Here is an 83630-nt window from a genome sequence, read left to right as displayed (position 1 = left end):
CAAGGCAACGGCGGCGGCAACCAAAGCAACAACGGCAACCAGAACCCTGGCAGCGGGAACGGCAACCAAGGCAACGGCGGCGGCAACCAAAGCAACAACGGCAACCAGAACCCCGGCAACGGGAACGGCAACCAAGGCAACGGCGGCGGCAACCAAAGCAACCCAGGAGACCCCGGCGGCAATCCGAACCCCGGCACGGCCCCTGCCCCGCAACCGGCGCCGGCGGCACCCGCCCAACCTGAGCCGGAGACCGGCCCGCCGGACACCGCGGGGCCCGGCGGCGGACCGGGTAGCGGTGCGCCCGGTGGCGGCGGCGGCTCCGCACCTCCCGCCGGATCCGCTCCCGGCGACTCCCCCGGTTCGCCCGCGCCCGGCGCGCCCGGCGCGCCACCGGCCGCGCCCGCACCGGCATCCGGCGGCGGGCCCGCGGCGCCCGCGCACGAGGTCGCACCCACCAGCGACACCGGCATCCTCCCCGAGCCGAAGCTGCTGTCGGTGATCGGTGGTCTGCTCGCGCTCGGCCTGGCCGGTGGCGGATCGGCGGCGGTCAGTTTCCAAGGCGCCGCCCAAGCCCAGGCTCGCGTCGATGCCGCCCGCGCGGAGTTCTTCGGCCCGCGTGCGTGATCCTCGCGAACGCGGTCCGCAGGCCGGTTCGGTAGGCCTCGTATCCTGACGGCGTGCGCCTGATCGATCTGACCCGGCCGATCCACACCGGCATGCCCGTGTTCCCGGGTGATCCCGAGGTGCGACTGGAACCGGCGCTGCGGGTCGCGGTGGACGGCGTGAACGTGCTGCGCCTGCATCTCGGTTCACAATCCGGAACCCATGTCGACGCCCCGGCCCACCTCGATGACCGCCTGCCCGCGATCGACGAACTGCCGCTCGACCGCTTCGTCGGGCCGGCCCGGATCGTGGACGCCCGGTCCGTGCCGGCGCGGACCGCGATCGGGCCCGCGCTGTTCGACATCGACCTGACACCCGGCGCGATCGTGCTGATCGCCACCGGGTGGTCGTCGAGGTGGGGAACGGCGGAATACCTCGCCCACCCCTACCTCCACCCGGATGCCGCACAACTGCTGGTGGACAACGGCATTCGGACCGTCGGCGTCGACGCCCCGAGCATCGACCCGTCCGAGACCGACGACCTCACCCTGCCCGCACACCGGATCCTGTGCGGTGCGCACGCGGTGATCGCCGAGAACCTCACCGCGCTCGACGAACTGGTCGCCGCGCAGGCGGCGGGCGAACCGATCGAGGTGTCGCTGTTCCCGCTGCCGTTGCGCGGCGGGGACGGCGCCCCGATCCGCGCGGTGGCCCGGATCGGGCACGGACACGGCGGGACGCCGTTCCGGCAATAGCGACGTACATTTTTCCGGAATTAACTATTCGGAATAAACAACTAATAGTGACTAGTGATATTTTCACCCTGGACAATTTACGATTTCGACCACGGAAAGATACGGGCAGGCTATATTTTCTGAACACCCCAATTTGCGGTTCGACAACCCGTCACACCGCTGCTCGATAATTCTGGAGATCGCCATGAGATCGACCTCTTCCCTGTTCCGCGCCGGCTTTCTCGCGCCGGTGGCCGTCGCTACCGTCTTTTGTCTGGCCGCGCCGGTGAATGCGGCGCCCGTCAGTGTGAACTGGAGCTGCCGGGGCACCGTCCTCGGCATCGGCCAGACCTCGAGCATGAACACCACCGTCACCGGCACCGCACCGGCGTCGGCGGCCTCGGGTTCCGCGGTGGCCATCACCATCACGCCGGGCGCCTCGTCGGTGCCCAGCTCGGCCTCCGGGTTCACCGTGAACAACATCAGCAATCTCAAGATGACCATTCCGACGCCGGCGAATTCGACATTGGTCTCGGCGACGGCATCCGGCGGCACCGTCGCGGGCAGCGTCTCCACCTCGGGCGGGAACGTGGTGCTGACCGTGCCGGGTCCGATCGCCGGCGGCACCAGCTTCACCCCGCCCGCGGTGACCGTCAACGTCACCGCCGGCGCCGCGGGCACGCCGATCACCAGCAAGTACGCGGGCACGAGCTACACCAGTCCCGGCATGACGATGACGACCAACGTCTCCTTCGTCGGCAATGTCGCGACCTCGTGCTACCCGAACCCGTCGCCGACCCTCACCACCACGACCGTCACCTAGGCCCGCCGCGGGGCGGCGCGGCACGATGATCGCCGACCGTCCGCGGTGGTTCGGACCGGGCCGGGTCGCGTCGGCGACCCGGTCCGCTCGCCGCCCGCCGAACCCGCGACCATCACGCCGACAATGGTTGCCCCGCTTGAGGTTTGAGCCCGAAATGCGCACCATCGCGCCGACCCCGTGTCGTACAGTGCATGTCCTTCAGGTTTCAAGTGATCGATGGGAAAGCCTGTGTGCCCGACGACAAGCGAACCCGCCCGGATCTCGGTGCAGCTCAAGCGAGCGCTGGAGTTCTATCACGGAACCGTCGAAGATCTGTCCCGCGAAATGATCAGAGTGCTCGGCGTGAACGAAACCGACCGCCGCGCACTGGAGATCGTCCTGCTCGAGAGCGAGCAGCCGACGACGCCGGGAAGGCTGGCCGAACGGCTCGGCCTCACCGCGGCGGGCGTCACGGTCATGCTCAACCGGCTGGAGAAGCAGGGCTACATCACCCGCTCGCTGCACCCGACGGATCGCCGCCGGGTGATCGTGATGGCCACCGAACTCGCGGCGCACCGTATTCAGGAACTCGTCGTGCCCATGATTGTCGAGAGCTACAAAATGTTGCTCACCTATTACGACGCCGACGAACTAGAAATAATCGCCGATTTTCTCACCCGCGCGGGCGAACTGCAAAAAGTCCATCGCGAACGACTGCGCGACGTGGATCCCTATCCGAGGCCATGAGACCGACCGGCCCACGGTCGCGACAGTTGCCGGGAGAAAGCAGGAGTTCGGATGCGCACCGTCGACAACAGCGAAGAATCAGCGTCCGAACGGCTGCGGCGGCAGCTGTCGCGCGCGGGCGTCACCGCTGCCCTGGTGACGGCGGCGATCGGGTTGGCGATCGCGGCCGGGGCGGATACGAGCCCGCCGTCGCGGGCGAACGGCACCTCATGTACCCCCGCCGAGCCCGCGAAGACCGACCCCACCCCGCCCATCGACGCTCCGGGTGTGGACCCCGCGCCGGGTGAGCAGCCCGCTTCCAGAGGGGAACCGGCACCGGGCGAGACTCCCGTTCCGGCGGAGGAGGCAACCGCTCCGGCCGAGGCACCCGCCTCGAATGAAACGGCGGGCACCGACACCGAAACACCCCAGCCGACTGCCGAACCGACGAACACGGCGACCGCGACACCAGAGACGACTCCCGTCCCCACAGACAGCCCCACGGAGACCTCGGCGGGCATGTCGGTCAGCGCGAGTTTCTCTGCCACAGTGAGTCTTTCGATCCACAGCCCACCCACCGTGCGGTTCCCGGATCCGGCTGGCCCGACCTCGACGGTGACCGTCACGCTCCCACCGACAGCCACGGTGACCGCCGATCCGAGCACGGTCACGGCGTCGACTCCCCCGTCGACCAGCACCGTCCCGTCCCCCGACCCGACGACACCACCGCCGCACACAACGACGACCACGGAGCCGCCGTCGACCACGACGCTCCGGCCGCCGTCGACCTCCTCTTCGGCTCCGCCGACCACTCGGCCCCGTACGACGACCACGACCGCGCACCCCACCACGACACCCGCCTCCCCACCCCCGCCGAAGACGACCACCGCGTTTCCACCCCGGACGACGACCACACCCCCGACCTCGACGACGCCGACCCGTCCCACGCCGTCGATCGCGCACCCACCGACCTCCGCACGGCAGCGCACTCCCGAGCGGTAGCCCCCGTCAGGCTTCCGGACGGGTTGCCCTACCCGGCCGGGACGATGTTCTGGTTGAGATGGAAGAGGTTGCCCGGGTCGTAGATCTGCTTGATCGCCGCCAGGCGGTCGTAGTTCGGGCCATAGTTGGCGCGGATGCGGTTCTGGTCGTCGGCGGCCATGAAGTTGATGTAGCCGCCGTCGGCGGTGTGCGGTTCGAGCGCCGCGTAGTAGTCGCGCACCCACGCGACATGGGATTCGTTGTCGCTCGGATCCGGCCACATGCCCGCGATGACGGGGGCGAAGTTCGCGGTGCGGTAGGCGAACGCGGTGGCGTCCACCGCGACGTCGTGCACGGCGCCGTCGATCGGGTAGAGGTGCATGGTGGACTGCACGGTGGGGACCTTGGGGCCGAACGCGAGATGCGCGGCGAGGGCGCCGTCGGTGAGCTCGGGCTGGAACGCCGCCTTCCAGTAGTGCTGCAATCCGGCCGGAAGCAGCCCGTCGAACGCGCTGTTCAGGGCCGGGTAGGGCATCCGGCCGACGTGCTCGGCGACCGGCGCCGCGACCGCGCGCAGCTCCGCGAGCAGCGCTTCGCCCTCCGCGTCGCCGCCGTTGAAGCACGAGACGATGAGCAGGAAGGGCTCACCGACCCTGTCCTCCGGGATGAACGGGAGTGGTGGGGCGATCTGGAAGGCCGGGAAGGCGCCCATGGCGCGGGGGGCCGTGGCGATCCAGTCGCGGTAGGTCCGCAGCAGCTCGTCGGCGGCGTCGAGTTCGAAGAACATGGGTCCGCCGTAGATGGTGTCGACCGGGTGGAGGTCGAACTCCATCTCGGTCACCACCCCGAAATTGCCGCCGCCACCGCGCAGTGCCCAGAACAGGTCGGGGTGTTCGGTCGCGTTCGCGGTCACGAAGGTGCCGTCGGCCAGGACGACATCGGCGGAACGCAGGTTGTCGATGGAGAGCCCGTGGGCGCGGGCGAGGTAGCCGATGCCGCCGCCGAGGGTCAGTCCGGTGACGCCGGTGGTCGAGATGATGCCGCCGGTGGTGGCGAGTCCGAAGGTGTGCGCGGCGTGGTCGAAGTCGCCCCAGGTGCACCCGCCCTGGACGCGGGCGATCCGGCGCTCGGGATCGATACGGATTCCTTTCATCGCGCCGAGATCCAGGACGATGCCGTCGTCGACGGTGCCGAACCCGGGCACGCTGTGCGCGCCGCCGCGCACGGCGAGGTCGAGTCCGCTCTCCCTGGCGGCGCCGACGGCGGTGCGCACGTCGGCGACGTCGACCGCGCCGACGACGGCGAGCGGGGTGCGGTCGATCATCCCGTTGTAGACCGAGCGGGCCTGGTCGTAGCCGGGTGAGCGCGCCGTGATCACCTCCCCGCGGACCGCTTCGAGCATGGTCAGTGCCGGTGTGCCGTTCATTTCCGCTCCCTGGGGTACTCGTCGGGCTTGCTCACCTGGGACGCTACGGAGCGCCCGCATCGCGCGCCTGACCTGATCTGATCGAATCGGCGCAGGTGACAGGGGGTCAGATCGGACTATCTCGGTGGCCGCCGAATCCGGCTATGGTCGAGAAGTGACGGAATCGGCGACGCCGAGCAGCGGCACGACCTTCGTCGGCCGCCGCGCGGAGGTCGCGCGACTCGAAGCCGTCTGGGCCGCGGTCGAGAGCGACCGACGGCAGGTCGTGTTCGTGGGCGGCGAGCCGGGTGTCGGCAAGACCCGGCTGGTGAGCGAGGCGGCCGCCGCACTGCGGGCACACGGCGCCACGGTGCTCACCGGCGCGTGCCGCCAGGATCTCGACATCCCCTACCGGCCCTTCGTCGCGATCCTCGAGCAGGCGATCGAGCAGACCCCGCCGGACGTACTGCGGGCGATCGCGCCCGCGGCGGCCGCGCCGCTGTTGCGGCTCACGCCGGCCGTGTCGCGGTATTGGCCGTCGGCCCAACCGGTTCCGGACGACCGGGACTCCCGACCCGCCCTCTTCGACGCCCTCCTGCGGGTGTTGCTGGCGCTCGCCGAACGCTCCGCCCTGGTGCTGGTGCTGGAGGATCTGCACTGGGCGTCGGAGCCGACGCTGGCGATGCTGACCCATCTGGTCGAGTCCACGGCCGGGGAGCGGCTGCTCGTGCTGGCGACCGTGCGGACCACCGCGCCGGACCGCACGGACGCGGTCGGCTTCGCCCTCGCCGATCTGTACCGCCTCGACGGTGTCGCCCGGATCGACCTCGTCGGGCTCAGTACCGAGGAGGTCGCCGAGTACCTCGTCCGGGCGGCCGGGGTGTCGCCCGGGGCGGCCCGCTCCGCGGCGCCCGTCCTGCGTGATCACACCGGAGGCAACCCCTTCTTCCTCCGGGAGTACTGGCATGACCTGGCGAGCCGGGGCGGCCTGGACGCGGTGCGATCCGGTGGCGCCGCACCGCGATCGGTGCAGGACGCGCTGGCCCGGCGGCTCGCGGCCTTCGAGGTCGAGCACGCGCGGGTGATCGAGCTGGCGGCTGTCGCCGGTGACACCGTCGACCCCGAGCTTCTCGCCGACGGCGGCGACTCCGACACGGTCCTCGCCGGCATCGATGTCGGCGTGCGCGCCGGACTTCTCGTCACGGGCGCCGCGGACGGCGAGTATCGCTTCGCGCACGCGCTCGCTCGCCAGGCCGTCCTCGACCGGATGTCGGCGGGTGAGCTCGCGGCCGCGCACGCGCGGGTCGCGCTGGCGATCGAACAGCGCGACCCTACCCGGGTGGCCGCGCTGGCGCACCACTTCTTCCGGGCCCGTGCGCTCGGCCACGCGGACAAGGCCGTCCACTATCTCGTCCTCTCCGCCCGTCAGGCCGAGCGCGGCATCGCCCAGCGCGAGGCGGCGGCGCTCTACGAACGCGCCGCGCAGGCGCACGCCGGGCACGGACCGACCAGGGTCGAGCTCCTCTCCGCGGCGGCGCGCTGTCACCTGCACGGCGGCGACTTCCCGACCGCCCGCCTGCTCTACGAGGAGCTCGCCACCGACAGCGACCCCCGCGTCCGGCTGGCCGCCGCGATCGGGCACGAGAACGCGTCGTGGCGACCCTCCGCGAGCGGCAGGCGCACACTGGCCCTGCTGAGCGAGGCGCTACGGGCCGCGGCGCTGGACCCCGACGATCCGCTGTCGGTGCGCGCGCACGCGAGCATGGGGCGGGCCGTGTCGTTCACCGGCGATGCCCCGCGCGCACGCCGGATCGGCGACGACGCGCTGGCGCGGGCCAGGGCGATCGGCGATCCCGAGCTGCTCGCGCACGCCCTGTGCACGACACTGTGGCAGGGGATCCGCCCCGATCTGGCGCCCGAGCTGCTGGCCAGGGCGATCGAGCTCAACGACCTCGGCGCGCGCCTCGGCGACGACGACTACCGGGGCCCGGCCGCCTTTCACCGTGCGGTGTTCGCCTACCTGCTCGGCGACGAGCCGACCTGGAGCAGCGCCCAGCGCGATCTGACCGAGCTGGCGCTGACTCGGGGCCAGCCGTTCTTCCGGTACGTCTCCGGCTGCTCGCGCTGCGCGCACCGGTTCGCGGTCGGTGATTTCGCGGGCGCCGAGCGGATCAGCGATTGGCTCGACGACCAGTTCACCCACGAGTTCGGCGGCGCCACCGAGGGATCGTGGGGCGTGCAGCAGTTCATGCTCCGACGGGTCACCGGCGGGCTCGACCAGGTTCGTTCGCTCATCACCGGGCGGGAGAGTTTCGACGAGCACTGGCTGCCCGGCCTGTTGGCCCTGTACACGGAACTCGAGATGTGGCAGCCCGCCGAGCGGCTGCTGACCCACCTGTGCGATCGGCTCGGCGACCACCGGTTCGGCGCGCAATGGGCGGGGGTGCTGGCCTTCGCCGCGGAGGCCGCGGCCCGGCTCGACGACACCGCGGTGGCGGCGACGCTGCGCCCACTGGTGGCCGAGTACGCCGGAGCCAATCTGATGGCGGGCGCGAGCGTCGCGGTGTTCGGGAGCGCGGATCGCTATGTCGCCGAGCTCGACTCCGTGCTCGGTCTGCCGAGCGCCGACACCCATTTCGAGCGCGCGCTCGCGATGGACCGCCGGATGGGCGCGCTGACCCACCAGGCCGAGACCTTGGCGGCCTGGTACCGGCACCGGGCCCGCCGGTCCGATGCCGGGCCCGGCCCCGCCGCCATCGATCTGGCCACCGAGGCACGCGCGCTCGCACGACGGATCGGGCACCGCCGCATCCTGCGGGAGCTGGAGGCGGACCCGGCGCCCCGGGTCGAGCGCGCCTGTCTACCGAACGGGCTGACCGAGCGTGAGGTGGAGGTGCTCCGGCTGGTCGCCGACGGGCTGTCCAATCGCGAGATCGGTGAGCGCTTGTTCATCAGCGCCAACACCGCCGCCAATCATGTGCGCAGCATCCTGATCAAGACCGCCGCCCCCAACCGCACCAGGGCCGCGATCTTCGCGGCCGAGCACGGACTGCTCTAGCCGACTGCCCGCCCGTCCGCCGTCGACACGGGCGCGAAGGCGCCGTCCGGCGAGATCGTGCCGGACAGTTCCATGATGGCGTCGGCCGGGATGCCGGCGCGGACCGCGGCGGCGCGGATCGCCTCGACGTTGTCGGCCTCGTAGAGGCAGAACGTCTTGCGTTTGTCCAGGGACAGGAAGGAACTGAGCCAGCGCACGCCGAACTCGTCATTGATCCGGTTGATCTCCGCGGCGGTCTCCGGGGCCACCTCGAGCTGTTCGGCGAATTGCCGCTCCACCATGAATACCGGCATCGCAACGCCCTTTGATCGTGCTCGGGCGGCGGCCGTGCGGTACACCGGCCCGAACGGTGGTCCCGACCTCGACTTCAACGTACCAAGGCCCGCCCTCGGTGTTCAACGGTCGGCACCGCGCGGCCTCGCTCAGTCGTCGGCGTCGATGTCGAGGTACCGGGCGGGCAGCCGGATCACCGTCCAGGCCGCCAGTGCCATGGTGAGGAGCACGTGCAGCAGGTACACGGTGCAGACGGGGATGATGCCGTAGTCGGTCATCCATTCGCCGAGCGGGATCAGGGCGACCAGGTCGGCGCCGAGCATCAGGATCGACAGCAGCAGGGCAGGCGCGGTCCAGGGTGGCGGTTCGTCGCGCTCCTCGCCCGGCGGATCCACGCATGGAGCGTCGGTCGGAACAGTGACGATGACGGGGTGCGCGTCGGCGACCATCGGAATCCTCGAGGTTTCGGTGTCCAGCTGTCCGGACGGTGACGACTCCGGGCACCCGGAGCTGTTCCGCTCGTCTCGTGTTCGGCGCCGACCCGGCGCCCGGATCTGCCCGGACTCCGAAAATCTCGATATCCGCAAATCTTCGGCAATGTTTGCCGAGTCCGACAGGCGATGCCCGCGACCATCGTTCGACGGCGCGACTTCGGCCCGGATCGGCTGCCACCCGTTCTCGGCACACCGAGCCGCCGATGGTTTGCTGCCGCCCTCGGTGCAGGGACAGCAAACATGATCGGACGATACGACCCGGCGAAATCCGCACCAGCGATTCCGATCGCCACGACAGCATTCCTTCTGTCGCAACACCTTTCGATGCTCCGAGCGGGCCGGACAGCACTGAACCCGACCGATGGGCATCGTTTCGTACGCTGTGCGAGACTGCACTGATGGCCGAGACCGTTGATCTTGTTTCGAACGTTTCCGACACCGCCCGCTGGGTGGCTGCCTTCCGCGCGATCGAATCCGCCCGTCCCGACGCGCTTTTCCACGATCCCCTCGCCGATCGCGTGGCCGGTGAACGGGGCCGCGCCATCGCCGCCGGCACGCCCCGCCTGATGCACAACGGCTGGAATCTGGTCACCCGCACCAAACTCATCGACGATCTCATCACGAAGTCCGTCGCGCAGGGCTGCGACCGGGTGCTCAACCTGGCCGCCGGCATGGACACCCGCCCGTACCGGCTGGATCTGCCCGCCGAATTCCCGTGGGTGGAAGGCGATCTCCCGGCCTTGGTCGCGGAGAAGAACGAGCTGCTGGCCGAGGAGTCGCCGCGCTGCGCGCTGACCCGCACGGCCGTGGATCTCGCCGACCCCGCGGCCCGCGACGCGTTTCTCGACGAAGCCCTCGCCGGGGCGCAGCGCGCGCTCGTGCTCACCGAGGGCCTGGTGTACTACCTCACCGAAGACAATGTCAGCAGCTTGGCCGCCGCCTTCGCCCGTCCTGAAATCGGGTGGTGGACACTGGATGTCAACAACGAGGCGCTGGTGCGGCGGATGAACAAGGCCACCTCCGAACTGCTCGCCAACGCGCCATGGCACTTCGGTCCGGTCGATCCGCTGCGCTTCTTCGCCGACCTCGGCTGGACCGCCGACGACGTGGAAGTGCTGGTCGCGGCCGCGCACCGGTTCCACCGGCTGCCCTGGTTCATGAAGCCGGTGACGCTGTTCCCGCAGCCGGATCCCCGCAAGCCGCTGCGCAGCACGTGGAAGCCGTGGAGTTCGGTGGTGCGGCTCAGCCACACCACGGCGAGCCGCTGACTCACGAGCTCCGTTCTCTTCCAACGAAAGGCTATGCGCCCCATGGGCAACAGCTGGCTACGTCGCCTGTCCCCCACCCCGCGCGACGGGGCACACACGGTGTTCTGCTTTCCGCACGCCGGTGGTTCCGCCATCTCCTTCGGCCCCCTGGCCAGATCTCTGGGCGCCGACTACAACGTCCTCGCCGTCCAGTATCCGGGGCGCCAGGACCGGCGCCAGGAGCCGCTCGTTGGCACCGTTGCCGACCTCGTCGACGGCATGCTTCCCGAGGTGAAGGATGCGGCCGCGAGCGCGGGGGATTTCTCCGTCTTCGGGCACAGTATGGGCTCGGTCGTCGCCTTCGAGGCGTGCAGGCGGCTCGAGCGGGATCTCGGGGTGAGCGCGCGGGTGCTGTTCGCCTCCGGCAGGCGCGCGCCCTCGGCGGCACTCCCGGCGCTGCGCATGCATCAGCTCGGCGACCGCGCGCTGTGTGATCACCTGCTGCAGTTCGGCGGCACGCCTGCGGCGCTGCTGGCGGAGCCCGAGTTCCGGCAGCTGATCCTGGCTGTCGTCCGCAACGACTACCGCGCCATCGAGACCTATGAATGCGAACCGGACGCGCGGGTCGGCAGTCCGCTCGTCGCGCTGGCGGGCGATCGCGATCCGGATGTGGATGCGGCCCAGCTCGCGGGCTGGGGCGCGCACACATCCGGAAGCTTCTCCGCGACAACGTTTCCCGGCGGCCATTTCTTCATCGACGCCAACGGCGAGGCCGTCGGGCAGCTGATCCGCGAGCACTGCGCGCGAGCGCTGTCGGTGTAGCCGCGCACGACCGGGTGGGCACGGTGCCCACCCGGTCGCTGTCGCTAGCGCGCGAGCCACTCCTCGATCGCGGCGGCGACGTCGGCCGAGCCCTCCTCCAGAACCGTGATGTGGTCGGCCTGGACGGGCACCACGGTGTGCGCCGGATCCCACGGTTGGGCCTGCCAGGCCCCGCGCTCCGACGATCCGCCCAGGAAGTTCTGGGCGCACTGGAGGAACAGCGTGGGCGTGGCGACGGAACCGGGCACCTTCTCCTTCAGCAGCTGGACATAGCGGCCCATGCCGGTCAGCCTGGCCTGGTCGAAACGCCCGAAGGTGGCCTCCGCCGAGACCATGTGCTCGAACATCGCCCGCAGCAGCCATTCGGCGTCGTCGTTCACCGTGTAGGTGTCGATCATGACCACCGCTTCGGGCGCCGGTCCGCCCGCCGCTTCCAGATGCTCGGTGACGAGGTAGGCCAGCAGGCCGCCCGAGGAGTATCCGGCCAGCACGAACGGCTCCCCTTGGGCCGCGGCGACGATGGAGCGCGCCACCGCCGCCGCGGCGGCCGCGGGCGTCGCGGGCAGCGGCTCGCCCGTCCGGCACCCGATCGGCGTCAGCGCCACGACCTCGCGGTCGGAGCGCAGGTGCGAGGCGATCCGCGCGTACTGGTGCGCGCCGCCGGTGGCCAGTGGCGGCGCCAGGCAGATGACGCGCGGCAGCCCGGTGCCCGCGGCGAGCCGGGTGGGCGCCGGGAGCTGGTCCACGTCGTCGGCCGAGGAGAACTGCTCGCGCAGCTCGGCCGCCGCCCGCAGCACCGCGAAGCCCTTGTCCGCCTTGCCGGAGGCGACCGCACCACGGAACATCCCGTAGAGCGAGTCGTCCGCACCGCCGGTCGCCTCGCCCGCGCCTGCGGTGCCCGCGAGCTCGAGCCGCAGGTAGCGGGCCAGCGCCGCCGGCGTCTTGTGGTCGAAGACCGCGGCCGTCGGCAGGGTCAGACCGGTGGTGGCGTTGAGCGTGGTCCGCAACTCCATGGCGGCCAGTGAGTCGAATCCCGACTCGAGGAAGTCCCGCTCGGGGTCCAGCGCGTCGGCGCTGGCGTGTCCCAGCAGTCCGGCCGCTGTCTCGAGGATGTGGGTCCGCAGCCACTGTTCCTGCTCGGTCTCGGACAGCTGTGCCAGCCGCCTGCGCACCGCCCCCGCGTCCTGCGCTCGGGCACGCTGCCGCCGCCCGGTCCGGCCTGCGAGCTCGCGGAGCAGCGCGGGCACAGTCTCCCTGGCACGCAGTGCGGCCAGGTCGATCTCGACCGGCACCTGCACCGGCCGCCCCGAAGACACTGCCGCGTCGAACAATTCGAGCGCCTTGTCCGCGGCCAGCGGCGGCAGGCCCTGGCGGCGCATGCGCTGCCGGTCGGCCTGGCTGAGCCACTGCGAGAGTCCGGTGGCGATGTCCCACAGGCCGTAGGCGAGCGAGGTCGCGGGCAGCCCTTCGGCGTGCCGGTGGACGGCCAGCGCGTCGAGGAACTGGTTGGCCGCCGCGTAACCGCCCTGGCCCGCGGGCAGAATCGAGCCCGCCGCCGAGGAGATCAGCACGAAGGCGGACAGCCCGGCGTCCCTGGTGAGTTCGTGCAGATGCCAGGCGGCATCGGCCTTCGCCGCGAGGGAATAGTCGATCTGGTCGGGGGTCAGGGTGTCGACCAGCCCGTTGTGGGCGACGCCGGCCACATGGACGATCGCGCCCAGCGGGTGCCGCGCCGGGATCGAGTCCAGCAGCTCGCGCAGGGCGGCGCGGTCACCGACGTCGCAGGCCGCGACCCGGATCTCGACGTCGAGCGCGCCTAGTTCCGCGAGGAGCTCCGCCGCGGCGTCCGGGCCACGCCGCCCCGCGAGCAGCAGATGCCGTACCCCGTGCTCGCGCACCAGGTGCTCGACGAGGCGCCGACCGATTCCGCCGGTGCCGCCGGTGACCAATACTGTCCGTTCGGGATCCCAGGGGGCCTGCTGCTCCGTGGCGGACGCCACGGCCCGGACGAGCCGCGGCACCCGGGTTTCCTCGCCGTGGACTGCCAGTTCCGGTTCCCCGGTGAGCGCTACTGCCGCCAGCCGCTCCGGCGTGGTCGCCGCCGCGGCTTCGACGAGCACGATCCGCCCCGGGTGCTCGGCCTGCGCCGCACGCACCAGACCCCATACGGCGGCCGCGGCGGGATCGGCCGCGCTGTCGGTGATGACAGCCAAAGTGCTTGCGGCATAACGCTCGTTGCCCGTGAACTGCTGAACGGCGTCGAGTGTGTGATGCAGAGCCGTACGCAATCGGGTGGGCATCTCCGCACCGTCGACCGGTGGCCGGAACAGGTGTACCGCTGCGGGCTCGGCCGCGCCCCAGTCGGCCCAGGAGATCTCCGTCGCCGATTTCGGTGCCGGGCCGGGGCGCCAGCTGAGTTCGTAGAGTCCGTCCCGCGTCGGCGCTGTAGTCGCGAGCAGTTCTCGCGACAGTGGCCGCAGGGCCAGGGACCGGACCGAAAGCAGCGGTGCGCCGGCGGAATCCGCCATGGTCAGGGTGATCGTCTCCGCGTTCGGCACGGACAGCCGGGCCCGCACGCGGCGGGCACCGTCGGCGTACAGGCGCACCGAGGACCAGGCGAACGGGACCAGGGTCGGCCGGTCGTCCTCGTCCGTGTCCCGTGCGAGCCCGAAGGGCAGCGCGTGCATGGCCGCGTCGAGCAGCGCCGGATGCACGCCGTAGCCCTGTGTCGCGGTGTGCTCGGGGAGCGCGACCTCGGCGAAGAGGTCCTCGCCGCGCCGCCACAGCGCGACCAGCCCCTGGAACGCGGGCCCGTAGTGGTAGCCGTTGTCGGCGAGCGTGTCGTACACGCCGTCCACGGTCACCGCGGTGGCTCCCGTGGGCGGCCAGTGCGCGAGGTCGTCCCACTCCGCCGAGGCGGACGCCTCGTCGGCCGGGCCGACGGTGCCGGTCGCGTGGTGGTTCCACGGGTCCGCCGGATCGTCGGTGTCGGTGCGCGAGTAGATGTCGAGCCGTCGGCGGCAGGTCTCGTCGCCGTCGCCGACGACCACCTGGATGTGCACCCCGCCGTGTCCCTGGAACACCAGCGGCGCCAGCAGGGTGAGTTCCGCCAGTTCGGGACAGTCGACCTGGTTTCCGGCGTGCAGGGCCAGTTCGACGAATCCGGTGCCGGGCAGCAGGACGGTGCCGAGCACATCGTGATCGGTCAGCCAGGGGTGGGTGGCCGCGGACAGGCGGCCGGTGAGCCGGACGCCCCCGCTCTCCGGTTGTGCCACCCACGCGCCGAGCATGGGGTGCTCGGTGGATCGCAGACCGAGCGCGTTGGGCTCGCCGGTGTGCAGCGGGCCGGTCGTCCAGAAGTGGCGGTGCTGAAAGCTGTAGGTCGGCAGATCGATCTTCGTGGCGCCGGTGCCACCGTAGTAGCTCGACCAATTCACCGTCGCTCCCGTGACATACGCCCTGGCCAGGCCTGTCAGCAGGGTCGCCGGGTCCGCGCTGTTCCGCTTGGTCAGCGCGACGGCGGTCGCGGTGTCGAGCGTCTGGGCGATCATCGGGGTCAGCACGGCGTCGGGGCCGACCTCGACGAACCGGGACACGCCCGCGTCGGCCATCGTGGCGACCGCGTCGGCGAAGCGCACGGTGTCACGGACCTGGCGCACCCAGTACGCGGGGTCCGTCATCTCCTCGGTGACCCGGGCGCCCGTCGCGGTCGACACCAGCGCAATCGTGGGACGCCCGAACGTCACCCCCTCGATCGCCGCGGCGAACTCGGCCAGCATGGGTTCCATCAACGCCGAGTGGAAAGCGTGCGACACCCGCAATCGGTGTGTCCGCCAACCGCGTTCGGCACACAGGTCGGCCACGGCCGCCACCGCGGCTTCGTCGCCGGACAGCACCACCGACGACGGCCCGTTCACCGCCGCCACCGACAGTCCCGCGGACAGCAGTGGCAGCACGTCGGCCTCCGGCGCACCGACGGCCACCATCGCGCCTCCGGCGGGCAGCGCCTGCATCAATCGGCCGCGCGCCGCCACCAGTACCGCCGCGTCCGGGAGCGACAGCACGCCGGCGACATGCGCGGCGGCGACCTCACCGATCGAATGACCGGCGACGACATCCACACGCACGCCCCAGGTTTCGAGCAGCCGGAACAGCGCGACCTCGTACGCGAACAAACCAGCCTGAGCGAAGACCGTCTGGTCGACCAGGTCGCCGCTCAAGGCCTCGGCCAGCGAAACCGGCTGTCCCGACGCCGAATCCAGCTCCGCGACGATCGCGTCGAAGTGCTCGGCGAACACCGGACAGGCGGCGCGCAGTGCGTCGGCCATCCCGGCCCATTGCGCGCCCTGTCCCGAGAACACCGCGCCGGTCGAACCGGGCGTCGCGCGCCCGGTCACCACGCGCGGGTCCGGCACACCCTCGGCCAGTGCCCGCACGCCCGCGAGCAGACCGGCGCGATCCTCGGCCACGACCACCGCGCGGTGCTCGAAGACGCTGCGGGTCGACGCCAGCGAGTAGCCGACATCGACCGGATCCTGGTCGCCCGCCCGCGCCGCCAGACGTTCCGCCTGGCCGGCGAGCGCCGCACCGCCGCGTGCGGAGACCACCCACGCCAGCACCGACGGCAGGTTCCCGGTGACCGGCGCCTTTACCCGTTCCATGCTCGGGGCCTGCTCGATGATGACGTGGGCGTTGGTCCCGCTGATACCGAACGAGGACACTCCCGCGCGCCGCGGCCGATCGGCAGCGGGCCACGGGACGGGCTCGGTGAGCAAGCGGATGTGGCCTTCGGACCAGTCCACTTTGGTGCTCGGCTCGTCGACGTGCAGCGTTCTCGGCAACAGTCCGTGGCGCATCGCCATGACCATCTTGATCACCCCGCCGACACCGGCCGCCGCCTGCGCGTGCCCGATGTTCGACTTCAGCGATCCCAGCCACAGCGGCCGGTCCGCGGCACGGCCCTGCCCGTAGGTCGCCAGCAGCGCCTGGGCCTCGATCGGGTCGCCCAGTGTCGTTCCCGTGCCGTGGGCTTCGACCACATCGACCTCGGCGGGCGAGACTCCCGCGTTCGCGAGGGCCTGGCGGATCACGCGTCGCTGCGACGGGCCGTTCGGCGCGGTCAGGCCGTTCGACGCGCCGTCCTGGTTCACCGCGGATCCGGCGAGCACCGCGAGTACCTCGTGGCCGTTGCGGCGCGCGTCGGAGAGTCGCTCCAGCACCAGCATTCCCGCGCCCTCGGACCACCCGACACCGTCGGCGGCGTCCGCGAACGACTTGCACCGGCCGTCCGGTGACAGCCCGCGCTGCCTGCTGAACTCCACCAGTGTCTCCGGTGTCGCCATCACGGTCACGCCGCCGGCCAAGGCCAGGTCGCACTCCCCCGACCGCAGCGACTGCGCCGCCAGGTGCATGGTCACCAGCGAGGACGAGCACGCCGTGTCCACCGACACCGCGGGGCCTTCCAGACCCAGCGTGTAGGCGATGCGGCCGGAGACCAGGCTGCCCGCCGCGCTGTTGCCGGTGCCCTGGGCGTAGTCGTGGTACATGACGCCGGTGAAGACGCCGGTCGAGGTTCCGCGCAGCACCGCGGGGTCGACGCCGGCCCGCTCGAGCGCCTCCCACGTGGTTTCGAGCAGTTGCCGCTGCTGCGGATCGGTCATCACGGCTTCGTTGGGGCCGATCCCGAAGAAGTCCGCGTCGAAATCGGCGGCCGTGTGCAGGAATCCGCCCTCGCGGGTGTAGGACTTGCCCGGGCGGCCGGGTTCCGGATCGTAGATGCCGTCCAGGTCCCAGCCGCGGTCGGCCGGGAACGGCGTCACCGCGTCGCGACCGGCGTGGACGAGGTCCCAGAGTTCTTCCGGTGACGTGACGCCGCCGGGGTAGCGGCAGGCCATGCCGACCACGGCGATCGGGTCGCCGTCGACCGCTCGGACGGCGGTGACCTCGACGTCGTGGCTCGTCCCGGCGAACTCGTCGGCGAGGTACCGCGCCAGTGCCTGCGGCGTCGGGTAGTCGAACACCAGGGTCGCGGGCAGGGCGAGTCCGGTGGCGGCCTTCACCGCGTTGCGGAATTCGACGGCGGAGATCGAGTCGAAACCGAGCTCGGTGAACGCCCGGTCCGCGGTCACGGCGCTGGTGTTCTCGTGGCCGAGCACGGTGGCGATCTGCCCGCGCACGAGCTCGAGCAGCACGTCGACGCGCTCGCTGTCGGTACCGCTCGACAGTCGAGCGCGCAGCGCAGCGGACGCGCCGGAGGCCGCCCGGCGGCGCTGCGGGACCAGCGTGGCGAACAGCGCGGGGACGTCGATTCCCGTGGCGCGCAAGGCATCCAGATCCAGGCGGGCGAGGACCGGCGTCGCCGTGTCCAGCCCGATCGCGGTGTCGAACAGGGCGAGCCCCTGATCCGCCGACAGCGGCAGCAGGCCCGACCGGGACATCCGGCGCCGGTCGACGTCGTCGAGCTCGGCGGCCATGCCGCCGTCCGTGCTCCACAGGCCCCAGGCCAGCGACGTGCCGGGCAGCCCGGCCGCTCTGCGGCGGGCGGCCAGCGCGTCGAGGCAGGCGTTGGCGGCGGCGTAGTTGCCCTGGCCGGGGCCGCCGAACACGCCGGCGACGGAGCTGAACAGCACGAACGCCCGCACCGGCAGGTCGGCGGTCAGCTCGTGCAGGTGCAGCGCGGCGTCGACCTTCGGGGCCAGCACCGCGTCCATCCGGTCCGGGTTCAGCGATCCGATCGCACCGTCGTCGAGCACACCGGCGAGATGGAAGACGCCCGTGATCGGGTGCGCGGCGGGGACGGCGGCCAGCACCTGGGCGAGCGCGGCCCGGTCGGCGACATCGCAGCGGGCGAACTCGACCTCGGCGCCGAGCTGCCGCAGCTCCGCACAGAGTTCGGTGGCGCCGGGACCCGCGGCGCCACGCCTGCTGAGCAGCAGCAGTCGGCGAACGCCGTGGGCGGTCACCAGGTGCCGGGCGAACAGCCCGCCGAGGTAGCCACCCGCGCCGGTGATCAGCACGGTGTCGTCCGGCGCGAAGGACGGGGCAGCCGCGTCGCGGGTCGTGTCGACTCGCCCGAGCCGGGCGCGGTACACCTGTCCGCCGCGCACCGCGACCTGGGGTTCCGCCGACGCGAGAATGCCGCCGAGCAGGTCGTCGCGCGGAGAATCGGTGTCCACCAGGATGATTCGGCCCGCGCCCTCGGTCTGCCCGGCGCGCACCAGGCCGCCCACCGCGGCGCCGGCGAGATTGGTGACGTCCTCGCCGGCCACCGACACCGCGCCGACGGTCCGGACGATCAGGACCGAATCACCGGTCGCCGGTTCGGCGCTCCAGGACTGCAGTGCCGCGAGCACGGCGTGCGTGGCGGCGCGGACGGCGGCGGGGTCGTTGCCCGCCGGGCAGTCGAGGACCACCACCGGCGGCATCTGCTCGCGCGCCGCGTCGAGGTCCGCCCAGGCCACCGGCGCGCCGGTGTCGTTGTCGGGCAGCGTCATCGGCGCCCAGCCGACCTCGTAGGCGGACGTGCGCGAAGTGGCCGCGGTGAGCTGCGCGGGATCGATCGGCCGCGAGGCCAGATGCCGCACCGTCGCCACCGCAGCGCCGGTCGCGTCCGCCAGGTCCAGCGCGACTCCACGCTCACCGATCCGCCTCAGCCGGACCCGCAGCGCGTCGGCGCCCGCCGCGTGCACCGTGACACCCGACCATTCGAACGGCAGGGCCAACCCGGCGCCCTCCGGCGCGGGCTCGTCGGTGGCGCGCAGCGCGTGCAGTGCCGCGTCCAGCAGCGCCGGATGCACGCCGAATCCGCCCACGTCGTCGCGTGCCCGCTCGGGCAGCCCGACCTCGGCATAGAGCCCGTCGGGTCCGCGCCACACCGCGCGCAGCGCCTGGAACACCGGGCCGTAGTGGTAGCCCTGTCCGTCGAGGGAGTCGTAGAGGTCCTCGATCGGGACGGCGGTGGCGTCGCCGGGCGGCCACTGCGTCAGATCGACCGGTGTGCCCGCCGGTTCCGGCACGAGGACGCCTTCGGCGTGCAGGGTCCAGGGCGCCGCCGCGTCGGCCTCGTCGTCGGGGCGGGAGAAGATCCGCACCCCGCGACGTCCCTCGTCCGCACCGCCGAGGACGATCCGCACGGCGACGCCGCCGGTCTCCGGAAGCACCAAGGGGGCACGCAGAATCAGCTCGTCCAGGCTCGGGCAGCCCACCCGCTCGCCGGCGTGCAGGGCGAGTTCGAGCAGACCGGTGCCGGGGAACACCACGGTGTCCATGACGCGATGGTCGGCCAGCCACGGCTGGGTCTGCACCGACAGCCTGCCGCTGAGGGCGACCATGTCGGAATCCGGCTGCGCCACCACCGCCGACACCAGCGGGTGTCCGGTCGCGACGAGTCCCATCGCGCGGGCATCGGCGCTCCCCGCGGCGCCGCCGGGAATCCAGTAGCGCCGGTGCTGGAAGGCATAGGTGGGCAGGTCGACGCGCCGTGCCCCGGTTCCGGCGTAGAACCCGGCCCAGTTCACCTCGGTGCCCGCCACGAACAGCCCGGCCACACCACCCAGGACGGAGGAGGCATCGGCACGGTCGCGACGCGCCAGCGGCACCACGATCGCGGCCTCGTCGTCGACGGCCTGGGCGACCATCGGGGTCAGCACCGCGTCGGGGCCGATCTCGGCGAACCGGGAAACGCCCCGGTCGGCCATCGCCGCGACGGCGTCGGCGAAGCGCACCGTGTCGCGAACCTGCCGCACCCAGTACTCCGGATCGGTCATCTCGTCGGTGATCAGACCACCGGTCACCGTCGACACCAAGGGGAGTGTGGGCCGTCCAAAGGTCACCCCCTCGATGGCCGAAGCGAATTCGGCCAGCATCGGCTCCATCAACGCCGAATGGAACGCATGCGACACACGCAAACGGTGTGTGCGCCAGCCCCGTTCGGCACACGCCTCGACCACCGCGAGGACCGCATCCTCGACCCCGGACAGAACCACCGAGGCGGGACCGTTCACCGCCGCGATCGACACCTCCCCGGACAGCAGCGAAAGGACATCGGCCTCGGCAGCACCGACAGCCACCATCGCCCCACCAGCAGGCAACGCCTGCATCAACCGGCCACGCGCCGCCACCAGCACACAGGCATCGGCGAGCGACAGCACACCAGCCACATGCGCGGCCGCGACCTCACCGATCGAATGACCGGCGACCACATCCGCACGCACACCCCACGATTCGAGCAACCGGAACAACGCCACCTCGAACGCGAACAAACCCGCCTGCGCGAACACCGTACGATCGACAAGATCACCGTCCACCAAAGCGGCAGCCAACGAATCCGATTGCCCCAGCAACGGATCCAGCTCGGCGACGATTCCGTCGAACACCTCGCTGAACACCGGGTACGCCGCGCGGAGCTGGTCGGCCATCCCGGCCCACTGCGCACCCTGACCCGAGAACACCACGCCGGTAGACCCCGACACGACACGCCCGGACACCACGCCCGGCATCGTCTCGCCGCGGCCGAGCGCCTGGATCCCGGCCCGCAGGGTCTCGCTCTCCGTGCCGAAGACCACGGCCCGCCGCTCGAACACGACGCGCGAGGCCGCGAGGGACCAGCCGATGTCGACGGCGTCGTGCTCGCCCAGGTGGGTGGCGAGGCGCCGGGCCTGCCCGGCCAGCGCTTCGTCACTGCGCGCCGACACCACCCAGGGCAGCACCCCGCCCGCCGGAGCCGTCGTGCTCATCGGAGCCGGGTCCGCCGCGGGCGCCTGCTCGAGGATGACGTGCGCGTTCGTGCCGCTGAGCCCGAACGAGGACACCCCCGCGCGCCGCGGCCGATCCACCTCCGGCCACGCCACCGGCTCGGTGAGCAGGCGGGCATGGCCCTCGGACCAGTCGACTTTCGTGCTCGGCTGATCCGCGTGCAGTGTCCTGGGCAGCACACCGTGCCGCATGGCCATGATCATCTTGATCACGCCGCCGACACCGGCCGCCGCCTGCGCGTGACCGATATTCGACTTCAGCGATCCCAGCCACAGCGGCCGATCCTCGGCACGCCCCTGGCCGTAGGTGGCCAGCAGTGCCTGCGCCTCGATCGGATCGCCCAGTGTCGTGCCGGTGCCGTGGGCCTCGACCACGTCCACCTCGGTCGGCGACACGTGGGCGTTGGCCAGGGCCTGCCGGATCACGCGCTGCTGCGAGGGACCGTTCGGCGCGGCGAAGCCGTTCGACGCGCCGTCCTGGTTCACCGCCGAACCCGCCAGGACCGCGAGAACCTCGTGGCCGTTGCGGCGGGCATCGGACAGCCGCTCCAGCACCAGCATTCCCGCGCCCTCGGACCAGCCGACGCCATCGGCATTGTCGGAGAACGACTTACACCGCCCGTCCGGCGACAATCCGCGCTGGCGGCTGAACTCGACGAGCATCTCCGGCGTGGACATCACCGCGACGCCACCGGCCAGCGCCAGATCGCACTCCCCCGACCGCAGCGACTGCGCCGCCAGATGCAGGGCCACCAGCGACGACGAACAGGCCGTATCCACCGATACCGCGGGGCCTTCCAGGCCCAGCGTGTAGGCGATGCGACCGGACACCAGGCTGCCCGCGACACTGTTGCCGGTGCCTGCCCCCATCGCGTAGTCGTGGTACATCACGCCGGTGAAGACACCGGTCGAACTCCCGCGCAGCACCGCCGGATCGACACCGGCCCGCTCCAGCGCCTCCCAGGCGATCTCCAGCAGGGTGCGCTGCTGCGGATCCATCACCAGCGCCTCGTTGGGGCTGATCCCGAAGAAGTCCGCGTCGAAATCCGCCGCGGAGTACAGGAATCCGCCGCGGCGGGCGTAGGTCCTGCCCACCTTGCCGGGTTCGGGATCGTAGATGCCCTCGATGTCCCAGCCACGGTCCGACGGCAGGTCACCGGTGCTGTCTCTGCCCTCGGCGACCAGGTTCCACAGGTCTTCCGGCGAGGCGACGCCGCCGGGGTAGCGGCAGCTCATGGCGACCACCGCGATCGGGTCGTCGCCGGCCGCCCTGGTGGCCGTGACCGCGACATCCTGGACCGTGCCCGCGAGGTGGGAGTCGATGAGCTCCGCGACGGCCCGCGGGTTGGGATGGTCGAAGACCAGGGTGGCGGGCAGTTGCAGACCCGTGGCGGCGTTCAGCTTGTTGCGGAATTCGACCGCGCTCAGCGAATCGAAGCCGAGCTGCTGGAACGCCTGGTTCGGTTCGACGGCGTCGGCCGACGCGTGTCCGAGGGTCGCGGCGGCCACCGATCGCACGAGATCGAGCAGCGCGCGGACACGGTCCGCCGCCGATAGTCCGGCCAGCGTCCGGGCGAAAGCCTGCCCCGCCGCGCCTCGCTGGGCGCGGCGCACCGGGTTCGGCACGAGCGCCCGGACCAGCGCCGGGACCAGCTCGCCGCGCGTCCGGAGCACCGCGCGGTCCACCCGCAGCGCCACCAGCTGCGCCGCATCGGTCGCCGTCGCGGCATCGAACAGCGCCAGCCCCTCGGCCTCGGAGATCGGCGGGAAGCCCTGTCGGCGCAGCAGGTCGAATTCGGCTTCGGACAGCTCGAAGCCCAGGCCGGACGATCGTGCCCACAGCCCGTAGTCGATGGCGGTCGCCGGGAGTCCCAGGCGCCGGCGGTGCGCGGCGAGCGCGTCGAGGAAGACGTTCGCCGCGGCGTAGTTCGCCTGCCCCGCCGCCAGCACCAGACCACCCGCGGACGACACCAGCACGAACAACGACAGAGTGGTGTCCGTGGTCAGCTCGTGCAGATGCCACGCCGCGTCCACCTTCGGCGCGAACACGTGATCGAGCCGGTCGGCCGTGATCGATTCCACCAGACCGTTGTCCGCGGTTCCGGCCGCGTGCACCACACCGATCAGCGGATGCTCGGCCGGGATCCCGTCGAGCAGGGCCGCGAGCGCGGACCGATCCGACACGTCGCACGCCGCGATGGTCACGTGTGCGCCGAGCTCGGTCAGTTCCTCGCGCAGCGCGGCCGCGCCCGGGGCGTCCGGGCCGCGGCGCGAGGTCAGCAGCAGCCGGCGGACACCGTGTTCCACCACCAGGTGCCGGGCGATCACCGCACCTAGTCCACCCGTACCACCGGTGACGAGCACGGTCCCCGGCTCGGTCAGTCGCTGGCTCGTGCCCGGCGCGTGACGGCTCAGCCGCGGCACGAGCAGGGTGCCGTCGCGCAGCGCGGCCTCGGGTTCCAGCGCGGCGCCCGCGGCCACGGCGGCGACGGCGTCACGGTCGTCGTCCCGGTTCAGGTCGAGGAGCTGGAATCGGCCCGGGTGTTCGGCCTGCGCGGCACGCAGCAGACCCCAGACCGGCGCCTGGGTCAGATCCACCGAGTCCGTCTCGGCGGCGGCCACCGCGTGACGCGTCAGCACCACCAAACGCGAACCGGCGAAACGAGGTTCGGCCAGCCAAGCGCGCAGCGTGTCGAGGACGTCGATCGCGGTGCGGCGGGCCGCCACCGGCGGTGCCCCCGCATGGGTGGGGGCCTCCCACAACACCGTCTCGGGCACGGCGGCGTCTTCGGCCGCGTCCAGCTCGGTGATCAGCGCCGCGAGACCCTCGTTCAGCACGGCCACGCCACCCGGCTCGACGGTCACCGCCGGTGCCGGGGCGGCGATCCACTCCACGCCGAAGAGTGCCTCGGCGACCCCGTCCGATCGCAGACGATCGGCGGACACCGGCCGGGACACCAGGGCCCCCACCGACAGCACGGGGCTGCCCTGCTCGTCCGCCAGCTGGAGCGCGAACCGGGTGCCCTCGACCACGATGCGGACCCGCACGGCGCTCGCGCCCGCCGCGTGCAGGACCACCCGGTTCCAGGTGAACGGCAGCGCCGGGAATCCCTCGACGCCACCGCGCAGTCCGTGCACGATCCCGGCGTGCAGTGCCGCGTCGAACAGTGCCGGATGGATGCCGAAGTCCTTGCCGTCCTCGGGATCCGGGAGCGTCACCTCGGCGAACAACTCGTCGCCGCGCCGCCACGCCGCCCGCATGCCCTGGAAGAACGGGCCGTAGCCGTAGCCGATGTCGAGCAGTTCGTCGTAGGCGCCCTCGATGGGCACGGTCTCGGCGCCCGCGGGCGGCCACGCGGCGAGATCGAAGTCGGCCACCACGTCCTCGGGCGCGAGGACGCCTTCGGCGTGCAGCAGCCACGGGTCCTCGGTGCGCTGTCGCGAATGCACGCTCAACCGCCTGCGGCCGGATTCATCGGCCGCGGTCACCACCACCTGGACCGCGACGCCGCCCTCGGCGGGCAGGGTCAACGGGGCCTGCAGGACGAGTTCGTCCACCACGGCGCAGCCGAGGACGCCGCCGACGTAGCTCGCCAGCTCGACGAAGCCGGTGCCCGGCAGCAGGACCGTGCCGAGCACGCTGTGGTCGGCCAGCCATTCGACGGAATCCGCGGTCCACCGGCCGGTGAAGCTCACGCCGCCCGAGTCGGGGTGCGGCACCAGTGCGCCGAGCAGCGGATGCCGCACGATGTCCAGGCCGGCCGCGCTGACGCCGCCGAGTTCGGCGCCCAGCCACGACATGGCCAGCGCGTCCATCGGGTCCAGCCAGAAGCGCTGGTGCTGGAAGGCATAGGTGGGCAGGTCGACGCGTCGACCGCCGGCGTGGAGGGTGGCCCAGTTCACCTCGGCGCCCGCCACGAACAGCCCGGCCACGCCACCGAGGACACCCGCCGCGTCGGCACGGTCGCGGCGCGCCAGCGGCACCGCGACGGCTGTCTCACCCCCGAGGGTCTGCGCGACCATCGGGGTCAGCACCGCGTCGGGGCCGATCTCGGCGAACCTCGACACACCCAGGTCCGCCATCGTGGCGACGGCACCGGCGAACCGGACCGTGTCCCGCACCTGTCCCACCCAGTACGCGGGATCGGCCATCTCCGCCGCGACGCGCATGCCGGTCACCGTGGACACCAACGGGATTCCGGGCCGCCCGAAGGTCACCCCCTCGATGGCCGAAGCGAATTCGGCCAGCATCGGTTCCATCGACGCCGAATGGAACGCATGCGACACCCGCAAACGGTGTGTGCGCCAGCCACGTTCGGCACACGCCTCGACCACCGCGAGGACCTCATCCTCGACACCGGACAGCACCACCGACGTGGGACCGTTCACCGCAGCGATCGACACACCCTCGGACAGCAGCGAAACAACATCGACCTCGGCAGCACCGACAGCCACCATCGCCCCACCAGCAGGCAACGCCTGCATCAACCGGCCACGCGCCGCCACCAGCACACACGCATCCCGCAGCGAGAAAACACCGGCCACATGCGCTGCAGCGATCTCACCGATCGAATGCCCGGCAACGACATCCGCACGCACACCCCACGATTCGAGCAAACGGAACAGCGCCACCTCGAACGCGAACAACCCCGCCTGCGCGAACACCGTCCGATCGACAAGATCACCGTCCGCCAAGGCCGCATTTAGCGACACCGATTGCCCCAGTAGCGGATCCAACTCGGTGACGATCGCGTCGAAGTGCTCGGCGAACACGGGATAGGCGGCCCGCAATTCCACCGCCATTCCCGCCCACTGCGCGCCCTGACCCGAGAACACCAGACCCGTCGTTCCCGGAACAACCCGTCCGGTCAGCACGCCCGGCGCGGATTCGGTGCGGCCCAGCGCCTCCGCTCCCGCCAGCAGCCCGGCCCGGTCCTCGGCCAGGACCACGGCACGGTGGTCGAACACCGCGCGCGTGGATGCCAGCGAGAAGCCGACGTCCACCGGATCCAGGTCCCGCTCTGCGACATACGACGCCAGCCGTTCGGCCTGCGCCGCCAGCGCCTCGCCGCTCCGTGCCGAGACCGCCCAGGGCAGCAACCCGGTCCGCGCGGGCTGAGGCGCGGGCGCCTCGTCCACCACCGGGGCCTGCTCGATGATGACGTGCGCGTTCGTGCCACTGATCCCGAACGAGGAGACTCCCGCCCGCCGCGGCCGATCCACCTCGGGCCACGCCACGGACTCTGTCAGCAGCCGGACCTGCCCCTCGGACCAGTCCACTTTGGTACTCGGCCGATCGACGTGCAACGTCCGCGGCAGCACGCCGTGGCGCATCGCCATGACCATCTTGATCACACCGCCCACACCGGCCGCCGCCTGCGCGTGACCGATATTGGACTTCAGCGACCCCAGCCACAGCGGCTGATCCGCTTGGCGCTCTTGGCCATACGTAGCCAGCAATGCCTGCGCTTCGATCGGATCACCCAGCGTGGTGCCGGTGCCGTGCGCCTCCACCACATCGACATCGCCCGAAGAGACACCGGCGTTCGCCAGCGCCTGGCGGATGACGCGGCGCTGCGAAGGACCGTTCGGCGCGGTCAGGCCGTTGGACGCACCGTCCTGGTTCACCGCCGACCCGGTCAGCACCGCGAGCACCTGATGACCGTTGCGCTGCGCGTCGGACAGCCGTTCCAGCACCAGCATGCCCGCGCCCTCGGACCACCCGACACCGTCGGCGGCGTCGGCGAAGGACTTGCACCGGCCGTCCGGCGACAGACCCCGCTGCCTGCTGAACTCCACGAGTGTCTCCGGCGTCGCCATCACGGCCACGCCACCGGCCAACGCCAGATCGCACTCTCCCGACCGCAGCGCCGCCGCGGCCGAATGCATGGCCACCAGCGACGACGAACAGGCGGTGTCCACGGTGACCGAGGGGCCCTCCAGCCCGAACACATACGAGACACGCCCGGAGGCAATGGATCCCGTGTTCGCGTTGGCGGGATAGTCGTGGTACATCATGCCCACCCAGACACCGGTCCGGCTCCCCTTCAACGCACCGGGATCGATCCCCGCGCGCTCGAAGGCCTCCCACGAGGTCTCCAGCAGCAGGAACTGCTGCGGGTCCATCAGCGCCGCCTCGTTCGGGCTGATGTTGAAGAACGCCGGATCGAATTCGCCCGCGGTGTGCAGGAATCCACCCTCGCGGGTGTAGGCGGTGTTCGGTGTCTCGCCCGTGGGGTCGTAGAGGCGCTCGGTGTCCCAGCCGCGGTTCACCGGGAATGCCGACGTCGCGTCGACACCCGCCGAGACCAGGTTCCACAGATCCTCGGGCGAGCCGATCCCACCCGGGTAGCGGCACGACATGCCCACGATCGCGATCGGCTCGCGCAGCGACGATTCGAGCTTGCGGTTGCGCGCACGCAACCGCTCGGTCTCCTTCAGCGAGACACGGAGGGCCTGAGCCAGCTTCTGAGTGTTGTCATCGGGCTTGGTCATCGATCGGTCCTTCAGTCCTCGGAGGCGTTGTTGTAGGCCAGGTCGATCAAGCCGTCGATGTCGAGGTCGTCGATCGACTCCTCGGTGACGGTCTCCTCGATGTCGTCCTGGCTGTCCTGCCCGTTCGTCAGCTTCATCAATGCGTCCAGCAGCCCCGCCTCCCGCAGGCGGGCGAGCGGGATCGTCCGCAGCGCGTCGCGAATGCTGTTCTCCGACAGCTCCGTCGCCGGTTCCGCCGCCGGATGGCCACCCAGCTCGCCGAGCAGATGGTCGGCCACCGCCCGCGGTGACGGATAGTCGAACACGGCGGTCGCGGGCAACCGCAGGCCCGTCGCCGCCACGAGGGCGTTGCGGAACTCCACGGCGGAGATCGAATCGAAGCCCAGCTCGCTGAAGGCCCGATCCGCGGCGATGGCGTTCGCGTTGCCGTGCCCCAGAATCGTTGCGACCTGACCACGCACGAGCTCCACCAGCACGTCGAGGCGTTCACCCTCGGGCGTGCTCGCCAACCGCGCCCGCAGCGCCGCCGACGCCCCCGAGGCCGCCTTCCGGCGCTGCGGGACCAGCCCTGACAGCAGCGCAGGCACCGCGGAACCCGCGCCGCGCAGGGCGTCGAGATCCAGGCGGGCCAGGACGGGAGCCGCCACGGCCAGCTCGGTCGCGGCGTCGAACAGCGTCAGTCCCTGCTCGGCCGACAGCGGCAGCATGCCCGAGCGCGACATCCGGCGCCGCTCGGTGGCACCGAGCTCCGCCGCCATCCCGCTGTCCATGTTCCACAGACCCCAGGCCAGCGACGTGCCGGGCAGTCCGGCCGCCCTGCGGTGCGCAGCGAGCGCGTCCAGACAGGCGTTGGCCGCGGCGTAGTTGCCCTGGCCCGCGTTGCCGAAAACGCCTGCCGCCGAGCTGAACACGACGAACGCGCGCAGCGGCAGCGCGGCGGTCAGCTCGTGCAGGTGCAGCGCCGCGTCGACCTTGGGCCCGAACACCGTGTCCACGCGGGCCGGAGTGAGCGACGCGACGGCGCCGTCGTCGAGTACGCCGGCGAGGTGGAACACGCCGCTCAGCGGATGCTCGGCGGGCACGCCGGCCAGCACCGCGGCCAGCGCGGCACGGTCGGCGACATCGCACGCGACGACCTCGACCTCGGCGCCGAGCTGCCGCAGTTCGTCCCGCAGCTCGGTCGCGCCGGGCGCGGACGCGCCGCGCCTGCTGAGCAGCAGCAGGCGCCGGACACCGCGCGCGGTCACCAGGTGCCGGGCGAACAGCCCACCGAGATAGCCGCCGGCTCCGGTGAGCACGACGGTCTCGTCCGGCTCGAACGCACCGGGCGCCTGTGCGTCCGACGCCGCGACCCTGGCGAGCCGCGCGACATGGACGCGTCCGGCGCGGACGGCCACCTGGGGCTCTTCGGCGGCCAGAATCCCGCCGAGCACACCGTCGAGGCCGGAGTCGGTGTCGACCAGGACGATCCGGCCGGGATGCTCCGACTGCGCGGACCGCACCAGGCCGCCGACCGCGGCCCCGGCCAGATTCGACACCTGCTCGCCCGCGACCGATACCGCGCCGGTGGTCGCGACCACGAGCACGGACTCGCCGAACCGGGGTTCGGCGATCCAGGCCTGCAGCACCGCGAGCACCGCATGGGTGGCGGCACGCACGGTGGCGGGGTCGTTGCCCGCCGGGCAGTCAAGGACCACCACCGGCGGTACCTGTTCCGCCGCCCCGATATCCGACCAGGCGGCGGCGTCGATCTCGTTCTCGGACACCGTGATCGGTGCCCAGTCGACGTCGAAGACCGCCGTGCGGGCGAGGGGCGCCCCCGCGGTGAGCTGTGCGGGATCGATCGGCCGCGACGCCAGGTGCCGCACCGTCGCCACCGGGGCGCCGGTTGAGTCCGCCAGGTCCAGGGCGACTCCACGCTCGCCGATTCGGGTCAGGCGGACCCGCAGCGCGTCGGCGCCCGCAGCGTGCACGGTGACGCCGGACCACTCGAACGGCAGGACCAGATCGCCGTCCGCCGACGCGGATCCGTCGGCGAAACGCAAGGCGTGCAGTGCCGCGTCGAGCAACGCGGGATGGAGACCGAACCGGTCCGCCTCCGCGCGCGCCGTCTCCGGCAACGCGACCTCGGCGTACAGCCCGTCGCTGCCCCGCCAGACCGCGCGCAGGGCCCGGAAGACCGGGCCGTAGTGATATCCCTGCTCGCCGAGCGTGTCGTAGACCCCGTCGATCTCCACCGGCACCGCGTCGGCGGGCGGCCAGGCCACCAGATCGACCGCGGTGCTGTCACTGTCGGGCGCGAGCGCGCCCTCGGCATGCACGGTCCACGGCGTGTCGACGGCGTCGTCGGTGCGGGAGAAGATCCGCACCCGGCGACGACCGGCCGCGTCCTCGGCGTCGACCACGACGCGCACGGCCGCACCGGCCGAGTCCGGCAGCACTAGCGGCGCCCGCAGGACCAGTTCCTCCAGCACCGGGCAGCCGAGCTGTTCGCCCGCATGCATGGCGAGTTCGACCAGTCCGGTGCCGGGGACCAGCACGGTGTCCATGACCGCGTGGTCGGCCAGCCAGGGCTGGGTCCGGACCGACAGCCGCCCGCTGAGTGCGGTCGTGTCGGATTCCGGCTGCGAGGCCACGGCCGACACCAGGGGGTGCCCGGTGGCGGCGAATCCCATCGACCTGGCGTCGCCACCGGCGGCGGCCCCGGGGGTCAGCCAGTAGCGCTGCCGCTGGAAGGCGTAGGTCGGCAGGTCGACCCGCCGAGCCCCGGTCCCGGCGAAGAGGTGGGCCCAGTCGACGTCGGCGCCGGTGACGAACAATTCGGCCGTCGCGGCGACCACGGCGGCGGCATCCGCCCTGCCCCGGCGCGCCAGCGCCACCACCGACGGCACCGCGGCCACCGTCAGCTCCTCGACGATCTGGTTGATCATCGGGAACAGCGCGGCGTCCGGCCCGACTTCGGCGAACCGGGACACGCCCAGCTCCGTCATCGTGGCGACGGCGTCGGCAAACCGGACCGTGTCGCGAACCTGCCCGACCCAGTACGCGGGATCGCTCATCTCCTCGGCGATCCGGGCACCGGTCACCGTCGACACCAACGCGATCGTGGGCTGCCCGAAGGTCAATCCCTCAATCGCCGAAGCGAACTCGGCCAGCATCGGCTCCATCAACGCCGAATGGAAGGCATGCGACACCCGCAAACGGTGTGTGCGCCAGCCACGTTCGGCGCACAGCTCCGCCATCCCGAGGATCTCGTCCGCGCCGCCGGACAGCACGACCGACGCCGGTCCGTTGACCGCCGCGATCGAGATCGCGCCGGACAGCACCGCCGTCACGTCGGCCTCGGCGGCGCCCACGGCGAGCATCGCGCCGCCGGCGGGCAATGCCTGCATCAGCCTGCCGCGCGCGGCCACCAGGACGCAGGCGTCCTCGAGCGTCATCACCCCGGCCACGTGCGCGGCCGCGATCTCACCGATCGAATGACCGGCGACGACATCCGCACGCACACCCCAGGATTCGAGCAACCGGAACAGGGCCACTTCGAAGGCGAACAAGCCCGCCTGGGTGAAGACCGTCCGGTCGATCAGCTCGTCGCTCACCAACGCAGCGTCGAGCGAATCAGGCTGTCCCAGCAGCGGATCGAGCCGCGCGACGATCGCGTCGAAGTGTTCGGCGAACACCGGGTAGGCCGTGCGCAGCACGACGGCCATCCCGGCCCACTGCGCGCCCTGACCGGAGAACACCACACCCGTCGAACCCGGCACCACGCGGCCGGACACGACGCCCGGCAGCGCTTCGCCCCGGCTCAGCGCCCGGGTCCCGGCCGTCAGCGCGTCCGGTTCGGTCCCGAGCACCACGGCGCGGCGATCGAACAGCATCCTCGAATCGACCAGGGAGAAGCCGACATCGATCGGATCGTCCCGGTGGTCGGCCACCCGCGCGGCCAGCCGGGCGGCCTGCTCGGCGAGCGCGTCGGCACCGCGGGCCGAGAGCACCCACGGGAGGACGCCGCCCGCCGGAACGGTTCGGTGCTCGGCGACGGGGTCCGCCGCGGGTGCCTGTTCGAGGATGAGGTGCGCGTTGGTGCCGCTGAGCCCGAACGAGGACACCGCCGCGCGACGCGGCCGATCCACCTCCGGCCACGACACCGGTTCGGTCAGCAGGCGGACCTGTCCCTCGGACCAGTCCACCTTCGTGGACGGCTGATCCACGTGCAGGGTCCGCGGCAGCTCGCCGTGCCGCATGGCCATGACCATCTTGATCACGCCACCGACACCGGCGGCGGCCTGCGCGTGCCCGATATTGGACTTCAGCGAGCCCAGCCACAGCGGCCGCGCGGCATCGCGATCCCGGCCGTAGGTGGCCATCAGCGCCTGTGCCTCAATCGGGTCGCCCAGCGTCGTGCCGGTGCCGTGGGCCTCGACCGCGTCGACCTCGCCTGCGGGCACACCGGCGTTCGCGAGCGCCTGCCGGATCACCCGCTGCTGCGAGGGACCGTTCGGCGCGGCGAAACCGTTCGACGCGCCGTCCTGGTTCACCGCGGAGCCCGCGAGCACCGCGAGCACCCGGTGACCGTTGCGCCGGGCATCGGACAACCGCTCGAGCACCAGCACACCCGCGCCCTCCGCCCAGGCGACACCGTCGGCCGCGTCGGCGAAGGACTTGCAGCGACCGTCGGGCGACAATCCGCGCTGGCGGCTGAACTCGAGGAACATGTCCGGCGCGGACATCACGGCCACACCGCCGGCCAGCGCCAGATCGCACTCCCCCGTCCGCAGCGACTGCGCGGCCAGATGCAGGGCCACCAGCGACGACGAGCAGGCCGTATCCACCGATACCGCAGGACCTTCCAGGCCCAGCGTGTAGGCGATGCGGCCGGAGACCAGGCTGCCGCCCGCGTTGTTGCCGGTCCCGGCGCCCTGGGCGTAGTCGTGGTACATCACGCCGGTGAACACGCCGGTCGAGCTGCCCCGCAGCGCTCCCGGATCGACACCGGCCCGCTCCAGCGCCTCCCAGGAGACCTCGAGCAGCACCCGCTGCTGCGGGTCCATCTGCAGGGCTTCGTTGGGGCTGATCCCGAAGAAGTCCGCGTCGAATTCGGCGGCGGAGTAGAGGAATCCGCCGTGGCGGGTGTAGGTCTTGCCCGCCTTGCCCGGCTCGGGATCGTAGATGCCCTCGAGGTCCCAGCCCCGATCGTCCGGCAGCGCGCCGGTGGTCTCCCCACCGGCGGCGACCAGCCGCCACAGATCCTCCGGCGAGGCGATGCCGCCCGGGTAGCGGCACCCCATCGCCACCACGGCGATCCGGTCGTCGCCGACCGCCGTCCCCGTGGTGACGCCCACGTCCCGGCTGGTGCCGGTGAGCTCGGCGTCGATGTGGTCGGCGACGAGTTTCGGGTTGGGGAAGTCGAAGATCAGCGTGGCGGGCAGGTGCAGCCCGGTCGCGGTGTTGAGCCTGTTGCGGAAGTCGATGGCGCCCAACGAGTCGAACCCGAGTTGCTGGAACGCCTGCTGGGGTTCGACGGCGGCACCGGAGCCGTGCCCGAGCACGTCGGCGGCGGTGTCGCGGACGAGTTCGAGCAGGGCGGCGCCCCGTTCGGCGCCGGACAGGCCGGCGAGCCGCTGGGCGAACGCCTGCCCGGCCGCGGTCCGGGTCGCCCGGCGCGCGGGAACGGGCGCGATCGCCCGCAGCAGGGCGGGGATCTGCTCGCCCCGGGTGCGCAGGACCGCCGCGTCGACCCGCAGCGCCACGGTCTGGGCCGTCTCGCCGGCGATCGCCGCGTCGAACAGCGCCAGGCCCTCGGCCTCGGTCAGCGGCGGGAACCCGAGCCGGGCCATCCGCTCGAAGTCGTCGTCGGACAGCTCGGCGCCGAGGCCGCTGGCACGCGCCCACAGACCGTAGTCGATCGCGGTGGCGGGCAGCCCGAGTGCGCGGCGCCGGGTCGCGAGGGCGTCGAGGAAGACGTTCGCGGCCGCGTAGTTGCCCTGACCGGCGGCCAGGACCAGCCCGCCCGCGGAGGACACCAGGACGAACAGCGAGAGCGCGGTGTCGTGGGTGAGCTCGTGCAGATGCCACGCGGCATCGGCCTTGGGCCCGAACACCTTTCCGATCCGGTCAGGGGTCATGGCCTCGATCACGCCGTTGTCCGCGACGCCGGCCGCGTGCACGACACCGACCAGCGGCTGTTCGGCCGCGATGCCGTCCAGCAGGGTGGCCAGCGCGCCGCGATCCGCCACGTCGCAGGCGGCGATCTCTACGCGTGCGCCGAGTGCGACGAGTTCGTCGCGCAGGGCGGGAGCGCCGGGCGCGTCCAGGCCACGTCGCGACGTCAGGAGCAGGTGTCGCACACCGTGTTCGGTCACCAGGTGCCGGGCGATCACCGCGCCCAGCCCGCCGGTGCCGCCGGTCACCAGCACGGTGCCCGGTGGGAGCGGCGGAGTGGTCGCGGCGGGAACGTGGCGGTCCAGGCGCGGTACGGAGACCGTCCGGGCACGCAGTGCCGCTTCGGGTTCCGCGGCGGCGGCCGCGGTCGCGACGGTGATCGGATCGTGTGCGCCGTCGAGGTCGAGGAGCTGGAACCGACCTGGGTGTTCCGCCTGGGCGGCGCGCACCAGGCCCCAGACGGGCGCGTGGTCGAGCCGCACCGAATCGGCCTCGGTGACGGCCACGCCGTGGTCGGTCGTCACGACCAGACGCGAACTGGCGAAACGGGTTTCGGCCAGCCAGTCCTGGATCGTGGCCAGGACCCGGGTCAGCACGTCGTGGGCCGCGCGCGGCGGCGCGGCGGCGTCGTCGATCGGGATCGCGAGCAGCACGATCTCGGGGACGACCGCGTCCGGGTTCGCGTCCAGATCGGCGACCAGGGCCGCGAGGTCGCCGTAGTCGCGGACGGCACCGGTGTCTCCGCTCCAGCGCAGCGTCGCCAGGCGGTCGGGTGCCACGCTCGTGGCGGGCCCGGCCACGGGGTTCCAGGACAGCCGGAACAGGGATTCCGGGCCGTGGTCGATGCCGAGGCGATCGGCCGAGACGGGTCGGGACACCAGTGCACCGACCGACAGCACCGGGCGCCCTTCGCCATCGGCGAGTTGCACCGCGAACCTGGTGCCGTCGACCACGATCCGCACTCGCACCGCGCTCACGCCCTGGGCGTGCGACACCACGCGGTTCCAGGTGAACGGCAGTGCCGGGAAGTCACCGACACCGTCGCGGAGCCCGTGCAGGATTCCCACGTGCAGGGCGGCGTCGAGCAGCGCCGGATGGACGCCGAAGCCGGCGCCGTCGCGGGGATCCGGTAGCGCGACCTCGGCGAACAGTTCGTCGCCGCGTCGCCAGGCCGCCTGCAGCCCCTGGAAGAAGGGGCCGTAGCCGTAGCCGAGATCGAACATTTCGTCGTAGGCGCCCGCGAGGGACGTCGGCTCGGCGTCCGTCGGCGGCCACACGGCCAGATCGAAATCTGGGGTCGTATCACCCTGGGCGAGAACACCTTCGGCGTGCACCGCCCACGGGCCCTCCTCGGTCTGCCGCGAGTGCACGGTCACCCGGCGGCGTCCCGCCTCCTCGGCGGCGACCACGACCTGTACCGCCACGCTGCCTTCGGCGGGCATCGTCAACGGGGTCTGCAGGACGAGTTCGTCCACCACCTCGTAGCCGAGGACCCCACCGACGTAGCTCGCCAGCTCGACGAAGCCGGTGCCCGGCAGCAGCACCACGCCGAGCACACTGTGGTCGGCCAGCCAGGGCATCGAGTCGAGCGACCACCGCCCGGTGAAGATCACCTCACCCGAGGCCGGATGCGACACCATCGCACCGAGCAGCGGATGTTCCACCGCCGCCAGCCCTGCCGAGCCGACACCGCCGAGTTCGGCGCCCAGCCACGACTTCGCGAGCACCTGCCGGGGATCGAGCCAGAACCGCTCGTGCTGGAAGGCGTAGGTGGGCAGGTCGACACGCCGGCCACCCGCGCACAGCGCGGACCAGTCCACGTCGGCGCCCGCCACGAACAACCCGGCCACCCCCGCCGACACCGTGCCCGCATCGGCGTGACCGCGGCGCGCCATGGGCACGATCGCCGCGGTGGTGGCCGACTCCGCGGTGTCGGTGATCTGCGCGATCATCGGGGTGAGCACCGCGTCAGGACCCACCTCGGCGAATCTCGACACGCCCAGATCGCTCATCGTGGCTACCGCGTCGGCGAACCGGACCGTGTCGCGAACCTGCCCGACCCAGTACGCCGGATCGGTCATCTCCTCCGTGATCCGGGCACCGGTCACCGTCGACACCAACGCGATCGAGGGCCGCCCGAAGGTCACACCCTCGATCGCCGAAGCGAACTCTGCCAGCATCGGCTCCATCAACGCCGAATGGAAGGCATGCGACACCCGCAAACGGTGTGTCCGCCAGCCCCGTTCGGCGCACCGGTCGGCGAGGGCGTTGACCGCGTCGTCGACGCCGGACAGCACGACCGACGACGGACCGTTCACGGCCGCGATCGACACCCCGTCGACTCCGGCCAGCAACGGCAGGACATCGACCTCGGACGCGCCGATCGCGACCATCGCGCCACCCGCGGGCAACGCCTGCATCAACCGGCCACGCGCGGCCACCAGCACGCAGGCATCGGCGAGCGACAGCACACCGGCCACATGCGCGGCAGCGACCTCACCGATCGAATGGCCGGCAACGACATCCGCACGCACATTCCACGATTCGAGCAACCGGAACAGGGCGACCTCGAACGCGAACAACCCCGCCTGCGCGAACACCGTCCGATCGACAAGATCACCGTCCGCCAAGGCGGCAGTCAGCGAAACCGGCTGTCCCAGCAGTGGATCGAGCTCCGCGAGGATCGCGCCGAAATGCTCGGCGAACACCGGGTAGGCCGAGCACAGCTCGACCGCCATCCCGGCCCACTGCGCGCCCTGACCAGAGAACACCACACCCGTCGAACCCGGCACCACCCGGCCGGACACCACCTCGGGAGCGTTCTCGCCACCGCTCAGCGCCCGCATTCCCGCGAGCAGCCCGCCACGGTCCTCGGCCAGGACGACGGCTCGATGGTCGAACACCGCGCGCGTGGACGCCAGGGAGAAGCCGACGTCCACCCGATCCAGGTCCCGCTCGGCGACATACGATGCCAGGCGCTCGGCCTGCGCCGCCAGCGCCTGGCCGTTGCGCGCAGAGATCACCCAGGGCAGCAGGTCGCCCGCGGGCACGGTGCCCGCCGGTTCCGGCGAAACCGTCTGCGCCTGTTCGATGATGACGTGCGCGTTCGTGCCACTGATCCCGAACGAGGACACACCGGCACGCCGCGGCCGATCCACCTCCGGCCACGCCACCGGCTCGGTCAGCAGCCGCACATGCCCCTGCGACCAATCAACCTTGGAACTGGGCGTCTCGACATGCAGCGTCCGGGGCAGCACGCCGTGCCGCATCGCCATGACCATCTTGATCACGCCACCGACACCGGCCGCCGCCTGCGCGTGACCGATATTCGACTTCAGCGATCCCAGCCACAGCGGCCGATCCACGTCACGTCCCTGCCCGTAGGTGGCCAGGACGGCTTGGGCCTCGATCGGATCACCCAGCGTCGTGCCGGTGCCGTGGGCTTCCACCACATCCACCTCGGTCGGGGCGACCCCCGCACGGGCCAGCGCCTCTCCGATCACTCGCGCCTGCGCGGGACCGTTCGGCGCGGTCAGGCCGTTCGACGCGCCGTCCTGGTTCACCGCGGACCCGGTCAGCACCGCGAGCACCTGGTGACCGTTGCGCCGCGCATCGGACAAGCGCTCCAGCACCAGGATGCCGACGCCTTCCGCCCAGCCGACCCCATCGGCGGTGTCGGAGAACGACTTACATCTGCCGTCGGCCGACAGCCCGCGCTGCCTGCTGAACTCCACGAACGTCTCCGGCGTGGCCATGACGGTCACGCCGCCCGCCAGCGCCAGGTCGCATTCGCCGGTCCGCAGCGAGGCCGCGGCCGAATGCATCGCCACCAGCGACGACGAGCACGCCGTGTCCACGGTGACCGAGGGCCCCTCCAACCCGAACACGTACGAGACCCGCCCGGAGGCAATGGATCCCGCGTTCGCGTTGGCCGGATAGTCGTGATACATCATGCCGACCCACACACCGGTCCGGCTGCCCTTCATTGCGCCCGGGTCGACCCCGGCCCGCTCGAAGGCCTCCCATGAAGTTTCCAGCAGCAGGAACTGCTGCGGATCCATCAGCGCGGCCTCGTTCGGGCTGATGTTGAAGAACGAGGGATCGAATTCGCCTGCGGTGTGCAGGAATCCACCCTCGCGGGTGTAGGTGCTGTTCGGCTTCTCCCCGGCTGCGTCGTAGAGGCGCTCGGTGTCCCAGCCGCGGTTCACCGGGAACTGCGACGCCGCGTCCGTGCCCGTCGCGACCAGGTTCCACAGGTCCTCGGGGGATCCGACACCACCCGGGTAACGGCACGCCATGCCCACGATCGCGATGGGTTCGTCGAGGTGCCGGGTCGCCGGCGCCCCGTGCGGGGTCCGCTCCGGCACGCCCGCCGTGCGCGGCTGGTCGGCGAGTTCGCCGACCAGATATTCGGCCAGCGCCCGGGGTGACGGGTAGTCGAACACCACGCTCGCGGGCAGCCGCAGGCCCGTCACGGTCCCCAGCGCGTTGCGGAATTCGACCGCGGAGATCGAATCGAAGCCCAGTTCGATGAAGGCACGGTCGGGGGCGATCGCCTGCGCGGTGCGGTGGCCCAGGGTAGCCGCGACCTGACCGCGCACGGTGTCGACGAGGACACCGAGGCGCTCGCTGTCGGGAGTGGCGGCCAAGCGGGCGCGCAGCTCCGAGCCGCCCGCCGCAGCGGTGCGGCGGCGAGCGGGAGCCAGTGCCGACAGCAGGGCCGTCACCGCCCCGGTGGTGCGGATGCCGTCGAGGTCGAGCCGGGCCAGGACCGTTGCGGCCGCGTCGATTCCGGCGGCGGCGTCGAACAATGCCAGGCCCTGCTCCGCCGTCAGCGGCAGCAGGCCGGACCGGGACATCCGACGGCGCTCGGCGTCACCGAGCTCGGCGCCCATGCCGCCGTCCGCGCCCCACAGGCCCCACGCGAGCGACTGCCCGGGGCGCCCGGAGGCCCGGCGATGCGCTGCCACGGCGTCCAGGCAGGCGTTGGCGGCGGCGTAGTTGCCCTGGCCTGGATTGCCGAATGTGCCTGCCGCCGAGCTGAACAGCACGAACGCCCGCAGCGGCAGCGCGGCGGTCAGTTCGTCCAGATGCAGTGCGGCGTCGACCTTCGGCCGCAGGACCGCGTCCATCCGGTCCGGGGTGAGCGCGGCGATCGCGCCGTCGTCGAGCACACCGGCGGTGTGGAACACCCCCGCGAGCGGACGGTTCGCCGGGACGGCGGCCAGCACGGCGGCGAGCGCGTCGCGGTCGGCGACGTCGCACGCGGCGAACTCGACCTCGGCCCCGAGCAGCCGCAGCTCGTCCCGCAGTTCGGCCGCTCCGGGAGCGGACGCGCCGCGCCTGCTCAGCAGCAGCAGGTGGCGCGCACCGCGGGCGGTCGCCAGATGACGGGCGAACAACCCGCCGAGATAGCCGCTGGCACCGGTGATCAGGACGGTCTCGTCCGGGGCGAAGGACTCGCCGGTGGCCGACGAGGGCGCCGCCCGGACGAGTCGCGCGGCGAAGACCTGACCGCCACGCACCGCCACCTGCGGCTCCTCGGCGGACAGCAGGCCGCCCAGCAGAACATCGATGTCGGAGTCACTGTCCACCAGCACGATTCGGCCGCGACTCTCGGCCTGTGCCGTGCGGACGAGGCCGGCCACGGCGGCGCCCGCGAGATTCGGCACGTCCTCCCCGGCGACCGAGACCGCGCCGCTGGTGCGGACGACCAGGGTCGACTCGTCGAACCGCTCGTCGCCGAGCCACGAGCGCAGCGCCCGCAGCACCTCGTTCGTCGCGCCGCGGACCGTGTCCGGCGTGGTACCCGCCGGACAGTCCAGCACGACCGTCGCGGGCGTCTCGTCGCCCAGATCGGCCCACGCCACCGCGTCGATTCCGGTGCCGGTCACGGTGATCGGTGTCCACTCGACGTGGAACACGGCATTGCGGGCGATGGCGGCGCCTGTGGTGAGCTGCGCGGGATCGATCGGCCGCGACGACAGTTGCCGCACCGTCGCGACCGCGGCACCGGTCGGGTCGGCCAGGTCCACGGCCACAGCTCGGTCACCCAGCCGGGTCAACCGCACCCGCAGCGCCCCGGCGCCCGCCGCGTGCACCGTGACGCCCGACCACTCGAACGGCAGCTCGGGGCCGGTGCCCTCGGCGCGCGGAGAGCCGGCGAGCCGCAGTGCGTGCAGTGCGGCGTCGAGCAGCGCCGGATGCAGGCCGAACGCCTGACCGTCCCGCGGGTCGTCGAGGGCGACCTCGGCGAACACCTCCTCGCCGCGCTGCCATGCCGCGCGCAGCCCCTGGAAGGCAGGACCGTACCCGTATCCGGCGTCGAGCAGCTCGTCGTAGAGACTCTCGACGTTCAGCGCCTGTGCGCCCGCGGGCGGCCACACCGAGAGTTCCACGGCAGGCGCCGCGGCGCTCGGGGCGAGTGTGCCTTCGGCATTCAGCAACCAGGACGGCGCGTCGTCGTCACCGTCGGGAGCGGAGAAGACGCGCACCCCGCGCCGGCCGGTCTCGTCCGCGGGATCGACCACGATGCGCACCGCGGCTCCCCCGGATTCCGGCAGCACCAGCGGGGCGCGCAGCACCAGGTCGTCGAGGGTCGAGCAGCCGAGCCGCTCCCCCGCGTACAGGGCGAGCTCGACGAATCCGGTGCCGGGGAACACGACGGATCCCAGCACCAGGTGGTCGGCCAACCACGGATGCGTCGGGACCGACAGGCGACCGGTCACGATCATCGCCTCGGAGTCCGGTTGCGACACCACCACCGAGACCAGCGGATGCGCGGTCGACACCAGGCCGAGTGCCCGCGCGTCACCGGTGGAACCCGCGGGCATCCAGTAGCGGCGGCGCTGGAAAGCATAGGTGGGCAAGTCGATTCGACGGGCTCCGGTGCCTGCGTACAGGCCCGTCCAGTCGAGGTCGGCGCCGGCGACGAACAACGTCGCCAGGGCGTTCGGCAGTTCGGCGCGGTTCCGGCGCGAGAGCGCGGCCACGGTCGCGGCGGTGCCGCCGGTGTCGAGGGTCTGCGCGATCATCGGGGTCAGGACCGCGTCGGGGCCGATCTCGGCGAACCGGGAGACACCCAGGTCCGCCATCGTGGCGACCGCGTCGGCGAACCGGACGGTGTCGCGGACCTGCCCCACCCAGTAGGCCGGGTCGGCCATCTCCGCCGTGACGCGCGCGCCGGTCACTGTCGACACCAACGGGATTCCCGGCCGCCCGAAGGTCACCCCCTCGATGGCCGAGGCGAATTCGGCAAGCATCGGCTCCATCAACGCCGAATGGAAGGCATGCGAAACACGCAGACGGGTAGTGCGCCACCCCCTTTCGGCGCACTGCGCGGCGACGGCGACGACCTCGGATTCGCGCCCCGAGAGCACCACCGAGGACGGCCCGTTGATCGCCGCGATCGATACCGCGGCGTCCACCAGCAGCGGCAGCACGTCCAGTTCGGCGGCGCCCACGGCGACCATCGCGCCGCCCGCGGGGAGCGCCTGCATCAACCGGCCACGCGCCGCCACCAGCACACACGCGTCCGCCAGCGACAGCACACCGGCCACATGCGCGGCGGCGACCTCACCGATCGAATGACCGGCCACCACATCGGGCCGCAGATTCCACGATTCCAGCAGCCGGAACAGCGCCACCTCGAAGGCGAACAACCCCGCCTGCGCGAACACCGTCCGATCGACAAGATCACCGTCCGCCAAGGCGGCGGCCAGCGAAACCGGTTGTTCCAGAAGCGGATCCAACTCCGCGACGATCGCGTCGAAATGCTCGGCGAACAGCGGATACGTCGCCCCCAACTCCTCGGCCATGCCCGCCCACTGCGCGCCCTGTCCGGAGAAGACGAAACCCGTTGACCCCGCGGCGGCGCGACCGGACAGCACGCCGGCTGCCCGCGTGCCGGTCGCCACCGCCCGGACACCCGCGAGCAGATCGTCCCGGTCCTCGGCGACGACCACGGCGCGGTGCTCGAACACCGCGCGGGTGGACGCCAGGGAGAAGCCGACATCGACCGGATCGTGGTCACCCACCCGCTCCACCAGCCGGGCGGCCTGCGAGGCGAGCGCCTCGGCGCTGCGAGCCGAGATCACCCACGGCCGCGCGGCCGGTCCCGGAACCGGTGCGTCGGCCGTCACCGGCGCGGTGATGGGCGCCTGCTCCACGATGAGGTGGGCGTTGGTGCCGCTGATCCCGAACGAGGACACACCAGCACGCCGCGGCCGATCCACCTCCGGCCACGCCACCGGCTCGGTCAGCAGCCGGACATGACCCGCGGACCAGTCGACCTTGGTGCTGGGACGATCGACGTGCAGGGTGCTGGGCAGCACGCCGTGGCGCATCGCCATGATCATCTTGATCACGCCACCGACACCCGCGGCGGCCTGCGCGTGGCCGATGTTCGACTTCAGCGACCCCAGCCACAGCGGCCGATCCTCGGCACGTCCCTGCCCGTAGGTGGCCAGGACGGCTTGGGCCTCGATCGGATCGCCCAGCGTCGTGCCGGTGCCGTGGGCTTCCACCACGTCCACCTCGGCCGGCGTCACACCGGCGTTGGCGAGCGCCTGCCGGATCACCCGCTGCTGCGAGGGACCGTTCGGCGCGGAGAAACCGTTCGACGCACCGTCCTGGTTCACTGCCGACCCGGCGAGTACGGCGAGCACCTCGTGGCCGTTGCGGCGGGCGTCCGACAACCGTTCCAGCACGAGGACACCGGCGCCTTCGGACCAGCCGACGCCATCGGCGGTGTCGGAGAACGACTTACACCGCCCGTCCGGCGACAGGCCACGCTGCCTGCCGAACTCGAGGAACATGTCCGGGGTGCCCATCACGGCCACACCACCGGCCAGCGCCAGGTCGCATTCGCCGGACCGCAGCGACTGCGCGGCGAGATGCAGGGCCACCAGCGAGGACGAGCACGCGGTGTCCACGGTGACCGACGGCCCTTCCAGGCCGAACACGTAGGACACCCGGCCCGACACCAGGCTGCCCGCGGCGCCGCTGCCGGAGCCGGTGCGCTGGGCGTAGTCGTGGTACATCAGACCGGTGAAGACACCGGTCGCGCTGCCGCGCAGCACCGCCGGATCGACACCGGCCCGTTCCAGCGCCTCCCACGAGATCTCCAGCAGCAACCGCTGCTGCGGGTCCATCATGGTGGCTTCGTTGGGGCTGATCCCGAAGAAGTCGGCGTCGAAATCCGCTGCGGTGTAGAGGAATCCGCCCTGCCGGGTGTAGGTCTTGCCCGGCGTGCCCGGCTCCGGATCATAGATGCCGTCCAGATCCCAGCCACGATCCGACGGCATCTCGCCGGTGGCGTCGGTGCCGGAGTGGACCAGGTGCCACAGATCCTCGGGTGAGGCGACGCCGCCGGGGTAGCGGCAGCTCATGGCCACCACCGCGATGGGGTCGTCGCCCGTGCGCACCCGGCCGATCACCGGTTCGTCGGTCACCGCCGCGCCGGTGAGCTGGGACACGAGGTGGTCGGCGACGATCTGCGCGCTCGGGTAGTCGAAGACGAGGGTGGCAGGTAGCTGCAGGCCGGTCGCGGCGTTGAGCTTGTTGCGGAACTCGACCGCGGTCAGTGAGTCGAAGCCGAGTTCCTGGAACGCCTGGGTCGGTTCGACGGCCTCGGCCGACGCGTGCCCGAGGGTCGCGGCGGCCACCGATCGCACGAGATCGAGCAGGGCACGCGCGCGATCGCCCTCGGTCAGGCCCGCCAGCTCGAGCGCGAGGGCCTGACCGCCTGCGGTCCTGGTCTGGCGGCGGGCCGCGACGGGCACCAGCGAGCGGACCAGCGCGGGAATCTGCTCGCCCCGCGTGCGGAGCACCGCCGGATCCACCCGCAGGGCCACCAGCTGCGCGGTGTCGGTCGCGATCGCGGCATCGAACAGGGCCAGGCCGTCCGCCTCGGTCAGTGCCGGGAAGCCCTGGCGGCGCATGCGCTCGAAGTCGTCGTCGGTCAGCTCGACGCCGAGTCCCGAGGATTGCGCCCACAGTCCGTAATCGACTGCCGTCGCGGGCAATCCGAGACCGCGGCGGTGCACGGCGAGGGTGTCGAGGAAGACGTTCGCCGCGGCGTAGTTCGCCTGCCCCGCCGCCAGCACCAGACCGCCCGCGGAGGAGACCAGCACGAACATCGACAGCGGCGCGTCGCTGGTCAGCTCGTGCAGATGCCACGCCGCGTCCACCTTCGGCGCGAACACGTGATCGAGCCGGTCGGCCGTGATCGATTCGATCAGGCCGTTGTCCGAGGTTCCCGCCGCGTGGACGACGCCGGTCAGGGGGTGTTCGGCCGAGATCCCGTCGAGCAGGGCCGCGAGCGCGGACCGATCCGACACATCGCACGCGACGACGGTGACCTCGGCGCCGAGCCCGGTCAGCTCGGTACGCAGCTCGGCGGCCCCGGGAGCATCGGGACCACGCCGCGAGGTCAGCAGCAGGTGGCGGACACCGTGTTCGACGACCAGGTGCCGGGCGATCACCGCGCCGAGTCCACCCGTGCCACCGGTGACGAGCACGGTGCCCGGATCGGTCGACCGGACGTGCGTACCGGGCGCGTGACGACGCAGGCGCGGCACGTACGCGGTGGTGCCCCGGACGGCGGCCTCCGGTTCGGTCCCGGCGGCCGCGGCCGCGGCGCGTGGGTCACCGTGGGCGTCCAGGTCCAGCAGCTGGAACCGGCCCGGGTGTTCGGCCTGGGCTGCACGCAGCAGACCCCACACCGGCGCCTGGGCCAGATCCACCGGCTCTTCGTCGGCGACGGCCACCGCCCCGCGCGTCAGCACCACCAACCGCGAACCGGCGAAACGAGGTTCGGCCAGCCAGCCGCGCAGTGTGTCGAGCACCTCGGCCGCGATCCGGCGGGCCGCCGCGGGCGGCGCGCCCTCGGCGGTGGGGCATTCGAGCAGCACGAGTTCGGGCGGGAGGGCGTCGGGGTTCGCGTCCAGCTCGGCGATCAACGCCGCGAGATCCGCGCCGCGCCCGTCGAGTACCGCGACCCGGTCCGGCGCGGCGTCCGCGGTGGACGGCGCCGCGACGACCCACTCGACGCCGAAGAGGGCGTCCGGCACTCCGCCCGCGCTCAGGCGATCGGCCGAGACCGGGCGGGAGATCAAGGCGCCCACCGACAGGACGGGCCGGCCCTGCGGATCGGCCAGCTGGACCGAGAAGCGGTCGCCGCGCAGCACGATCCGGACGCGGACCGCCGCGGCGCCTGCCGCGTGCAGCACCACGCGATTCCAGCTGAACGGCAGCGCGGGGAATCCGTCGACGCCGCCGCGCAGGCCGTGCACGATCGCGGCGTGCAGGGCCGCGTCGAACAGCGCGGGGTGGATGCCGAAGCCCTCGGCGTCCTGCGGATCCGGGAGCGCCACCTCGGCGAACACCTCGTCGTCGCGCTGCCACGCGGCCCGCAGTCCCTGGAAGGCGGGGCCGTACCCGTAGCCGATGTCGAGCAGTTCCGCGTAGGCGCCGTCGACGTCCAGTGGTCGCGCGCCCGCAGGCGGCCAGGTGGCGAGGTCGAAGTCCGCCGTCTCGGCGGCGGGGGCGAGCACGCCTTCGGCATGGAGGACCCAGGGCTGCTCGGCGTGCCGTCGCGAGTGCACGCTCAGGCGCCGTCGTCCGGCCTCGTCCGGGGCCGCCGCCACGACGTGCACGGCGACATCGCCGTCGGATGTCAGGGTCAGCGGAGTGTGCAGGACGAGTTCGTCGACCATGTCACAGCCGAGCAGGCCACCGACATGTCCGGCCAGTTCCACGAATCCGGTGCCGGGCAGCAACACCGTGCCCAGCACGCTGTGGTCGGCCAGCCAGGCCACCGAATCCAGGGACCACCGGCCGGTGAAGCTCACCGCGCCCGACTCGGGGTGCGGCACGACGGCGCCGAGCAGCGGGTGTTCCGCCGCGTCGAGCCCGACCGCGGAAGCACCGCCCAGTTCCGCGCCGAGCCACGATCGCGCCAGCATCCGCTTGGCGTCGAGCCAGAACCGTTCGTGCTGGAAGGCATAGGTGGGCAACTCGATTCGCCGCGCGCCGGTTCCGGCGTACCAGCCGGACCAGGCCACGTCGGCGCCCGCCACGAACAGCGCGGCCACCGCGCCCGTGACGGTCATCGCGTCCGCGTGGTCGCGCCGGGCCACCGCGACGGCCGTGGCGTCGGGGAGCGTCTGGGCGACCATCGGGGTCAGCACGGCATCCGGTCCGACCTCGGCGAATCGGGTGGAACCCGAGCCTGCCATCGTGGCCAGGGCGTCGGCGAAGCGCACCGTGTCCCGCACCTGACCGACCCAATAGGCGGGGTCGCTCATCTCGTCGACGACGTGCGCGCCGGTGACCGTGGACACCAGCGGAACGGTGGGCCGTCCGAACGTCACATCCTCGATCGCCGAGGCGAATTCGGCGAGCATCGGTTCCATCGACGCCGAATGGAACGCGTGCGACACCCGCAAACGGTGGGTCCGCCAGCCCTTGTCCACGCACCGGTCGACCACCGCGTCGACCGCCTCCTCGACCCCGGACAGCACCACCGAGGCGGGCCCGTTCACCGCCGCGATCGACACACCCTCGGACAGCAGCGGAACAACATCGACCTCGGCAGCACCGACAGCCACCATCGCCCCACCAGCAGGCAACGCCTGCATCAACCGGCCACGCGCCGCCACCAACACACACGCATCCCGCAGCGAGAAGACACCGGCCACATGCGCCGCGGCGACCTCACCGATCGAATGCCCGGCAACGACATCCGCACGCACACCCCAGGACTCGAGCAGACGGAACAGTGCCACCTCGAACGCGAACAACCCCGCCTGCGCGAACACCGTCCGATCGACAAGATCGCCGTCCGCCATGGCGGCGGTCAACGAATCCGACTGCCCCAGCAGCGGATCCAGCTCCGCGACGATCGCGTCGAACGCCTCGGCGAACACCGGATACGCGGCACGCAGTTCACCCGCCATGCCGGCCCACTGCGCACCCTGGCCCGAGAACACGACACCCGTGGAACCCGGCGCCACCCGGCCGGACACCACGCCCGCCGCAGGCTCGCCCGCGGCCAGCGCGCGCACGCCCGCGAGCAGACCATCCTGATCCTCGGCCACCACCACGGCCCGATGCTCGAAGACGCCGCGGGTCGACGCCAGCGAGAACCCGACATCGATCGGATCGCGGTCGACCGCATGCGAAGTCAGCCGCGCGGCCTGCGCGGCCAGCGCCTCGCCGCCGCGTGCCGACAGCACCCACGGCACCACGGGGACGTTCCGGACCTCCGGCGCAGGCGTGACGGCCGGTTCGGGGACCTGCTCGATGATGAGGTGCGCGTTGGTGCCACTGATCCCGAACGAGGAGACTCCCGCCCGCCGCGGCCGATCCACCTCCGGCCACGCCACCGGCTCGGTCAGCAGCCGGACCTGTCCCTCGGACCAATCGATCTTCGTCGACGGCTGATCGATGTGCAGGGTCTTCGGCAGCACGCCGTGGTGCATGGCCATGATCATCTTGATCACGCCACCCACGCCGGCCGCCGCCTGCGCGTGGCCGATATTGGACTTCAGCGACCCCAGCCACAGCGGCCGATCCGCGGCTCGCTCCTGGCCGTAGGTGGCCAGCAGTGCCTGCGCTTCGATCGGATCACCCAGCGTGGTGCCGGTGCCGTGCGCCTCCACCACATCGACGTCGAGGGCCGAGACCCCGGCATTGGCCAGGGCCTGGCGGATGACGCGCCGCTGCGAGGGACCGTTCGGCGCGGTGAGCCCGTTGGACGCGCCGTCCTGATTCACCGCCGAACCCGCGATCACCGCGAGCACGTCGTGGCCGTTGCGGTGCGCGTCGGACAGCCGTTCCAGCACCAGCATGCCCGCGCCCTCGGACCAGGCGACGCCATCGGCCGCGTCGGCGAACGACTTGGACCGGCCGTCCGGCGACAGGCCCCGCTGCCTGCTGAACTCCACGAAGGTCTCCGGTGTGGCCATGACGGTCACGCCACCGGCCAACGCCAGATCGCACTCTCCCGACCGCAACGCCTGGGCCGCCAGGTGCATGCTCACCAGGGACGACGAACACGCCGTGTCCACCGTGACGGAGGGTCCCTCCAGTCCGAGGACGTACGAGATCCGGCCGGAGGCAATGGATCCCGCGTTCGCGTTGGCCGGATAGTCGTGGTACATCATGCCGGCGAAGACGCCGGTCGCGCTGCCGCGCAGGAGCGCGGGATCGATACCCGCCCGCTCGAAGGCCTCCCAGGAGGTCTCCAGCAGCAGGAACTGCTGCGGATCCATCAGCGCGGCCTCGTTCGGGCTGATGTTGAAGAACGCCGGATCGAATTCGCCCGCGGTGTGCAGGAATCCACCGGAACGCGTGTACGTGGTGTACGGGGTCTCGCCGGTCGGGTCGTACAGCCGCTCGGTGTCCCAGCCACGATTCACCGGGAAGTCCGAGGTCGCGTCGGTCCCGCTCAGCACCAGCTGCCACAGGTCCTCGGGCGAGCCGACCCCGCCCGGGTAGCGGCACGCCATGCCCACGATCGCGATCGGTTCGCCGTCGAAGGCTCGCGCGGCGGTGACCGCCACGGCGCGTCCGGCGCCGGTGAGCTCGTCGGTCAGGTGCGCGGCCAGCGCCTGGGGAGTGGGGTAGTCGAAGACGACCGCGGCCGCCAGCGACAGGCCCGTGGCGGTCTTGAGGCGGTTGCGCAGCTCGACCGCGCCCAGCGAATCGAAGCCGAGGTCCTGGAAGGCGCGATCGGGATCGATCGCGGACGCGCCGTCGTGGCCGAGCACGGCCGCGATGTGGGTGCGCACGGTCTCGAGCACCAGCTGCCGTTGCCGACCAGCGTCCAGACCCGAAAGCCGGTGCCGCAGACCTGCTCCCACGACCGCGGCGGCGCGCCGCACCGTGGGCGCCAGCGCGCGCAGCAGCGGGGGCAGTGTCCCTGCTTCGGACCCGGTACGGAGCGCGGCGGCGTCGACGGTGGCGATCACCGCGTGCGTTGCGCGGCGTGCGAACGCGGCGTTCCAGCCTGCCAGGGCCGCCTCGTCCGGCATCGCGGTGAAGCCGGCCCGGCTCATCCGGGCCAGGTCGGCCTCGCCGAGCTGCCCGGCCATTCCACCGGAGCGCGCCCAGGGTCCCCACGCCAGCGACTGGCCCGCGAGTCCGCGGGCGCGCCGATGCGCGATCAGTCCGTCCAGGAAGGCGTTGGCGGCCGCGTAGTTGCCCTGACCTGGACCGCCGACGGTGCCCGAGATCGAGGAGAACACCACGAACGCGGCCAGGTCGAGCTGCGCGGTCGCGCGGTGCAGATGCCACGCGGCGTCGACCTTCGGCGCCAGCACCGCGGCCACCCGCTCGGCGGTCAGGGAGCCGATCAGCCCGTCGTCGAGCACACCGGCGGCATGGATCACCGCGGTCAGGGGCGATTCGGCCGGGATGTCGGCCAGCAGGCCTGCCACCGCGTCGGCGTCGGTGACATCGCACGCCACCACCCGCACCCGTGCGCCCGCCTCCGCCAGCTCGGCGCGCAAGGCCGCGACGCCCTCGGCGCCGGGTCCGCGCCTGCTCACCAGCAGCAGCGACCGCACGCCGTGGTCGGCCACCACGTGCCGGGCCACCACCGCGCCCAGATCGCCCGTGCCACCGGTGATCAGCACCGTTCCGGTCCCGAACGCCGAGTCGGCGGTCGGGGACGCCGCGAGGGTCGCGGGCCGGGTGAGCCGCGCGGTGTGGATGACGCCGTCCCGCAGGACGACCTGGGGTTCGCCCGCGGCCACAATCGCGGCCGCGGCACTGTCGTCGAGGTCGCCATCGGTGTCCACCAGGACGATTCGCCCCGGATCCTCGGACTGCGCCGACCGCACCAGACCCCAGACGGCGGCACCGGCGAGATCGGTGAGGTCCTCCCCCGCCACCGCGACCGCGCCGCGGGTGGCGACCAGCAGCGTGCTCGCCGCGAACCGCTCCTCCGACAGCCACGCCTGGACCACGGTGAGGACGCGGGCAACCTCCGAATGGGTGGTGGCCACCACCTCGGCGCCCGCGGCTTCGGCCCCGGCCTCGAGCACCACCACCGGCGGCACCACGGCCTCCGTGTCCAGCCGGTCCCACCTGACCGGCGCGAAATCCGCTGCGGCAGCATCTGATTCGACCGGCGACCACACGAGTTCCAGCAGCGGATCGCCCACGCCGCTCGCTCCCGCCGCGAGCTGTTCCAGCCGCACCGGCCGCGGCGTCACCGATCCCGACAGGACCGGCTGCCCCTGCTCGTCGGCCGCCCACAGCGACACCGAGGAACCGGTGGTGGTCACGCGAACACGCAGTACGGAGGCCTCGGCGGCGTGCAACGCGACCGACTCCCACGAGAAGGGCAGCACGACGTGACCGGCAGCCATCGCGAACGGCGAATCCGGCTGTCCCACAACACTGTCGACGGCATCGGCCAGCAGGCCTGCTTGCAGCGCACCGTCCAGCAGCGCGGGGTGGACCCCGAATCCTTCGGTGCGCGCGCCACTTCCGGCGTCGACGGCGATCTCGGCGAAGATCTCCGAATCGCGCCGCCACAGCGCCCGCACGCTCCGGAACGCCGGGCCGTACTCGTAGCCCCGTTCCGCCAGCGCCGCGTACGCGGACTCGACGTCGAGATCGGTGGCCGCGGCGGGCGGCCAGGTCTGCGTTTCCGGCGTGACCGAGTCGTCGAGGGTGGTCAGGCGGCCCTGTGCGTGCAGCTGCCACTGGCCGTCGGGGTCGTGCTCGCCGCGCGAGTAGATCGCGATCGGCCGATGCGCCGACTCCGGGCCGCTGACAACCACCTGGATCTGCACGCCCCCCGAGGCGGGCAGCGGCAGCGGCGCGTGCAGCGTCAGGTCATCGATCACCGGGTGGCCGGTTTCGGCGCCGGCCCGCAGGGCCAGCTCGACGAAGCCGGTTCCCGGAAGCAGCACCGATCCGCCGACCACGTGGTCGGCCAGCCACGGCTGCGTCGCCGCCGACAACCGGCCGGTCAGCAGCACGTCGCCGGACTGCGCCTCCGACACCACGGCCCCGAGCAGCGGATGCCCCATCGCGCCAAGCCCCACCGATTCGACACCGGCGGCGCCGAGCGCGGGTTCGAGCCAGAAGCGGCGGCGATCGAAGGCATAGGTCGGCAGTTCCACCCGGGCCGGGCTCGGGTCCGCGAGCACCGCGGCCCAGCGCACCGGCACCGAGCGCACCGACAACCGGGCGAGCGCGGCGAGGATCTCGGCGGATTCGTCCCGCTCGCGACGCTGCATCGCCACGATGGTCGCCGTGTCGGGCAGGCACTCGGCGGCCATCGCCGACAGCACCGCGTCGGGGCCCACCTCCAGGAAGGTGTCCACGCCGTCGGCCCAGGCCGCGGCCACGGCGTCGGCGAACCGCACCGGTCGCCGCACCTGGTCGACCCAGTACCGCGGCGAGCACCACAGGCCGGGATCGGCCACCGCGCCGGTGACGGTCGAGATCACCGGGATGCGGGGCGGATCGAAGCGCAGAGTCGCGACCACCTCGGCGAATCGCGCCAGCATCGGTTCCATCAAGGAGGAGTGGAAGGCGTGGCTGACGCGCAGCCTCGTGACGCGGCGCCCGCGCTCGCGCAGCCGCGCGGCGAGCGCGTCCACGGCCTCCGCACCACCGGAGAGCACCACGGCCGCGGGCCCGTTGACCGCGGCCACATCGACGCCGTCGACGCCGTCGAGCAGCGCGGCGATCTCCTGTTCCCCCGCCTGCACCGCGAGCATCGCGCCGCCGGCGGGCAGGTCCTGCATCAACCGGCCGCGCGCGGCGACCAGCGTGCACGCGTCGGGCAGGCTCAGTACGCCGGCGACGTGCGCGGCGGCGATCTCACCGATGGAGTGTCCGAACACCACCTCCGCGGTGACGCCCCAGGATTCGAGCAGGCGATACAGCGCCACTTCGACCGCGAACAGCGCCGGCTGGGTCAGCCGGGTCTGTTCCAGGTCGGTGCCGGAGCTGATCGCGTCGCGCAGCGAGTGCCCGAGCAGCGGGTCCAGGTGCGCGCAGACCTCGTCGAAAGCCTCGGCGAACGCCGGGAACCGCGCGGACAGCTGCTGACCCATGGCCGTGCGCTGGGAGCCCTGGCCGGCGAACATCACGCCCACGCGCGCCGGGGCGGCGGAGCCGACGGCGACCTCGGAGCTCGGTGCACCGGCGGCCACCGTGGCCAGGCCGCGCAGCAGCTCGGCGCGGTCGGCCCCGACTACCACCGCGCGATGCGGGAACAGCGTGCGCGTCGAGACCAGCGCATGCGCCACCTCGGCTACCGACAGCGCGGGATCGGCGGTGACGAAGTCGTGCAACCGCGCCGCCTGGGCGCGCAGCGAGGCCGCCGACTTCGCCGACACCACCCACGGAACCGCCACAGCGGCACCGTCTTCCGGGGCGTCGAGATCCGCTCCGGGCGCGGGCTCGACCACCGGGGCCTGTTCCAGGACGACATGGGCGTTGGTGCCGCTGATCCCGAACGAGGACACCGCGGCCCGGCGCGGCCGGTCCGCGTCCGCGGGCCACTCCCGCTTACTGGTCAGCAGTTCGATCGCGCCGGAGGACCAGTCCACGCGCGGGGTCGGCTCGTCGACGTGCAGGGTCGGCGGCAGCACCCCGTGCCGCATGGCCATGATCATCTTGATCATGCCGCCGACACCGGCCGCAGCCACCGAGTGACCGATGTTGGACTTCAGCGACCCGAGCCACAGCGGTCGCTTCGGGTCACGGTCGTGACCGTAGGTGGCGAGCAGGGCGTGCGCTTCGATCGGATCGCCCAGCACCGTGCCGGTGCCGTGTGCCTCCACCGCGTCCACGTCGTCGGCCGCGAGCCGCCCGTTGGCCAGCGCGGCGCGGATGACCCGCTGCTGCGCGGGGCCGTTCGGCACGGTGAGGCCGTTCGACGCGCCGTCCTGGTTGATCGCGGTGCCGCGGATCACCGCCCACACCTTGTGTCCGCGCCGCTGCGCGTCGGACAGCCGCTCGAGCACCAGCACGCCCGCGCCCTCGGACCAGCCCGTGCCGTCCGCCGAGGCCGCGAACGACTTGCACCGGCCGTCGGCCGCCAGTCCGCGCTGCCGGGAGAACTCCACGAACATGCCCGGCGAGCCCATGACCGTCACGCCGCCGGCCAGCGCCATCGAGCACTCGCCCGAGCGCAGCGACTGGGCCGCCAGGTGCACCGCCACCAGCGACGACGAGCAGGCGGTGTCCACCGACACCGCCGGGCCCTCCAGGCCGAGCGCGTAGGCCACCCGGCCCGAGACCACGCTGCCGGTCGTGCCGGTCAGCAGGTAGCCGCGCAGATCCACCGGTCCCGCGTGCAGCATGTCCGCGTACTCGCCGTTCGACGCGCCGGCGAAGACACCGGTGTCGGAGCCACGCAGACTCGCCGGGTCGATCCCGGCGCGCTCCAGCGCTTCCCACGCGGTCTCCAGCAGGATCCGCTGCTGCGGATCCATTGCCAGGGCCTCGCGCGGGCTGATCCCGAAGAACTCCGCGTCGAATTCCGCCGCGTCGTAGAGGAATCCGCCCGAGCGGGTGTACGACTTCCCGCGTGCACCCGGGTCCGGGTCGTAGAGCCCGTCCACGTCCCATCCGCGGTTGGTGGGAAACTCACCGATGGCGTCGACGCCGTCCGCCACCAGATTCCACAGATCCTCCGGCGAGGCGACCCCGCCCGGATAACGACACCCCACACCCACCACGGCGATGGGCTCGAATTTCTGATCCTCGACTTCGCGCAGCCGCCTGCGGGTCTGACGCAGATCGACCGTCAGTCGCTTCAGGTAATCCAGGGTCTTGTTGTCGTCGACCATGTAAGTTTCCGCAATCCTTCCGAACTCGAGCCGGGCTCGAGGAATTCCGTGCTCAGGCGTCCAGTTCGCTGTCGAGAATCGCGAAGAGCGCCGCTTCGTCGGCGTCTTCCACGTCGTCGTCGCGATGGCTGCCCGCGGTGTCGATCCGCGCTGCCCAACTGGCCGCGATCGACTGCAATCGCGCGGCGATCCTGGCCTTTTCGTCGTCGGCCCGGTGTCCGGTCGCCAAAGCGGTTTCCAGATCGTCGAAGACCGCGTCGATCGAGCGCGCCGGCTTGTCCGTCGGTCCGTCCGTGAGTTGTTCGCGGAGGTGCTCGGCCAGCGCGGCCGGTGTCGGGTAGTCGAAGACGACGGTGGCCGCCAGCGCCAGGCCGGTGTCGGCTTTCACCCGGTTGCGCAGCTCTACCGCCCCCAGGGAATCGAATCCGAGGTCCTGGAACGTGCTGCGGTCGGCCTCGAGCGCCGAGCCTGCGTCGCGGCCGAGGACGGCGCGCACGTGCGCGCGGACGGCGTCGAGCACGACCTTCCGCTGCCGATCGGTATCCAGGCCGGCGAGTCGTTGCCGCAGCCCGGAGGACGCCACCGGCGTGGACACCGAACGGGTGGCCGTCCGAGGGACCAGCTCCCGGAGCAGGGGTGGCAGCAGTCCGGCCTCGGCCTTGGCGCGGAGGGCGGTGGTGTCGATGCCGGTGATCACCGCGTGGTCCGGGCCGGCCGCGAGGACCGAATCCCCTGCGGCCAAGGCTTTCTCGTCGGACAGCGCGGTGAATCCGGCGCGGGTCGTCCGGGCCGCGTCGACCTCGGTGAGGTGGCCGGTCATGCCGCCCGAGTGGGCCCACGGGCCCCAGGCCAGTGACCGCGCGGCCAGCCCTAGGGCGCGCCGGTGGGCGACCAGACCGTCGAGGAAGGTGTTGGCGGCCGCGTAATTGGCCTGCCCCGGCCCGCCGATGGTGCCCGAGAGCGACGAGAACACCACGAACGCCGACAGATCCAGTGCGGCGGTCGCCTCGTGCAGATACCAGGCGGCGTCGGCCTTCGGCGCCAGGACGGCATCCATCCGGGCCGCGGTCAGCGCCGCGACGACTCCGTCGTCGAGAACGCCCGCGGCGTGGATCACGCCGGTCAACGGCTCCGGCGCCTCGGCCACCAACCGGCGCACCGCGACGGGATCGCTGACATCACACGCCAGCACCCGAACGCGCGCGCCCAGCTCCGTCAGCTCGGCCGTGAGCGCCGCGACACCGTCTGCGCGCGGACCACTGCGGCTGACCAGCAGCAACGATCGCACCCCGTGCGCGAGGACCACGTGCCGGGCGAGCACCGCGCCCAGACCGCCGGTGCCACCGGTGATCAGCACCGCTCCGGTGCCGAACGCGGAACCGTCACCGGCCGCGGGCACCGCGGTGGATCGGCGGAGCCGGGCGGTGTGCGCGACACCGGCGCGCAGCACCACTTGTGCCTCGGTCACAGCTCGCGCCGCGAGTCGCTCCTCGATGCGAGTGTCGCTGTCGACCAGGTGAATTCGGTCCGGATTCTCCGACTGCGCGCTGCGTACGAGACCCCACACCGCGGCCCCGGCCAGGTCGGTGACATCTTCACCGGGCAGCGCGACCGCGCCCCGCGTCGCCACCACCAGCCTGCTGGACGCGAACCGGTCCTCCCGCAACCACTCCTGCACCACGCCGAGTACCCGGGCGACCTCGGCGTGTGTCGTGGCCACCACGTCGGCGCCGGTGTTCCCGGTCCAGCCGGACCCGGCCTCGAGCACGACCAGTGGCGGCACCGGCGAGTCGGGGTCCAGTCGGTCCCACTGTCCCACTGCGGTTTCCGCCACCGAGGACGCGGCGTCGACCGGCGACCACACCAGCTCCAGAACCGGAGCGGCCGCACCAGCGGCGAGCTGTGCCACCGGTACCGGACGGGTCGTCATCTCGCCCGCCAGCACCGGTTGCCCGTGCTCATCGGTCATCGAGACCGACACCCGCGAACCGCTCACGGTCAGCCGCGCCCGCAGCACCGCGGCTTCGGCGGTGAACAGCGCCACCGACTGCCACGCGAACGGCAGCACGACCTGCCCCGGTGGAATCTCCTGGACGCCGGCCAGCAGGCCGGTCTGCAGGGTCGCGTCCAGCAGGGCCGGGTGGATGCCGAATCCGGCACCCCGCACGCCGGTCTCGGCGTCGACGGCGATCTCGGCGAACACTTCGTCCCCGTGACGCCACAGCGCCCGCACGCCCTGGAAGGCGGGTCCCAGGTCGTAGCCGCGCGTCAGGAACTTCGCGTAGTCGATCTCGACGGCGGTCGCGTCCGCGGGCGGCCAGGCCCGCGGCTCCGGGACAGCGGTGTCATCGCGGCTGGTCAACTGGCCATGTGCGTGCAGTTCCCACGGGCCGTCCTGGTCGTGCGCGCCGCGGGAGTAGATGGCGAGCGAGCGCTGCGCCGACTCCGGTTCGGGCCCGCCGACGACGACCTGGATCCGCACCCCACCCGTCGGCGGCAACACCAGCGGGGTCTGCAGCATCAGCTCCTCGAGCACCGGGCACCCGGCCTCCCGGCCTGCCCGCAACGCCAACTCCACGAACCCGGTGCCCGGCAGCAACATGACCCCGCCGATGACGTGGTCGGCCAGCCACGGCTGCGACAACGCCGACAGCCGCCCGGTCAGGACGACACCACCCGCGGCCATCGGCACGGCCGCGTCCAGCACGGGATGCGCCACCGCCCGCGAGCCGAGCGAGTCGGCGACGGCGCCACCCGGCGTGGTTTCGAGCCAGTAGCGGCGACGCTGGAAGGCATAGGTGGGCAAGGACACCCGGGCCATCGAACGGCCGGCGAAGAACACGCTCCAGTCGACGTCGGCACCGGCCACCGCGGCCCCCGCCAGCGCGGTCACGAACTGCTCGACCTCGCCGTGCCCGCGACGGGCGCCCGCGAGCACCAGTGCCTGCGCGTCGATGTCCGCCGGCAGTGTCTGCCTGGTCATGGCCGCCAGGACGGCGTCCGGTCCGACTTCGACGAATCGGCGCACCCCGGCGGCAGCCAGCGAATCGATCCCCGGCGCGAACCGCACGGCCGAGCGCACCTGCCGCACCCAGTAGGCCGGGTCGAGGATTTCCTCGCCCGCGATCCGTCCCGTCAGGTTCGACACCAGCGGCACCAGCGGGCGACGGTACTCGACATCCCGTGCGACAGTGCCGAACTCGGCCAGCATCGGATCCATCCGCGGGGAATGGAACGCGTGCGACACCCGCAGCCGCGAGGTCTCGCGGCCCTGCGCGGAGAACTCCCGCCCGAGAGCGGCCACGGCGTCCTCGTCCCCGGACACCACGACGGCCCTCGGCGCGTTCACCGCGGCGAGGGACACGCGCTCGCCCTGGCCGGAGAGTGCCTGCGCCACTTCCTCTTCCGCCGCCGCGACGGCCAGCATCGCGCCGCCGGCGGGGAGTGCGCCCATCAGCCGACCCCGGGCCGCCACCAGTCGGCAGGCGTCCGGCAGTGTCCAGACACCGGCGAGGTACGCCGCGGCCAGTTCGCCGATCGAATGGCCGATCAGGTAGTCCGGGGTGACGCCGAACGAGGCCAGCAGCCGGAACAGCGCGACCTCGTAGGCGAACAGGGCGGGCTGGGTGAACTCGGTGCGATCCAGCAGGTCGGTCGCATCGGGTCCGCCGCCGGTGAACATCACCTGCCGCAGGGAGACGCCGAGCAGTGGATCGAACTGCGCGCACACCTCGTCCAGTGCCGCGGCGAACACCGGAAACGCCGCGTGGAGTTCGCGCCCCATCCCGGCCCGCTGCGCGCCCTGCCCGGTGCACAGGAACGCGGTCGCGCGCGACGTCGCCCGCGCTGCCGTCACGCCGGCGGAGGTGCACGCCGTGCCGTGCTCCGCGAGCGCGGCCAGCCCGGCCAGCAAGGTGTCGCGATCGCCGCCGACCACCGCGCCCCGCCAGTCCAGGCGGGCGCGGGTCGTCAGCAGCGCATGCCCGATGTCGTCGATCGCCACGTCGGGGTGCGCGATCGCGAACCGCCGCAGCTTGTCTGCCTGCGCGCGCAGACCGTCCTCGGTCTTCGCCGAGAGCAGCCAGGTGGACACGCCGGCCGTCACCGCGCGCGCACTCTGTTCCGGCGCGGCGTCCGCGGTCTCGGTGGCCGCGTCGTCGAGGGCGGGGGCCTCCTCCAGGATCACGTGGGCGTTGGTCCCGCTGGCGCCGAAGGAGGACACCCCGGCACGCCGGACCCGCTCGCCCGCGGGCCAGGGTTCGGCCGCGGTGAGCAGCCGCGCCGAACCCGCCGACCAGTCCACGTGCGGGGTCGGCGCGTCCACGTGCAAGGTCGCGGGCAGCAGGTCGTGCCGCATCGCCTGCACCATCTTGATCACGCCGCCCACGCCCGCGGCCGCCGAGGTGTGGCCGATATTGGACTTGAGCGAGCCGATCCGCAGCGGCGCACCGGCACGATCGCGGCCGTAGGCGGCGATCAGCGCCTGTGCCTCGATCGGGTCACCCAGCGTGGTGCCGGTGCCGTGCGCTTCGACCGCGTCGACATCGGCGGGCGCGAGCCCGGCGTTGGCGAGCGCCCGCGCGATCACCTTCTCCTGCGACGGACCGTTCGGCGCGGTCAGCCGGTTGCTGGCGCCGTCCTGGTTGACCGCGCTGCCCCGGATGACCGCCAGCACCCGGTGGCCGAGCCGGTGGGCGTCGGACAGCCGCTCGATCGCCAGCATGCCGAGCCCCTCGGAGAATCCCGTCCCGTTCGCCGCCGCCGCGAACGCCTTGCACCGCGCGTCCGGCGACAGCGCGTGCTGGCGGCCGAACGCGATGAGCAGCGCCGGATCCGACATCACGGTGACGCCGCCGACCAGGGCCAGCGAGGTGTCACCCTGGCGCAGCGCGTGGCAGGCCAGGTGCAGGGCGACCAGCGACGAGGAGCAGGCGGTGTCCACCGACAGCGCCGGGCCCTTGAACCCGAAGGTGAAGGCCACCCGGCCGGACAGCACGCTGTTCGACACACCCAGGTAGGCATGTCCTTCCGCCTCGGCGGTGAGCCCGGGCGAGCCGACGCGCGGGCCGTAGTCCTGATGGATCACACCCGCGAACACGCCGGTGTCGCTGCCGCGCAGGGCCGTCGGGTCGATGCCCGCGTCTTCGAGTGCCTCCCAGGCCGTTTCCAGGAACAGCCGCTGCTGCGGATCCATCGCCAGCGCCGCACTCGGGCCGATCCCGAAGAAGCCGGCGTCGAATTCGCCTGCCGCGTCGAGGAATCCGCCTTCCCGCGTGTAGACGGTCCCTGGCGCGTCCGGATCGGTGTCGAACAGCCGCTCGAGGTCCCAGCCGCGATCGTCCGGAAAGAGGCCGACGGCGTCGGTTCCGGCGGCGACCGCGTCCCACAGCCGCGCCGGGGTGTCGATCCCGCCGGGGTATCGGCAGCTCATGCCGACGATGGCGATCGGCTCGCCCGCCCGGTCCTCCAGCTGCTGGATGTGCTTCTTGGCGGCGCGGAGGTCTCCGGTGAGCTTGCGCAGATACCGGCTGAGACGTTCCTCGTTGCTGGTGCCGGGATTGGTCATGCTGGGCCGAACTCCTCGTCAATCAGATCCAAAAGATCACTATCGGAACGGAATTCGAGATCATCGAACTCGCCGTCCGACCACGTTCCCGCCAGATGGGCGCGCAGGCGCTCGTTGACGCCCCGCAATCCGGCGACGATCTCGTCACTGTCGCCGCCGTCGGCGATGATCCGCTCGAGCAGCGCCTCGAGCCGGGCGATGTCGTCGGGCACCGCCGCGGGCGCAGGCGCGTCTGGCGCCGCCGCCACCGGGGTCTGCGCCAGCAGATAATCGGTGACTTCGTCGGCCGTCGGATAGTCGAAGACCAGGGTCGACGGCAGGGCGAGCGCTGTCGTCCGCGCCAGGCGGTTGCGGAACTCGACACCACCGAGCGAATCGAAGCCGAGTTCGCTGAAGCCGCGATCCGGCCCGATGTCCTCGGCCGACCCGTATCCCAGGACCGCCGCCACGTGATCGCGCACCAGATCCAGCACGACCGCCCGCCGCCGCGCCGCGGGCACCCCGTGCAGACGCTCACCGAGCGACAGCTCAGCGCCCGCCGCCTGGGCCGACCGGCCGCGAGTGCGCATGAATCCGCGCAGCACCGCCGGCAGCGGGCCCGCGTGCGCTTCCATGCGGAGCGTGTCGGCGTCGAGTCGCAGCAGCGCGGGCGCCGGTTCGTCGGTGGTCAGCGCTTCGTCGAACAGGCGCAGGCCGTCGGCGGGGTCCAGCGGAGCCAGACCGAGTCGTTCCCAGCGGTTCATGGCCGTGCGGTCCAGGGCGCCGGTCATGCCGAGGTCCTGCCGCCACGGACCCCAGGCGAGCGAGAGCGCGGGCAGGCCTTCGGCGCGGCGCTGCCGGGCGAGGGCGTCCAGGAAGCCGTTCGCGGCGGCGTAGTTCGCCTGGCCCGCCGAGCCGATCAGGCCGGCGATCGACGAGAACAGCACGAACGCGGACAGTGTCAGGTCGCGGGTGAGCTCGTGCAGATGCCAGGCGGCGGCGGCCTTGGCCGCGAAAACCCGGTCGATCCGGTCGTCGGTGAGCGTGTGGAACGCGGCGTCGTCGAGCACGCCCGCCGTATGGACGACACCGGTGAGCGGATACTCCGCGGGCAGCGTGGCCAGCAGGTCGCGCAGCGCGGCGCGGTCGCTGACATCGCAGGCCGCGATCCGCACCTCGGCACCGGAGCGGGACAGTTCGGCCACGAGTTCCGTCGCACCGTCGGCGCGCTCGCCGCTGCGGGAGACCAGGAGGAGCCGCCGCACGCCGTGCGTGGCGACCAGGTGCCGGGCCAGCAGCGTGCCCAGTCCCCCGGTTCCGCCGGTGATCAGCACCGTGCCGGAGCCGAACGCCCCGTCCACCGCGTCGTGTGACGCCGGTAGCGCCTCCAGGCGCGGGACCAGGACGCGGTCGCCCCGCACCGCGGCCTGGGGTTCGCCGGTCGCGAGGACCGCCCGCAGGGAATCAGCCGAAAACCGCTGTGTTCCAGCGGAATCGTCGGTGTCGAGCAATACGATCCGGTCCGGGTACTCGGTCTGCGCGGTCCGGATCAGTCCCCACACCGCGGCCGACGCGCTGTCCACCGCCTCGTCTGGCAGGGCCGCGGCACGGCTGGTCAGCACGATCAGCCTCGACCGCGCGAATCGCTCGTCGGCCAGCCAGTCCCGAACCGTGCGCAAGGCGACACCGACGCGCCGGGACGCGGATGCCGGCGAAACCCCTTGGACGGCAGCCGGTTCGGACCACACCACGACTTCGGGGAGGATCGGCGCCGCGGCGAGGGCACCCAGGTCCGAATACCGCTCGACGATGCCGTCCACGTGTGCGGCGCCGAGCACGGCCACATCCACGGCCGGGGTGAGCGCGTCGGGAGTGTCCACCGCCGACCAGCGCGTCCCGTACCGTGCCGCGCGGCCGCCGGGGAGGGTGGCGCGGAACTGCTGGACGTCGTAGGAGCGCATCACCGCCTCGTCGATGGTGACCACCGGCGTTCCGTCCTGGTCGACGGCCACGACGGAGATCGCCTCGCCGTCGCGCTGGATGGCCATCACCCGCAGTGTCCGGACCGCGGCCGTCGAGTGGATCCGCGTGCCACCCCAGCGGAACAGGAGTTTGCCCTCGGTCGGATCGCCCTGGTGGTCCGGCCAGATCAGGCAGGCGATACCCGCGTGCATCACCATGTCGAACAGCGCCGGATGCAGCTGGAACCCTTCGGCCGGGACGTCCTGATTCAGGGTGACCTCGGAGAACACCGTGTCACCGCTGCGCCACGCGGCGTCGACGCCGAGGAACGCGGCGCCGTATTCCAGTCCGGCGGCGCGCGCAACCTGGGCCGGAATCCAGTCGGTGGCAACCGGTTCGGCGTCGACCGGCGGCCACGGCGTGTTCCGCAGCATGTCCATCAGCCCGATGTCGAGCAGCGGGCTGGCGCTGAGCACGCCGCTGGCGTTGCGGGTCCACTCCCCGCCCGTCCGGTCGCCGGTGTGGCGATAGTGGAACGTGAACGGCCGACGCCCCGTGGCATCGGGTTCGCGCACAAGCACCTGCAGCTCGACCTCGTCGTCGGGCCGCGGCAGGATCGGCGCCTCGAGGATGAGTTCCGCCACCGCCGCGCACCCGATCCGGGGCGCAGCGACCAGCAGCATCTCCATGAGCGCGGCGCTCGGCACAAGGACGACGCCGTAGGTGGTGTGGTCGGCGATCCAGGGATGGGCGCGCAGCGAGAGCCGTCCCGTGACCAGCCACTCGTCGCGGTCGGCCACGCGCACCACGTCGGTGAGCAGCGGGTGTCCCGAGGCATTGCGTGGTTCCGCCGGGCTGGGGTCGAGCCAGTACCGCCGGTGTTCGAAAGCGTAGGTGGGCAACGCGATTCGTTCCGCAGGCCGATCCGCGAACAGCGCCTTCCAGTCGACGGACAGGCCTGCGACGTGCGCGTGGGCGAGTACCGACAGCAACTGCCCGGTCTCGTCGTGCTCACGCCGCGCCGACGCGGCCACCACCGAGCGAGCCTCCAGCTCCGCGGGCAGCGTCTGCCGGGCCATCGCCGCGAGCACCGCGTCGGGCCCCACTTCGAGGAACCGGCGCACCCCCGCCGCCGCCAGCGCCTCGACACCGGGTGCGAAACGCACCGCGGCGCGCACCTGCGACACCCAGTACGCCGGCTCCAGGATCTCCTCGCCCGCGATCCGCCCGGAAACGTTGGACACTAGGGGAACCCGAGGCGGGTGGAAGGTCACGTCCTCGAACACGGCCGCGAACTCGGCCAGCATCGGCTCCATCCGAGGGGAATGGAACGCGTGCGACACCCGCAGACGGTTCGTCTTGCGCCCCCGCTCGGCGCAGCGGCGCTCGATCTCGCCGACGGCCTCCTCGTCGCCCGACACCACCACGGCATGAGGCGTGTTCACCGCCGCCACCGACACCCGGTCACCGATTCCCCCGATGACCGCGTCGATCTCGGTCTCCGACGCGGCGACGGCGAGCATGGCACCGCCGGCGGGCAGCGCGTCCATCAGGCGGCCGCGCGCCGCGACCAGCGCGCACGCGTCCGGCAGCGTCCACACACCGGCCACGTACGCCGCGGCCAGTTCGCCGAGGGAATGCCCGATCACCATGTCCGGGACGAGCCCGAAGGATTCGAGGAGCCGCGCCATCGCCACTTCGAACGCGAACAGGGCGGGCTGGGTCACGCGGGTCCGGTCCAGCGGTCCGGGTTCCGCCGCGGTGTCGCGATCGTCCGCCAGCTGCCCCGTGAACATCGCCCGCCGCAGCGAAAAGCCCAGCAGCGGATCGAACTCGGCACACACCTCGTCCAGCGCGGCGGCGAACACCGGGAAGGCGTCGGCCAGACCGGCACCCATCCCGACCCGCTGCGCGCCTTGCCCGGTGAACAGGAAGGCGGTCTTGCCGGTGCCCGCCGAGCCGGAAACGATTCCCGCCGAAGCGGTTCCGGCGCCGAGCGCCTCCAGTAGCGCCAGCAGTTCGGCACGATCGCCGCCCACGATCACGGCCCGGGACTCGTGCTGTGTCCTGGTGGTGGCGAGCGAATACGCCACGTCCACCGGATCGGTGTCCGGGTGTTCGTCCAGCCACCGCCGCAGCTTCACCGCCTGCGCGCGCAGGGCGGTCGCGCTCTTGGCCGAGAGCAACCACGGCACCGTGGTGGGTCGGCCGTGCGAAACCGGTGGTGCGCCGACCGGCGCCGGTGCTTCCTCGAGGATCGCGTGCGCGTTGGTGCCGCTGACACCGAACGACGACACGCCCGCCCGGCGCACCCGGTCACCGGCCGGCCAGGGCGTGGCCTCGGTCAGCAGGCGGACATCGCCGACGGACCAGTCCACGTGCGGGCTCGGCTCGTCCGCGTGCAGCGTCCTCGGCAGGGTTTCGTGCCGCAGCGCCTGCACCATCTTGATCACGCCACCGACGCCCGCCGCGGCCACGGTGTGGCCGATGTTCGACTTGATCGAGCCGATGCGCAGCGGTTCCCGGTCCCCCCGCTGCTGCCCGTAGGCGGCGATCAACGCGTTGGCTTCGATGGGATCCCCGAGCGGGGTGCCGGTTCCGTGCGCTTCCACCGCGTCCACGTCGGCGGGGGTGAGCCCGGCATTGGCGAGGGCCTGCGCGATCACGCGCTCCTGCGACGGACCGTTCGGCGCCGTCAGGCCGTTGCTCGCGCCGTCCTGGTTCACCGCGCTGCCCCGGACGACGGCCAGGACATCGTGGCCGAGCCGCCGCGCGTCCGACAGCCGTTCCAGCACCAGCACACCGACGCCCTCGGCGAAGGCCACCCCGTCGGCGGACGCGGAGAACGCCTTGCAGCGGCCGTCCGGCGAAAGGCCGCGCTGCCGCGCGAAATCCACCGACAGGTACGGGGTCGCCGCCACGGTGACACCGCCCGCCAGCGCCAGCGACGTTTCGCCCTGTCGCAGCGCCTGGCAGGCCAGATGCAGGGCCACCAGGGACGACGAGCACGCGGTGTCGATGGTGACCGCCGGTCCCTCGAGGCCGAACACGTAGGCGACGCGACCCGAGACGACGCTGTGAGTGGTGCCGGTGAGCCGGTATCCCTCGAGATCACCGGTGACCCGGTCGACATATCCCGAGGCGCACGCGCCCGCGAAGACACCGGTGTCGCTGCCGCGCAACGCGACCGGGTCGATGCCGGACTGTTCCAATGCCTCCCAGGAGGCCTCCAGCAGCAACCGCTGCTGGGGATCCATCGCCAACGCCTCCCGCGGACTGATCCCGAAGAATCCCGCGTCGAAATCGGCAGCGTCGTCGAGGAATCCGCCGCCGCGGCTGTAGACCGTTCCCGGCTTGTCCGGATCCTGGTCGATCAGCTGGTGCAGATCCCAGCCGCGGTCGTCCGGGAACTCCGTGGTGGCATCGGTCCCCGACCGCACCAGGTCCCAGAGCTGATCGGGGGTTCGGACGCCGCCGGGGAACCGGCAGCTCATGCCGACGATCGCGATCGGCTCGTCGGCACGGGCACGGCGCGACACCCGCGTCGTCCGCGGACCGGATTCCGTTCCCGCGATCTTGGCCCGCAGCAGGGCGGCGACCGCCGCGGCGGTGGGGTGGTCGAAGACCAGGGTGGACGGCAGCTGGACACCGGTGGCCTTGGCCAGCCGGTTGCGGAATTCGACGCCGCCGAGCGAGTCGAACCCGAGCGTGTCGAACCGCGCGTCGGCGTCGATGTCGTCGGCGGAACCGTGGCCGAGGACCGCCGCCGCGTGTTCGCGAACCAGGTCGAGCACCACCTCGGCCCGCTGGGCCTCCGGGACCCGGCCGAGTCTGGTGCCCAGCGAGCTCGACGCGGCCGCGGGCCGATCGGCGGTGCGGGGCAGGAAACCGCGCAGCACCGCGGGCACCGCACCGTCGCGGGCGGAGCGGCGCAGCTGTGCCGGGTCGAACCCGATGGCCGCGAGGTGGGCGGCGGGCTCGCCGACGGCCGCGTCGAACAGACGCAGACCCGCGTCGTCGCCGAGGGGATGCAGACCGAGCCGCTCCCAGCGCGCCACGGCGCCGCGGTCCAACGCGCCGGTCATGCCCGCCGCCGCGTTCCACGGCCCCCACGCCAGGGAGATCGCGGGCAGTCCGTCGGCTCGGCGGCGCTGTGCCAGGGCGTCGAGGAAGGCGTTGGCCGCGGCGTAGTTGCCCTGGCCCGCCGTTCCGATGGTCGCCGCGACGGACGAGAACAGCACGAACGCCGACAACTCGCTGTCGCGCGTGAGTTCGTGCAGGTGCCACGCGGAGGTGGCCTTCGCGTCGAACACGCGCCGCACCTGTTCGGCCGTCAGGCCCGCGAGGGTGGCGTCGTCGAGGACGCCCGCCGCGTGCACGACACCGGTCAGCGGATGTTCGGTGTCGAGGGAGTCCAGGAGGGCACGCAGGGCTTCGCGGTCGCTCACATCGCAGGCCGCCACCCGGACGGCAGCGCCGGCGTCGATCAGTTCCCCCACCAGTTCTGTTGCACCGTCGGCGGTTTCACCCCGCCTGGAGACGAGCAGCAGGCGGCGCACGCCGTGCGCGGAGACGAGGTGGCGAGCCACGAGCGCGCCGAGACCGCCGGTGCCGCCGGTGATCAGGACGGTGCCCGCGCCGAAGGACTTGGCCTCGCGGCTCGGTCGCGCCCGGTGGCCGGCCTGCCCCGCTCGCACCAGCCTGGGCACGAGCAGCGATCCCGAGCGCACCGCCGCCTGCTCCTCGCCGGCCGCGATCAAGGCGCCGACCAGTGCCGCGTCCACCGTGCCCGACGGGTCGGCGTCGAGGACGGCGAGCCGGTCCGGATATTCGGTCTGGGCGCTGCGCAGCAGGCCCCGCACGCCCGCCGCGGCGAGATCCGGTGCCTCCCCCGGCAGTCCGGCGCCGTTGCCGGTCAGCACGACCAGGCGGGTTTGCGCCAGCCGGTCCTCGGCCAGCCAGGCCCGCAGCGTCGCCACCACCGATTCCAGCTGTGCGCGAACGGCTTCCGCCTCGGTGCCGGCGACTTCCGGCTGCCAGAGCACGACATCGGGAACCACGTCCGCCGCGGCGAGTTCGGCGGGGGTTCCGGAGCAGGTGCCGATTCCGGCGACCGGTGCCGAGCCGAGTACGGCCATCCGGTCCGTGGCCGCCGTCGGCGCCGGGGCCACCATCGGAGTCCACCGGACCTCGTAGAGGTCGGCCTCGTCCCCGGCGAGTGTGGCGCGCATCTGCCGCACGTCATAGGGCCGCATGACGACCGCGTCGACGGAGACCACCGGCCTGCCCGCCGCGTCGACGGTCGCGACCGAGATCGTCTCCGGGCCGGACGCCACGGCGATGACCCGCAGTGTGGTGGCCTTGACCAGCGGCTGGTGCAGCCGCGCGCCGCCCCAGCGGAACAGCAGCCTGCCGGTGTCCGGATCGCTGTCCTGCTCGTGCCAGACCAGCCCGGCCAGCCCGGCGTGCATCACCAGGTCGAACAGGGCCGGATGCAGGTCGAACCGCTCCGGTTCGGCCGCGGCGCCGGTGTCCAGGGTGATCTGGGAGAAGACGGTCCCGTCCCGGTGCCAGGCGGCGTCGACGCCGAGGAACGCCGGACCGTATTCGAGTCCGGAGCCCTTGGCGATGCGCTCGGGAACAGAGGCGGTGTCGAGGATTTCGGCGTCGGCGGGTGGCCACGGCTCGTCCCGCAGCCGGTCCAGCAGCGCGTTGTCACCGCTCCAGGACGGCGCCAGCACCCCGCTGGCGTTGCGCACCCACTCCCCCGCGCGGCGACCGGACGCGCGGAAGTAGAAGGTGAACTGCCGTCGGCCGGTCCCGTCGGGTTCGCCCACCGAGACCTGGAGTTCGACCTCGTCGTCGTCCGACGGCAGGATCGGAGCCTCCAGGGTGAGCTCCTCGACCACGCCGCAGTCGATGCGCCCGCCCGCGACCATCAGGAATTCCACGAGGGTCGCGCTCGGCAGCACCACGGTGCCGTAGGTCATGTGGTCGGCGACCCACGGGTCGGTCGGCAGCGAGAACCGGCCGGTGAACACGAACTCGTCCGCCCCGGCCACCGGCACCACACCGGTGAGCAGCGGATGGCCGACGGCCCCGCCCTCGGGACGCGGCGGCAGCCAGTAGCGCTGGTGCTGGAAGGCGTAGGTGGGCAAGGGAACTCGCCCTGTCGCGTCGCGCTCGAGCAGCGAGGTCCAGTCCACGGAGACACCGGCGACGTGTGCCTGGGCCAGCATCGTCGTGAACTGGTAGGGCTCGTCCTGGTCGCGGCGCGCGGCCGCGCTCACCACCGCTTCCGCGCCGTCTGGCAGGGTCTGCCGGGTGAGGGCGGCCAGCACCGCGTCGGGGCCGATTTCCAGGAACCGGGTCACCCCCGAGGCGAGCAGGTGCTCGATGCCGGGCGCGAAGCGCACCGCGGCCCGCACCTGCCGGACCCAGTAGGCGGGCTCGGTCATCTCGTCCCCGGCCTGCTGCCCGGTCACATTCGAGACCAGCGGCAGCCGTGGCCGGTGGTAGGTCAATTCCGTGGCGACAGCCTCGAATTCGGCCAGCATCGGATCCATGCGATGGGAGTGGAAGGCGTGGCTGACCCGCAGTCGTGACGTCTTCGTGCCACGCTCGGCGAACAGGGCCCCGATCTCGGCGACCGCGTCGTCGTCGCCCGAGATCACCAGGGCGGCGGGCGCGTTCACCGCGGCGACGGACACGCGACCGGGGTACCGCGCGACGACATCGTCCACCTCGTGCTCCGGCGCCGCGACGGCCAGCATCGCACCGCCCTCGGGCAGGGCGCCCATGAGCCGCCCGCGCGCCGCCACCAACCGGCAGGCGTCCGCCAGCGACCACACGCCCGCGAGGTGGGCGGCCGCGACCTCACCGATCGAATGCCCGATCAGCACGTCCGGGATGACACCGAACGATTCCAGCAGCCGGTACAGCGCCACCTCGAAGGCGAACAGCGCGGGCTGGGTGAACTCCGTCCGATCCAGCACCGCGGCCTCGGCGCCGCCGAACATGACCTGCTTCAGCGAGCACCCCAGCACCGGATCGAACTGGGCGCACACCGCGTCCAGCGCGGTGGCGAAAGCCGGGAACGCCGCGTACAGCCCGGCGCCCATCCCCACCCGCTGCGCGCCCTGGCCCGTGCACAGGAACGCCGTGCGGCCCGGCCCGACCGCTCCCACGACGACACCGGCGCCCGGGTCCGAGCCGGCCAGATCCGTCAGCCGCGCGAGCAATTCGTCCCGATCGCGGCCGAGGACCACGCCGCGGGTGTCCAGCTGTGCCCGTGCCGTAGCCAGCGCGAAGGCCGCGTCGGCGACCGGGAGCTCCGGTCGTTCGGACAGCCACGTCCGCAACCGGGCGGCCTGCGCGCGCAGGCCCGCCGCGCCCTTCCCCGACACCAGCAGCGGGACGAACGGCACGGTGGCGGTCGATCGCGGCGCCGCGCCGGGGGCAACGGGCGCCGGGGGCGCTTCCTCGAGAATCACGTGCGCGTTGGTGCCGCTGATCCCGAACGACGACACACCGGCCCGCCGCACCCGATCCGTCGCGGTCCAGGGTTCGGCTTCGGCGAGCAGGCGCACCGCACCCGAGGTCCACTCCACATGCGGCGAGGGCGCGTCTAGGTGCAGCGACCGCGGCAACCGCTCGTGCCGCATCGCCTGCACCATCTTGATCACACCGGCCATGCCCGCGGCGGCCACGGCATGGCCGATGTTCGATTTCACCGAGCCGATGCGCAGCGGTTCCCGGTCGCCGCGATCCTGCCCGTAGGCGGCGATCAACGCCTGGGCCTCGATCGGATCGCCGAGCCTCGTCCCGGTCCCGTGCGCCTCCACCGCGTCGACGTCGGCCGCCGAGATCCCGGCATTGGCGAGGGCCTGGGTGATCACGCGTTCCTGCGCCGGCCCGTTCGGCGCCGTCAGGCCGTTGCTCGCGCCGTCCTGGTTCACCGCGCTGCCGCGCACGACGGCCAGCACCGGGTGGCCGAGCCGCTGTGCGTCCGAGAGCCGTTCGAGCACGAGCACGCCCGAGCCCTCCGACCAGGCCACACCATCGGCGGCCGCCGAGAACGCCTTGCACCGGCCGTCCGGCGCCAGCCCGCGCTGCCGCGAGAAGTCCACGTAGAGAGCAGGACTCGCCGCGACGGTCACGCCGCCGGCGAGCACGAGCGAGCTGTCGCCCTGCCGCAGCGCCTGACACGCCAGGTGCAGCGCCACCAGCGACGACGAACAGGCCGTGTCCACGGTGACCGCGGGCCCCTCCAGACCGAACGCGTAGGCGACGCGGCCGGAGATCACGCTGTGCGACGTGCCGGTCAGCCGGAATCCCTCGAGGTCACCGGTGACCCGGCCCGCGTATCCCGACGAGCAGGCACCGGCGAAGACGCCGGTGTCACTGCCTCGCAGCGAGGTCGGGTCGATGCCCGCGTCCTCGAGTGCTTCCCACGCCGTTTCCAGCAGCAGCCGCTGCTGCGGATCCATCGCCAGCGCTTCGCGGGGGCTGATGCCGAAGAAGCCGGGGTCGAAATCGCCCGCGTCGGTGAGGAATCCGCCGTGGCGCGTGGTCACCTTGCCCGGCTTGTCGGGGTCCGGGTCGAACAGCCGGTCCAGGTCCCAGCCGCGATCGGCCGGGAATTCCCCGATCGCGTCCCGGCCCGCGGCCACCAGATCCCAGAGGTCCTCGGCCGACCGCACACCGCCCGGGAAGCGAGCGCCCATGCCGACGATCGCGATCGGTTCCTCCGTGGACGCGCGCCGGGTGACCCGCGGCTGCCCGCTGTCGTCGCCCGTGAGCCGCGACCGGAGCAGCATGGCGACCGCGGTCGCGGTGGGATGGTCGAAGACCAGCGTCTTCGGCAGCGGCACACCGGTGGCTCCCGTCAGCCGGTTCCGCAGTTCGACACCGCTCACGGAATCGAACCCGAACTCGGTGAACGGCAGGTCGGCCTCGATCGCCGCAGCGGACTCGTGGCCGAGAATCGCGGCCGCGTGCGCGCGCACGATGTCGAGGGCCAGCGCGTCGCGCTGATACTCGGGTGCGGCGAGCAGCGTGCGGGCGAGGGGGCTGTCCCGCCAGGCGTCAGCCGTGCTCTCGGCAGCTGGGTCCCGGGGTTCCTGTTCCCCTGGCGCAGGGCCGAACTCGGCGACCCGCGCACGGGCGGTGATCGGCGTCGAGAAGTCGCGGCGCTGAAACGCGTACGGCGGCAGGTCGACTCGCGTCCCGCCGGGCACCAGCGCGGACAGCTCCACCGGCACACCACCGCAGTACGCCTGCGCCAGCGAGGCCAGGAACCGGTCGGCGCCGCCCGCGCCACGCCGCAGCGACCCGACGACGCACACGTCTTCGGCGCCGGCCGCGTCCGCGGTGAGGCCGATTCCCAGGGTGAGGACCGGATGCGGGCTCGCCTCGACGAAGCCGGAGACGCCCGCACCGATCAGCGCGGTGACCGCCTCGGCGAAACGCACCGGCTCCCGCAACGACCGATACCAGTAGTCGGCGTCCAGTTCCGCCGTGTCCAGCCGATCGGCGAGCACGGTGGAGAAGAACGGAATCGTTCCGGCCCGGGGACGGATCGGCGCCAGCTCCGCGAGCAGCCGGGCACGCAGCCGCTCGACCGCGACCGAATGCGACGCGTAGTCGACCGGAATCCGGCGGGCCCACACGCCTTCTCGCGCGCACTCGGCGAGAAACGTCTCCATGGCCGCGACATCACCGGCGATCACGCTCTGCGCCGGACCGTTCACCGCCGCCAGCGACAGGTCGTCGCCGTACGCCGTCAGCCGGGCCCGCACCGCGTCGGCGCCGAGCCCGATCGAGGCCATGCCACCCTGTCCGGCCAGTTCCTCGGCGACCGCGCGCGAGCGCAGCGCCACCACCCGCGCCGCATCGGACAGCGACAGTCCGCCTGCGATGTGGGCGGCGGCGATCTCGCCCTGCGAGTGGCCGATCACCACGTCCGGGTGCACGCCGGCCGCCTGCCACATCCGGGCCAGCGACACCATCACCGCGAACAGCACCGGCTGCACGACATCCACCCGGTCCAGTGGGGGCGCGGCATCGTCGTCGCGGAGCACGGCCGTCAGCGACCAGTCGACATACGGTTCCAGCGCCGCTTCGCACTCCGCGATCGACGCCGCGAACACCCCGCTCGACGCCAGCAGCTCGAGCGCCATCCCCGCCCACTGGCTGCCCTGCCCCGGGAAGACGAACGCGATCCGGCGCTGCTCGGCCCGGCCGATCGACGGCTCGATCGCCGCGCCGCCGGGCGCGGCCGGGTCGGCCAGCGCGGCCAGACCCGCCAGCAGTTCCGCTCGATCGCCGCCGACAACGGCACCGCGCCACGACATCTGGGCCCGCGTGCGCAGCAGCGAGTGCGCCACATCGACCGCGTCCAGCTCCGGGCGGCGGAGCACCCAGTCGCGGAGCCGGGCCGCCTGCGCGCGCACGCCCTCCTCGCTGCGCGCCGACACCACCCACGGCACCGCACCGGCCGCACTGTCCGCCGCGGGCTCGACGGCCCCGACGGCAGGCGCCTCCTCCACGATCAGGTGGGCATTCGATCCGCCCATTCCGAACGACGACACCCCCGCCCTGCGCACCGTGTCGGATGTCCAGTGCTCGACGCCGGTCACGACCCGAAGACCCAGGTCGCCGAGCGGAATTCGCGGATTGGGCGTCTCGAAGTTCAGGCTGGGCACGAGTTCCCGGTGCCGCAGACAGAGCACGGTCTTGATGAGGCCGGCGATGCCGGACGCGCCTTCCAGATGCCCGATGTTCGTCTTGACCGATCCGACGGCCAGCGCCGCGTCCCCGGCCCGCTCGGCGCCGTAGACGTCGCCGAGCGCGGCCGCCTCGACCGGATCACCCGCGGGCGTTCCGGTGCCGTGCAATTCGACGTAGTGCACCGACGCCGCCTCGGCCGCCGCGGCGCGCAGCGCGGAACGGATCGCCGCCGCCTGCGCCTCCCGGCTCGGCGCGCTCAGCACGCGATGATCGTTGCCGGTGTTGAGCGCGCTGCCGCGGATCACGGCATGGATCCGGTCGCCGTCGGCCACCGCCCGCGCGAGCGGTTTCAGCACCAGCACACCGCCGCCCTCGCCGCGTACGAAGCCGTCGGCCCGCGCGTCGAAGGTGTGGCACGCCCCGAGCGCCGACTGCGCGCCGAACTGCTCGATCCGCTCCCCGCTGCTCGTCGACAGGATCAGGTTGAGACCGCCGGCCAGGGCCACCTCGCTCTCGCCGCTGCGCAGGCTCTCACACGCGAGGTGCACCGCGACCAGAGACGACGCCTGCGCGCTGTCGATGACGAGGCTCGGTCCGCTGAACCCGAAGTAGTTGGAGATCCGGTTGGCGATGATGCCGCGTCCGACGCCGACCAGCGAATGCCTGCTGACGCCCGGACCGCCTTGGGAGGCAATGATTTCGGCGAAGTCGCCCCCGGTGCTGCCGAGGAACACACCGCATCGCCGCGCGTCCCTGGCCGTCTGGGCCAGACCCGCGTCCTCGAGCGCCTCCCAGCTCAGTTCCAGCGCCATCAGCTGCTGCGGATCGACGGCCCGCGCCTCCACGGGCGAGACACCGAAGAAGTCGGCGTCGAATCGCCCTGCGCTGTCGAGGAATCCGGCCCGCTCGGTGAGATGTGCCCTGCTCGGCGGCGCGGTGCCGATCGCGGCGCGCCCTGCCCTGAGCAGCTGCCAGAAACTCTCCAGATCGGCCGCGCCCGGCATTCTGCAGGACATACCAACGATAGCGACGGCAAAGGCCGATCGGGTCACCTCTGAACATCCTTCCTCAGCGCATGCAGTGACCCCCCGTCACCATGAGTTCGCGTTTTAAACTGAAAATTCTGCTACTATTTGCGCAGAGACCGACTCAGACAATTCCGGTCGGCTGTCACATATTTCGCTGCCGTCGAGTTCGCAGCGCAAATGACCCGAATGATGCGATACATCTTCGGGTTCGAGAAACGCTACGGGGCAGGCCACAAGGCCGAGACGTGCGCAAGAGGGAGTAATGCCCGAGCGAGGTGCGTCCTTGCCCCTACGCTACGGGGATGTGAATTGCAACAGCGGCCCTCTCGGATTCTCGTAAGACAGCACAGGATTCATGGTTACCGAACAGTATTTGTCCGGTCTCGAGCTTGTCAACCGTCCATTACGCTCACGCTGGTCACCCGGTGCGAGGGATCGATCGCGAACATCGAGCGGGAGTCCGCCGCGGCTTCGCGCCGTCGACAGGTGCGCGTGACCTTTCGGCCTCGAATACTTGACCGATCAGTCACGAAAGCTCTAGCATCGCCAAACATGCCGCGCACCAAGGAATTCGCCCCGCCACCGCGCCCGACCCCGCGAGTCGGGCGGGTCGATGTCGGCGAGTTGCCGGCGCGGCTGCGGCGGTGCGGGTCCTTCGCGGGGGATGGGTAACCCGACAGCTGAACCTATTTCGGCACCAGTACGCCGGTGAGGTCCGCTTCCCGGATGGGCGTGTCCGGATTCGCCTGGGCGCCGCACATCAGATCGATCGCCGCCACCGCGAGGTCGAGGGAGTTCTGATCCAGCGACGCATTGTCACGGCGCTCCTCCTCCAGGAATTTCGTCACCGTGGTGCGCTTGTCCTCCGGGTCCTGGGCGGTGAACTCGCTGCAACTGGTGTCACCGCCCTTGTTGACCGCTTCTTCCACCTCGTCACATCCGGTGGAACCACTCACGAGCGCCAGCATCAGCGCCGCCGCGAACACCGTCTTCCGCTTGTCCATCGTCCCGTTCACCTCTGTCCTCGACCGTGCGCCAACGAAGGCTCCTCACGACAGACATAGCCGCTTTGGACGAAAGCAATCAGCGGCCGCTCACAACGCGTCGAGCAGGTCCTCGACCTGGATGGGCAGCGCACGCACGCGTACGCCGGTGGCGTGGTAGACCGCGTTGCCGACCGCGGCGGCCGAGCCGACGATGCCGATCTCCCCGATTCCCTTGCTGCCCATCGGATTGACGTGGGCGTCGTGTTCCTCGACCCAGCTCACGTCGATGTCGCCGATGTCGGCGTTGACGGGGATGTGGTAGCCCGCCAGATCATGGTTGACCACCTGGCCCAGGCGCGGATCGAACAGGCTCTCCTCCCACAGGGCCATCGAGATCCCCATCGTGATGCCGCCGAGGAACTGGGAACGAGCCGTCCGCGGATTGATGATGCGGCCCGCGCCGAACACCGCGACCACGCGCGGCACGCGGATCTCGCCCGTGTCGACGTCGACCCGGACCTCGGCGAAATGCGCGCCGAAGGCGTGGGTCGAGAAGTTCTCGCGCTCGGGATCTTTCGGCGCTTCGACGGTGACCTCGGCACCGTCGTCGGGGTAGGGGCCGTAGCGCTCCCGCAGCGCTCGCGCCGCGGCCACCACGGCCGACCCCCACGACGCCATACCGCTGGAGCCGCCCGCCACCGAGGCGGCGGGCAGGCGGGAGTCACCGATGCGCAGCTCGATCCGGTCGAAGTCCACCGCGAGCGCGTCGGCGGCGATCTGACGCAATGTCGTCCAGGTGCCGGTGCCGATGTCCATCGCGTCGATCTCGACCTCGTAGCGGTCCCCACTGCGGCGCACGCGCGCGCTGTTGCCGCCCGACACCTGCGCGGGATAGGTCGCCGCCGCGACCCCCGAGCCGACCAGCCAGCGCCCCTGTCGTCGCGCGCGCGGTGCCGGATCGCGATCGGCCCACCCGAACCGCTCCGCTCCCGCGCGCAGGCAGTCGACCAGGCCGCGGCTGGAGAACGGCCGTCCCGACTCCGGGTCGACCTCGGGCTCGTTGTGGACGCGCAGCGCGATCGGGTCCATCCCGAGCGCGACCGCGAGCTCGTCCATCGCCGTCTCCCCCGCGAACATCCCCGGGCAGTGTCCGGGCGCCCGCATCCACGACGAGACCGGCACGTCGAGCGCCGCGAGCCGGTGCGAGGTACGGCGGTTGGCGGCGGCGTACATCACGCGCGAGGACACCGCCGTCTGCTCGGCGTAGGCCTTGACCGTGGAGACCTGTTCGACCACGTCGTGCGCGATCGCGGTGAGGGTCCCGTCGCGGTGCGCGCCGAGCCGGATCCGCTGGATGGTCGGAGTCCGATATCCGGCCAGCGCGAACAACTGCTGCCTGGTCAGCGGGAGTTTCACCGGACGGCCGCCGACGAGTGTCGCGGCCATCACGGCCAGCACGATGTGCGCGTGCGGCTCCCCCTTGGATCCGAAGCCGCCGCCGACGTACGGCGCGATGACCCGCACCCGCTCGGGCGGGAGACCGAACAGCGGGCCGATCGTCGCGGCCACCACGTGCGGGCCCTGTGTCGAGTCGAACAACACCAGCCCCTCGTCGGTCAGGTGGGCGACGGTGGCGTGCGGTTCCATCGGATTGTTGTGGACCATCGGGGTCGTGTAGGTGTGGTCGATGCCGACGGGGGCGATCGCGAGCGCCGCGTCCACATCGCCGACGGTGGTGTCGGAGTCGAAGCCGCCGTCGAGGACGTCCGGGGTGTAGAGGTCGGCACGCTCGGCGCTGAGCACGACGTCGGCGGGACTCTCGTCGTAGGTGACGCGCACCCGTGCCGCCGCCTCCCTGGCCACCTCGGGACCGGTCGCGACGACCGCGCCGATCAACTGCCCGCGGAACGCGATCTCCGTGTCCTGCAGGATGCTCAGTTCCTTGTCGTCGGTGTGCGCCAGCCGCGGCGCGTTGTGGTGCGTCAGCACGGCGAGAACGCCGTCCATCCGCTCGGCGGCGCCGACGTCGATCGCACGGATCCGGCCGCGGGTGATCGACGCCTGGATCGGGTGGGCGTGCACGGGATCGGTGAGCGGATGCTCCAGCGCGTACGGCGCGCGACCGCGCAGTTTGGCAGGCCCGTCGACGCGGGTGGGCGAAGCGCCGATGCCGCAGGCGCGCGGCGCGGAGCCCATCAGAACTCCCGCGCGGTCAGGTCGCGCAGGGTGGCGACGAGGACTCGCCGGGCCAGCGGGATCTTGAATCCGTTGTGCCTGCGTGGCCGCGCCGCGGCGAGTTCGGCCGTCGCGGCGGCGGCGAACTCGGCGTCGGTGGCGGCGCGACCGCGCAGGGCCGCTTCGGCGGTGCGCGCTCGCCACGGTGTGTGCGCCAGCCCGCCGAAGGCGATTCCGGCGTCGCGCACGACACCGTCGGCGATGTCGAGGACCGCGGCCACCGACACCAGCGCGAACGCGAACGACGCCCGGTCGCGGACCTTGCGGTAGCCGGATCGGGCCGCCGGCTGGAGCGGGGGCAGGTCGACCGCGGTGATCAGGTCACCGTGTTCGAGGACGGTGTCGCGCTCGGGCGCGTCGCCGGGGAGCCGGTACAGATCGACGACGGGAATCGCGCGTTCGCCGCTCGGGCCGAGTACCCGCACGACCGCGTCCAGCGCGGTCAGCGCCACCGCCATGTCCGAGGGATGGGTGGCGATGCAGTGTTCCGAGGCGCCGAGCACCGCGTGTTCGCGGTCGAAGCCGTCGATCGCCGAACACCCGCTGCCCGGTGCCCGCTTGTTGCAGGGCGTGCTCGGATCCTGGAAGTAGGCGCACCGGGTGCGTTGCAGCAGGTTGCCGCCGGTGGTGGCGAGATTGCGCAGTTGTGGCGACGCGCCGGCCAGCAGCGCGGCCGACAGCACGGGATAGCGCGCGCGGATCAGCGGATGCGCGGCCAGCTCCGCGTTGCGCACGGTCGCGCCGACGCGCACGCCGCCGTCGGGGCGTTCGCTCACCTCGCCGAGCGGGAGCCCGCTCACGTCGACCAGCGTGCCCGGCGCGGTGATGCCGAGTTTGAGGTGATCGACGAGATTGGTTCCCGCCCCGAGGAACACGGCGTCGGGGTCGGCGTGGACGAGGGCCACCGCGCGTGCCGGGTCGGTGGCGCGCTCGTAGGCGAATTCCCTCATCGTGCGACCTCCTGGATCGCCGCGACGATGTTCGGATAGGCCCCGCAGCGACACAGGTTCCCGCTCATGCGTTCGCGGATCTCCGCGGCGGACAGTTCGACACCCGCGGTGGGGTCGGTGACGTGGCTGGGGGCTCCCGCCCGCACCTCGTCGAGCATGCCGACCGCCGAACAGATCTGGCCCGGCGTGCAGTAGCCGCACTGGAACCCGTCGTGGTCGAGGAAGGCCTGTTGCACCGGGTGCAGGCGGTCGCCGTCGGCGAGCCCGTCGGCGGTGACGATCGTGGCGCCGTCGTGGGCGACGGCCAGGGCCAGGCACACCACCGCCCTGCGCCCGTCCAGCAGCACGGTGCACGATCCGCACTGTCCGTGATCGCACCCCTTCTTCGGGCTGACGACGCCCAGCTGCTCACGCAGGACGTCGAGCACCGTGGCCCGGGTGTCGACCTCCACGTCCCGGGATTGTCCGTCGACGGTCAAGCTGATCCACGCGCGCATCGAATGGCCTCTCGCCTGTGGGACTACGGTTCCACCGACTTTCGCGACCGACCGGTCTCCGGCCTGCCACCAGCAACTCCGCACCGCGTGTGCTCGCGCACACCACGTGCCACGGTACCAAGCCGCCGCTGCTGCGCGCCCCAGCGCGTCAACCGAGCACGCGCGCGCGAATCTCGGGATGCCACTCCACGTATTCGACCTGCGTGCCGTCGGGATGCCGCGCGTACAGCACCTGTCCGGTCGCCGAGGACAGCGGACCGCCGGTCACGGCACCACCGATGTCGAGGACGAAGCGCCGTGCCGCGTCGAGGTCGTCCACGATCACGGGACCGACGGTGCCCCGATATCCGTCGACGCCGTCCGGCGGCCCGGCGATGAGCAGGAAGTCACCGACGGCCGCGATGTCGGCTCGTTCGAAACCGAAGCGCAGGTCGGCGGTGGCGCCGACGAGCCGCTCGTAGTGTGGGAGGGCGGAGTCCAGGTCGGCGACGAACAGCCGAGCGTAGGTCTTGAGGATCTTCACCAGCACGACGGTAGGGTCGATGCTCATCGAGGGTAAGTACGCACTTCGAGGTGAGAGGCTCCCCATGACCGTCGGCGAACCCGACCAGCAGGGGCAGGCGGCCGCGGTCGCTCGCCGGATCTTCGCGACGCTGTCCACGAAGTGGGCGCTGCCGGTCCTCGAGGCACTCGGGACGGGCGAACGGCGATTCGCCGAGCTGCACCGATCGGTCGACGGCATCAGCTACAAGATGCTCACCCAGACCCTGCGCGGACTGGAAGCCGACGGAATCGTCGCGCGCCACGACCACCACACCGCCAATCCCCGCGTCGACTATTCCCTCACGCCCGCCGGTGCCGACCTGCTGACCACTGTGCACGGACTCTGCGACTGGTCACGAACCCACCTCCACTCACTCCTCACCGCAGGCCACCCCGCGGCCTAGCCACACGCCACCACTCCGGGCGCGCCGACCCCGGCATCAGATCTGAAATGAAAATGTGTCTGAAAGTGCCGACGGAACCGGCGGGCGGTGGCGAGAATTGGGCACGACGGTTCGGCGGCCGCTCGGGGCCGCCGAGCCGTCTCGAATCTCCTTCGGCAACAGAGGAATTGGACGATGAACAGGTTGTCGAGATCCGCTACGGCGACGCTGGTCGCGGCCGTGCTCGCGGTGGGGACCACGGCGGTCGGGACCGCGCGGGCGCAGTCGGATGGCCCGCGGTCCTGCACCCCCTACACCGCGATTCTCGCCCCGGGTACCTGGGAGACGACGTCGGACGCGGATCCCACGGTGCCCGTCGGGATGCTGCAGCCCCTCGGTGACGGCCTGCGGCGGCAGTTCGGCGAGGACATCACGGTGCTCTACGTCCCCTATGCCGCGAGTGCTTTCGACCTGGGGCTGACCTACGCGGAGTCGCTGAGCACCCTGGAATCGCGCCTGCACGGCCTGCTGCGCGGCCTGTGCGACTCGACCCGGGTCGTCCTCGCCGGCTACAGCCAGGGCGCGGACGGGATCGGCGATCTCGCCACCGAGATCGGCAACGGCGATGGCCCGCTCGACGCGGATCGAGTGGTCGGCGTCGGACTGCTGGCCGATCCGCATCGGGACCCGGATACCACGCTCTCCCTGGGCAACCCGCAGCCCGGTTACGGCATCGCGGGGGCACGCAGCCGGGACTTCGGCGCGTTGACCGAGCGGGTGCGCACCGTGTGCGCCGAGGGCGACCTGTACTGCTCGCTCGATGCCGCCACCTCGCCGTTCCTCGCCGTCGTCGGCCGGGTGCTCAGCGGCGACCCGTCGCCGATCGCCGACGTGGTCCCCGCCACGGTCGATCCCCGCAGCCTGATCGAGCAAGCCGTCACCATGGGTGCCGGATGGACGGCCACCGCGGCGAACCTGCCCACCATCGCCGACGACCTCACCCGCCTCCCCGACCTCGTCGCCGCGGGCGACATCCGTGGCGCCCACCAGACCGCACGCGCGGTGAACGCGGCCCTCGCCCCGCTGGTCCAGGCCGCCGCCGGGGTGGACCGCGCCCTGGTCGCCCAGGTCATCCGCGCTGCCGCCGCCGTCGACCCCGCAGGCTGGACCGCGGCGGTCAGCCTGATCGCCGACGCCCTCACCCAGCTCGATCTCCTGACCATCGCCGAGCGAGTCGGTCAGATCCAGGAGATCCTCTGGCGCGCGGTCGAATCCCTCGACCGCAACGATCCGCTCGCCGCCGCGGCCGACCTCGCCCACCTCGCCGCCACCGGCGCCGACCTCACCGGCACCGTGCTCGGCCCCGTCACCGCGGGCCTGCGCGCCGACCTGCACACCACCACCCGCGCCCTGCTCACCCTCGCCGACCCCGCCGGCGTCGACGAGCTCGTCCAACTGGCCCGCCAAGGCGTGGACATGGCGAACTTCTACGCCTCCGCCGCCCACATCGACTACGGCGAGGACGTGCACCTGCTCCTGAACTACCTGAGTTCCCAGGTGAATTCGTAACCCGGCGAGCCCACCGCCCATCGCCCGCTGCCGCGTCGGCTCGATCCGTTTCGAGCCGACGCCACAGCGTCAGATCAACACGACACCGCGTTGCCGACCGAGTTGTCGAGACGCACCCCGAGAACCCGGGACAGCTCGCCGACGTTTCCGGCACTGGGTGTCACCACATCGCGTTCCCAACGGCTGATCTGGTTTGCGTCCGAAATCCCGATCCAGTCGGCCAACTCCGCCTGCGTGAATCCGGAGGCCATCCGTGCCGCCCGAATCGCTTTGCCGATCGTCGACATGGTCTCCCCTCTCTCTCGACGTCCTCGCACGGACTGCCCCGGCGGGGGTGCCCGTCGGCGACCCTCGTACTCCTGAAGCGGCCTCGCGCAGCCACATTCGAAAGATATCGGCGAATCGATCGTCGAAGGAGGCTGTGCGTGCACACCACCTGACTGTGCACGCACAAACGTGCGTGCAGTCGAGGCCGTGCCGCGGCTACTTCGGCGGGGTGTCCGTCTCGGCGGCGCTGCGGCGCCAGTCCCGCGGCGTCATCCCGAACGCCTCACGGAACCGCCGGGAGAAGTGGGCGGCGTCGCGGAAGCCGACGGCACCGGCCACGGCGCCGATGGACCGGTGCGCGTAGCCCCGGTCGATCAGCATGTCACGGGCCCGGAACAGCCGTTGCTCGATGATCCACTGCTCGAGGCTGACCCCCGACTGCGCGCACACCTTGTACAGGTGCCGCACGGAGATGTTGTTGGCGGCCGCGATCGCGGGGATCTTCAGGTCCGAGTCGGACAGGTGGGTCCGCACGTACCCGAGGATCTGCTCGATCATCAGCTGATCCGGGATGGCGCCGCCGTCACCCGGCCCGCGCCCGGCGGCCGAGATCAGCAGCGCCCGAACCATTTCCATGCACGACTCGCCCAGCGAGGCGGCGGCCGGGTCGGTTTCGAGCTGGTCGGCGATCCTGACCAGGTGCTGGATCTGGGCGGTCACCATCGGGTACAGCGGCGACGCGGCCAGCCGCCCGTGCGCCGCGACGACCAGTTCCGGCGAGATGCCGAGGCGTTCCCTCGACAGCTGCAGGCACAGCGTGCCGCCGAGACCGTGCCAGCCGGAAGCGAAGGTGGTGGCCAGGTCGATCACCTCGCAGGCGCCCGGCTCGATCAGCGTCTGGGCGCCGAACTGTTCGTGCCTGCGGACCTGTCCGTGCTGCACGGTCACCGTCAGGGTGTCGCTGGGGGTGGATTGCTCGTGCCGCCTGGTGCGCCAGACCTGGTGCCCGGACACCTCCGAGCGGGTGAGCGCGATCGGTCCGAGCAGCCAGGACTGGTGCCGGCTCACCACCTCGGCCGGCGCGTCCCACATCTGCAGGTTCGCGCCGAGGTCGGCTTCCTGCAGGATCGCGGTGACGGCCTCCCGCCGGTCGGTCGGCGCGAAATAGTCGGAGTCGATCAGCACTGCCATTGACGATCTCCACTTCGAGTTCTCGTCGGCGGTGGAGTCCCTCCCGTCGCCGACCGCTACGCGTTTGGGGTGGAGGCGATTCGGGCAAAAGGTGATTGCCTGGGGCCTGTTGTCGGCGATGGTAGCGCGCCACGGCCCCGCCCGGAACCCGTTTCGTCCGGGTTCGGCGCCGGCTTCACCGACCCGCCGTGGCGTGTTCCCGTGCCGCGCCGGGCCGGAGCGCGAGAATCCGGCGCTCGGTATCGGTCGCTGTCGCAACCCATTCCGGCCGCACAGCGGCGTAGGTGCACACGTCGTGCCACCGCCCCTGGGTGCGGTACAGCTGCCGCAGCCGCGCCTCCGGTGTCAAGCCCACTCCCGCCATCACCGTGTCCATCACCGGATGATCGTGCCGGTGCCCGGCCCAGACCCGGTGGATGCCGAGCGGGCCGAAGGCGAATGCCGCCAGGAGCCTGCCCGCCTCGATGCCGCCCGCTCGCAGCGCCCCCTCCGGAACCACGACCAGGCCGCCGATCATCGCGTTGCTGCCGTAGTCCTCGACCAGCAGGCTGATGGTGCCGACCATGGTGTCCGCACCGGGTGCCGTGATCGCCAGCGTGTATTTGCGGCGCGGGCTCTCGCCCTTGGCACGCAGGGCCGCGTCGAACGCCGCCGCGGCCGCCCGGACGCCCATGCTGTCGGCGCCCATGAATCGGGTCAGCTGCGGATCGGTGAAGATCCGCTGGTAGACGCCGAGATCGTCGGCACGCAGATCGCGCAACCGCAGCCGCTTGCCGTCCAGTTCCACCTCGCGCAGGTCGATGGTCATCGGACTTCCTCCATCGCCAGCTCCAGTTCCGGCGAGAAGCTGATCGCGGGGATGAGCTGGTCGAGGTCCACGTAGGTGCGCCCCGACGGGATCAGCTCGCCGAGCAGGATCCGGCGTGCGGTATCCGCCACCAGGGCGCCACCGAGCATCACCCCGGACGCGAGTTGCGGCCAGCTCGACAGGCTGCGGCCGATCTCCCCGATCGCGACCCGCATCGCCGGACTCAGTCGCGGCTCGTCGACCACGTCCAGCAGCAGCGACAGTTGCTCGCGGCGGTTCATCCGCGCGACCTCGGACGCGGTGACCCCGCCGGAGCGGCCGTGGAACAGCGGGCGCCGGGGTTCGAGATCGAAGCGTTCCACATCCAGCATGCCGCGATCGTTGGTGTCCATCAGCACCGGGATCTCCCGGCTGCGCGCGTACTCACGCGCGGCGACCTTCGCCCACACCGTGTCGCACTCCTCGACCAGCAGGTCCAGCGACCCGCTGCCGTCCACGCCGTCGAAGAACGGCCCGATCGAGTCCTCGGTCAAACCGTCGGTGAACACCTCGATGTCCAGATACGGGTCGAACTCGAACATCTGGCGCGCCGCCAGCACCGCCTTGGACACGCCGAGATCACCGACCCCCGCCCGCAGGCGGTTCAGGTTCGACAGCCCGACGGTGTCGAAGTCGGCCAAGCGGAACGAACCGCCGACGCCTTCCATCGCCAGTGTCACCGCCGCGCTGTTGCCCACCGACAGCCCGATCACCCCGATCCGGCACCCGCGCAGATCCCGTTGCCGCGCGCGGTCGATCTTGTCGCGATTCCGATCGGCCCGCACCCGCTCGAAGGCCGCGCGCGGCAGCACATGCACCAGCTGCCCGGTCCACGGGTAGAACACCCAGGTTCCCCACCGCCACAACGGAATCTCGCCACAGATCCGGCGCCGCCACGCGCCCAGGGTGTCCGGCGTGTGCGCGAATGCCGGGTCGGCGCACCGGATCAGCTCGTCGAGTTGCTCGTCGATCGTGTCGTGCACCGCGTGGACAGCGCCCGAGGCCGCCAGCGATTCCAGGTCGCGTAACCCTTCCTCGCTCGACGCATCGAGCAGCACGGGACGGAATGGCGAGATCGCAGGGCCGGGCGTGAGTACCGCCGGACGCGGAACCGAGCGATGCCGAACCATGGGTGCACAAACCTCCGACACTCGAGGCGAACGAAAACCCGCTCGCCGCTGTCAATCAGGACGAGCAGAGGATACATACAGCACACCTCCAGCAAACTGACCTTCGGTCCACCGGCATGGCGCGGCTCGACCAGAGGCACACTGCGACGATGGCGGATCGGATCGACAGCCGGAGTCGATCGAATCGCGCACTTATGCGCACTCTCGCAATAATCCCGCAAGCACCGGTCGCACGTCGCCACCCGCCGGGCTCCGCGCTTCCCCGGGTTCGACGCCGCGAGGGCGCGCGGGCCCCGGCTTTCGAACCGACGAGTAGCGTCGTCATCCGCTACATTCGTCGAGTCCATCGGTTCGGAATCGGAAGTTGGTACGCCCCATGGTCTCCG

General features: G+C 71.9%; 27 protein-coding genes and 1 pseudogene (1 of these 28 running past the window's edge). 10 read left to right on the top strand and 18 right to left on the bottom strand.

The window, feature by feature from the left end; genetic code table 11:
• Positions 1 to 624 (top strand): annotated as a pseudogene (locus AB0H56_RS23125) (hypothetical protein); the annotation flags it as partial.
• A 53-nt stretch (positions 625 to 677) separates the two neighbouring features.
• The gene (locus AB0H56_RS23120) at positions 678 to 1358 is read left to right on the top strand and encodes a cyclase family protein (protein WP_357166855.1); all 681 of its coding nucleotides are present in this window, start codon (positions 678 to 680) and stop codon (positions 1356 to 1358) included.
• Between the two features lie 63 nt (positions 1359 to 1421).
• On the opposite strand, the gene AB0H56_RS23115 is transcribed toward AB0H56_RS23120, so the two are convergent.
• Complete coding sequence (locus tag AB0H56_RS23115) at positions 1422 to 1913, bottom strand: hypothetical protein (protein WP_357166852.1); 492 nt, start codon at positions 1911 to 1913, stop codon at positions 1422 to 1424.
• A gap of 25 nt (positions 1914 to 1938) precedes the next feature.
• Here AB0H56_RS23115 and AB0H56_RS23110 point away from each other — a divergent pair, with 25 nt between their 5' ends.
• Both AB0H56_RS23110 and AB0H56_RS23105 read left to right on the top strand, forming a co-directional pair.
• Positions 1939 to 2160, top strand: a complete 222-nt coding sequence (locus AB0H56_RS23110; RefSeq protein ID WP_357166849.1) for a hypothetical protein — start codon at positions 1939 to 1941, stop codon at positions 2158 to 2160.
• Positions 2161 to 2424: 264 nt separating this feature from the next.
• Entirely contained in the window at positions 2425 to 2886 is a 462-nt protein-coding gene (locus AB0H56_RS23105; RefSeq protein WP_357166846.1) for a MarR family transcriptional regulator, read from the top strand.
• Here AB0H56_RS23105 and AB0H56_RS23100 read toward each other — a convergent pair.
• Together AB0H56_RS23100 and AB0H56_RS23095 are read right to left on the bottom strand one after the other, a co-directional pair.
• Complete coding sequence (locus AB0H56_RS23100) at positions 2871 to 3854, bottom strand: hypothetical protein (RefSeq protein WP_357166843.1); 984 nt, start codon at positions 3852 to 3854, stop codon at positions 2871 to 2873. The two genes, AB0H56_RS23105 and AB0H56_RS23100, sit on opposite strands and share 16 nt — an antisense overlap.
• 41 nt (positions 3855 to 3895) lie before the next feature.
• Entirely contained in the window at positions 3896 to 5272 is a 1377-nt protein-coding gene (locus AB0H56_RS23095; protein WP_357166840.1) for an FAD-binding oxidoreductase, read from the bottom strand.
• Between the two features lie 154 nt (positions 5273 to 5426).
• Here AB0H56_RS23095 and AB0H56_RS23090 point away from each other — a divergent pair, with 154 nt between their 5' ends.
• On the top strand, positions 5427 to 8309 hold the full coding sequence (locus AB0H56_RS23090; RefSeq protein ID WP_357166837.1) for an AAA family ATPase: 2883 nt from the start codon (positions 5427 to 5429) through the stop codon (positions 8307 to 8309).
• On the opposite strand, the gene AB0H56_RS23085 is transcribed toward AB0H56_RS23090, so the two are convergent.
• Together AB0H56_RS23085 and AB0H56_RS23080 are read right to left on the bottom strand one after the other, a co-directional pair.
• Complete coding sequence (locus AB0H56_RS23085; protein WP_357166834.1) at positions 8306 to 8602, bottom strand: DUF4242 domain-containing protein; 297 nt, start codon at positions 8600 to 8602, stop codon at positions 8306 to 8308. The two genes, AB0H56_RS23090 and AB0H56_RS23085, sit on opposite strands and share 4 nt — an antisense overlap.
• Positions 8603 to 8731: 129 nt before the next feature.
• The gene (locus AB0H56_RS23080; RefSeq protein ID WP_357166831.1) at positions 8732 to 9031 is read right to left on the bottom strand and encodes a hypothetical protein; all 300 of its coding nucleotides are present in this window, start codon (positions 9029 to 9031) and stop codon (positions 8732 to 8734) included.
• A 443-nt stretch (positions 9032 to 9474) separates the two neighbouring features.
• On the opposite strand from AB0H56_RS23080, the gene AB0H56_RS23075 reads away from it, so the two are divergent.
• On the top strand, positions 9475 to 10344 hold the full coding sequence (locus AB0H56_RS23075) for an SAM-dependent methyltransferase (RefSeq protein WP_357166829.1): 870 nt from the start codon (positions 9475 to 9477) through the stop codon (positions 10342 to 10344).
• Between the two features lie 42 nt (positions 10345 to 10386).
• Positions 10387 to 11145 carry an alpha/beta fold hydrolase gene (locus tag AB0H56_RS23070; RefSeq protein ID WP_357166826.1) on the top strand — a complete coding sequence of 253 codons (759 nt, stop codon included), beginning with the start codon at positions 10387 to 10389 and terminating at the stop codon, positions 11143 to 11145.
• A 44-nt stretch (positions 11146 to 11189) separates the two neighbouring features.
• On the opposite strand, the gene AB0H56_RS23065 is transcribed toward AB0H56_RS23070, so the two are convergent.
• From AB0H56_RS23065 to AB0H56_RS23025, 9 genes are all read right to left on the bottom strand, one after another.
• On the bottom strand, positions 11190 to 27392 hold the full coding sequence (locus tag AB0H56_RS23065; protein ID WP_357166823.1) for a type I polyketide synthase: 16203 nt from the start codon (positions 27390 to 27392) through the stop codon (positions 11190 to 11192).
• A gap of 11 nt (positions 27393 to 27403) precedes the next feature.
• Positions 27404 to 53380 carry an SDR family NAD(P)-dependent oxidoreductase gene (locus tag AB0H56_RS23060; RefSeq protein WP_357166820.1) on the bottom strand — a complete coding sequence of 8659 codons (25977 nt, stop codon included), beginning with the start codon at positions 53378 to 53380 and terminating at the stop codon, positions 27404 to 27406.
• Positions 53381 to 53432: 52 nt separating this feature from the next.
• The gene (locus AB0H56_RS23055) at positions 53433 to 58946 is read right to left on the bottom strand and encodes an SDR family NAD(P)-dependent oxidoreductase (RefSeq protein ID WP_357166817.1); all 5514 of its coding nucleotides are present in this window, start codon (positions 58944 to 58946) and stop codon (positions 53433 to 53435) included.
• Positions 58943 to 72670, bottom strand: coding sequence for a type I polyketide synthase (locus AB0H56_RS23050; protein WP_357166814.1), 13728 nt, complete (start codon positions 72668 to 72670; stop codon positions 58943 to 58945). Before AB0H56_RS23050 ends, AB0H56_RS23055 begins: the two co-directional genes overlap by 4 nt.
• 662 nt (positions 72671 to 73332) lie before the next feature.
• Positions 73333 to 73650: a hypothetical protein gene (locus AB0H56_RS23045; RefSeq protein WP_357166811.1), complete on the bottom strand. Its 318-nt coding sequence runs from the start codon at positions 73648 to 73650 to the stop codon at positions 73333 to 73335.
• 90 nt (positions 73651 to 73740) lie between these two features.
• Entirely contained in the window at positions 73741 to 75828 is a 2088-nt protein-coding gene (locus AB0H56_RS23040) for a xanthine dehydrogenase family protein molybdopterin-binding subunit (RefSeq protein ID WP_357166808.1), read from the bottom strand.
• Complete coding sequence (locus AB0H56_RS23035; protein WP_357166805.1) at positions 75828 to 76817, bottom strand: xanthine dehydrogenase family protein subunit M; 990 nt, start codon at positions 76815 to 76817, stop codon at positions 75828 to 75830. The genes AB0H56_RS23040 and AB0H56_RS23035 overlap by 1 nt, the downstream gene beginning before the upstream one ends.
• Entirely contained in the window at positions 76814 to 77314 is a 501-nt protein-coding gene (locus AB0H56_RS23030; RefSeq protein WP_357166802.1) for a 2Fe-2S iron-sulfur cluster-binding protein, read from the bottom strand. Before AB0H56_RS23030 ends, AB0H56_RS23035 begins: the two co-directional genes overlap by 4 nt.
• 148 nt (positions 77315 to 77462) lie before the next feature.
• Complete coding sequence (locus AB0H56_RS23025; RefSeq protein WP_357166800.1) at positions 77463 to 77864, bottom strand: VOC family protein; 402 nt, start codon at positions 77862 to 77864, stop codon at positions 77463 to 77465.
• A gap of 37 nt (positions 77865 to 77901) precedes the next feature.
• Here AB0H56_RS23025 and AB0H56_RS23020 point away from each other — a divergent pair, with 37 nt between their 5' ends.
• The gene (locus tag AB0H56_RS23020) at positions 77902 to 78261 is read left to right on the top strand and encodes a helix-turn-helix domain-containing protein (protein ID WP_357166797.1); all 360 of its coding nucleotides are present in this window, start codon (positions 77902 to 77904) and stop codon (positions 78259 to 78261) included.
• A 183-nt stretch (positions 78262 to 78444) separates the two neighbouring features.
• The gene (locus AB0H56_RS23015) at positions 78445 to 79809 is read left to right on the top strand and encodes a cutinase family protein (protein ID WP_357166794.1); all 1365 of its coding nucleotides are present in this window, start codon (positions 78445 to 78447) and stop codon (positions 79807 to 79809) included.
• 74 nt (positions 79810 to 79883) lie between these two features.
• Here the strand turns inward: AB0H56_RS23015 and AB0H56_RS23010 are convergent, their stop codons facing one another.
• The 4 genes from AB0H56_RS23010 to AB0H56_RS22995 all read right to left on the bottom strand — a co-directional run bounded on the left by AB0H56_RS23010 (position 79884) and on the right by AB0H56_RS22995 (position 83172).
• The gene (locus AB0H56_RS23010; RefSeq protein ID WP_232998396.1) at positions 79884 to 80096 is read right to left on the bottom strand and encodes a helix-turn-helix transcriptional regulator; all 213 of its coding nucleotides are present in this window, start codon (positions 80094 to 80096) and stop codon (positions 79884 to 79886) included.
• A gap of 196 nt (positions 80097 to 80292) precedes the next feature.
• On the bottom strand, positions 80293 to 81267 hold the full coding sequence (locus tag AB0H56_RS23005) for an AraC family transcriptional regulator (RefSeq protein WP_357166790.1): 975 nt from the start codon (positions 81265 to 81267) through the stop codon (positions 80293 to 80295).
• 175 nt (positions 81268 to 81442) lie between these two features.
• Entirely contained in the window at positions 81443 to 82075 is a 633-nt protein-coding gene (locus tag AB0H56_RS23000) for a GNAT family protein (protein ID WP_357166787.1), read from the bottom strand.
• Positions 82072 to 83172 carry a ThiF family adenylyltransferase gene (locus AB0H56_RS22995; RefSeq protein ID WP_357166784.1) on the bottom strand — a complete coding sequence of 367 codons (1101 nt, stop codon included), beginning with the start codon at positions 83170 to 83172 and terminating at the stop codon, positions 82072 to 82074. The genes AB0H56_RS23000 and AB0H56_RS22995 overlap by 4 nt, the downstream gene beginning before the upstream one ends.
• Positions 83173 to 83620: 448 nt before the next feature.
• On the opposite strand from AB0H56_RS22995, the gene AB0H56_RS22990 reads away from it, so the two are divergent.
• Positions 83621 to 83630 carry the 5' end (the start) of an NUDIX hydrolase gene (locus AB0H56_RS22990; RefSeq protein WP_357166781.1) on the top strand. Its footprint extends 437 nt past the window's final position, so the window shows 10 of its 447 coding nt (coding positions 1-10); the start codon lies at positions 83621 to 83623; its stop codon lies off the right edge, out of view.

It is taken from the genome of Nocardia sp. NPDC050717 (genome assembly GCF_040654275.1).
In the GTDB taxonomy this organism is placed as follows: Bacteria; Actinomycetota; Actinomycetes; order Mycobacteriales; family Mycobacteriaceae; genus Nocardia.
This window is presented reverse-complemented; position numbering and strand designations above follow the sequence as displayed.

Bases quoted from the DNA above. Each gene is read 5' to 3' on its own strand.
- AB0H56_RS23095 (WP_357166840.1), bottom strand. From the start codon at position 5,272: ATGAACGGCACACCGGCACTGACCATGCTCGAAGCGGTCCGCGGGGAG.
- AB0H56_RS23085 (WP_357166834.1), bottom strand. From the start codon at position 8,602: ATGCCGGTATTCATGGTGGAGCGGCAATTCGCCGAACAGCTCGAGGTG.
- AB0H56_RS23080 (WP_357166831.1), bottom strand. From the start codon at position 9,031: ATGGTCGCCGACGCGCACCCCGTCATCGTCACTGTTCCGACCGACGCT.
- AB0H56_RS23075 (WP_357166829.1), top strand. From the start codon at position 9,475: ATGGCCGAGACCGTTGATCTTGTTTCGAACGTTTCCGACACCGCCCGC.
- AB0H56_RS23070 (WP_357166826.1), top strand. From the start codon at position 10,387: ATGGGCAACAGCTGGCTACGTCGCCTGTCCCCCACCCCGCGCGACGGG.
- AB0H56_RS23065 (WP_357166823.1), bottom strand. From the start codon at position 27,392: ATGACCAAGCCCGATGACAACACTCAGAAGCTGGCTCAGGCCCTCCGT.
- AB0H56_RS23060 (WP_357166820.1), bottom strand. From the start codon at position 53,380: ATGGTCGACGACAACAAGACCCTGGATTACCTGAAGCGACTGACGGTC.
- AB0H56_RS23055 (WP_357166817.1), bottom strand. From the start codon at position 58,946: ATGACCAATCCCGGCACCAGCAACGAGGAACGTCTCAGCCGGTATCTG.
- AB0H56_RS23045 (WP_357166811.1), bottom strand. From the start codon at position 73,650: ATGGACAAGCGGAAGACGGTGTTCGCGGCGGCGCTGATGCTGGCGCTC.
- AB0H56_RS23040 (WP_357166808.1), bottom strand. From the start codon at position 75,828: ATGGGCTCCGCGCCGCGCGCCTGCGGCATCGGCGCTTCGCCCACCCGC.
- AB0H56_RS23035 (WP_357166805.1), bottom strand. From the start codon at position 76,817: ATGAGGGAATTCGCCTACGAGCGCGCCACCGACCCGGCACGCGCGGTG.
- AB0H56_RS23030 (WP_357166802.1), bottom strand. From the start codon at position 77,314: ATGCGCGCGTGGATCAGCTTGACCGTCGACGGACAATCCCGGGACGTG.
- AB0H56_RS23025 (WP_357166800.1), bottom strand. From the start codon at position 77,864: ATGAGCATCGACCCTACCGTCGTGCTGGTGAAGATCCTCAAGACCTAC.
- AB0H56_RS23020 (WP_357166797.1), top strand. From the start codon at position 77,902: ATGACCGTCGGCGAACCCGACCAGCAGGGGCAGGCGGCCGCGGTCGCT.
- AB0H56_RS23010 (WP_232998396.1), bottom strand. From the start codon at position 80,096: ATGTCGACGATCGGCAAAGCGATTCGGGCGGCACGGATGGCCTCCGGA.
- AB0H56_RS23005 (WP_357166790.1), bottom strand. From the start codon at position 81,267: ATGGCAGTGCTGATCGACTCCGACTATTTCGCGCCGACCGACCGGCGG.
- AB0H56_RS23000 (WP_357166787.1), bottom strand. From the start codon at position 82,075: ATGACCATCGACCTGCGCGAGGTGGAACTGGACGGCAAGCGGCTGCGG.